Source organism: Leuconostoc pseudomesenteroides KCTC 3652 (genome assembly GCF_014634745.1).
Taxonomy (GTDB): domain Bacteria; phylum Bacillota; class Bacilli; order Lactobacillales; family Lactobacillaceae; genus Leuconostoc; species Leuconostoc pseudomesenteroides.
The window spans coordinates 1-115,343 of the sequence record NZ_BMBP01000005.1 but is presented as its reverse complement, the minus strand read 5'-3'; the positions used below and the strand labels follow the sequence as shown (position 1 = coordinate 115,343).

General features: G+C 39.3%; 115 protein-coding genes, 1 rRNA gene and 1 riboswitch (1 of these 117 running past the window's edge). Of the genes, 22 read left to right on the top strand and 94 right to left on the bottom strand.

Annotated features, from left to right (window positions below; genetic code table 11):
* Positions 1 to 1,187, top strand: partial view of a restriction endonuclease subunit S gene (locus tag IEU65_RS10390; RefSeq protein ID WP_277950317.1) — the 3' portion only. The gene continues 28 nt to the left of window position 1, outside the view; only the last 1,187 of its 1,215 coding nucleotides appear in the window; its start codon lies beyond the left edge, outside the window; its stop codon occupies positions 1,185 to 1,187.
* A gap of 48 nt (positions 1,188 to 1,235) precedes the next feature.
* On the opposite strand, the gene IEU65_RS06695 is transcribed toward IEU65_RS10390, so the two are convergent.
* The 11 genes from IEU65_RS06695 to IEU65_RS06645 all read right to left on the bottom strand — a co-directional run bounded on the left by IEU65_RS06695 (position 1,236) and on the right by IEU65_RS06645 (position 17,952).
* Positions 1,236 to 2,153 (bottom strand): site-specific integrase, encoded by a 918-nt coding sequence (locus IEU65_RS06695; protein WP_010293082.1) that lies wholly within the window; start codon positions 2,151 to 2,153, stop codon positions 1,236 to 1,238.
* A gap of 71 nt (positions 2,154 to 2,224) precedes the next feature.
* The gene (locus IEU65_RS06690; protein WP_147651905.1) at positions 2,225 to 3,427 is read right to left on the bottom strand and encodes a restriction endonuclease subunit S; all 1,203 of its coding nucleotides are present in this window, start codon (positions 3,425 to 3,427) and stop codon (positions 2,225 to 2,227) included.
* On the bottom strand, positions 3,420 to 4,976 hold the full coding sequence (locus IEU65_RS06685) for a type I restriction-modification system subunit M (RefSeq protein WP_147651907.1): 1,557 nt from the start codon (positions 4,974 to 4,976) through the stop codon (positions 3,420 to 3,422). Before IEU65_RS06685 ends, IEU65_RS06690 begins: the two co-directional genes overlap by 8 nt.
* An 11-nt stretch (positions 4,977 to 4,987) precedes the next feature.
* Positions 4,988 to 7,849, bottom strand: coding sequence for a type I restriction endonuclease subunit R (locus IEU65_RS06680; protein ID WP_010293076.1), 2,862 nt, complete (start codon positions 7,847 to 7,849; stop codon positions 4,988 to 4,990).
* Positions 7,850 to 8,030: 181 nt separating this feature from the next.
* Positions 8,031 to 9,326 carry a trigger factor gene (gene tig, locus IEU65_RS06675; RefSeq protein ID WP_010293073.1) on the bottom strand — a complete coding sequence of 432 codons (1,296 nt, stop codon included), beginning with the start codon at positions 9,324 to 9,326 and terminating at the stop codon, positions 8,031 to 8,033.
* A gap of 102 nt (positions 9,327 to 9,428) precedes the next feature.
* A complete protein-coding gene (locus IEU65_RS06670) occupies positions 9,429 to 10,775 on the bottom strand; it encodes a cytosine permease (protein ID WP_010293071.1) in 1,347 nt (448 codons plus the stop codon).
* Between the two features lie 82 nt (positions 10,776 to 10,857).
* Positions 10,858 to 12,168: a type II restriction enzyme gene (locus IEU65_RS06665; RefSeq protein WP_147651909.1), complete on the bottom strand. Its 1,311-nt coding sequence runs from the start codon at positions 12,166 to 12,168 to the stop codon at positions 10,858 to 10,860.
* Positions 12,161 to 13,144 carry a DNA adenine methylase gene (locus IEU65_RS06660; protein WP_242455653.1) on the bottom strand — a complete coding sequence of 328 codons (984 nt, stop codon included), beginning with the start codon at positions 13,142 to 13,144 and terminating at the stop codon, positions 12,161 to 12,163. Before IEU65_RS06660 ends, IEU65_RS06665 begins: the two co-directional genes overlap by 8 nt.
* Before the next feature lie 73 nt (positions 13,145 to 13,217).
* Positions 13,218 to 15,020, bottom strand: coding sequence for a DUF262 domain-containing protein (locus IEU65_RS06655; RefSeq protein ID WP_010292349.1), 1,803 nt, complete (start codon positions 15,018 to 15,020; stop codon positions 13,218 to 13,220).
* Positions 15,021 to 15,267: 247 nt separating this feature from the next.
* Positions 15,268 to 16,683 (bottom strand): dipeptidase PepV, encoded by a 1,416-nt coding sequence (gene pepV / locus IEU65_RS06650; protein WP_010292353.1) that lies wholly within the window; start codon positions 16,681 to 16,683, stop codon positions 15,268 to 15,270.
* 75 nt (positions 16,684 to 16,758) lie between these two features.
* Complete coding sequence (locus IEU65_RS06645; protein ID WP_010292355.1) at positions 16,759 to 17,952, bottom strand: DUF2075 domain-containing protein; 1,194 nt, start codon at positions 17,950 to 17,952, stop codon at positions 16,759 to 16,761.
* A 139-nt stretch (positions 17,953 to 18,091) separates the two neighbouring features.
* Between IEU65_RS06645 and IEU65_RS06640 the strand changes: the two genes are divergently transcribed.
* Positions 18,092 to 18,913 (top strand): NAD(P)H-hydrate dehydratase, encoded by an 822-nt coding sequence (locus IEU65_RS06640; RefSeq protein ID WP_010292357.1) that lies wholly within the window; start codon positions 18,092 to 18,094, stop codon positions 18,911 to 18,913.
* Positions 18,914 to 19,168: 255 nt separating this feature from the next.
* On the opposite strand, the gene IEU65_RS06635 is transcribed toward IEU65_RS06640, so the two are convergent.
* Positions 19,169 to 19,957, bottom strand: coding sequence for a helix-turn-helix domain-containing protein (locus IEU65_RS06635; protein WP_010292359.1), 789 nt, complete (start codon positions 19,955 to 19,957; stop codon positions 19,169 to 19,171).
* A 184-nt stretch (positions 19,958 to 20,141) separates the two neighbouring features.
* On the opposite strand from IEU65_RS06635, the gene IEU65_RS06630 reads away from it, so the two are divergent.
* The 6 genes from IEU65_RS06630 (at position 20,142) to IEU65_RS06605 (ending at position 22,907) form a co-directional block, all read left to right on the top strand.
* Positions 20,142 to 20,414, top strand: coding sequence for a hypothetical protein (locus tag IEU65_RS06630; RefSeq protein ID WP_010292360.1), 273 nt, complete (start codon positions 20,142 to 20,144; stop codon positions 20,412 to 20,414).
* A 45-nt stretch (positions 20,415 to 20,459) separates the two neighbouring features.
* Positions 20,460 to 20,651 (top strand): hypothetical protein, encoded by a 192-nt coding sequence (locus tag IEU65_RS06625; RefSeq protein ID WP_147651915.1) that lies wholly within the window; start codon positions 20,460 to 20,462, stop codon positions 20,649 to 20,651.
* A gap of 2 nt (positions 20,652 to 20,653) precedes the next feature.
* Complete coding sequence (locus tag IEU65_RS06620; protein WP_010292364.1) at positions 20,654 to 21,136, top strand: stage II sporulation protein M; 483 nt, start codon at positions 20,654 to 20,656, stop codon at positions 21,134 to 21,136.
* Entirely contained in the window at positions 21,133 to 21,453 is a 321-nt protein-coding gene (locus IEU65_RS06615) for a hypothetical protein (RefSeq protein ID WP_010292366.1), read from the top strand. Before IEU65_RS06620 ends, IEU65_RS06615 begins: the two co-directional genes overlap by 4 nt.
* A 364-nt stretch (positions 21,454 to 21,817) precedes the next feature.
* Entirely contained in the window at positions 21,818 to 22,639 is an 822-nt protein-coding gene (locus IEU65_RS06610; protein ID WP_010292371.1) for an exodeoxyribonuclease III, read from the top strand.
* 82 nt (positions 22,640 to 22,721) lie between these two features.
* Entirely contained in the window at positions 22,722 to 22,907 is a 186-nt protein-coding gene (locus tag IEU65_RS06605) for a hypothetical protein (RefSeq protein WP_010292374.1), read from the top strand.
* A gap of 20 nt (positions 22,908 to 22,927) precedes the next feature.
* On the opposite strand, the gene IEU65_RS06600 is transcribed toward IEU65_RS06605, so the two are convergent.
* The 3 genes from IEU65_RS06600 to tsaE are packed head-to-tail and all read right to left on the bottom strand — an operon-like array spanning position 22,928 to position 24,398.
* Positions 22,928 to 23,461 (bottom strand): 3'-5' exonuclease, encoded by a 534-nt coding sequence (locus tag IEU65_RS06600; RefSeq protein WP_010292379.1) that lies wholly within the window; start codon positions 23,459 to 23,461, stop codon positions 22,928 to 22,930.
* The gene (locus tag IEU65_RS06595; RefSeq protein WP_010292383.1) at positions 23,458 to 23,952 is read right to left on the bottom strand and encodes a GNAT family N-acetyltransferase; all 495 of its coding nucleotides are present in this window, start codon (positions 23,950 to 23,952) and stop codon (positions 23,458 to 23,460) included. Before IEU65_RS06595 ends, IEU65_RS06600 begins: the two co-directional genes overlap by 4 nt.
* Positions 23,949 to 24,398 (bottom strand): tRNA (adenosine(37)-N6)-threonylcarbamoyltransferase complex ATPase subunit type 1 TsaE, encoded by a 450-nt coding sequence (gene tsaE / locus IEU65_RS06590; protein ID WP_010292385.1) that lies wholly within the window; start codon positions 24,396 to 24,398, stop codon positions 23,949 to 23,951. Before tsaE ends, IEU65_RS06595 begins: the two co-directional genes overlap by 4 nt.
* Before the next feature lie 62 nt (positions 24,399 to 24,460).
* On the opposite strand from tsaE, the gene IEU65_RS06585 reads away from it, so the two are divergent.
* Entirely contained in the window at positions 24,461 to 25,903 is a 1,443-nt protein-coding gene (locus IEU65_RS06585; RefSeq protein WP_010292388.1) for a nicotinate phosphoribosyltransferase, read from the top strand.
* The gene (gene nadE / locus IEU65_RS06580) at positions 25,900 to 26,721 is read left to right on the top strand and encodes an NAD(+) synthase (RefSeq protein ID WP_010292392.1); all 822 of its coding nucleotides are present in this window, start codon (positions 25,900 to 25,902) and stop codon (positions 26,719 to 26,721) included. Before IEU65_RS06585 ends, nadE begins: the two co-directional genes overlap by 4 nt.
* Here the strand turns inward: nadE and IEU65_RS06575 are convergent.
* The 37 genes from IEU65_RS06575 to gatC all read right to left on the bottom strand — a co-directional run bounded on the left by IEU65_RS06575 (position 26,718) and on the right by gatC (position 68,352).
* On the bottom strand, positions 26,718 to 27,260 hold the full coding sequence (locus IEU65_RS06575) for a YiiX/YebB-like N1pC/P60 family cysteine hydrolase (protein WP_010292395.1): 543 nt from the start codon (positions 27,258 to 27,260) through the stop codon (positions 26,718 to 26,720). The genes nadE and IEU65_RS06575 overlap by 4 nt on opposite strands.
* Positions 27,261 to 27,326: 66 nt before the next feature.
* Positions 27,327 to 28,715 carry a PTS sugar transporter subunit IIC gene (locus IEU65_RS06570; protein WP_010292398.1) on the bottom strand — a complete coding sequence of 463 codons (1,389 nt, stop codon included), beginning with the start codon at positions 28,713 to 28,715 and terminating at the stop codon, positions 27,327 to 27,329.
* A gap of 269 nt (positions 28,716 to 28,984) precedes the next feature.
* Positions 28,985 to 29,878, bottom strand: coding sequence for an ROK family protein (locus IEU65_RS06565; RefSeq protein WP_010292400.1), 894 nt, complete (start codon positions 29,876 to 29,878; stop codon positions 28,985 to 28,987).
* Between the two features lie 184 nt (positions 29,879 to 30,062).
* Positions 30,063 to 31,418 (bottom strand): glycoside hydrolase family 1 protein, encoded by a 1,356-nt coding sequence (locus IEU65_RS06560; protein WP_010292401.1) that lies wholly within the window; start codon positions 31,416 to 31,418, stop codon positions 30,063 to 30,065.
* Entirely contained in the window at positions 31,415 to 32,881 is a 1,467-nt protein-coding gene (locus IEU65_RS06555; RefSeq protein ID WP_010292403.1) for a 6-phospho-beta-glucosidase, read from the bottom strand. The genes IEU65_RS06560 and IEU65_RS06555 overlap by 4 nt, the downstream gene beginning before the upstream one ends.
* 116 nt (positions 32,882 to 32,997) lie before the next feature.
* Positions 32,998 to 34,071, bottom strand: coding sequence for a histidinol-phosphate transaminase (gene hisC / locus IEU65_RS06550; RefSeq protein ID WP_010292405.1), 1,074 nt, complete (start codon positions 34,069 to 34,071; stop codon positions 32,998 to 33,000).
* On the bottom strand, positions 34,068 to 34,400 hold the full coding sequence (gene hisE / locus IEU65_RS06545; protein ID WP_010292407.1) for a phosphoribosyl-ATP diphosphatase: 333 nt from the start codon (positions 34,398 to 34,400) through the stop codon (positions 34,068 to 34,070). The genes hisC and hisE overlap by 4 nt, the downstream gene beginning before the upstream one ends.
* Before the next feature lie 17 nt (positions 34,401 to 34,417).
* Positions 34,418 to 34,756, bottom strand: a complete 339-nt coding sequence (hisI, locus tag IEU65_RS06540) for a phosphoribosyl-AMP cyclohydrolase (protein WP_010292409.1) — start codon at positions 34,754 to 34,756, stop codon at positions 34,418 to 34,420.
* Entirely contained in the window at positions 34,753 to 35,517 is a 765-nt protein-coding gene (gene hisF, locus IEU65_RS06535; protein ID WP_010292411.1) for an imidazole glycerol phosphate synthase subunit HisF, read from the bottom strand. The genes hisI and hisF overlap by 4 nt, the downstream gene beginning before the upstream one ends.
* Entirely contained in the window at positions 35,514 to 36,230 is a 717-nt protein-coding gene (hisA, locus tag IEU65_RS06530) for a 1-(5-phosphoribosyl)-5-[(5-phosphoribosylamino)methylideneamino]imidazole-4-carboxamide isomerase (protein ID WP_010292414.1), read from the bottom strand. The genes hisF and hisA overlap by 4 nt, the downstream gene beginning before the upstream one ends.
* On the bottom strand, positions 36,227 to 36,850 hold the full coding sequence (gene hisH / locus IEU65_RS06525) for an imidazole glycerol phosphate synthase subunit HisH (protein WP_010292418.1): 624 nt from the start codon (positions 36,848 to 36,850) through the stop codon (positions 36,227 to 36,229). Before hisH ends, hisA begins: the two co-directional genes overlap by 4 nt.
* A 38-nt stretch (positions 36,851 to 36,888) precedes the next feature.
* Positions 36,889 to 37,476, bottom strand: a complete 588-nt coding sequence (hisB, locus tag IEU65_RS06520) for an imidazoleglycerol-phosphate dehydratase HisB (RefSeq protein WP_010292420.1) — start codon at positions 37,474 to 37,476, stop codon at positions 36,889 to 36,891.
* Position 37,477: 1 nt separating this feature from the next.
* Positions 37,478 to 38,755 (bottom strand): histidinol dehydrogenase, encoded by a 1,278-nt coding sequence (gene hisD / locus IEU65_RS06515; RefSeq protein ID WP_010292423.1) that lies wholly within the window; start codon positions 38,753 to 38,755, stop codon positions 37,478 to 37,480.
* Positions 38,752 to 40,359 carry an ATP phosphoribosyltransferase gene (gene hisG, locus IEU65_RS06510; protein ID WP_010292425.1) on the bottom strand — a complete coding sequence of 536 codons (1,608 nt, stop codon included), beginning with the start codon at positions 40,357 to 40,359 and terminating at the stop codon, positions 38,752 to 38,754. Before hisG ends, hisD begins: the two co-directional genes overlap by 4 nt.
* 322 nt (positions 40,360 to 40,681) lie before the next feature.
* A complete protein-coding gene (gene hisJ / locus IEU65_RS06505; protein WP_010292427.1) occupies positions 40,682 to 41,533 on the bottom strand; it encodes a histidinol-phosphatase HisJ in 852 nt (283 codons plus the stop codon).
* Between the two features lie 67 nt (positions 41,534 to 41,600).
* Positions 41,601 to 42,410 carry a Cof-type HAD-IIB family hydrolase gene (locus tag IEU65_RS06500; protein ID WP_010292431.1) on the bottom strand — a complete coding sequence of 270 codons (810 nt, stop codon included), beginning with the start codon at positions 42,408 to 42,410 and terminating at the stop codon, positions 41,601 to 41,603.
* A 46-nt stretch (positions 42,411 to 42,456) separates the two neighbouring features.
* Positions 42,457 to 42,636: a hypothetical protein gene (locus IEU65_RS06495; RefSeq protein ID WP_010292433.1), complete on the bottom strand. Its 180-nt coding sequence runs from the start codon at positions 42,634 to 42,636 to the stop codon at positions 42,457 to 42,459.
* Positions 42,636 to 44,111, bottom strand: a complete 1,476-nt coding sequence (ffh, locus tag IEU65_RS06490; protein ID WP_010292436.1) for a signal recognition particle protein — start codon at positions 44,109 to 44,111, stop codon at positions 42,636 to 42,638. Before ffh ends, IEU65_RS06495 begins: the two co-directional genes overlap by 1 nt.
* Positions 44,112 to 44,164: 53 nt before the next feature.
* Positions 44,165 to 44,509, bottom strand: a complete 345-nt coding sequence (ylxM, locus tag IEU65_RS06485; protein ID WP_139967374.1) for a YlxM family DNA-binding protein — start codon at positions 44,507 to 44,509, stop codon at positions 44,165 to 44,167.
* On the bottom strand, positions 44,509 to 45,798 hold the full coding sequence (gene ftsY / locus IEU65_RS06480; RefSeq protein WP_188352234.1) for a signal recognition particle-docking protein FtsY: 1,290 nt from the start codon (positions 45,796 to 45,798) through the stop codon (positions 44,509 to 44,511). The genes ylxM and ftsY overlap by 1 nt, the downstream gene beginning before the upstream one ends.
* 47 nt (positions 45,799 to 45,845) lie before the next feature.
* Positions 45,846 to 49,400, bottom strand: coding sequence for a chromosome segregation protein SMC (gene smc, locus IEU65_RS06475; protein WP_010275817.1), 3,555 nt, complete (start codon positions 49,398 to 49,400; stop codon positions 45,846 to 45,848).
* On the bottom strand, positions 49,397 to 50,107 hold the full coding sequence (gene rnc, locus IEU65_RS06470; protein ID WP_010275813.1) for a ribonuclease III: 711 nt from the start codon (positions 50,105 to 50,107) through the stop codon (positions 49,397 to 49,399). Before rnc ends, smc begins: the two co-directional genes overlap by 4 nt.
* Before the next feature lie 111 nt (positions 50,108 to 50,218).
* The gene (glmM, locus tag IEU65_RS06465; RefSeq protein ID WP_010275809.1) at positions 50,219 to 51,586 is read right to left on the bottom strand and encodes a phosphoglucosamine mutase; all 1,368 of its coding nucleotides are present in this window, start codon (positions 51,584 to 51,586) and stop codon (positions 50,219 to 50,221) included.
* An 18-nt stretch (positions 51,587 to 51,604) separates the two neighbouring features.
* Positions 51,605 to 52,669: a CdaR family protein gene (locus IEU65_RS06460; protein WP_010275805.1), complete on the bottom strand. Its 1,065-nt coding sequence runs from the start codon at positions 52,667 to 52,669 to the stop codon at positions 51,605 to 51,607.
* Entirely contained in the window at positions 52,666 to 53,490 is an 825-nt protein-coding gene (cdaA, locus tag IEU65_RS06455; protein ID WP_010275802.1) for a diadenylate cyclase CdaA, read from the bottom strand. The genes IEU65_RS06460 and cdaA overlap by 4 nt, the downstream gene beginning before the upstream one ends.
* 5 nt (positions 53,491 to 53,495) lie before the next feature.
* On the bottom strand, positions 53,496 to 55,589 hold the full coding sequence (locus tag IEU65_RS06450; protein WP_010275799.1) for a Na+/H+ antiporter: 2,094 nt from the start codon (positions 55,587 to 55,589) through the stop codon (positions 53,496 to 53,498).
* A 3-nt stretch (positions 55,590 to 55,592) separates the two neighbouring features.
* Positions 55,593 to 56,471 carry a UDP-N-acetylmuramate dehydrogenase gene (gene murB, locus IEU65_RS06445; protein WP_010275796.1) on the bottom strand — a complete coding sequence of 293 codons (879 nt, stop codon included), beginning with the start codon at positions 56,469 to 56,471 and terminating at the stop codon, positions 55,593 to 55,595.
* Between the two features lie 168 nt (positions 56,472 to 56,639).
* Positions 56,640 to 56,879, bottom strand: coding sequence for a CsbD family protein (locus IEU65_RS06440; RefSeq protein WP_010275792.1), 240 nt, complete (start codon positions 56,877 to 56,879; stop codon positions 56,640 to 56,642).
* 30 nt (positions 56,880 to 56,909) lie between these two features.
* Positions 56,910 to 57,329, bottom strand: coding sequence for a nucleoside-diphosphate kinase (gene ndk / locus IEU65_RS06435; protein ID WP_010275790.1), 420 nt, complete (start codon positions 57,327 to 57,329; stop codon positions 56,910 to 56,912).
* Between the two features lie 60 nt (positions 57,330 to 57,389).
* Positions 57,390 to 57,908 carry a YehS family protein gene (locus tag IEU65_RS06430; RefSeq protein ID WP_010275787.1) on the bottom strand — a complete coding sequence of 173 codons (519 nt, stop codon included), beginning with the start codon at positions 57,906 to 57,908 and terminating at the stop codon, positions 57,390 to 57,392.
* A gap of 12 nt (positions 57,909 to 57,920) precedes the next feature.
* A complete protein-coding gene (gene mutL / locus IEU65_RS06425) occupies positions 57,921 to 59,870 on the bottom strand; it encodes a DNA mismatch repair endonuclease MutL (RefSeq protein ID WP_010275781.1) in 1,950 nt (649 codons plus the stop codon).
* A gap of 3 nt (positions 59,871 to 59,873) precedes the next feature.
* Positions 59,874 to 62,441, bottom strand: coding sequence for a DNA mismatch repair protein MutS (mutS, locus tag IEU65_RS06420; RefSeq protein WP_010275777.1), 2,568 nt, complete (start codon positions 62,439 to 62,441; stop codon positions 59,874 to 59,876).
* Between the two features lie 116 nt (positions 62,442 to 62,557).
* The gene (gene rlmD, locus IEU65_RS06415) at positions 62,558 to 63,955 is read right to left on the bottom strand and encodes a 23S rRNA (uracil(1939)-C(5))-methyltransferase RlmD (RefSeq protein ID WP_010275773.1); all 1,398 of its coding nucleotides are present in this window, start codon (positions 63,953 to 63,955) and stop codon (positions 62,558 to 62,560) included.
* A 74-nt stretch (positions 63,956 to 64,029) separates the two neighbouring features.
* Positions 64,030 to 65,013, bottom strand: coding sequence for a diacylglycerol kinase family lipid kinase (locus tag IEU65_RS06410; RefSeq protein ID WP_004910532.1), 984 nt, complete (start codon positions 65,011 to 65,013; stop codon positions 64,030 to 64,032).
* Positions 65,014 to 65,117: 104 nt separating this feature from the next.
* Positions 65,118 to 66,557 (bottom strand): Asp-tRNA(Asn)/Glu-tRNA(Gln) amidotransferase subunit GatB, encoded by a 1,440-nt coding sequence (gene gatB / locus IEU65_RS06405; protein WP_010275767.1) that lies wholly within the window; start codon positions 66,555 to 66,557, stop codon positions 65,118 to 65,120.
* 17 nt (positions 66,558 to 66,574) lie between these two features.
* The gene (gatA, locus tag IEU65_RS06400) at positions 66,575 to 68,041 is read right to left on the bottom strand and encodes an Asp-tRNA(Asn)/Glu-tRNA(Gln) amidotransferase subunit GatA (protein WP_010275762.1); all 1,467 of its coding nucleotides are present in this window, start codon (positions 68,039 to 68,041) and stop codon (positions 66,575 to 66,577) included.
* A gap of 2 nt (positions 68,042 to 68,043) precedes the next feature.
* Positions 68,044 to 68,352, bottom strand: a complete 309-nt coding sequence (gatC, locus tag IEU65_RS06395) for an Asp-tRNA(Asn)/Glu-tRNA(Gln) amidotransferase subunit GatC (RefSeq protein ID WP_010275758.1) — start codon at positions 68,350 to 68,352, stop codon at positions 68,044 to 68,046.
* Positions 68,353 to 68,546: 194 nt separating this feature from the next.
* Between gatC and rpsO the strand changes: the two genes are divergently transcribed.
* Together rpsO and rpsT are read left to right on the top strand one after the other, a co-directional pair.
* Entirely contained in the window at positions 68,547 to 68,816 is a 270-nt protein-coding gene (gene rpsO / locus IEU65_RS06390; RefSeq protein WP_004902545.1) for a 30S ribosomal protein S15, read from the top strand.
* A gap of 49 nt (positions 68,817 to 68,865) precedes the next feature.
* Positions 68,866 to 69,117 carry a 30S ribosomal protein S20 gene (gene rpsT, locus IEU65_RS06385; RefSeq protein WP_004910538.1) on the top strand — a complete coding sequence of 84 codons (252 nt, stop codon included), beginning with the start codon at positions 68,866 to 68,868 and terminating at the stop codon, positions 69,115 to 69,117.
* Positions 69,118 to 69,173: 56 nt separating this feature from the next.
* Here rpsT and IEU65_RS06380 read toward each other — a convergent pair whose 3' ends face one another.
* The 13 genes from IEU65_RS06380 to IEU65_RS06320 form a co-directional block, all read right to left on the bottom strand.
* A complete protein-coding gene (locus tag IEU65_RS06380) occupies positions 69,174 to 70,541 on the bottom strand; it encodes a DEAD/DEAH box helicase (protein ID WP_010275708.1) in 1,368 nt (455 codons plus the stop codon).
* Complete coding sequence (locus tag IEU65_RS06375; RefSeq protein ID WP_010275705.1) at positions 70,541 to 71,521, bottom strand: DHH family phosphoesterase; 981 nt, start codon at positions 71,519 to 71,521, stop codon at positions 70,541 to 70,543. Before IEU65_RS06375 ends, IEU65_RS06380 begins: the two co-directional genes overlap by 1 nt.
* 40 nt (positions 71,522 to 71,561) lie before the next feature.
* Positions 71,562 to 72,647 (bottom strand): DNA polymerase IV, encoded by a 1,086-nt coding sequence (gene dinB / locus IEU65_RS06370; RefSeq protein ID WP_010275702.1) that lies wholly within the window; start codon positions 72,645 to 72,647, stop codon positions 71,562 to 71,564.
* A gap of 59 nt (positions 72,648 to 72,706) precedes the next feature.
* Positions 72,707 to 73,699, bottom strand: a complete 993-nt coding sequence (gene holA / locus IEU65_RS06365) for a DNA polymerase III subunit delta (RefSeq protein WP_010275700.1) — start codon at positions 73,697 to 73,699, stop codon at positions 72,707 to 72,709.
* Entirely contained in the window at positions 73,689 to 75,953 is a 2,265-nt protein-coding gene (locus IEU65_RS06360; protein WP_147651933.1) for a DNA internalization-related competence protein ComEC/Rec2, read from the bottom strand. The genes holA and IEU65_RS06360 overlap by 11 nt, the downstream gene beginning before the upstream one ends.
* Positions 75,953 to 76,597: a helix-hairpin-helix domain-containing protein gene (locus IEU65_RS06355; protein ID WP_010275695.1), complete on the bottom strand. Its 645-nt coding sequence runs from the start codon at positions 76,595 to 76,597 to the stop codon at positions 75,953 to 75,955. The genes IEU65_RS06360 and IEU65_RS06355 overlap by 1 nt, the downstream gene beginning before the upstream one ends.
* 77 nt (positions 76,598 to 76,674) lie before the next feature.
* On the bottom strand, positions 76,675 to 77,766 hold the full coding sequence (locus tag IEU65_RS06350) for a SepM family pheromone-processing serine protease (protein ID WP_010275692.1): 1,092 nt from the start codon (positions 77,764 to 77,766) through the stop codon (positions 76,675 to 76,677).
* Positions 77,750 to 78,238 (bottom strand): pantetheine-phosphate adenylyltransferase, encoded by a 489-nt coding sequence (coaD, locus tag IEU65_RS06345; RefSeq protein WP_010275689.1) that lies wholly within the window; start codon positions 78,236 to 78,238, stop codon positions 77,750 to 77,752. The genes IEU65_RS06350 and coaD overlap by 17 nt, the downstream gene beginning before the upstream one ends.
* Positions 78,239 to 78,241: 3 nt before the next feature.
* Positions 78,242 to 78,796, bottom strand: coding sequence for a 16S rRNA (guanine(966)-N(2))-methyltransferase RsmD (gene rsmD, locus IEU65_RS06340; protein WP_010275685.1), 555 nt, complete (start codon positions 78,794 to 78,796; stop codon positions 78,242 to 78,244).
* A gap of 6 nt (positions 78,797 to 78,802) precedes the next feature.
* A complete protein-coding gene (locus IEU65_RS06335) occupies positions 78,803 to 79,114 on the bottom strand; it encodes a YlbG family protein (RefSeq protein ID WP_010275682.1) in 312 nt (103 codons plus the stop codon).
* A complete protein-coding gene (locus IEU65_RS06330) occupies positions 79,111 to 80,283 on the bottom strand; it encodes an FtsW/RodA/SpoVE family cell cycle protein (RefSeq protein ID WP_010275680.1) in 1,173 nt (390 codons plus the stop codon). Before IEU65_RS06330 ends, IEU65_RS06335 begins: the two co-directional genes overlap by 4 nt.
* Positions 80,283 to 81,350 (bottom strand): glutamyl aminopeptidase, encoded by a 1,068-nt coding sequence (gene pepA, locus IEU65_RS06325; RefSeq protein WP_010275678.1) that lies wholly within the window; start codon positions 81,348 to 81,350, stop codon positions 80,283 to 80,285. Before pepA ends, IEU65_RS06330 begins: the two co-directional genes overlap by 1 nt.
* Positions 81,347 to 82,009, bottom strand: coding sequence for a 2,3-bisphosphoglycerate-dependent phosphoglycerate mutase (locus tag IEU65_RS06320; protein ID WP_010275673.1), 663 nt, complete (start codon positions 82,007 to 82,009; stop codon positions 81,347 to 81,349). Before IEU65_RS06320 ends, pepA begins: the two co-directional genes overlap by 4 nt.
* 228 nt (positions 82,010 to 82,237) lie before the next feature.
* Between IEU65_RS06320 and IEU65_RS06315 the strand changes: the two genes are divergently transcribed.
* The gene (locus tag IEU65_RS06315) at positions 82,238 to 83,590 is read left to right on the top strand and encodes an MATE family efflux transporter (protein ID WP_010275670.1); all 1,353 of its coding nucleotides are present in this window, start codon (positions 82,238 to 82,240) and stop codon (positions 83,588 to 83,590) included.
* A 157-nt stretch (positions 83,591 to 83,747) separates the two neighbouring features.
* A complete protein-coding gene (locus IEU65_RS06310) occupies positions 83,748 to 85,055 on the top strand; it encodes an NCS2 family permease (protein ID WP_010275667.1) in 1,308 nt (435 codons plus the stop codon).
* Between the two features lie 96 nt (positions 85,056 to 85,151).
* On the opposite strand, the gene recN is transcribed toward IEU65_RS06310, so the two are convergent.
* From recN to xseA, 6 genes are read right to left on the bottom strand one after another with little or no spacing between them, the layout of a single operon-like run.
* Positions 85,152 to 86,825, bottom strand: a complete 1,674-nt coding sequence (gene recN / locus IEU65_RS06305) for a DNA repair protein RecN (RefSeq protein ID WP_010275664.1) — start codon at positions 86,823 to 86,825, stop codon at positions 85,152 to 85,154.
* Positions 86,826 to 86,860: 35 nt separating this feature from the next.
* The gene (locus IEU65_RS06300; RefSeq protein ID WP_010275659.1) at positions 86,861 to 87,316 is read right to left on the bottom strand and encodes an arginine repressor; all 456 of its coding nucleotides are present in this window, start codon (positions 87,314 to 87,316) and stop codon (positions 86,861 to 86,863) included.
* A complete protein-coding gene (locus IEU65_RS06295; protein WP_010275655.1) occupies positions 87,309 to 88,145 on the bottom strand; it encodes a TlyA family RNA methyltransferase in 837 nt (278 codons plus the stop codon). Before IEU65_RS06295 ends, IEU65_RS06300 begins: the two co-directional genes overlap by 8 nt.
* Positions 88,142 to 89,050, bottom strand: a complete 909-nt coding sequence (locus tag IEU65_RS06290; RefSeq protein ID WP_010275650.1) for a polyprenyl synthetase family protein — start codon at positions 89,048 to 89,050, stop codon at positions 88,142 to 88,144. The genes IEU65_RS06295 and IEU65_RS06290 overlap by 4 nt, the downstream gene beginning before the upstream one ends.
* Entirely contained in the window at positions 89,043 to 89,267 is a 225-nt protein-coding gene (locus IEU65_RS06285) for an exodeoxyribonuclease VII small subunit (RefSeq protein ID WP_010275647.1), read from the bottom strand. Before IEU65_RS06285 ends, IEU65_RS06290 begins: the two co-directional genes overlap by 8 nt.
* Positions 89,260 to 90,537 carry an exodeoxyribonuclease VII large subunit gene (gene xseA, locus IEU65_RS06280; protein ID WP_147651935.1) on the bottom strand — a complete coding sequence of 426 codons (1,278 nt, stop codon included), beginning with the start codon at positions 90,535 to 90,537 and terminating at the stop codon, positions 89,260 to 89,262. Before xseA ends, IEU65_RS06285 begins: the two co-directional genes overlap by 8 nt.
* A 406-nt stretch (positions 90,538 to 90,943) precedes the next feature.
* On the opposite strand from xseA, the gene IEU65_RS06275 reads away from it, so the two are divergent.
* Complete coding sequence (locus tag IEU65_RS06275) at positions 90,944 to 91,201, top strand: hypothetical protein (protein ID WP_010275643.1); 258 nt, start codon at positions 90,944 to 90,946, stop codon at positions 91,199 to 91,201.
* A 6-nt stretch (positions 91,202 to 91,207) separates the two neighbouring features.
* Here the strand turns inward: IEU65_RS06275 and IEU65_RS06270 are convergent, their stop codons facing one another.
* The gene (locus IEU65_RS06270) at positions 91,208 to 91,696 is read right to left on the bottom strand and encodes a hypothetical protein (RefSeq protein ID WP_010275640.1); all 489 of its coding nucleotides are present in this window, start codon (positions 91,694 to 91,696) and stop codon (positions 91,208 to 91,210) included.
* 89 nt (positions 91,697 to 91,785) lie between these two features.
* Here IEU65_RS06270 and IEU65_RS06265 point away from each other — a divergent pair, with 89 nt between their 5' ends.
* Positions 91,786 to 93,195, top strand: coding sequence for an MFS transporter (locus IEU65_RS06265; RefSeq protein WP_010275637.1), 1,410 nt, complete (start codon positions 91,786 to 91,788; stop codon positions 93,193 to 93,195).
* A gap of 9 nt (positions 93,196 to 93,204) precedes the next feature.
* Here IEU65_RS06265 and glmU read toward each other — a convergent pair whose 3' ends face one another.
* From glmU to IEU65_RS06195, 14 genes are all read right to left on the bottom strand, one after another.
* Positions 93,205 to 94,584: a bifunctional UDP-N-acetylglucosamine diphosphorylase/glucosamine-1-phosphate N-acetyltransferase GlmU gene (glmU, locus tag IEU65_RS06260; protein WP_010275635.1), complete on the bottom strand. Its 1,380-nt coding sequence runs from the start codon at positions 94,582 to 94,584 to the stop codon at positions 93,205 to 93,207.
* Between the two features lie 7 nt (positions 94,585 to 94,591).
* On the bottom strand, positions 94,592 to 95,425 hold the full coding sequence (gene purR / locus IEU65_RS06255) for a pur operon repressor (RefSeq protein WP_010275630.1): 834 nt from the start codon (positions 95,423 to 95,425) through the stop codon (positions 94,592 to 94,594).
* A gap of 102 nt (positions 95,426 to 95,527) precedes the next feature.
* Positions 95,528 to 96,319 carry a metal ABC transporter permease gene (locus IEU65_RS06250; RefSeq protein WP_010275627.1) on the bottom strand — a complete coding sequence of 264 codons (792 nt, stop codon included), beginning with the start codon at positions 96,317 to 96,319 and terminating at the stop codon, positions 95,528 to 95,530.
* Positions 96,312 to 97,016, bottom strand: coding sequence for an ATP-binding cassette domain-containing protein (locus IEU65_RS06245; protein WP_010275625.1), 705 nt, complete (start codon positions 97,014 to 97,016; stop codon positions 96,312 to 96,314). Before IEU65_RS06245 ends, IEU65_RS06250 begins: the two co-directional genes overlap by 8 nt.
* Complete coding sequence (locus IEU65_RS06240) at positions 97,013 to 97,852, bottom strand: metal ABC transporter solute-binding protein, Zn/Mn family (protein ID WP_010275622.1); 840 nt, start codon at positions 97,850 to 97,852, stop codon at positions 97,013 to 97,015. The genes IEU65_RS06245 and IEU65_RS06240 overlap by 4 nt, the downstream gene beginning before the upstream one ends.
* A 135-nt stretch (positions 97,853 to 97,987) precedes the next feature.
* Positions 97,988 to 98,221 carry a Veg family protein gene (locus IEU65_RS06235; protein WP_010275621.1) on the bottom strand — a complete coding sequence of 78 codons (234 nt, stop codon included), beginning with the start codon at positions 98,219 to 98,221 and terminating at the stop codon, positions 97,988 to 97,990.
* Between the two features lie 104 nt (positions 98,222 to 98,325).
* Positions 98,326 to 99,213: a 16S rRNA (adenine(1518)-N(6)/adenine(1519)-N(6))-dimethyltransferase RsmA gene (gene rsmA, locus IEU65_RS06230; protein WP_010275618.1), complete on the bottom strand. Its 888-nt coding sequence runs from the start codon at positions 99,211 to 99,213 to the stop codon at positions 98,326 to 98,328.
* Positions 99,197 to 99,778: a ribonuclease M5 gene (rnmV, locus tag IEU65_RS06225; RefSeq protein WP_010275616.1), complete on the bottom strand. Its 582-nt coding sequence runs from the start codon at positions 99,776 to 99,778 to the stop codon at positions 99,197 to 99,199. The genes rsmA and rnmV overlap by 17 nt, the downstream gene beginning before the upstream one ends.
* Positions 99,771 to 100,568, bottom strand: a complete 798-nt coding sequence (locus IEU65_RS06220; RefSeq protein ID WP_010275613.1) for a TatD family hydrolase — start codon at positions 100,566 to 100,568, stop codon at positions 99,771 to 99,773. Before IEU65_RS06220 ends, rnmV begins: the two co-directional genes overlap by 8 nt.
* A gap of 79 nt (positions 100,569 to 100,647) precedes the next feature.
* Positions 100,648 to 101,052: a transcription antitermination factor NusB gene (nusB, locus tag IEU65_RS06215; protein ID WP_010275609.1), complete on the bottom strand. Its 405-nt coding sequence runs from the start codon at positions 101,050 to 101,052 to the stop codon at positions 100,648 to 100,650.
* Positions 101,052 to 101,501 (bottom strand): Asp23/Gls24 family envelope stress response protein, encoded by a 450-nt coding sequence (locus IEU65_RS06210; protein ID WP_010275605.1) that lies wholly within the window; start codon positions 101,499 to 101,501, stop codon positions 101,052 to 101,054. The genes nusB and IEU65_RS06210 overlap by 1 nt, the downstream gene beginning before the upstream one ends.
* Positions 101,502 to 101,650: 149 nt before the next feature.
* On the bottom strand, positions 101,651 to 102,211 hold the full coding sequence (efp, locus tag IEU65_RS06205; protein WP_010275602.1) for an elongation factor P: 561 nt from the start codon (positions 102,209 to 102,211) through the stop codon (positions 101,651 to 101,653).
* A 168-nt stretch (positions 102,212 to 102,379) separates the two neighbouring features.
* The gene (locus IEU65_RS06200; RefSeq protein WP_010275599.1) at positions 102,380 to 102,775 is read right to left on the bottom strand and encodes a MarR family winged helix-turn-helix transcriptional regulator; all 396 of its coding nucleotides are present in this window, start codon (positions 102,773 to 102,775) and stop codon (positions 102,380 to 102,382) included.
* 8 nt (positions 102,776 to 102,783) lie between these two features.
* Positions 102,784 to 103,329, bottom strand: coding sequence for an LOG family protein (locus IEU65_RS06195; protein ID WP_010275595.1), 546 nt, complete (start codon positions 103,327 to 103,329; stop codon positions 102,784 to 102,786).
* Between the two features lie 136 nt (positions 103,330 to 103,465).
* Here IEU65_RS06195 and IEU65_RS06190 point away from each other — a divergent pair, with 136 nt between their 5' ends.
* From IEU65_RS06190 to IEU65_RS06175, 4 genes are all read left to right on the top strand, one after another.
* Positions 103,466 to 103,678 carry a DNA-dependent RNA polymerase subunit epsilon gene (locus IEU65_RS06190; protein WP_010275590.1) on the top strand — a complete coding sequence of 71 codons (213 nt, stop codon included), beginning with the start codon at positions 103,466 to 103,468 and terminating at the stop codon, positions 103,676 to 103,678.
* Positions 103,678 to 105,360 carry a ribonuclease J1 gene (gene rnjA / locus IEU65_RS06185; protein WP_010275587.1) on the top strand — a complete coding sequence of 561 codons (1,683 nt, stop codon included), beginning with the start codon at positions 103,678 to 103,680 and terminating at the stop codon, positions 105,358 to 105,360. Before IEU65_RS06190 ends, rnjA begins: the two co-directional genes overlap by 1 nt.
* A 224-nt stretch (positions 105,361 to 105,584) precedes the next feature.
* Positions 105,585 to 107,099, top strand: coding sequence for a phosphoenolpyruvate carboxylase (gene ppcA / locus IEU65_RS06180; RefSeq protein WP_010275585.1), 1,515 nt, complete (start codon positions 105,585 to 105,587; stop codon positions 107,097 to 107,099).
* A 97-nt stretch (positions 107,100 to 107,196) separates the two neighbouring features.
* Entirely contained in the window at positions 107,197 to 108,132 is a 936-nt protein-coding gene (locus IEU65_RS06175) for a diacylglycerol/lipid kinase family protein (protein WP_010275582.1), read from the top strand.
* A gap of 56 nt (positions 108,133 to 108,188) precedes the next feature.
* Here IEU65_RS06175 and IEU65_RS06170 read toward each other — a convergent pair whose 3' ends face one another.
* Both IEU65_RS06170 and metK read right to left on the bottom strand, forming a co-directional pair.
* Entirely contained in the window at positions 108,189 to 109,121 is a 933-nt protein-coding gene (locus IEU65_RS06170; RefSeq protein WP_010275580.1) for an ADP-ribosylglycohydrolase family protein, read from the bottom strand.
* Positions 109,122 to 109,140: 19 nt separating this feature from the next.
* A complete protein-coding gene (gene metK / locus IEU65_RS06165; protein WP_010275576.1) occupies positions 109,141 to 110,298 on the bottom strand; it encodes a methionine adenosyltransferase in 1,158 nt (385 codons plus the stop codon).
* Positions 110,299 to 110,397: 99 nt separating this feature from the next.
* A riboswitch (SAM riboswitch) is annotated at positions 110,398 to 110,501 on the bottom strand.
* A 158-nt stretch (positions 110,502 to 110,659) separates the two neighbouring features.
* Between metK and IEU65_RS06160 the strand changes: the two genes are divergently transcribed.
* Entirely contained in the window at positions 110,660 to 111,487 is an 828-nt protein-coding gene (locus tag IEU65_RS06160) for a hypothetical protein (protein WP_010275572.1), read from the top strand.
* A 19-nt stretch (positions 111,488 to 111,506) separates the two neighbouring features.
* Here the strand turns inward: IEU65_RS06160 and miaA are convergent, their stop codons facing one another.
* Together miaA and IEU65_RS06150 are read right to left on the bottom strand one after the other, a co-directional pair.
* Positions 111,507 to 112,391, bottom strand: a complete 885-nt coding sequence (miaA, locus tag IEU65_RS06155) for a tRNA (adenosine(37)-N6)-dimethylallyltransferase MiaA (RefSeq protein WP_168441539.1) — start codon at positions 112,389 to 112,391, stop codon at positions 111,507 to 111,509.
* Positions 112,384 to 113,124 (bottom strand): glycerophosphodiester phosphodiesterase family protein, encoded by a 741-nt coding sequence (locus IEU65_RS06150; RefSeq protein ID WP_010275568.1) that lies wholly within the window; start codon positions 113,122 to 113,124, stop codon positions 112,384 to 112,386. The genes miaA and IEU65_RS06150 overlap by 8 nt, the downstream gene beginning before the upstream one ends.
* Positions 113,125 to 113,215: 91 nt before the next feature.
* Here IEU65_RS06150 and IEU65_RS06145 point away from each other — a divergent pair, with 91 nt between their 5' ends.
* Positions 113,216 to 113,398: a DUF3042 family protein gene (locus tag IEU65_RS06145; RefSeq protein ID WP_010275563.1), complete on the top strand. Its 183-nt coding sequence runs from the start codon at positions 113,216 to 113,218 to the stop codon at positions 113,396 to 113,398.
* Between the two features lie 30 nt (positions 113,399 to 113,428).
* Here IEU65_RS06145 and IEU65_RS06140 read toward each other — a convergent pair whose 3' ends face one another.
* The 4 genes from IEU65_RS06140 to rrf all read right to left on the bottom strand — a co-directional run bounded on the left by IEU65_RS06140 (position 113,429) and on the right by rrf (position 115,335).
* Positions 113,429 to 113,833 carry a rhodanese-like domain-containing protein gene (locus IEU65_RS06140; RefSeq protein WP_010275559.1) on the bottom strand — a complete coding sequence of 135 codons (405 nt, stop codon included), beginning with the start codon at positions 113,831 to 113,833 and terminating at the stop codon, positions 113,429 to 113,431.
* Positions 113,834 to 113,891: 58 nt separating this feature from the next.
* Positions 113,892 to 114,596 carry an adaptor protein MecA gene (locus IEU65_RS06135; RefSeq protein WP_010275557.1) on the bottom strand — a complete coding sequence of 235 codons (705 nt, stop codon included), beginning with the start codon at positions 114,594 to 114,596 and terminating at the stop codon, positions 113,892 to 113,894.
* Positions 114,597 to 114,653: 57 nt separating this feature from the next.
* The gene (gene spx / locus IEU65_RS06130; RefSeq protein WP_031940956.1) at positions 114,654 to 115,088 is read right to left on the bottom strand and encodes a transcriptional regulator Spx; all 435 of its coding nucleotides are present in this window, start codon (positions 115,086 to 115,088) and stop codon (positions 114,654 to 114,656) included.
* A 130-nt stretch (positions 115,089 to 115,218) separates the two neighbouring features.
* Positions 115,219 to 115,335, bottom strand: a 5S ribosomal RNA gene (gene rrf / locus IEU65_RS06125).
* Positions 115,336 to 115,343 lie beyond the last annotated feature (8 nt).

Genomic DNA, 115,343 nt, shown 5'->3' with positions numbered 1-115,343 from the left:
AGCGTAAGTTATCTGACGTAGCTAATCACAGAGGTGGAACAGCTATTGAAAAGTATTTTGAAAAAGATGGTAAATATAAAGTTATTTCAATTGGTAGCTACGGATTAAATAGCCAATATGTTGATCAAAATATTCGAGCACTATCAAATGAAATTACAGATGGACGAGTTGTTAATTCTGGAGAGCTTACCATGGTACTAAATGATAAAACTGCTAATGGCACAATTATCGGAAGAACTTTGCTGATAGATCAAGATAATGAATATGTAATCAATCAGCGAACTGAAATTATTTCACCAAAAGAAACATTCGATTCTAATTTTGCATATACTGTACTTAATGGACCATTTAGAGAAAAAGTAAAACGAATTGTTCAGGGTGGAACACAAATATATGTTAACTATCCGGCTGTTTCTAACCTTAATTTGGAATTACCTAAAATTGAAGAACAGAAAAAAATTGGATCGTTCTTCAAACAACTCGACAATCTAATCACTCAAAACGAGCATAAACTCGACCTATTGAAGCAATTAAAACAGGCGTATTTGCAAAAGATTTTTAGTCAGGAACTGCGTTTTGCTGGCTTTAGTGATACATGGCAACAGCGTAAGTTGGGAGAAACGCACACCTATTTTACAGATGGAAATTATGGAGAATCATATCCTTCAGCTAGTGATATGTCCGATAAAAGACATGGAGTCCCATTCTTACGTGGTAGTGATTTTTCAAACGGATATTTAGATTCGTCTAATGCAAACTACATTAAGCAAGAAAAGCACAATGAACTAACATCTGGTCATATTAAACAAGATGATATTATTCTAGTGGTAAGGGGATCTTTAGGCACTTTAGGGTATGCTACTAAAGAAAATGAAGGATGGAATATAAATTCACAGCTAGCCATATTGAGGACTAATAAGCTCGAAATTTCAGGTTTTTTTTTAATACAATATCTTTTAGGCAATACAGGACAAAGAGAAATATTATCTAGATATACAGGTACTGCTCTAAAACAGCTTCCGATCAAACAAATGAAAGACATTTCTGTTCCAATACCTAATATTGCAGAACAGGAAAAAATAGGTTCGCTCTTCAAACAATTCGACAACCTCATCACCCTTAACCAACAAAAGCTCAACCTCCTCAAAAAACAAAAACAGGCTTTTCTTAAAAAAATGTTTATTTAAACTAGCAAATTATAAAACGGTGTCTACGTTACGTAGACACCGTTTTTTTTACATCAATTGTGCTAAATGTTTCATGACTAGATCATTATCTTGATTTTCTAATTCTTGAATGACGTGAATGTAGGTTTTTTGTGTTGTTGTCATATTTGAATGTCCCAACCTACGTGCCACCGAGGCAACCGATACGCCTGCATAAAGCAACAACGAGGCGTGTGTATGGCGCAAACCATGAATTGAGATAACTGGAATCTTGACTTGCTTGCAAAGTGCGGATAACCTGTCATTCACTGTCGAATTGTAAACACGTCCACGGACAAATATTGGCTCATCTCTTGGTAGATTGCGAACGATGACTGAAAATCGTATCGCAGTTTGCCAATCAATTTGTACTTTCCGGACCGATGAATTATTTTTTGTTGGCGCAAAGTCAGCTTGTACTGATTTATAATTCCACGTCTTATCAATTTTGATAATTTGTTTTTCAAAGTCAAAATCTGCTGGAGTCAGTCCTAAAGCTTCAGCAAATCGCAACCCCGTTTTGGTAATGAGCAAGATAAAGTAATCCCAATTAACTTCGTCCTGTAAATTCAATTGTTTTAGAAGATCCTGTACTTCAAATTGGTTCAAAAATTTGGGCTTATGAAGTCGCTGAACGGTTCCTTTAATCACAATTTTACGGGTTGGATCTCGTTTTAGAATATCCTCTTCCATGGCATCTATAATCGAGCTTTTTAAATGATGATGAAAATCCAAAACTGTTTGGCGTTCGTGATTTTGGGCAAAATCGTTAAGTAATTGCTGGTAAGTTGCACGTGAGAGTTTACTTGTTTTGAGCCTTGGTGCAAGCTTAACGAGATGTTGATGTGTTATAACATATTTTTGATAAGTAACAGGTCTGACAGCGCCTTGCTTATATAGCGTCATCCAGTCCTTAAAATATGCGTGAAACGTTTGATTCTGTGTCATGATAGACACCTCCAAATAAAAAATTAGCCACAACTTGTTGTTGGGCCAATTTACATTAAACCATTTTAATGTTAGATAAACATTTTTTGGAGGTAGGCTTGTTTTTGTTTCTTGAGGAGGTCGAGTTTCTGTTGATTAAGGGTGATGAGGTTGTCGAGTTGTTTGAAGAGCGAGCCTATTTTTTCCTGTTCTGCTACAGTTGGCTTGCAGATTTCAAATTCTGAAAATTTAGAAATCCAATGACGTTCATGACTCTGAGGTACATACTTTATGTTTTTCAATGTATTAAACATAAAATAAAAATTGTCAGCATAATCACTTAGACTTAGTAATTTCATTGCGGAACTCTTGATCTTAAACGGAAAATCCACACAATGAGAACCAGTTGTAAAATCATCAAAAATCACAACAGGATTCTCTACGGTGGCGTTTTTAATTCCAGTAATTTCATTGGTATAGCCCAATACAAAACTCTTTCCTGCTGTTAAAACAGGAGTGTCAAATTTTTCATCATATTCCGTAGATTTGACAATATATTTTGTTGGTTGCTCATATTTAAAGACATCCCCCAACTTACGATGTTTCCAGTCATCACTAAAGCCAGCAAAACGCAGTTCCTGACTAAAAATCTGTTGCAAATACGCTTGTTTTAATTGCTTCAAAAGGTCAATCTTACGCTCGTTTTGAGTAATATTATTATCGAGTCTGTTGAAAAATACGCCAATGCTAGTTTGTTCGTCCACATTTTTTGGAAACCTTACTACTGTTTTAGCAATATTTGACTTGCTCAATGACAACACTTTTATTCCTTGCATGAGCGGTAACAAGGTGTTGTGGTAGTATGGTGCATTTAAATAATAACCAAGATATTTATATGCAAACTTAATATTAGGTCTTCCAACAATCGTGTGCAGTCCTGAAACAGCATAATTATCAGTAATACCAGTAACCTCAATAACCTTACCTGCTGTCTCATCTTCTGCTGTATCAGCAATGATAACATCACCATTTTGTAGTAATTGTATCGTAAAATCATATGGGTTTCCATCAGTCACATAAGGTACATTTGGCTGATTTACATCTACGATAGAATCAAAATTAACCAAGATGTCTCCATAATGGATATTTTTTATTTCTCCATGGTCATAGTTCAAGTTAGCACGAGACAAAGTGTTGTTTGAAACCGAATATTCAAGTACCTCGGAAAATTTACGCTGTTCCCAAGCATCATAAAAACCCCTAAACCTCAACGCAGGCATAGTTTTATCAGTCATTTTTAGTCTCCACTAATTCAGCAACCATTGCGTCAAATTCAGCTTGCGCTTTGGCAATTTCAATATCAACAGCCTTTAATTCTGCTTCAACTTGTGCCAAATCAATAGGTTCTTCTTCTTTAAATGTGTCGACATAACGTGGAATATTCAGATTAAAATCATTTTCGACAATTTCATCAAAAGTCGCAACGTGTGCATATTTATCCACATTTTCACGTTTTGCGTAGGTTTCAATAATTTTGTCAACATGAGCATCTGTCAGCGTATTTTGATTTTTACCCTTGTCAAAATCATTTGAAGCGTCAATAAAGAAGATATCTTTCGTTGACCGATTTTTCTTAAATACTAAAACAGTCGTTGGAATACTTGTACCGTAAAACAAATTAGCTGGCAAGCCAATCACAGCATCCAAAAAATTCATATTTTCAATCATATAGCGCCGAATAGTGCCCTCGCCTGCGCCACGGAAAAGCACACCATGAGGCAAAACGACAGCCATTGTGCCATCTTCAGCCAGATGATATAACATGTGTTCCACAAAAGCAAAGTCGGCTTTTGATTTTGGCGCTGTCTTACCGTATGCTCGGAATCGTTCATCGTCCAGCTTACCATCTGGGTTCCAATTAGCAGAGTATGGTGGGTTTGCAACCACAGCAGAAAACTTTTGATCACCAAAATGATCGTTTTCTAACGTATCGCCTTGTTGCACATTAAAGTTAGTATAATTCACACCATGCATCAGCAAGTTCATGCGACCCAAGTTATAAGTTGTACCATTAAGTTCCTGCCCAAAATAATTGTATACTTTAGCTTCATCCCCAACACGTAACAACAATGACCCAGATCCCATCGTCGGATCATACACACTTTTTAACGTCTCACGACCCAAAGTTACTGCTTTAGCCAATATTTTAGAAACTTGCTGTGGTGTGTAGAACTCACCCGCTTTTTTACCAGCATTGGCAGCAAACTGACCGATCAGATACTCATAGGCGTCACCCAAAATATCAATTTCAATTTCATCATGCTTAATTTCTAAGTCATGCAAGTTCAGAATAACAGCAGCGATCATTTTTGAACGTTCTGCTGGCGTACTGCCTAATCTTGAAGATGATAAGTCTAGGTCTTCAAATAACCCACGGAAATCGTCTTCCGAACGCTGACCAATCGTCGAATTTTCCACTGCAATGACTGCATTCTGCAAATCTTCAATATCAAAATTGCCTTGATTAATTTCTTTGACTAAAGTTGAAAACAAATATTTAGGTTCAATAAAAAAACCTAAATCATTTAATGCCTCCTCTTTAATTCCCTCACGATAATCTTCCAATTCATAGGCTTCAATAAAGTTGACGCTCTCAGCCTCTAACAAATTGTTATTAACATAATCTTCGATTTTATCTGATAAAAACCGATAGAAAATTAAACTCAAAATATAGTTACGAAATTCATTGGCGTCCATATTGCCACGTAAGTCATTGGCAATTTTCCAAAGGCGCTTTTGCAATTCAGCTTGTTGCGATTGCTGCGTTTGATTAGTATTTGACATGTCTGTTCTCTCTAATTCATCACAAACTTTTTAGCAGTTTCAATGATGAAGTTTTTAATGGTTTGTTTGGCAGAAATTTTTTCTTTAAATGGCATACCCGCTGTCAGTTCGCCAAGGGCTTTGGAATTTTCATGTTGGCTTACTTCGTATTCAGCCACTTGCTCTGCTAACTGGGACGGCTCTAACCGATGTTCTTCTGCAAAATGATAAATTTCAGCTTGACGCTTATCCGCCAAGAAATGATTGAGTGCTCCTGTAATATCCGCACCGTTGTTCAGTTCTGGAATGACCGAATCCAAGAACTGCTCCAACAACTCACGTTTGGAAAACAGTGTTGGCTCTGAGTTATTTTTTAGCGCTTTTTTGACTTTTTCTATACCCTCAGTCCGTGCATCGGGCGACGATAAGTCGATTTGTGAAATAAGGCGATTGATATAATCAACATCAATTGCATCAACCATCAAGAGCTCGGGGTAAAAATCAATATCATCAATGACAGATGCTTTTTCTTTTTGCCGTGCTTTGTGCCGTTCATAGAATGTTGCGTACTTGCCTTTGAAATCATCAAATAGCTGTTGTGTCCAGTCAAGCTCTGTTTCAATTTGCGCCCAATCAAATTCTTCATAAACGCTGATACAACTTTGCAGTGACATGACATCTCTAAATAGTTTGATAAATTCAAGTTCAGCTGTTTCACCCTCATCTAATAACCGATTGGTGTCTTCGGGCGTCGCTACCTTGTCCCTCAAAGCGCGTATTGCTTTTTGAAAGTCTAATTTTAAATCGTCATAATTCGGTGCGAAAAACGCTGCTTTGTCCCCTTGCGAGAAAAGCTGGACCGCTTCATCAGTTTTACTTTTGATGTTACGGTATGCCACAATATTTCCGTAATCTTTTGGCGCTTTTTGAACACGATTGGTTCGGGAAAAAGCTTGAATGAGTCCGTGATATTGCAAGTTTTTATCAACATATAAAGTATTTAGTGTCGGCGCATCAAAACCCGTCAAGAACATATTGACAACTATCAAAACATCAATATTATTCTCAGGTGATTTGGCGTCATGATTCTTCATACGCTTAGACACGTCGTTGAAGAAATCGGAAAATGTATCTGTACTGAAGTTTTGGTGATATTTGTCGTTATAATCATCAATGACGTTTTCTAAGCCATGACGAGAAGTTAATGTGTCGTCCTTTTGATGCTCATCATTATCGTCTTCATTAGCAGCCCAAGTGAATATTGTTGTCACATTGAGATCACTATTTATTTTCTTAAAAATATCATAATATTTTAAAGCCGTTCGTGTATCTGAAACAGCAAAAATAGCGTTATACTGGCGATTGTACGTTTTGCTACTATGGTTCAAGATAATATGTTGTACAATTTGCTCTAAGCGTTTTTCATTCTCATACACTTCTTGAACATTGAGCGCTTCAACTTCTCCGTTTAAGTTTTCAATATTTTCTTTGCTATGAATTATATTGATGTATGTGACATTAAACGGTAATACATTATGGTCACGTACAGCGTCTCTGATCAAATAAGTATGCAAACGGGTATCATAAATATCGTCAGTTGTGCGTCCATCTGCCCCTATGTTTTCTTTAAATATAGGCGTTCCAGTGAAACCAAAATGTTGCGCATTCTTAAACCAGCTGTTGACCTGTTTACGCATTTCACCGAATTGTGTGCGATGTGCCTCATCTTCAATAAAAATCACGCGTTGTTGTTTGTAAGGTTCTAACACTGACCGATAACGCGAATTTTTCACAGCATTAGCAAGTTTTTGAATCGTTGTCACGATTAACGTGTCTGTCGAATTTTTAAGTTGTTCAACTAACACAGATGTGTTGTCTGTACGGTCAATTGATGATTGTCCGTCCGCACGTTTTGGTAGATAGGCATTAAAATTGTTAATTGTCTGCGAATCCAAATCACGTCTGTCCACAAGAAAAATAATTTTTTTGGCGTCTGTATGAAGCGCCAATTGAGACGCTGATTTAAAAGCCGTGATTGTCTTCCCAGATCCGGTTGTATGCCAAACATACCCATTCGTATCAGGATGTGTTTGAGCCTGATTCATAATGGCTTTTTGGGCATACACTTGATAAGGCCGCATGATTTTCATTACCTTTTGGTCGGCATCAAAAATCGTATATTTGGAAATCATTTCATGAATGTTTAGCGGTGATAGAAAACTTGCTGTGAAAGGTTCGATTTCATCAATCCACCTGTTATTGTCATCAGACCAATTGAAGATAAAATTTTTATTCAACTCGCCATCATTATTAGAAAAATAGCGTGTCGACATGCCATTGCTAATCACAAATATCTGTAAATAACGAAATAAACTACCACCAACATTAAATGACTCACGACGATACCGTAATATTTGTTGAAACGCTTGCGACATTTCAACGCTGTGACGCTTCAACTCAATTTGGACAAGTGGTAAGCCATTAATTAACAACGTAACATCATATCGGTTTTCATATTTGTCATTCACAACAATTTGATGAGCAACTTCATAAACATTATTTTCCGCATCACGAGGATCAAAAAACGTCAACGTTATATCCGACCCATCATCGCGCTGTATTTGTGCTCTACCGCCTTGAAATTGATCGTCACCACGTAGGTAACGTCCCAACTGATAAATTGATTTAGAACCCACAATTTCATTTAGAAAACGTTGAAATTCTTGATCGGTCAATGGTGTGCCATCTAGTTTATCAGCATTCCGTTGATTTAAAAGCATACGAAAATGATTAACAATCAAACTATAACGATTTAATTCTGGTCGAAACGCCCAACCAGATTTACCGAGTTGAGTAATCAACTGATTCTCAAGATTTGCTTCTGTCTGTACCATTACTTTCTCCACACTGTTATGAATGACACTACCCTTTCATTATACCTTACGCTCAGGTTAAGCGTAAGGTATAATATTCACCATTTTGATATTATCAGAACTATCATATTCCTTTTATTCATTATTAATGAGAGCACAAAAAAAGCACCTCAACCTGAAGTGCTCTGAAAATCAAACTTATTTATACTGCTTTAGCAGAGTCAGTCACTTTCTTAATGACTTCGCGCATAGCAATGTCATGCTTCAACAATGAATCTGACAAAGTTGTACGTACTTGCGCAGCGTCCATGTTGTATTGTGAAGCCAAGTTGTTGATTTCTTCAGTAACTTGTTCTTCTGATGGTTCAATACCTTCTGCTTTAACAATTGCTTCAAGTACAAGGTTAGTTTTAACGCGAGTTGCTGCGCCGTCTTCGAATTGCTTGTGCAAATCATCTTCAGTTTGACCTGAAATTTGGAAGAACATTTCACGAGAAATGCCTTGTTGTTGCAATTGTCCCAAATATTGATCGATTTGACGATGAACATCTTCATCAATCATAGCGTCTGGAATCTTATCACCGTCGATTGAAGCATTGTCAACTGCCTTAGTGATGACTGCGTCTTCAAATGCTTCTTTAGCACTTTCAGCTTTCGTTTCAGCTAACTTCTTAGCAGTCTTTTCTTTCAATTCTGCCAATGTTTCAACTTCTTCATCGACATCCTTGGCAAATTCATCGTCCAATTCAGGCAATTCCTTGCGCTTCAATTCATGAATCTTAACTTCAAACAAGGCTTCTTTGCCAGCCAAGTCAGCAGCTTGATAGTCTTCAGGGAACGTAACATTAACGTTCACATCTTCACCAGCTGTGTGACCTACCAATTGTTCTTCAAAGCCAGGAATGAATTGACCTGAGCCCAATGCCAATGAAAAGTCGTTGGCTTGACCGCCATCAAAATGTTCACCATCAACAGAACCGTCAAAGTCAATAACAACAGTATCGCCGTTTTCTGCCTTAACTGATTCTTCTTGCAAAACAAGTTCTGCTTGTCCTTCTTGCAAACGCTTGATTTCGGCATCAACGTCAGCGTCAGTCACTTCTTCATCTTGAGCAGCAACTTCAAGGTTCAAGTAGTCACCCAACTTCACTTCAGGTGCAGTTGTAATTTCAGCTTTCAAAGTCCAAGCTTCACCCTTGTTCATTGAGACTGGTTCGATATTTGGACGACCAACTGGTGTCACACCAGCTTCGTCAACAGCTGCTTCATAAGCGGCTGGTAAAACAATATCCATTGCTTCTTGATACAAAGCTTCTTCACCAAACTTTTGGAAAAAGAGTTGCTTTGTCACTTTTCCTTTACGGAATCCAGGGATTGAAACCTGATTTTTATTACGTTGGAAAGCTTTATCCAAACCTTCTTCAACTGTTGCGCGTGAGATTTCAAATTCTAATGTGCCTTGGTTTTTTTCATCCGCGGCTGGTGTCCACTTAGACATGTTATTTCCTCCGAGTTTTCAATACTATCTAATTTTAGACTAAATTTACGAATATCACAACTATTTTGTCGTGAATAAGCATCTAAATTTTACCATTTAAGGTTACATTGCTTTTTTTAACGATAATACAGCATACAATCCAGCGGCAAATAGCATGGTTAGCCAAGTTGAACCAACTGTATCCGTGACCAGTGTTACTTGTTGCAAACCAAAATATACCGCAATACTAATCGCCCAAGTGATATAAGCTCTCACATTGAAACCAGCTTGATACCAGTATTTCCCATCTATTTTACTAAATTGATCGGTGTCATAATTTTTACCACGGACAAAAAAGAAATCAACCAGTAGAATAGCAATTTCAGGTCCTAAAATCATCCCCACCATATCCAAAAACCAAATAAACGTGTTGATAAACCCTCCAAAAATGAATGGAATAAAGCTCATCAACGTGGCAATGATAGTAACAATCCAGAGCGATGGTGTTAGCTTAATTTTTGGCAAAATATTATTAAACGCTGAACCCGCTGCCATTAAATTAACCGCATTTGCTGTGGTTGACGTCAGCATAATCACAATCAATGCTAAGACACCCAGTCCCAACTTTGACGCAACAGTTGAGGGATCGGAACTATCTGGATTAAAAGCATTTGTACTGACAGCAGCGGCAATCGTAGTTAGTGAGCCGACAATAGCAAACCAATACAGACCTAACGTTGCACCAATAAATGGCGCCTTGGTTGCAGATGATTTATTTTTTGAAAAACGCGTAAAGTCAGCTGCCGCCGTCACCCATGCCAAATTAAAAGCCGCAAAAACGTCAATAGCAGTTCCAAATGATAGATGTGCTGCAGTTGGTGCATGCCAAGCTAAAATTTGTTGTAATGATACTTCTCGCAAGACCACGATAGTCTCCCAGATGACCAAGGCAATCACCAAAATGATACCAATTCGTTCAATTAACCGAATGGATTTTTGACCGAGAGAAATTGAAATCAAATGTAAAATGCCCATAATCGCAACACCAACGACCATACCTTTGATCCCACCGGGATTAAAATTGGTCGAACCAAAAATATCAGCCAATAAGTAACTAACAGATATTGCCGCAATATAGGTATTAACCGCTGCCCAACCCATAAATTGCACCACATTAATCAACGATGGTCCGATTGAACCGCGAACCCCAAATGCTGGTCGCATCAAGTTCATTGTTGAGGCACGCATCTTGTAGCCCATGTAGCCAACTAGCGCCAGAAATACATAAGCGAGTGGCCCACTAATTAAAATGACACCCAAAGCACCACTCAAACCAAGCGCTGCAATGACACCGCCAATATACCACGTACCATTGTTTGCATTCGCACCAATCCATGTTGCCAATTGGTCCCAGAAACCCATCTGCGCGATATGCCGGTCATTATCGACTTTTATCCCCTGACTCTCCATATTTGCCTCCGTTTTAATGATAATACAATTAGAGTTATCATAACAAAAAACGCCCGCCAAGGCAAACGTTCGTTCGGGTATTTTAGTCTAATATTTGTAACATAATCCATTCAATTATTGCGTTAACTGTACTTGCTCTACGCTCTACGGTTGAAATGCTTAATCCTAGATCTTCGATCAACATTTCGTGAATAATATCCTTCTTATTCAAACGGCCATGGATAATTCTTCTTTGAATCAGATGATTGAACAGCGAATATGAAATAATCTCACGCGCAAGCAAAATATTTCGCTGCCCAACTGCTTGTTGCGCAATATGTTTACCGCGTACGGTTAACTTAAATCGAGAATCAATTTGTTCTGCCAATCCAAAATACATTAAAATATTTTTAACATAATAATCAGATTGACGTGGATCGAAATTGAAATTTTCAGCAATCTCTGTTTTAGTCAGCGGTCGCCTTTTTAATATCATCATCAACTCCAAAACTTTTGACATGTCATTAGCTTGTGGAAATAATTTTCCTACCGTGTCATGAGTTATGACACTTTGTGCGTATTGTAATAAAGAGGCTGCTGTTTCAGTTTCATTGCGGTCAATCAATTGGAATTCGAACCGTCTAATTTCTCGAATACTATTGTAATGTGTATCATCATCAAATGAAAAAACTCTTACTCTGGCATACTGACTTGCTGCATTAATTTCAAAGAAAACTGGAATAATTGGTTTGTTATCAATTTTTAGATCTGACAAAAGCTTACGATAGGGAAAATATAGTTGTCGTATCAAAAAATTGTCTTCTTTTACCTGCTTTGCTTCGATAATATAAACTGCTTTAGGCGATTCTAAAACTGTATCGATTTCAATTTGTGGGTTTTCTAACTGTAATGTAAAATGATGATTGTCTTGAAAATCAGAAATATTAAATTGCCAATTGCCACCACCCATTCTTCCATTGATTGTACGAATAAAATCAGAATCTTCAAATGCTTGGTCAAAAACATTTGCCGCTAATCCCGCACTTATCCAGCTATTTTCATTCCACGTCGCTGAGTTTCCTAGTAAGGAAGCTAAGTTAGGCACTTGATATTTTTCTACACTGGTCGCCTCAGCACTAGAAAGGTTAGCATACTCATCGAAATGTCCCACAAGGTATTTTTTACGTGAGATTGGCAGTATATTCAGCTCATTTTCCACAAATACATCTGGTAAGTCTTCACGTTTATCAAATTTTGACAAATTTCGAAAATCTGGTCCAGATTTTTTTTTTGAAATACGGTTCACTTCTTGCGAAGTAATTTCAAAAAATCCCTGATGGTTAAGTGATTGTATAGCATCGCTACGATTTGACAAGACTTCTTCCCAGACTCTATTTTTGGCACCGTTAACCATGAACAATTACCTCACCAACAGTTGTCCTAGAAGTAGCCCTTGCCCCAACTGAACGTTTAACACTAACGTGTTCAATTTGGACACCTTTAATATCACCATATAATTCCTCAATAAGGGGAACATCTGAGTTTGATAGCATCACATGAACACCATTTTCATGCAAACGCTTAAATACATCTCGCAATCTAACCTGCTGTTCGTATCCAAATTCAGCACTATATCCGGTAAAATTACTAGTCGCAGATAATGGTATATATGGCGGATCAAAGTATACAAAATCACCTGTTTTAGCTTTGCTAACTGCTTTTTCAAAATCGCCGTTCATAAATGTGACTTGCGCGGAATTTAAGTAATTCGCAACAGCAAAAATCGTATTAGCGTCAGAAATTTTTGGGTTTTTGTAGCTACCAAAAGGGACATTGTTTTGACCTTTACGGTTCACGCGCCATAACCCGTTATACCCAGTTTTGTTCATATAAATAAAGCGCGCTGAGCGTTCAATTGAGGACATATTTTCAAGCCTACCATCACGATCAGCAGCACGTAAATCTAAATAAAATTCTTTACTGTGGTTTCTTTGATATTCTTGTAGCAATTGTGTTAATTGTTCAGGATTATCACAAACAGTTTGCCATGTCACCACTAATTCAGGATTGAAATCATTCAAAATTGCTTTTTCTGGTTGCAGCATTAATAAAAAGGCACCACCACCTAAAAAAGGCTCAAAATATGTTCCAAATTTCTTTGGAACATACCTCGCCAATTCTGGTAGTAACTGCCTTTTTCCACCAACCCATTTAATAAATGGTTTTAAATTTGCTAATTGTGCTTGTTGCTTGTTGCTTGTTGCTTGTTGCTTGTTGCTTGTTGCTTGTTGCTTGTTGCTTGTTGCTTGTTGCTTGTTGCTTGTTGCTTGTTGCTTGTTGCTTGTTGCTTGTTGCTTGTTGCTTGTTGCTTGTTGCTTGTTGCTAAGCATGGGCGTGATCCTCTACTTTGTCAAGAGTTAGGATCTTAATTGTTGATCAAAATTGAAAAAAAAGCAATCACCTTCATCTAATGGACAAATCATTTGCCATCGAATCAAATACATCTTTTTCACGTTTCAAAATCAGGTCACGAATAGTACCGAATTTTTTATTTTTTATAGCTTGTTTAACTTTTTCAAAGTCTTCTTGGGGAGGATATACCATATTTTTCAATACTTCTGGGTCGGGCGTTCCTGAAACATCATACAAATTTTTTCCATGTTTTGAACGATTCATGTCAGTTTTTAATATCATTACATTACCCACGGACGCTCCCGGAATATTATTTTCAGAATAATATTCAGATAACGACTTTTTTGAATAAATGTGTTCAAAATCTGTAGATGTAACATTATTATTTGCGTAATAATGACTGTACTTTAAATTAGCATGCATTGTAACTATGGTCTTTACTACACTTTTAATTTGTATGCTAGCATTGTCTTTATCAGATTCTATCCAACTTTCCACAGCCGACTTATATCTTGACTGACTGACTGGTAAAGAATAACTTTTCATTGGAGTTCCATCACTAGGAGTCACATAATAAGACGACAGTCGCTTATCCCCCGTACTTTTCCACAAGTTTTGTAAATCATCAACCAAATAATATGAGGGAAGAAATGTGAGGATTTTTTGTTGTTCAACCTTATTGTCTCTTTTAACCCATAGGGCTGCAATGTACGACAATATTTTAAAATTTTTTGATAACCCGTTTTCATATTCTTTTTGTTTGTTGGAGATCATACCAGGTTTTTCTAGTAGTCTTTCAAAAGTTTTATTTAGACTTTGTAAAATATTATCAAGAATCTGCAACTCATCCGACAAATTGCTTTCAATTTCTCTTTCTTTAAATTTTTTTGCAATTCCACTCAATTTTGTATTTGGTATACCAACAATAATTCCGAGAGTAGCAAAACCATATTCATCACGTAGATCATCATCGTCAAATTTAGCTGTAATTAAGGATTTCAATCTGTTTATCACTAAATCCCCGATACCAAAGGCAAGTTCAGAAAGATTTAGTTCCCTACCCTTTCTAATATCTTGCTCGTTATAGTCTGAAATTTCAATATTATCACGTGCTTTTGTCATTCTATCGTAACGATTTATAACAGATTCAATAAGGCCCTTCTCAATTTGTGTGTCATTGAGTGTAATCAAATGATTAGCCCAAGAAGCAGCAAAAACTTGGTATTTAGATAATTTTTTGCCGGTCCTGTTTAGATTTTCAAAAACACTAGGTAAATTTTCTTCTGGTCCTGTAAACTCAATAATAGGAATAACAATATTGTCAACGTCAACATACTTTTCTAGATCTTGTCGCGCTTTTTTTATATATTCCGAAATTCGAGATAGATTATCTAACAGATCATTAGTACTTTTTCCAAAAATATCGCTAAAACCTTTTACTCCCTTTGCCAATTTATTGACGTCAAATTCGTTACTATTTTTAATAATTGCCTGACTAAAAAAATCTTTTAAAATTGGTTGCTCTTTATCAGTTATTGAAACTAATGTATTACTCAAGCTTTGAAATTCTTTATACTTCTCAATTTCATCTAAGTGAGACCAATATTTTTCAGGATTTTTTTTAAAATCATTAATGGTAGTTAACCGTTGTTGTCCATCAATAACAGTATACATGCCTTTATCCCCTTTACGGATCAATATTGATCCAAATGGAAAACCATTTGCTAGCGTATCCACGAACTCTTGTTTATCTTTATCAGACCAAACTAAGCCTCTTTGATACTTTGGCACAGTCAACTTATCCGCTAATTCAGAATAATTTTTGGCGGTGGCTTCATACTGCTTCTTTACCATTAAATTTTTCTCCAATCAAGTATTTACCTAATTAGATCATTTTTTTGACATAAATGCTATTACAAACTGATCACAAAAAAAACAGCTCATCGGCTGTTTTTTTGTTTCACCGGTTGCGTCACACGCAACACCTTAGTGAACGAGAATCCAATAATTACAATACCAGCTACAATTACTAATGCCATAATGTTTCTCCTTTGATTTGTTTGATTATTGCTATCATACAGACCAAAGATTAAACCAATATTTAATCCAAATTAGTAATTTCAGCGATTGCTTGTGCATAGATTGAGATTGATCGATACAAGTCATCTAACAAAGCAAATTCATTAACTTGGTGCATAGTGTCTGGTGAATCTGGGAATAGCGCCCCAAAGGCGACACCACGCTTCATCAAACGACCATAAGTGCCACCACCAATAACTTGATCATGTGCTGGCAAACCAGTTTGTTCGTGATAAACACGCAACAATGTCTCCACAATAGGATCGCTTGGTGCAACGTAATGTGGCACTTGCGCGTGTCCGCCAATGGTTGGCTTGACATCCCAACCATTCAATTGTGAGGCTAAACCAGCTTCAATTTCTTCCGGTGTAATACCTTTTGGATAACGGAAGTTGAAGTTAATAAAGGCTTTGCCGCCGTCAACAAACTTTTGAATACCAACGTTCATTGACAAAGGCCCCATGACTTGGTCAGTATAATTAACACCAAACTTCTTACCAATAGTATCATCATGTGCTGGTGTGCCAAGATAAGTCAAGAATGACTTAGCAGTACCACCAAAATCAAAGTCTTGCAAGAAGTTAGCTAGGTACGTACCAGCGTTCTCGCCAGTTTCAGGCATTGCGCCGTGAACCTGTTTACCATTCAAAACAAAGTTGACAACTTCACCATCTGTTTCTGTTGAACCAGAAATCTGCGGATTATCCACCAAATATTCTTGGAATTCAGTGACAATTTTTTCTGCTTGTGCTGACTTCACAGTAGCACGGGCAATTCCAGGCACCATATTAGTCCGTAATCCAGATTCAAACGATACCAACTTAGCAGACCCACCGTTAGTAGCTTCGCCGTCAATCAAAATTTGGACATTACCCTTTTCACCATTGATAATTGGATATTCAGCATCAGGTGAGAAACCAAATGCTGGTTCAGGTTCCACTTCAAAATAACGTGTCATGCCTGTCCAGTCGTTTTCTTCATCGGTACCAAAAATCAATCGTACACGACGCTTCAAAGGTACTTTCAAATCAGACAAAATTTTGAAGGCGTAATAAGCAGCCATCCCCGGTCCCTTATCATCAGACGCCCCGCGGGCAATGATTTTGTCTTCAGTCACAACAGGTTCAAATGGTGCTGTTTCCCAACCTTCGCCTGCTGGCATGACATCAACGTGGGCCAAGATAGCGACGTATTCCTCAGCGTCCTTTGGACCAATTTCAATATAACCAGCCAAGTTATCAAGATTTTTAGTGGTAAAACCGTCTCGTTCTGCAATCGACAGTACTTTAACTAATGCATCTTTGGGCCCAGGACCAAGTGGTGCATCTGCTGTGGCTTTTGAGTCATCACGTACAGATTCAACTGCTAGCATTGACTTCAAATCCTCAATAAACGCCTCTTTGCGCGTTTCTGTTTCTTGTTTCCAATCAATTGTCATGTTTTTTAACCTTTCTTGTATCTAATACTTTGATTATACGCTTTTGCTGATTTTTTTCCTAATGACTTATCTTGCTCAATATCGTGATTGCTTTGGTACACTAGCTAACAATTTTTGACGCAAAACTGGATCAGCCACTGCGATAAACAAACCATGACGTCCCCTTTTTAGTAGGATGTTCAAAGCATTTAGCATGATTGATTGCTTATCTTCTAATGATAAATTTTTGCCACCCACGCTTCTAAATGCTGCCTTATCCTCATAATGACTTGGATCGATGATTAACTGATCTTTTTGATTATCATAACGAATACCAGGCCCAATAATCACGCCTGCATAATTCAAGTCAAAGCCCTGAATCGTATAAACAGACCCCACTTCATCGATCGTTTCAGGGCGCAGAGCCCAAGGTGTGACACCTGTATCAAGCTGATCCCAGGGTAATTTGAAATCGTCCAATGTGACATACCATTTGCCACGATTCACCGTGTAGGGGTAATCGGTAGTTGCCAAGATTCTCGACATGCCGACACGCTGATTTTCTTGACAAATCGCCGTATATAACCGGTTAGCATCATTATAAATACGCAAATCAAATGATGGCGTTGTTGCCACATCAATTATTTTTTTGTGCTGGGTTAGCTGATCAATCCACTCAACGACTGACTGGCTTTGACCAACCATTCGATATTGCTCGCTTAATTGAACTGTCTCGGGTCTAAACGGTGCTAAAATCGTCTGCAACTGATCGCCATGCCACATACTTTTTAATTTCAAAACCTGATGAGCATCAAAGACTAGAATAACCACACGCGCATGTTTCAGTATCTCAACCAGTTGATTTTCTTGCTGAAATTTATTGTACCGGTCTGGTGCTGTTAGTAAAAGATGGGCTTCATCAATTAAAACAACATCAGCAGTTTGATTGTGACGAGTCATTTGATTAATGAATGTCGTTGGTTTAAGAAATTGATTCTTTTTGAGGCCAGGCTGATAACTGGCTAATTCACGGTAACTTTTCCACATCTCAGCGTGATTAACAAGTAAAAAATTACGCCATTGTGACTTCGCGGCTTGTAGTTGTTTGAAAATTTCAAATAGCACAACGCTCTTACCAGCACCAGCGCCACCTTCTATCACAAAAGCACGCGTTTGCGACTGGGTTAAATTGTGATTGGCGAACGCTACTGCTTGATGAATCACATCGTTTTGTTCCTCTGAAAATTGTTCACCGTCAGCCAATACGAAACTATTTTTAATCATAGCCATATTGTAACATTATGCCTCCTCAAAAAAGATAAAAATATAAATGACATAATATAAATACACCGTCATAAACGCCGATAACACAAGGATTTGGCGTGCAATATTTGTCCTTATCAGTTAGAATAAGTGTGAGGAAGTAAACATGAAAAAGTTGACAGAAGATATCCTTTACCAAGTCATTAAAAAAAGACCCGAACAATCTCATAAAGCCAGTTATGGTCGCGTTTTAATTATTGGTGGTACACAGCAATTTGGTGGTGCTGTAATCATGAACGCACTAGCTGCTGTCAATGCTGGGGCCGGTTTAGTCTCTGTTGCAACAGACCCTAGTAACTTCACTGCATTGCACGCCCACCTACCCGAAGCAATGGTGATTGATTTTAATGACGATTTAACTGATGATATTCAACATGCTGATGTCGTGTTAATTGGTTCTGGACTGGGAAATCGTCTTGATATCGTTGAAGCCACTTTTGACGCCATCATGGCACGTCAAATTTTGATTGTCGATGGTTCAGCGCTAACTTTAGTTGCGGAAAATAAACTTTCTTGGCCACAATCGCAACTTATTATTACACCACATCAAATGGAATGGCAACGATTAAGCGGTGTCACAATCAATGAACAGGCATTTGAGGCTTTCAATATGTTAGCCCAGCAACGTATGAATGTTCAGCCAATCCTTGTTTTGAAACAACACCATACTCAAATTTATACGCTTAACCAAGTTTTTGAAATACCAAATGGTGGTCCTTATCAAGCGACAGGTGGTATGGGTGACACGCTGGCTGGTATGATAGCTGGTTTCACGGCACAATTCATGCTAAGCTTTCCCGAGTCTATTATGGCGGCAGTTTATGCCCACTCTGCCATTGCCGATGAACTATCAAAAAATCATTACGTCACACTACCAACTAAAATCAGCGCGGCATTACCAGAATTTATGTCGCGTTACGCCAAATGACAAAAGCCTGATATATTAATTAGGTAGACCCCAAAAATTTGAATGCCATAGCATAAATCAATTTTAGCACTCTGCAAAATGGTCATTTAAAATTCATTTAAATACTGTGACCCTATAAAACCCAATAACTTGCCGGACATTTGATTTTGTCCAAGTTATCAACACCTCAATCTGTTATTGTTTTCTTCTCTCCCTCACGTCTTTGGATATGGGGGCTATTTTTTGAATAATGGTCTCTTATATTTTTAATACATTTTAGTTGTTACTATCGACGTAATTAAAACAATCAACGATTGACATATTAGTCAGTTGACCAAATGTTGAACGAAAAATAATTGGATCTTCCGGAAAAGGTTGTGTTAGCCAAGTTTCAAAAATAGCTAATAAAAATTTAGTTGATAATTCAACAGTAACTGATTGACTAGGGTTCAAAATATTAAATTGGCAGTTGGTCAGGTTATCACTAATCCATTTGATATAAGTTTTTTGTAATGAGTGTAGCCAGTGACCACTAATAACGTCACTTGAATACAATACTTTTAGCGCGGAATGATGATCATAAAGTACAGGCAATAGGTCGTCAGAGATTTTTTCAAGCAGTTTATTAGCTTTACTCTCTGTTAAAGTTGATAATATTGCCATATTAATCGTTTGTTCAATATCCTGTAGAATTTCAGCTGATGAGCGGAAAAATGTTAGCGCCAAGTCATGAGAAACCCCAGATTCGGCTATGACATTGTTAATGTCATAACAATTAATATTGTTCTGTGACGCCAGCAGTAAAAAAGCGTTAATTAATTTTTTTCTTTCTGCATCATGAACAGTGAAATTTTTTTGATCTATTTGCTCAAAAAGCCTAGCCAACGGCACTTGAAACGTTTTGGATATATTAATTAACACATCCAAAGGTGGCAAATTAATACCACGTTCCCAGTTAGATATCGTTTTGGGTGAAATAAACAATCGATCAGCAAATTCTGCTTGCGTTAAACCTTGGTCTACTCGGATGTTCAATAAAAATTTTGGAATGTATTTGCATGTCATATATACTCCTCAAAAAGTGACTAGTTAAGATTGTAACATAGAATGACAAACGTTTATCAATTAACAAGTGTTAATCAACTTGATTCCATATCTGTAGGAGTTTTAGTATCATTTTCTTAAAATAAAAGACAATTGGCATAAGATACTTTGTTATATTATTAACAAACAGAAAGGAAAAGTAAGTATGAAACAATTATTAATAACTTACGAAAAAATTAGGAGAGCATGTGGGGTAATCATTGTAGTGATATCCTTGAATTTATTTAGATCATTGTGGGTTGGAGACCTAGTTGCTAAATTTAATTTGGATAGATCCACAGCGGCCTGGGGAGTGCAATTGGTTACTGCTGGTGCAGGTTGGATTTTCGTTGCAGCTTTCCCATACTTTTCACCTTTCCTACTCACTTTAGAGGGCCTGATAGCTACAGTAGGAACGGGTGCAGCTATCGGCTGGTAATGTAAAAGAAAAGTACAGAAAGGAAATATTTTTATGTTAATTGTTATGATTAAAAGTATAGGTTTGTTAGTGCAACGGTTTGGATTAACTGCACCAGTGGCTTTTGCCATTATTAATCTCTTAAGTACAGGGGGAGCATATGCAGTTGCAGTTGCCTATCCATTTTTTGCACCATTTATAGCCACTGCTAAGGCTTATCTTGCCGTTTTCGGAATGACAGCAGGAGTTGCGTTTTAATTATGTTTGCAACAAAAAGAGACTTTCTTCTACTGCTAGTGACATTGGGCGTTGGCACTATTGTTGGATATATATTTTCACCAAAAGAAATTGGCACAAATGTATCAGAGCGCGGTAAATTGAGTGTCGCAGAAATATGTAATCATAATGTGGGTGTTGTCTTGCTCATATTAATAGTCGGTATGCTCACGTATGGAATAGTCGCTTACCTGCTGCTCTTTATAAATGGCTTATCCTTGGGTATAGTAATGGCAAACATTACACTAGGAAATATTATTTTTACTTTAATACCATATAGTATATTTGAGTTAGCAGCATTTATAATTGCTGCATTTGCTAGTATAAATTTATCACGTCAGTTGCGACAAACAATCAAACAGAAAAACACATCCATTATGTGGCAATATGTGGGCTACGACAAATTATTTTTAGCCATCGTGTTTGTATTTTTGGGGAGCGCAGCAATTTTAGAGGTGCATATATGAAAAACCAAAGAAAATTTAAAATTTTTAGTTTACTTTTATTATTATTTGTAGCAATCACTGGATTGATATTTGGATTTATAGGATCCACCGAGTTATTGAGAAATGCTGATCAAATTAGAACGTCAGTGCAACTACCCGTAGCGTCTCAAATTGCAAGTAAAACCATGTGGGTGGCGATGTCTATGTGTGTTTTATATATTTTTATATTCAAAGAACGCAAACGCAATTTATTTTGGCTCCTACTTTCTTTTTTTGGCATAATCATTTTTTCGATTAAAAAATTAGTAGGTGAATGGCTATATGCAAAAGAAAATTAACATCACTATTCGACCGTTAAACAAATACAATTTGATTTTATCAATTATGATAATTGGCATTTCATATCACGAAAAAATTTATAATTTTATATTTCTATATTTTTTGTTTATGCTACCAGAAATCATAAAATCAATGGAAAAAACAATAAATTATTTTAAAAAATAGTGACAAGTGATACCCAATTATTTTATGCCGCACGTGCCGCGATATATTTATATTATGATTTTAAAGTGCCGTAAAATGCCATGTTACTACGCCTCCACATTTACTTACTCTTTGTAATTACATTAGGAATTGATATCATTTTCAAGTAAAAGTTTTATTATGTTAGAATTAAGTTAACTATTACTGGAGGAATTCATTTTGAAACTAATTTCATGGAACATTGACTCAATTAACGCTGCTGTTGAACATAAAAGTGCGCGTGGTGAAATGACTTGGTCGGTGCTTAATAATATTGCTGAAGCGACACCTGATGTTTTTGCTATTCAGGAAACCAAATTAAAAGCAACTGGATTAACCAAAAAGCAAGCCAATGCCATTGCTGAACTATTTCCTGACTATCACGTTTTTGTCAACCCGAGTTTAGCACGTTCGGGCTATTCTGGTACCATGGTATTGTCCCGTCAAGAACCTTTATCAGTTGATTTTCCAAAAATAGATGCGCCCGGCGATATGGACATGGAGGGGCGTGTGATCACACTCGAATTCGCCAATTTTTATGTTTCAACTGTTTATACCCCCAATTCCGGCAGCGAACTAGCGCGCTTAGATGATCGTGGTTTATGGGATGATCAATACCGACGCTATATCAGTTCATTAGACCAAAAGAAGCCAGTGATTTTCAGTGGTGACATGAACGTTGCCCATGAAGAAATTGACCTGAAAAATCCTAAAACTAATCACCATTCAGCCGGATTTACCGATCAGGAACGGGAAAAGTTTACAACATTATTGGGTGCTGGTTTCACAGATACGCTGAGAACGCTCAACCCTGATGTTCCAAGTATATACACTTGGTGGGCACAGATTAGCAAGACCAGCAAAATTAACAACTCTGGTTGGCGCATTGACTATTATCTCGTCAGCAACAGAATTGCTGATAAAGTCACCCAGTCAACTGTACTAGACACTGGTAAAAGACAAGATCACGCACCAATTCAATTGGAAATTGATTTACTTTAAAAACAACATGGTTTCTTCATGATTTAGTGCCAATATCGCCACATTATTGACGTATGATTAAGTTATTGGTGGAGGTGATTCTATGGATAAGAGACCAAATGTGAGTCGTATTGACGATATCTACATTCATGCTTACTATAACCATCACGATGCCGTAATCACAAAAAAAAGCAGCAAAGCCGCTTCTGTTTCTAGATTTAGTCTCGCTGTTATTCTGGGATTATCGTTGGCAATCGGGTGTCATACACTCATCACAATTTTTTTCTAAGCTATCCAATCTGGGATAGCTTATTTATTTTTCACAAATGATTTTAGTGCTGAATCACCAAATTGCTGGGATTCATATATTAAAATATTTGCCGCAGCCACTGCATCATCTAATGCATTATGGTGATGTTCAAGCGCAATACCCAAGTTTTCCGCCACTGTATTCAACTTATGGTTTTGAAAATTTGGAAATAGTTTGCGACTTGTTTGAACGGTGTCAAGTAACATATAATGTGGTTCAGGCAATCCGTAATAGTCTAACGTTCCTTTCAATACACCATTATCAAATGGTGCATTGTGCGCAACCACTAATTTATCTGCCGTAAAAAGTGGTGCAATTGTTGGCCAAATATCAGGAAATTGTGGTGCTTGTGCCACATCAACCTGATGAATACCGTGAATTTTCGTATTATAATGACTAAATGACGTTTCTGGTTTTATTAATGAATAGAATTGATCCACTATTTGATTATCTCTCACAACTGCTAAGGCAATCGATACTGCTGAGTGCTTTTCATGATTGGCTGTTTCAAAATCCATTGCAACAAAATTCATATTTCTAACTCCAAAACCATTTTTTGCAGCTGCGTCTGACGCCCATTTGGCAATGTCAAATTCACTTGCTTTCCTACTATTATAAAACCAAACTTCTCGTAAATATGTCTAGCTGGCAAATTGTCTACTTGCACGTCTAACCAGACCTGTTGCAAACCATTTGTTTGTGCCCAATAAAGTAATGCTGTCATCAATGATTGTCCTAAACCAGCGCCTTGAAATTGAGATAAAATAGCCATACCCACTTCACCATTTTCAATCGAGCCAATACCTACTGGGAAACGTAACGTCCCTTGTTCAGCAATCAGTAGCAAAGTGATAGCTGGCCCAACGTTTTCCTCGGGCACTACTTCTCCGTCTCGCATACTAGCTATCAAAAACGTATCCGTTTCCGTCATCAATTGTTGAATGAGTGCCTGCCATTGTGCCGCGTTTTCTAACCCAGCCACTTCCAAACTAAATGCAATCGGTTGGCTCATATCAAAGTTCATAACGCGTCCTCAAAATTAGCCAGTTGCCCAATACCATGGATGGTAATTTGACGTTGATCATCTTCATTAGTTCGCTGAAAGTTAAAATCAATACGATCATTGGGTAAAATATCAACCATATATTGCGGCCATTCAATCAAAGTAATACCGTCTGTCCCGATAAAATCTTCAAACCCTTGATTTTCAGCGCCCATTGTTTCTAAAGTATAGGCATCAAAATGATAAATCGGTGTTTCACCGGCCATATACGTATTCATGATGTTAAATGTTGGGCTCTTAACACGACCAGTGACACCTAAAGCACGAGCGAATCCTTGCGTGAAAGTTGTTTTGCCAGCACCAAGATCACCAGTCAAAGTTAATACCATACCGCGACGCACCAATTGGGCTACTTTTTGAGCCAATTCTTGTGTTTGCTGTGAATTGTTTGTGAGAAATTCTTTCATTCTTTCATTATAGCACGAGATAATTGGTATAATGATACTTAACAACTAAAAGGACCACTATCATGTATCGAGATGATTCATTAACATTACACACAGACGCCTATCAAATTAATATGATTTATACCTATTGGCAGCAAGGTATTGATCAAACACCTGTTGTCTTTGAAGCGTACTTTAGAAAAATGCCGTTTGACAATGGTTACGTTATTTTTGCCGGTTTAGAGCGAATTGTGACTATTCTAAAGCAACTCACTTTCAGTCAGAGTGACATTAACTATCTTCGTAGCTTAGATTTATATGATGATGCTTTCCTAGATTATTTGCAGAATTGGCATTTCACAGCAACTTTGCGTTCAGCCTACGAAGGTGAAGTGATGTTTAATCACGAACCCCTTTTCCAAGTTGAAGGGCCGCTGGTCGACGCGCAATTATTAGAGACACTTTTGCTCAATGTGGTCAATTTTCAAACACTGATTGCAACCAAAGCCGCTCGTATTGCTACTGTCACTGATGGTCAACCCTTGCTGGAATTTGGCACACGTCGCGCCCAAGAAATTGATGCAGCACTTTGGGGAACGCGTGCTGCCTTTATCGGTGGCTTTGATGCCACATCTAATGTTCGCGCCGGCAAATTATTCAATATTCCAATTTCTGGCACACATGCACACGCTTTAGTGCAAGCCTATCAAAATGATTACGACGCGTTTAAAGCTTACGCATCAACGCATAAAGACGTCGTTTTCTTAGTAGACACTTTTGACACACTCAAGTCCGGTGTCCCTAGTGCCATCAAAGTAGCGCAAGAATTTGGCAACCAAATCAATTTTCAAGGTGTCAGAATTGATTCAGGTGACATGGCTTATTTGTCTAAAATCATTCGGAAAATGCTGGATGAAGCTGGTTTTACATCAGCTAAAATATACGCGTCCAACGACTTGGACGAAAATACAATCTTAAACTTAAAAATGCAAGGTGCCAAAATAGATGTTTGGGGTGTCGGCACCAAACTGATCACTGCTTTTGATCAACCAGCTTTAGGTGCTGTTTACAAAATGGTTAGCTTCAACGGCAAAAATACGATCAAAATTTCCAACAATGTTGAAAAAGTATCGACCCCTGGCAAAAAACAAGTGTGGCGCATCACAGATCGACAAGACGGTAAATCCGAAGGCGATTATCTCACTTTTTCAAATGAAGATCCGCGTCAGCAAACGGATTTACATATGTTTGATCCTAATCACCCTGTTATTTCAAAAGACGTCCATGATTTCAACGCTGAACCTATGCTTCATGATATTTTTGTTAATGGCCAATTAATTTATGATTTGCCAGATATTAAGGCCGTTAAAACCTATGCGAAGCAATCGCTGGATAATTTGTGGGATGAGTATAAACGTGTGCTCAATCCTGAAACTTATCCAGTTGATTTATCACAAAGCTTATATGACGCCAAAATTGACTTAATCAACGAAACACGACAACACATTAAGGAGATGTCAAAATGAGACCCTTGCAAGCAAAAATGATTGCTGAATTGCACGTACAACCTATGATTGACGCCGACGCTGAGATTCGTCGATCAGTTGATTTTTTGAAACAGTATTTAACCCACTCAATATACACAAGCCTTGTTTTGGCAATTAGCGGTGGTCAAGATTCAACCCTTGCTGGCAAATTAGCCCAAATAGCGGTACAAGAGCTGCGTGATACAACTGGTGATGATTATAAATTTGTCGCCATTCGCCAGCCTTATGGCAAGCAACGTGATGAAGATGATGCTCAAGCTGCCCTAACATTTATCCAACCTGATGCCATCGTCACCACTGACATTCAACCCGCCACAGACGCCATGACTACCGCTTTACGTGCTGGTGGGCTAACCATTGATGATATGAGTCGGGGGTCAATTAAGCCAAAAATGCGCATGATTGCACAGTATGCTGTTGCTCGTGAGCACAACGGTATTGTTGTGGGAACTGATCACGCCGCTGAAGCCTTTGCAGGCTTTTTCACCAAATATGGTGATGGCGGCACAGATATCAACCCGCTCTGGCGCCTCAACAAACGACAAGGTCGCCAATTATTAGTGGCCCTCGACGCGCCAGCGCATCTATATGATAAAGTGCCAACTGCAGATTTGGAGGATGATCGACCACAGTTACCAGATGAAGTTGCACTCGGCGTCAGCTATCAGGCTATCGATAATTATTTGGAGGGTCGAGACGTCTCAGAACAAGACGCCACTCAAATTGAGTCACTTTACTTGGCGAGTCAACAAAAACGCCATGAGCCAATCACAATTTACGACACATGGTTTTATTAATCAACTAATAGATCACCGTAACGCAATTGCCCAACGTAATTGAGTTGCGGTGTTTTTGATAGATCATGTGGATTAGTGCCAGGTTGATTAAGGGGCACTGCAACACCTAATTTTTGGTAATAGTTTAGCCAATAATTTGAGATTGGCTGCTGGTCATCACCAAATTGCATCGGTTGTTGCGGTATCGTCAACACATTTGCAAATGCTAACTGCACCAATTGTGAACAATATAAGCCATCATCATTAGGATAAAACGAAAAATTATAGGGTCGATTCTGATAGGACATTGCCTGTGAAATCACTTGTGACTGTTGCGTTTCCGTCAAGCTAGCTCGATAAATATCTGCAACGTTAACTTCTTCGAAGAAATCACGTATTCGTTGAATTGCTACACCATGTTTTGGTGAGGCATCAATTATTTGGTGCGCATTAATCACAATTGCAACATGAACATAATTGCCCGTTGAGGTCGCTATTGCCTCATCAAGTGCTTCATGATTGTTTGGAATGAATAGTAGATCAGCTGTCTGTAATGTCATAAAGATAGTTTACCATGTACGACCAACAAAAAATACCAAGCATATAGCTTGGTATTTTCACTTTTTTTAATTTGTAGCAGCTTCTTCAGCAGCGGCAGCATTTTCAGCTTCTTGCTTCTGTAGCATCTTGTCATACTTCAAAGCAAATGGGAAGTACATTGCTGTTGACATTGCAATTAAGATTGCTTGCCAGATAGCAAATTGCCAACCACCAGCCAAAAGTCCAGAAATAATTGGTGGTGTTGTCCAAGGTACACCGACACCATTTAGTGGTGGCACAATACCAAAGTAGATAATTGCGTAAGTTCCAACGGCAGCAATAACTGGCGTGAGGAAGAATGGAATAGCCAAGAATGGATTCAAGACCATTGGAATACCAAACAAGAATGGTTCGTTAATATTGAACAAGCCAGGAATAAATTCAATTTTTCCAAGTGTCTTCAATTGAACTGAACGAGCACGTACCAGTGTGAAGACCACCAAACCAATCGTCATACCTGATCCAGTCATGTTAATGAAATTATTCAAGAATTCGTTTGTAACAATATGAACTGATGGGTTTGACAATGTCAATTCACCAGCCTTACGTGCTACCATGTTGTCAAATGAGTTAGGAATTAAGAAAGCACCTGAGATAGCACCAACGATAATACCGCCATGGACACCAAAGAACCAGAAGAATGTGACCAAGAATGCCAGCAAAAGAACTGCCGGGAATGAATCTGACATCCCCTGAAGTGGTGTTTGAATAACTTGATAAATCCAATCTAGTGCATCTGTATGGAATACATACTTGAAGATGGCAAAGATTGCAGTAGATACTGTCACGACTACAAAAGCTGGAATCATGGCTGTGAACTGTCCCGCAACGTTTGCAGGTACTTGTTCAGGCAAAGTTACCTTCCAACCTGCCTTAATCATTGCTGAGTAAGACCAACCAACTAGCAAACCAACAATAATAGCAGCAATCATACCTTGCCCGCCCATGTTGGCTGTATTCAAAACGCCGGCCACTGGACTGCTCAACAATTCTTGTACAGCATGTGGCAACTTATCAATATTCTTGTAGGCTGCTTCATTGACAGGGTTCGGCACCGACATGGTTTGTAGCAATAGAAATGCTACTAATGCGGTGAACCCAGCAGGCAAGGCCTCTTGCCCTTCATCACGTACATAAACATACGCAATACCAACGACTGTGAAAATTGAAATCATACCAAAGCTAGCATTGTTAGCCTGAGCAAACACCGCCGACCAACCATGATCCGCCAGCCATGTGGCAACTGGTACATACGGTACGTTAGCCAAAATCAGAAAGACAGATCCAATAATAATAAATGGCAAACTATACACCATACCATTTTTCAACGCTGTAACTGCTTTAGTGTTGATAAACTTCATGATAGGTGGCATTAATTTGTCAGTTACCCAACTACTCTTTGCACTATTCTGCATAAGTATTTCTCCTTTTGTAAACTCCCTGTTTACGTAATTCCGCTTTTTGTAAGCGGTTACACTAATATCATAACCCATTATTTGAAAATGTCAACACTTTTTTGTAAACGGTTACAACTTATGAAAGAAATGACTTAATGTACTTTTTTAGTATGCAGGATAAATGTTGCAAAACAGTGAATTAACAAGGATTTAATTGTGAATTTTTCGGGGTAATTGTGTTTGTTGTTTGAATATTCCAACTTAATATTATTATCATAATTAAAAAATTATACTTGCTTCGTTTTCATTTCATTTACATTGGGATAATAAGATTTGAAAACTTCATAAGCGCCAATTAAATTTGCCGAATTACCAAATTGAGCAGCTTTAATGTTGACAGGCATATCAGTAATATGTCCTTTGACGTCAGCAATTAAAATTGACACGCGTTGATTTAATTCGTTTAAAATATCGGCATTTTGTGAAAGTCCCCCACCAATCACAATGATGTCTGGATCAACAATGAACATCAGATTAAAAATACCACGAGCCAGACTGTCTAATTGGCGGGACACATTTATTTTTGCCACGCCATCACCCTTTTCTGCCAAGTCATACAACTCTTTCCCAGACAGCGAAGTATCGTGTCTCACGTTGTAACGTCTAGCCATTTCAACCGCCGAAGCTTTGACACTCCACTGGGAGTTAACGCCATCAAAAAAGCTATAGCCAAACTCGCCACCATAACCATGTGCGCCACGCACGAGTTGCCCATTCAGATAAACAGCGCCACCCACACCTGTGCCAACGACCACAAATATTGCTGAATTTGCCCCAGCAGCAACACCTTGTTTGACTTCTGCTAAACCCGCGGCGTTAGCATCATTTTCAATTGTGACAGGCGCCTTGAATAGCTTTTCCAAAGTATCGACAATGGGAAAATGATGAATGTAAGGTACTGCTGAGTTGCCACTAATGAACCCATCTTTAAATTTCACAACCCCCGGAGCACTGATTGCCACGCCCTCAATATTAGTGAAATTTTGCGCGACATCACGCAATTGATTCACCATTTCATCCCAAGTTTTAGGCGTCTCAAAGGATGAAATTTTACCCAAATTGCCATCTGTAACGGCGGCATATTTCACACTAGTCCCACCAATATCTATTGTTAAAATCATGTTGTCTTCCTCCGAATGAAAAAGCAGCCGAAGCTGCCGATTATAAATAAACGTTATTGCAAAACTTTTGTAGTGCTGTCACCAAATAAAATTGTTCATTGATATAAAACAAAACATATACAAAATCTAATTTACCATGATCCTCATTTGACAATGAAAGTGACTGATCATGGTGCCCTATGCTTTAACTGTTAAAACCATTAGACTTAAATACGTCACGCAAGTAATCAAACGACGCTTTCTTTGAACGGCTCATGTCACGTTCCTCTTCATTAGTCCGATTAACGTAAACAGCACCATAACGTTTGTTCATATCACCACTCGAGCTAGGAATATCAATCAATCCCCAGCCAAGATAGCCGATAACGTTGGTTCCATCTTCAATCATAGCTTGCTTCATCGCGTCAATGTGATCACGGTGATATTGAATACGATAATCATCTTGAATCATCTGATCATCAGTCATTTCTTCACGCCAACCCAAACCGTTTTCAACAGGAAAGACCGGTAACTGATAGCGAGAATAAATTGATGTTAAGGCGTTTCTAAAACCCAAAGGATCAATCGTCCATGACCATTCATTTGCTGTTAAATAAGGGTTTTTTTCATTGGCAATATCTAAATAGCGATTTGGTGCTGTGCCATCTGGAATTTTATCCGCATTCAACATGTCTGTCCGATAATAACTAAACGCTATAAAATCACTGGTTTGCTTTGATAATACTGCGTCATCCTTAGGTTGATAGTCCATATCAATATTGTGCGTTGCCACAAAGGCTAACACTTCCGGCAAATAGTGGCCAGCCGTAAACATCGTTAGCAAGTTATCATTCAAAAATGTGTCAACGCGACGAGCTGCAAAAACGTCAGTTGGTTTAGATGTGGCTGGATACGTCACTTGATACGCCAACATACCACCAATTTTTAACTGATTAAACTGTTCATGCACAAAATTTGCGACATGCGCATGCGCCAACATTGTATGATGAAAAATTTGATAGAGATTGTCTAACGACTGTTCTGCATTGATGGCACCACCAATATCATAAGCCATATTTGTAAAATATAGATTGTGCTCATTAAATGTCAGCCAATACGTCACCCGATCAGCAAAACGGCTAATGATTTCCTTGGCATAACGCACATAAGCGTCGACAACGTGGCGACTCAAAAAACCATTATATTTCTCTGCGAGCGCCAGTGGCATATCAAAATGGTACAGCGCTATCATTGGCTGAATCCCACGTGCCTGCAAGGCGTCAATCATATCTGAATAAAACTGAATGCCCGCCTCGTTGAACTCACCATCACCATCTGGGACGACGCGTGCCCAAGAAATTTCAAAGCGATACATATTGACGCCCATTTCAGCCATCAGATCAAAGTCTTCAGGATAACGGTGGTACTCGTCAATCGTTTTTTCCCAAGTTGTCTCTTTCTTCAAATCGTACGTGGATTTGCCACGTACGCCTTGAAATCCCTCAGTTTGCATACTTGATGTCGAGTTTCCCCAGAAAAAGCCGGTCGGCATTGTTGTCATAAATTTTCCCCTTGTGTTTTAATTACATTTTGATACCAATTGAAACTATCTTTCTTTAAGCGCTTACCACTGCCATGCCCCTCATCATCTAGATCGACGTAAATGTAGCCATAGCGCTTACTCATCTCACCCGTACCAGCTGAGACAATATCAATTGGTCCCCATGACAAGTAGCCAATCAAGTTCACACCATCAATAATGGTAGCCTTTTCCGCTTCAGCGATATGTGCACTCAGATAAGCAATACGATAATCATCATGAATACTGCCGTCTGCTGTCACGGTATCATAGGCACCAAAACCATTTTCCACGATCATAATAGGCAAATTTGGATACAAATTATTCAGTTGATTTAATGTGTAGCGCAATCCCTCAGGATCAATTGTCCATCCCCAATCAGACGCGGGAATCAGTGTGTTTTTAACACTTTCAATACTACTTGGATCATCTAATGCTGGTGTTTTACCATCAGCTGCTTTAACCGCAAAGGTCGCATAATAGGAAATACTCAAATAATCAACAGTACCCTCTTTTAAAATTTGTCGATCCTCATCTGTAATATCTGAACGATAACCAGTTCGCTCAAATAAAGCTTCCAACTCTGATGGATATGCCCCACGAATATGCACATCACTAAACCACTTGCGCAATTGTTCAGCTTTCTGAGCTGCTAACATATCTGTTGGTAATGGCGTAGCTGGATAAATTGGTGACACATTTAGCATCGCACCAATTTGGAAGTCCGGATTAATTTGGTGCGCAAGTTGTACCACTTTGGCACTAGCTACTAATTCATAATGGCCAGCTTGGTACATATCTGCCATACGTTCTGCGATTGTGGCCGTTTCGTCATACCGCAAACCAGAATTTGTCCAAACAAGAAAATCTTGTACCGTTGATGCTTCACTAATATTAGCTTGGTTAGATATTTCATTATGCGTAATCCAATATTTAACTTTATTGCGATAACGCTTAAGAACCGTCTCTGAGTATTTTACGAAAAAGTCAATCAACCGACGATTGCGCCAACCGCCATATTCCGTTACCAAATGGTAAGGCATTTCAAAGTGGTTGAGTGTGATGACGGGTTCAATACCAAGACGATTCATCTCATCGAACATGTCATCGTAAAACTGAAGCCCAGCTTCATTGGGTTCTACATCATCACCATTTGGAAAGATTCTTGTCCAGGCAATAGATGTTCGGAAAGCTTTGAACCCCATTTCTGCCATCAATGCCAAATCTTCTTTGTAAGTGTCATGAAAATAAATGCCGTGATGATTGGGGTAATTTTCCCCTGCAATCACGCCATCAGTTATGGTTCGGGGTGTCGTGGCATTGCCGGCAGTCAATACATCGGCAATCGAAACGCCTTTACCATCAACGTCCCAAGCACCCTCAGCTTGGTGAGCAGCAATCGCACCGCCCCAGAGAAAATCTTTTGGCATTTTTAATCCTGTCATGTTTAATTCTCCTATGTTTAGTCACTATTTAACTATAATTGTAAGCGTTTACATTACAAAACACAAGAATGTCCTAAAAGTCGTTACTTTTTGAACTAAAAAAGAACTAACCTGTGTTAGTTCTTTAATGCTGCTAGAAATGCTTCTTTTAACCCTTCATTATCATCCGGTGTCCCTAAGGCAATACGAATCCACTCGGAATTTAAGCGATCGTTGACTTGATAGCCCAATTGCAACAACGCTTGACCGACTTTCTTAGTTTCACCCACTTTAATCCAAATGAAATTGGCCTGTGACTCATAAAATGTGAGCCCCTCATCACGTAAAAAATTTTGGAATTTGGTTCGTTCGGATTGAAACGCTGCCACGTTTTTTGCCAAATAATCTTGATCCAAAATGGCAGCCGTACCACCAACAATTTGGTAAGTTGACAAATTATATGGTAAGCGCACGGCTTGCATCGCTGTATATAGCGGATCCTGCATGATACCATAGCCAATGCGCAAATTAGCTAATCCATAGGCTTTAGACAACGTGCGTAGTACAACCAAATTTTTATATTGTGAGACAAGTGGTGCCACTGTAGCATCTGGTTCATCCACAAAATCATAATAAGCTTCATCAACAACTAGTGTCACCGTGCTTGGTAATTTTGTCAAAAATGCTTCAATATCGACGGCTTTTTCAAAAACACCTGTTGGATTATTGGGATTGGCCAACCAAATCATCGTTGTTTGATCAGTGATAGCAGCTAACATGGCCTCAAAATCAACATGCCCATCGTCTGGTTTAACTGGAACTTTCACTGTTGTCGCTTGTTCAATTTCGGCGTGGAGTGCATACTCACCAAATGTTGGGTCTGGCACAATCATTTCAGATTCTGGTGTCAAAATGGTACGTGTCAACAGCTGAATGAGTTCGTCAGCACCTACCCCAAATACTAAGTTTTCAGGATTAACTTGTGTTAAGTCTGCTACTGCTTCACGCAAAGGCGTTGCTTGACCATCAGGGTAATAGCCTAACACATCATCAGACACCGCGCGCACAGCCTCTCCGACTTTTGGTGATGGTCCATAAACTGATTCATTAGCCGACAGACGTGCTAGATGTTGTAACCCATACTTGGCTTTAACCACTTCTTCTGGTAGTTCCGCTTGATAAGCCGCTAGCTTTTTAACTGTTTCCTTCATTTTTGCTCATCTCCTCGCCAATCTTGGCGTTCATGCAACTGAGATTGTTGGCCAATGCGCGACCCCAGTTCGTCCTTAATATCATCAAGTGTAACATTTTTTTCAACTAAGAGAACAATTAGATGAAAAAATAAATCCGCCGTTTCATAAATTAGTTCATCGTTATTATTTTTAGCGCCTAGAATGACCTCTGTTGATTCTTCACCAACTTTTTTTAAAATTTTATCGAGTCCTTTTTGGTATAAATAATCTGTATAAGAACCTTCTTGTGGGTTATTTTTACGCGCCAAGGCTGCTGCGTAGAGCGCTTCAATTGATTGTTGTGCCATATTCCATTCCTTCCCAACTATACGCTAACATCTGCAACCGGATTGAAAAAACATGAATACGCGCCAGTATGACAGGCTGGGCCGTTCGGTTCAACCTCGACTAATAGTGTATCTCTGTCGCAATCCAATGACATACTGATAACGCGCTGTGTATTGCCACTAGTCGCACCTTTGTGCCACAGGGTTTGGCGCTCACGCGACCAAAACCATGTTTCCATTGTTGTTTTAGTTAATTGGTAACTCGTTTCGTTCATGTAAGCCAACATTAATACAGCCTTGGTTTTGATGTCAACCACCACTGCCGGAATGAGACCGTCTTGCCCTTGTTTTTTAAAATCTGGTGCAATTATTGTCATATACGTATTGCCACTCCTTCTTGTTTTAATGTTTGCTTGAGTTGCGGTAACGCAATTTCACCGAGATGAAAAACCGAAGCCGCTAAGGCTGCATCAACCGTGGTTTGTGTTAAAAGTGCCGTAAAATCTTCAATTTTTCCAGCACCACCTGAAGCAATAATTGGCACTGACACAACCTCAGTTAATTGTTGATACAAATCAATGTCATAACCATTTTTTGTACCATCAGCATCCATGCTAGTGACTAATAGTTCACCTGCACCAAGTGCGACCATCTCTTTGGCCCATGAAATGGCATTTAACCCAGTAGGTTGTGTCCCACCCGCAACATAAACTTGATAAAATTTTGATTTGGGCTCCCATTTCACGTCAATGGCACCGACAATCGCTTGTGACCCAAAAATGGCTGCTCCTTTCGTAATGAGTTCAGGTTGCTTAACCGCTGCTGAATTGACAAATATTTTATCAGCGCCTGCTTTGATGAGACGCGTCATATCTTGCGTGGAACGAATACCGCCACCCACTGTCAGTGGAATAAATACTACTGATGAAATCGCATTGACAATGGTCATCATCGTATCGCGTTCTTCCAAAGTAGCCGTGATATCTAGCAAAACCAGTTCATCAGCACCCGCTTGTTCATAAGCTTTAGCAACTGTCACTGGATCACCAACACTGCGTAGATTTTCAAATTGAACGCCCTTAACAACTTGTCCATTTTTAATGTCTAAAGCTGGGACAATTCGTTTGGCTAAAGTCATTTCATCACCTCCTTGAGTGCTGGGAGTGTCACGTCGCCGTCATATAGCGCACGACCAACAATAATATCTTTGATACCAGCTGTTTGCAAATCCTCTATGTCCTTTATCGTACTAATGCCGCCACTAGCAATGATATTTGTTTCAGGAAATTTTTGTTGTAATCGTGACAATAATGCAATGTTTGGACCACTAAGCGTGCCATCACGTTCAATGTCGGTCACGATAAAATTAATCACACCAACTGTTTGCATTGCCTGAATGATTTCAGAAAATGTCGTGCTTGATGCGGTCAACCAGCCGTCTGTTGCTACTTGTTCCTGACGACCATCAACACCAACGACAATGCTTTCCGCTCCAAATCGCGCCACTGCTTCTGTCACTAATTCAGGATGAGTCAAAGCTGCTGAACCAATAATCACGCGATTAATGCCTAATGATAAGTATTGTTGAATTTGCGCCAAACTTCGAATACCACCACCGAGTTCAATAAATAGTGTCGTATTTTGTCGCAGAGCTGTAATGATATCAAGATTAATTGGTCTGCCTGACTTAGCACCATCCAAATCTACCAAATGTAAATGCGTTAAACCGGCTGCTTGAATTTGTTGCGCTTGTGTAATCGGATTTGAATTAATTACAGTCTCCTGATTGTAATTTCCTTGATAAAGCCGCACTGATTGTCCGTTTCTGAGATCAATTGCTGGAAAAATCATTTATCGTCCACCATTTCTTTAAAACTCTGCCACACTAGCAGGCCGTCTTTACCCGATTTTTCTGGATGAAATTGCGCGCCAATAACATTACCCGAATCATTAACCACGACACTTGGAATTTCAATCTGACCGTAATCAACCGTTGCCGCAATATATTTTGGTGCGGTTTGGACATAGAAGCTATGAACAAAGTAAGTGTAGGTATCGTTTAAAGTTGACGTGATGGGATTTAACTGACGAACTTGGTTTTGATTCCAACCCATTTGTGGGACTTTATAGCCTTGTTGTTGGGGTAAAGTGACGACATCTCCCGGAATAATGCCAAGTCCTGCTGTTTCACCAAATTCAGTTGATCGTTCAAATAATAACTGCATCCCCAGACAAACACCTAATAACGGCTTGCCAGATTTTGCGTATGCTTGCAGTGGTCCAATTAGGTGTCGTTCTTTTAAAGCCGACATAGCAGCACCATACGCACCAACACCCGGCAAGACTACCCCATCTGCAGCCAAAATTTCAGATGAATCATGTGATAATTTAGCAGATAGTCCTGTGCTAGCAATGGCTTTCATCACATTGGCAATGTTGCCCGCACCATAATCAATAATAATAATTGTCATTTGTCATCTCCTAACGACGTTATTTGTTGGCTTAATTTTCAGATACGACCTTTAGTCGAATTAACGCCCTGAATGTCAGGATTAACTGTCACTGCCTGTCGCATTGCTCGACCAGCCGCTTTAAAAATACTTTCGATTTTATGATGGGTATTACGACCATACAAAACTGAAATATGCACATTTGCTTGCGCCGCATTGGCAAAACCCTGCCAGAAGTCCTCAACGACTTCCGTTTCAAAGTCGCCTAGATGTGGCGCTGTTAACTCTGCTTGAAAAACAAGATAAGCACGACCGGACAAATCAATCACAACCCGAGATAAGGTTTCATCCATCGGCACAAACTGCGCGCCATAACGTTCAATGCCAATTTTGTCGCCAAGTGCCTTGACAAAAGCCTCGCCTAATACAATACCGATATCTTCGGTTGTATGGTGACTGTCAACATTTAAATCACCTTTAGCATCAACAGACAACCCGAAGCGACCATGTTTAGCAAATAAGGTCAGCATGTGATCAAGATAGCCAATGCCTGTGTCAATATTGATGATTGATTGATCATCTAAATTAAGATTAACAGCAATTTGTGTTTCAAATGTTTCGCGTTTTATCATAGCCTGTCTTGTCATGTTATTTTCCTCGACTTTCAATCGCTCTAGCGTGACCTTCCAGTCCCTCGATTCGTGCTAAAGCAGTCACATCATTGGCGTCCTCTGCCAATGCAGCAGCATTATATTGTAGATACTGAATTCGCTTTTGAAAATCCCAAACACCTAGTGCAGAACTGAAGCGAGCTGTACCGCCAGTTGGTAAAATATGATTTGGCCCCGCAAGGTAATCACCGAGCGGTTCTGATGCGTATTTGCCCAAAAAGACAGAACCAGCGTTTTGTATTTTGGCCATATAATCATAAGCATTCGCCAACTGGATTTCCAAATGTTCTGGTGCGACTGCATTCATCAATTCAATCATGTCATCAATCGTGTCAACAAGGTAAATGTATCCGTTTTTATCAATAGCACTTCTAGCAATCGCTTCACGTGGCAGAGTTTCAAGTTGTTGTTCAACAGCCGTCGACACTGCCGTCGCCAAATTGGATGAGTCTGTAATCAAAATTGCTCTCGCATTCACATCGTGTTCCGCTTGGGACAACAAGTCAGCAGCCACGTCTTCTGCTCTTGCCGTATCATCAGCCAAAATACCAATTTCTGATGGACCAGCAATCATATCTATGTCTACTTGTCCATATACTGCTCGCTTAGCTGCAGCAACATAAGCATTGCCGGGTCCGGTAATTTTATCCACTTGTGGTACTGTTTCAGTACCATAAGCTAAAGCAGCAATTGCTTGTGCACCACCAATTTGATAAATATTATCAACACCAGCAATTTTTGCTGCCGCCAAAACAGCAGGATTTAAGCCTTCAGGTTGTGGTGGCGTAACCATGACGATATTGTCAACTCCGGCAATTTTAGCAGGAATAGCATTCATTAAAACTGAAGATGGGTAAGCAGCTGTGCCACCCGGTACATAAATCCCCACAGCTGAGAGCGGCGTCACCTTAGTACCACGAATCACACCAGAACGTGCCGTGTCTTCAAAAGACTGTGCTACTTCTAACTGGTGAAATGATGTAATATTAGCGGCTGCTTTTTTAAGCGCTGCGATAACTCTATCTGGGACTTGGGCAATTGCAGAATCAATATCTGATTCAGAGACTTTAAAGTTATTCAATGCCACCCCATCAAAACGGACACTATAATCTCTTAAAGCCTCATCCCCCCTTTGACGAACGTCAGATATAATGTTTGCCACACTAATTGCCACTTGCGGGTTAGTGGTTTGTGCCGTTTGTTGACGAATTTGTGTTTTGATTGCTGACAAAGATTCATTTTTGATAATTTTCATTTGTTAGTCGCTTCTTTCAATAGTTTGGTCAAATTTTGAATGACTTGTGTGAGTTCTGTTTGATAACGTAACAAGGCGCCGGCTCGGACTAGCATGTGCGTTGAGACTTCACCAACAATATCATGAACTTGCAAATGGTTTTCTCGCAACGTATTACCTGTTTGTGTAATATCAATAATGGCATCAGCTAATCCTGTTAATGGTCCCAGTTCGACTGAGCCTTCTAGTTTAATCAAGGCAACGTCTTCGCCACGATCGGTAAAATATTTAGTGGCAACTTTTGGATACTTCGTCGCGATGCGTTGTCGCCGTTGCAAATTAAGTTGAAAATCCGCTGGGGCTGCCACGACGAATTGTGCGCGTCCTGTCTTCAAATCTAATACATCATAATGACTTTGTCGTTGTTCAGCAATGGTGTCTGAACCAACAATGCCAACGTCGCCAATGCCTCGGTCCAAATATTTAACGACATCATTGGGTTTAACTAAAATAAAACGGTAACGACCATCAGCGGTGTCAAAGATGAGTTTTCGTTCAGGGTTATCTAACGGCGTCGTATCAATGCCTGCAGCTTTCAAAAGCGGACGCACATCTTTTTCAACCCGTCCTTTGCCAAGTACCATCACAATTGGTTGGCTAGTGGTTAAATCGTAGGCACTTTGTTCCCAATCAGCTTGAATTGTTTCAATGTTTAGACCAATACCTACTGCCGGTAATAACTTTTTTTGAAAGTTTTCTAGTAAACGATCATAGCGCCCACCGCTAAACAGATAACGACCCAATGTTGGGATAAATCCTCGGATTATTGTCCCCGTATAGTAGGGTTGTGGTGATGCCGCTGCTAAATCAACAGTGACTTTGACATTGGGATAGTATTGATGTGCATGGTTAGCTAGGCGTAACCAGCCTTGCGTAATCGTTGCCACAGCGGTCATGTGCTGTAATTGCCACATCACATTTTCACCGTCTTCGCCATAAGATAACGGCCACTCATTGAGAAATTCTGGAAAATCAACAATCTCAGCCCTTAATTTTTCAAATTCGGAGACATTTTTTTGTTCGATGGCCCGTTTCAATGCTCGATGTAATTCACCGTCTAGTTGTAACGTGTCCAAAATAATATCAATTAAGCGTGCATCACTTAACACCACTTGAACATCAGTGATATTGAACTTTTTTGCAAAATTCAACATAATATCTAGCGCTTGAATTTCTGCTTCAAAGCTATCATCACCAATTAATTCAATTCCTGCCTGCGTTTCTTGATTGTACTCACCCGATAAGTAATCGGTACGTCGAAACACGTCACCAATATAATATAATTGCGACATATCATTTTCTTGCTGGTGAGAAGACAAAAATCGTGCGACCGGCAAGGTCAAATCTGGTCTTAGGATTAAATTATCGCCGGCTTGATCGTACAAATGAAAAATGTTTTGATCACGATATTGTTCAAAAGTGCTTTCTTTTTCAATGAACGGCGTATTAATTGGCATAAAGCCTTTCTCATTTAGCACATTACTGATCAATGATGTAATTTTCTGTTTTTGCTTAAGTCGTTCACCAAATTCATCACGTGAACCGCCAGCTAATACTTTATTCATGTCTTACTCCTACCACTTCGCTAAAAAAACGCCCTTACAAACTAAAAGTTTTTAGTTTGCAAGGACGCTTTCACGTGTTCCCACCTTGATTCTCCTTTTGTTTGCACAAAAGAACTCATTCACCTGCAATCACAGGCGTACTTGGTATCGGAAATATCCGGAACAATTTTTGATTGTTCAGCTCGTTGGTGTGTTTTCATTAAGGTCACAGGCGCTCATCTCAATGCGTTAGCTTAAGCGCTTCCTGTACTGCGAAAATTTAATTACTTTTCCAACTTCAGCGAATTATTTATTAGATTAGTTTAATTATAGCGTCATTTTTTTATTTGTCAACACTTATATTTTCTAAAAATTCTGCCATTTCAGAAAAATGTAAACCCAAAGCATCAACACTGTGTGCATCAGAACCATAAACCAAGGGCAATCCAAGTTGATGTGCTTCCGCTACAATATCAAATGTAGGATAACTTTCGCCATTAAAAGGTTTACTAAAACCAGCGGCATTAAAATCTAATTCATAGCCTTTTTCTAAAATCAATGTCAACAGCTCAGTAATTTGACGGTGAACACTATCATCAAATGGTGGCAAATCAAAATATTTTTGATACTTGCGAATCAATGTGATATGTCCGATTCGCACCGGAACATCTAATCCCGTCTCAAAATTAACACTCTGTTTAACCGCGTCAAAATATTTTGCAAACAATACTTGCGGCATCAGTAATTCAGTTGCAAAATATTGCGACAGAGTCTCTGGCTCGTAGTCAATTGGTATAAGATTGCCATGGCGATCTGGTAAAAAATGAACCGACAGTACAATTTCATCAATCCAATCATTATGTTGTTGCAAAAATTGTTTTGTTTCCGGTTCATATCCGAGCAAATAATCTACTTCAAAACCACGTTTAATGTTTATTTGGTTGCCATATTTTTCTTGTACATGTGCCACCTGATTTTGATAATCCTCAAGTTCAGATAATGCCATAGCTGAACTATCGCGCGATTCTTTGGGCCCCACAAAATTAGCTAAAAACTTCTCAGGTAAAGGCGCATGTTCTGTGACAACATAAGTGTCAAAACCTAAAACAATTGCGCGTTCAATATACGCGTCGAGTACCTCTTGGCTACCATGATGTGAATACATCGTGTGCGTGTGACCATCTTTTTTCTGCATTATCAGGACTCCTTTTTGCCATTCATCTTAACATAAACGACAATAAAAAAACACGCTAAAGCGTGCCTTAAGCAATGACAGATAATATTTTTTTCAACACGCCATCATGATCATTGTCGTCTTCTGTGACATCAAAATCATGTTTGAACAATTCTGTGTCACTATTCTTCATTGCCACTGGATGACCAACGTACTCTAACATTTCTAAGTCGTTTAAGCCATCACCAAAGGCCATGATTTCTTCAGGCAACACATCCAAACTGTCCGCTATAAATGTGAGTGCGTTTGCTTTGTTAACCTCAGGATTAACAATATCAACAGCACCATAGCCCGATGTTGTCACATGCACTTGGTTACCCAAAACCTGTTTGACCTCACGCATGAATTGATCTTCCACATCAGAAATGACTGTTGACACTTTTAAAATTGGCGCATCAATTTCCGCTAGCGTGTCAATCAGATGGATATCTTGAAAATACGCTGATGCTAATTTAAACGTATCAGCGATCGCTGCTTGAGATTTTAACATAAAAGTTTGAGATTGACCGGTGAAAGCCAAACCAACAAAGATATGATCATGATATCCCTCAGCAATTCTCACGATAGTTTCTAAAGCTGACGGTGACACAGATTTTTCATTTTGAACACGACCATTCAGCATAACTTCGGCGCCATTGTTAGCAATGGTTTGATATTGACCAGCAAAGTTTTTGAAATAAGTCATCACTTTTTGCATATGATTCCCTGTTGCCACAACGAATTGCATGTCTTTTTCAGCCATAATATCTAGCACTTGCTGAAAAAGTGGCTCATTGAAGGTTTTATCGGCACGCAAGAATGTTGCGTCAAGGTCGGATGCAATTAATTTCAATGTCATGTTCACTTTTCTCCTTAAAATGTCGACTATCGCTTTAACTTCGAATTTATCGTTGTACCCACCACCACAAAAATCTGATGAGCCCAAACACAATCAAACCAGCAAACGCTGCCAAAATGACAGCCATGATGATTGACTGCCAGTGGTTGTCTGGCATATTAAGCAAGTTAGCGCTTAACATGACTACAAACACAAAAATTGGTAAAATACGCTCTAAACTTTTCATTACTTACGACCGCGCTTCTTCTTAGCTTTTTGTAATCGGCGCGCCGCTTGCTTAATTGCAAAATTTTGAACTTTCTGACCAAAGTTACCTTTTGGCATGCCACCGCCCATGCCACCCATCATAGATGACATGTCCATACCAGAACCACCCATCATTTTATCAATACCACCAAAATTACCATTTGTGGCTTGATTCATCATTTTACGCATTTGATCAAATTGCTTAATCATGCGGTTGACTTCCACAATTGGTCGTCCTGCACCAGCAGCCAAACGACGACGGCGCGAAGGATTGATTAAATCAGGATTTTCACGTTCTTGAGGTGTCATTGAACCAACAATAGCCTCTAAATGGGCAAATTGTTTGGCATCAATGTTAACATTCGCCAATGCTGGATTGTTCGCCATTCCCGGAATCATTTTTAACAAATCTTCCATTGGTCCCATACTTTGAACTTGCTTGAGTTGCGCCACAAAATCGTTGAAATCAAACGTATTTTGTCGCATTTTTTCAAGTTGCTTTTCTTGGGCTTCAGCATCAAAGTCACGTTGTGCTTTTTCAATCAGCGTCAGCACATCACCCATGCCCAAAATACGAGATGCCATACGATCGGGATAGAAAACATCCAAATCAGTTGGCTTTTCACCTTGACCAACAAACTTAATTGGTTTACCGGTTACGTCACGAATTGACAAGGCAGCACCACCACGTGTGTCACCATCAAGTTTAGTCAGGACAACACCAGTTAAGTCAAGTGACGCTGAAAATCCCTTAGCTGTTTCAGCAGCATTTTGTCCAGTCATTGCATCAACTGTCAACAAAATCTCATCTGGCTTAGCAATCTCTGCAATATCTTTCAACTCTTGCATCAATTCTTCATCAATTTGTAAACGACCAGCTGTATCAATAAAGACATAGTCATTTTTATTCTCAGCCGCCTTAGCCAAACCAGCGCGGACAATATCGCGAGGATTAACATCCGTCCCCATTGAAAATACGGGAATTTCAAGATCGCGCCCCAAAATTTCCAATTGATCAATGGCAGCTGGTCGATAAATGTCGGCTGCAATCAAAAGTGGACGGGCTTTTTCTTCATTCTTTAATTTATAAGCTAACTTAGCAACTGTGGTTGTTTTACCAGCACCTTGCAGGCCAGCCATCATAATAATTGTTGGAATTTTAGGCGACTTATTAAGTGGTACAGCCTCATCACCCATCGTTGCGGTCAACTCATCATTAACAATTTTAACAACTTGTTGTGCAGAGTCCAACCCAGACATAATATCAGCACCGCTGGCTTTTTCACGTACATTAGCGACAAACTTTTTCACTGTGTCGTAGTTGACATCGGCTTCCAGTAATGCCAAACGAATTTCGCGCATCGTCGCACGAAGATCTTCTTCGCTAACTCGGCCGCGACCGGTTAGATTTTTCATCGCCTTTGAGAGGCGTTCAGTTAGATTTTCAAATGCCATAATTTTAGAGTATGTCCTTTCTGCGATATATTCACAGGTGACACGTTTCCCTTCTAGTTATCCATTTCTGTATTTAAAAGCTTCTGCACCAATAATTTTAACACATCATCACTTTTATAATGAGTATTAATGTATTCTTCCACTTCATTTTCAATCACTTGTCGTGATTCAAAATTAGCTTGTAGGTGCAAAAGACTTTCATATTTTTCTAGTAATTCGATTGCCCGATTGATGTTGTCGGAAACCGCTTGTCGACTAACACTTTCTGCATTTGCAATTTCCACAATTGAAAAATCATCTTCAAAATAATATTGTAAATATTGTTGTTGCTTTTCGGTCAACAATTGATCATAAAAACCAAATAGCGCATTGATATGATTTTTTTTGGTTAAATCCATCACGATACCAACTCTTTAAACAATCCGTAGACAAACTCTTCTGGCTTAAATTCGCGCAAATCGCTCGCTTTTTCACCAAATCCAATCCATTTGACTGGCAAATGCATTTCATTTCGAATGGCAAAGACGATGCCACCTTTTGCTGTGCCATCCATTTTAGTCAAAACGATGCCAGTTACGTCCGAAGAATCTTTGAATAGTTTAGCTTGCTGTAATGCGTTTTGGCCAGTTGTCGCGTCAAGCACTAACAAAACTTCATGTGGTGCATCAGGAATTTCGCGTTGAATAATGCGCTTCATTTTTTCTAGTTCTTGCATTAAATTGACATTATTTTGCAAACGGCCAGCCGTGTCGACAAATAAAATGTCATAATGTTCATCGCGTGCTTTAGCAACCGCCTCAAAGACAACAGAAGCCGGATCAGCTTTTTCTTTACCAGCAACCACAGGCACATTTGCTCGCTCGCCCCACTCTTGTAATTGCTTGGTAGCGCCAGCTCGGAATGTATCCGCAGCCGCCAGCAAAACAGATTTTCCTGCTTGTTGGTACTTGCTGGCAAGCTTACCAATTGTTGTTGTTTTACCAACACCATTAACACCGACAAACAAAATCACGGTAGTACTGCCATTTGGTGCAAAATGCATTTGTGTATCTTCATTTACACCATCTGCTTCGTATAAATCAACCATTTTTTTGATAATCACATCACGCACATCTTCTTTGCGTTTGGCATTGGCTAATTTAACTTCTTCTCGCAATTCGTCACTGATTTTAATCGCCATATCAAAACCAACATCAGCACCGACTAAAGTTTCTTCCAGATCTTCGAAAAAATCTTCATCTACGGTACGAAAATTAGCTAAAAAGCGATTAAATCTTTCAGCAAATCCTGTCCGTGATTTTTTCAAGCCTTCGTCATAAACCTGCTGCTCATTTCGTTCAATTTCATCCTCTGATTCTGATTCTGATTCTGATTCTGATTCTGATTCTGATTCTGATTCTGATTCTGATTCTGATTCTGATTCTGATTCTGATTCTGATTCTGATTCTGGCAGATCATGAATCGCTTCACTCTTTTTGTCAAGCGCTTTTGACCATTCATCAGCTTCGCGTTCATCAACTAAACCAACTTGTTCCATAACCGGTTGTGTTAAAGCACTACTCGTCGTTGTTTCGCTGTTTGATTGTGATAAAGTTTCAAATTGCGATTCTGACAAACTTTCTGAATTAGTCGTTGATTCGGGCTCAACGTTATTCTTCTTTTTACGGAAAATATCAAATAATCCCATTTGTTTCTCCTTTATTCATTATTGGTAATCATCTTATCACGCCATATTTAGGAAGCCGTTTCAGCCATATTATCCAAATCAACAGCCACCATTTTCGATACACCAGCTTCTTGCATTGTCACACCATATAATAAGTTGGCATTCATCATTGTACCTTTTCGATGTGTAATGACAATAAATTGTGTTTCACCAGAAAATTCGTGTAAATAACGCGCAAACCTCGCCACGTTTGCTTCATCTAACGCTGCTTCGGCCTCATCAAGTACTACAAACGGCACTGGACGGACTTGTAAAATGGCAAATAATAACGTAATAGCTGTCAACGCCTTTTCACCACCAGACAACAAACTCATTTGTTGGAACTTTTTGCCAGGTGGTTGTGCCGTAATATCAATGCCCGTCGTTAAGAGATGCTCTGGATCTGTCAACTTAATTTCTGCACGACCACCGCCAAACATTTGGGTGAAAATGCGACCAAAATGTTGTGCAACAGCGTCAAATGTGTGTTTAAAGCGAATTTGAACTTCTTCATCCATCTCATCAATTGTTTGTAGCAGATTATCTTTTGCAGATAACAAATCATCACGCTGCTGTGTTAAAAAATCAAAACGTTGCTTAACCGCTTCATATTCTTCAATGGCACCAATATTAACATTACCAATTTCATCCAAGCTACGCTTGATAAGTTTCAGTTGATCCGTGACTGTTTCTAGATTCAAATCAGCTAATTGCTGATAAAGGCCTTGACTATCACTAATATCATACTGTGATTCTAGTTGTGCCAATAAATTCTCATTTTGTGTCGTGAGCCTAGCTTGTTGTGCCGCAAGATCACTTTCTAATGCCATCACCGATCGTAGCGTTTCTTGTTGTTTGGCAAACTGTGTTTCCAAAACAGATAAATTATCAGTGATAATTGTTAGCTGTTGGCTAGTATCATCATGTTCTTTTTGGACTTTTGCAAGTTTTTCAACCGTTTCTGAAACTTGTTGTTCTGTCGCGATGTCATTTTGTGTTGCCGTTAATTTTTCTTGTAAATCATTGCGTTTAACTGTAAGACCTGCAGCTTGAGATTCTAACTCCTGTTGTTGGTTTCTCAGAATAGCGAGTTGACTTGTCACTGTTTCTAACTTACCGGTTAAAGTGACATATTCTGTCTGGATAGCAACTTTATCTTCATTATGGCTTTGCGCCTTGTTAGAAGCCGATTCCAAAGCTCGAGATAATTCTTGAGATTCAAGTTCTTGTGCCCGTTTTTGTGCTTGCTTTTCATCTAATTCTAACTCACAACGCTGTAGTTGTGTCGCTAACTCCTCTTGCTGCGACTCAATGTCCTTTAGCTCAAATTCAAGCGCCTGAACAACGCGTTTTTGCTGTTGCAATGTGTCTTGCTTGCGTTGCAATTCATAGTCAACTTTTTGGACATCATCATTGGCAGATTTTAGCTTTGTTTGCGCTTCAACCAGAGACTCTCTAATGTTTTCGCCATCGCGTCGTTGCGCCTGCAATTCAAGCTCTTGTGATTTTGATTGTTCTGCTAAATCAGTTATTTTCTGAGTAAGCGTTGCAATTTCAGTTTGGCGACTCAAAATCGTTGCGCCTCTCTTTTGTGTTGCGCCACCTGTCATTGAACCGCCGGCATTGATTAGTTGTCCATCAAGAGTCACAATACGAAAGCGATATTGATTAGCTTTTGCAATTTCAGTGGCGCTGTTCAAGTCTTTAGCAACCACAATATGTCCCAAAATATTTGTCTTAATGGCCGTCATTTCTTCAGGCATAGTCACTAAATCGGCAGCGATTCCAATAAAACCAGCCATCCTGCGCGCCTGTTCTAAACCATTTAAATGACGTGGCTTTATTGTATCAATTGGCAAAATTGTCACACGACCAGCTCGATTTTTTGTCAAGTAAGCAATAACTGACTTGGCTGTACTGGTTTGATCTACAATAATTTGCTGTAAGATTCCTCCCAATACCGTTTCGATAGCTAATGTATAAGCTGCAGGTACCGTCAATAATTCTGCTACGACACCTTTGATACCCACAAATTGATTTCTTACTTGGGGTTTCATTAAGGCCCGAACACCCTGGTAAAATCCTGCATAATCATCCATCGCTGTTAAAGCATCATGTTGACTACGAACTTTATTAAGATCATTTAATGTATTGTACCAATTTGTTTCAGCTTGTTTATACGCCTTTGCAGCATGATCAAACTGTTCTTGCCTTTTTGCAACATCTTGTTTTAGTGCCAAGACATCCTGTTGTGCCGCATCATTTGGCTGGTAATTAGCCACTTCTTGCTGTGCTTGTGACATGATGCCCGTCTCGTTTTTTAATCGCTCAGATAGAGTCTGATAACGACTTATTATTTGAGCCAATTGCTTATCGTCATTCACTTTAGCATTGTGCAACGCTGCAATATCTTGCATTATTTGAATATAAGCATGACGATTTTTCTCGATGTCGGCTTGCAGTTGAGACTTGAGTTCTGATTGTGTCATATCATCAAACTGTGTCAGCTTTTGTTTTAGTATTGATTTTTGTTGTTTTAGTTCTGATTCTTGCTGTTGTAGTGGCGCAATTTGCGACGATAACGCTAATATTTTCTCATTTACCGCAGCAGTTGACCGTGTCACCTCGTCAATATCACGCTCCAAAGTAGTCGTTTGTTGTTGACTCAAGTTTTGTGCACCAACCATGCGCTCATGAATTTGCGTCAATTTTAAAATATCATTTTGAAGTTGATCGCGTTTCAACTGCTGACTGACACGTTCCTGCCTTTTTTGCGATAACATGTCGTTAATTTGTGACAAGGTGGCTTTGGCAGTTGCAACTTGTTTCTGTTGATCTGTATATTTTTCCTTGACTTGCTCAGCTTGTACATCAACAGCATGTATTGTTAAAGCTAAACGCGCCTTATCTAAAGTGTCAAACCGCTCTTTTTGAGATAAATAATCAGTAGCTTGGGCGGATTGTTCAGCCAAAGGTTCAATTCTATCTTCAATTTCGTGAATAATATCAGCAACACGGGACAAATTATCGCTCGTTTGTGATAACTCTTTCTGTGCTTTTTCTTTATTTTGTTTATATTTATATACACCAGCTACTTCTTCAATAATGCCACGGCGGTCTTCTGGTTTAGCATTAAAAATACTTTCCACGCGACCTTGAGAAATAATTGAAAAGCTTTCTCGTCCTAGTCCGGTATCCATAAATAAATCGTGAATATCTCGCAAGCGGCTTTCAACACCATTAATTTGATAAACACTTTCGCCACTTCTGTACAATTTACGTGTCACACGAATTTCACTAAAATCCGAATTAACATAATGATCACTGTTATCAAATGTAATGGCTACTTCTGCACGGTTGAGTGCGCCACGTTTATTGGTGCCACCAAAAATAACGTCGGACATTTTTGTCCCACGCAAATCTTTAGCACTTTGTTCTCCCATTACCCAGCGAATTGCTTCAATAATGTTTGATTTTCCTGATCCATTTGGACCAACAATACCAGTCATCCCTGGCATAAATTCAATCATTGTTTTGTCGGCGAATGACTTAAATCCGCTAATCTCAAGTGATTTCAATTTCATAGGCTGACATTATCTTCCAATAATTTTAAGGCAGTTCGCGCCGCTGCTTTTTCAGCATCTTTAATTGACTTCCCAGTCCCGCGCGCTAATTCTTTATCATCAACAGATACACTTGCCTCAAATAATTGTGTATTATCTGCTAACTGTTCTTCCTTTTCTGTGCGATAAGCAATATCAACTGTTCCCTTTACTTGCAAACGTTCTTGCAATCGACTTTTAAAGTCAATGAATCTGTCAAAAAAATCAGTATCAATCGCTGCGAACAATGTTTTATCAAGAAATTGGTTCACTTCTTTTGGCCCTTGATCTAAGTATAAGGCCCCAATAAAGGCTTCCCAGATGTCTTCTAGTAATGAATCGCGATCGCGCGCGCCGCTCATTTCTTCACCTTTGCCCAACCGAATACCTTCATTTAAATGAACTAAACGGGCAAAATGCGCAAAAGATCGTGTTTGCACCATTGCAATCCGCATCTCGGTTAATTGACCTTCATGCCAATTTGGATAGCGTTTGAATAGATATTCTGCAACAGTCACTTGCATGACAGAATCACCTAAAAATTCCAATCTTTGGTAGTCATGTCCTTTGTCATCAGGGTGTTCATTAAGATAATTGCGCTGAGTCAGCGCTTCAGTTAATAGTGTTTCGTCATTAAAACGAATACCATATTGCGTTAATATATGTTTTTTAAAACTGTCTTGTGACACGTTCTCGTCCTTTTAAAGCATAGTATACAGTCTATTATATCAAAAAACGACTGTATATTTTGATAAATTACAGTCGTCAAAAAATATCATGTGATAAAAACTTTATCTACCTTAAATTTCAGCTTTTTCACGTACAACGTCAACAATTTCTGATGTATATTGCTCGACCAATTCTGGTGTCGCCGCTTCGACCATCACACGCAGTAGTGGTTCAGTTCCTGAAGGCCTCACTAAGACACGACCATCACCAGACATCTTTGTTTCTACTTCAGCAATTTTTGCAACAACATCAGCATCATGTTGCAAAGCAAATTTATCAGCAACTTTGACATTCACTAATTTCTGCGGATAAATTGAAACTTCAGCAGCTAGTTCAGAAAGCTTTTTACCGGTTTCGTGCATCACGTAAAGCAGCTGCAAGGCTGTCAGCAAACCGTCACCAGTCGTAGCCCAATCTCTGAAAATAATATGACCGGATTGTTCTCCGCCAAGGTTATAATCATTAGCCATCATTTCAGCCATAACATAACGATCACCAACAGCTGTTTTGATGCTTTGCATATCATTTTCGGCTAAGGCTTTATAAAAGCCAATATTGCTCATTACAGTTGACACAACTGTGTTATGCTTAAGCCGGCCTTGTTCATTTAAAAACTTTCCTGTGATAAACATGATTTTATCACCATCAACAATTTCGCCATCTTCTGTTACGGCAATCAAGCGATCACCATCACCATCAAAAGCTAATCCTGCATCAACTTCACTACCTTTGACCAATTCAGATAATGCTTCTGGATGAGTTGAGCCAACGCCATCATTAATATTAATACCATTTGGTTCGGTACCCAGTGTAATGAAATCAGTTCCCAAGTCAGCAAATAATCTCGCCAATAAGCCACTAGTTGCGCCATTAGCGCCATCCAAAGCAACACGCATACCTTCTAGGTTGGTTGGAATTGTCTTTTGCAAGAACTCCAAATACTTTTGTACGCCCTCAGGATAATTGTTAGCAATTCCAATACCATCAGCACTTGGACGTGGTAAGTTGTCTTCAGGGGCATCAAGTAACTGTTCAATTTCATATTCAAGTTCATCAGACAATTTAAAACCGTCATTACCAAAAAACTTAATCCCATTATCAGCAGCGGGATTATGAGAAGCGGTAATTTGAACCCCAGCATCCGCTTCCAAATTTTCAACTAAAAAGGCAACAGCCGGTGTTGTAATAACACCTAAACGCAACACATCAATACCTACTGATAAAAATCCTGCCACAATCGCTTGTTGTAACATTTCACCTGAAATGCGTGTGTCACGACCAACAATAACCACTGGTCGCTTATCGGAGTTTTGTGCATGTTTTGTCAAAATTGCACCGCCGGTTCGGCCCAATCGAAAAGCTAATTCTGGTGTCAAGCTTTGATTAGCAACGCCACGAACACCGTCTGTTCCAAAATATTTTAATTTAATATCTGACATAATTATCGTCCTTTACTTTTATGATGATGAGCTACTTTGACTGCTACTGGCACTAGAACTACTGCTTGATGAGGAAGTGCTGGCGGAATCGGAAGAAGAGCTTGAACTACTACTTGATGATGTACTGCTATCAGTTGCAGGTGTCACCGTCGCCTGTACTTTCGTCACGCTATAATGATCAATTCCTGTTTGATCAGGTAAGTCAACCGAAACAGTTGTTTTGCTCGTAATATTAGTCACATCAACCGGAACAGATAACGTGCTAATCGAATTCAGTATATCAGATGCCCCATACGCTGTCACAGTTTTTGGATCAAAAGTGACTGTATAGTTAGCCCCATTGGCATTTTTAAGAGTGGCTGAAAGAGACAATTTTTTACTGTCTTCAGGTCCAACATTTAAAGTAACACTGGCAGAACTAGCATCAATGTTAACTTCAACTACTACACCGTTTTTATCACGTGCAACGAGTTTGGCAGACTTAGTAATCGTACTTTTAGTATTATTATCTAACGAGACAGCAGCTTCAACCGATGTCACTGCCTCAACATTAGCTTTAGGCCCTGAAATTTTGACCGATTTGGGATCTACTGATGTCCCACTAACAGCATAGCCCGTAGCAATTTTAGTATGATCATAAGTTACTTTGACTGGCACGGTGGCGGTTTTTCGTCGCGCAATTGTGACAGTAATTGTTTGGGGTGTCACAGTTGATGTTAGAGAAGCGTTAACACCGCGAAGTGCTAATTTAACAGTATGTTTACCAACACCTAGCCCTCTTAAATCAGCGCTAGCTTGGATATCGTTACGATTTTGGGCAGCTGCCACCAACGCTATGGAACCTTCAATACCAACCTTCACTGTTGATGGCGCGCCGACCACAACATATTTGTCGGAATTAAATTGTAAATTAAGGGGAACACTCAAGGTTGCTCTTTTTTCAGGGACTAGCGTTGAAAAATTACCTGAGCCACTACCATTTGTTGTTGCGGAACGAGTGCTTAAGACGTAGGCTGACAAAAGAATTGCCATGACCAAAGAGACCACTAAGTTAACAGTTTTTGAATGACCAATCATTTTCATTTTGCTAACCCCCCGCCACTCCTTTGCCACCAATGTTTTGCAGCAGCCTCATTAACTGGTGCAATGAACTGGCGCTCAAAGAAATTCATGTAGGCATCACGTGCCATGTGTCGCAATAAATCACCATCTTGTGTAATGGAAATTTCACCAGTCTCTTCAGAAACAACTACCGTAATCGCATCACTTGCCTCACTAATGCCGACGGCAGCACGGTGACGCGTTCCCAATTCTTTTGGAATACGCGTGCTTTCTGAAAGTGGCAGATAGGCCGCTGCTACGGCAACACGATCATCATCAATGATCACCGCCCCATCATGCAACGGAGTGTTAGGAATAAATGTATTAATCAAGAGTTGGCTGGTAATATAAGCATCTAACTTAATACCAGTTTTAATATATTCATCTAAACTCGTGTCGCGTTTAATCGTGATTAGTGCACCAATTCGACGCTTTGACATATACTGTAAGGCTTCGTCAAGGCTCTTGATAAGTTGCTGTTCCTTAGCATTATCAATATGCTGACGACGCCATGTTAAACGTCGTCCCAAAGTCTCAAGCCCTCGTCGAATTTCTTGCTGGAAAATAACGACCAACGCAATTGGTGCCCACGTAATGAGTTGATCCATCAACCAAGACAAAGTCGTCAAGCCAATATACCAACTCACAACTTTAATTAAAATAACGACACCGACACCAAATAAAATTTGTAGCGCACGCGTGCCTTCAACAAATTGAATTACTTTATAGAGCAGAAACCAAATGATGGCAATATCCACAAGATGCATCAGATTATTCAAAGTAAAATAAGATAAAATATCCATGGTTGTTACTCTTCATCCCTTCCTGCTAAAGCTGCTGTTTCAGCATAGTTAATAAATTGACGAATGTTAATGCCCGCCTGACGCGTAATTCTACCTTGTTCATAAAGTTGCTGGATTGTTTCACGCTGAACATTCAACGCTTTAACTTCAAGTTCCATACGATTTTTATCGTCCAAATCGCGCTGCTCAGGGGTATCATCATGCTTTTCATTTTCAATACGATTGCGATAACCAACAATTAAATTATAAGCAGCTTGCCGTTCCATTCGATGTGAAACAGTATCACCGTTATACTTTTCCATGTATTCAGATAACGCCTTAATTGCTGCTTTAGAAGTTTCTGTGATGGCTAGCGATGTTTCTTGTCTAAATTTGTCAGTTGACTCATCTGAAAGCCAAATTCTAATGCTTCGTAGTCCACGTCTAATCAGAATCAATAACCATTGCGTTGAAATATGATAATGTTGGTCAGAATTAATTAAATTTTCCAGACGATCTAATCGCCTCGTCTGTGCAGAATAAGTAAGCACGGAAATCATTTCATCTGCCAATAACTGCCGCAAACGGTCACGCTGTGCCTCTAAAGCCACAAAACGTAGTTCTCGGTCATTTTCAACATTGTGGGATGGATTTTTCTTATCAAGTTGCCGTCTGATTTGTGCCATAGTTTGTTGTTTGCGACTAATCAGCTCGTAAACGATAGTACGATTATCATCATTTTGTTGTTCGCGTAACACTTGTATCCCAATTTGAATCGCAAAAATACGAGCCTGTGCTTCTGTTAAATCAACTTTACTCTTTTTTGGTGCAGTTGGCTCAACTTCAGCAATTTCAGGTTGCGTAAAATCATGAGTTGCCCGCTCTTTAGTCACAATCGGAAGCATCACAGTGGCGACTAACAAACTCATAATCACAACAACTGCTGCCACAAAAATGAGCAAATTACGCTGTGGAAATGCACTACCGTCATCAATAACGGACGGCACTGTCAACACCGCTGCCATCGTAACGGCGCCACGCACGCCCGTCAAACCAGACGTGACAGCTGTTCGAAATGAAACACGTCGTTCTCTATGTTGTAAATGGTAAGTAATTTGCGTCCCGTACGCCCAAACCGTCCTGATAGCAAATACAATGAACCAGACAGTAACACCGTAGAAAATTGCCATACCGGTATGTATTTGGGTACTACGAAAAATACTAGTCATAGCAGCTGGTAACTCAATTCCTAGTAACACAAAGATTGTGCCATTAAGTAAATAAACAAAAATTTCCCATGTTCGAACGGCTACCACGCTAATTTCTGGGGACCGCGCATTAATATGCTGGTCGCTTAAAATTTTGGACAAGACACCACCAGCTACAACAGCAATAACCCCAGATGAATGAAATACACCTTCTGCAATCCAATAAATAATAAAAGGCATTACTAATGTCACAACAGTGTGAAAAACCACATCATTTAAACCAGCACGATCAAATGAATCTCGTAACCAACTTACAAAACTACCAATCACCAAACCAACAATCAAACCAACGATGGTCATCCAGAAAAAGTTACCAATCGCACTACCAATCAAAAAAGTACCTGCAACAGTGGCTTTAATGGCGGTGTTGAAGCTCACCAAACCGCTGGCATCGTTGATTAGACTTTCCCCAGAAACAACATGCATCACGTTGGCCGGTAATTTGACACGTCTAGCAATAGCTTGCACAGCAACTGGATCAGTTGGTGATACAACTGCAGCTAATGCCAAGGCAACCGATCTAGGAAACTGTGGAATTAATAAATGAATGAAGAAACCACCTACTAGCGTAGTCAATAGAACTAATATGATGGCATTACCTAAAATTGGACCACGTAATTCCCATAATTCCCGTTTTGGGAAGCGCCAAGCATCATTAAATAGCAATGGCGCAATAAATAACAACATAAACCAATGCGAATCAACATCAACATAAATACCAAATGCAAAGGCCAAAAATAACCCAATCACAATTTGGAACAAACTAACTGGAATTTCGGGAATGAAATGAGAGATAACATTTGAAACCGTAACAGCAATAATTAATATAACGATTAATTCTAATATTGCCATGTGTTATCTTTCTCCCATAATTCTAACTTCTGCTTCCAATGTCACACCATATTTATCTTGAACTGTTTGCTGAACAAATTTGATCAAATCCTCGTAGTCGTTTCCTGTACCATGCGCCACATTAACCATAAATCCAGCATGTTTCTGTGACACTTCAACCCCACCAACTCTGACACCTTGCAAACCGGAATCCATGATGAGCTTCCCAGCAAAATAACCAGTTGGTCGTTTGAACACCGAACCATTGGATGGATAATTTAGGGGTTGCTTATTCGCACGCTTAAAGTTATTCTCATCCATACGAGCTTTAATCATTTCAGGTTCCCCTGATTGCAGGGTAAATGTTGCTCGCAAGATAATGCCATGATTATCTTGAAAAATTGAGTGGCGGTAATCAAAGTCAATCGCTTCATTACTAAATGTCTTTATCTCACCACTAGGTAACAAGGCATCTACTGAACTTACGACCATATCAGTTTGCCCACCATACGCGCCAGCGTTCATAAATACTGCACCACCAACAGTGCCCGGTATTCCTGCGCCCCATTCGAGACCAGTCAAACCATGTTCGAGCGCTTGCTCAGCAACCCAGATGAGATCCGCACCAGCATCTGCAATAAGCATATGATCACTAACTTGCACATCATGCAGATCGTGCAATAGAATAGTTAATCCACGTAGGCCACCATCTCGAACCACTAAATTTGATAGTCGTCCAAACACTTGCACAGGCATTGCTTTATTTTTTGCCCAAATGAGTAACTTTTTTAAATCATTTTGTGATTTTGGAATTGCGAGGTAATCAACAACGCCTCCGGCTTGCGTATACGCGTAGGGTGCCAAAGATTGTTGTTCTAATATTTCTATTTGCTCAAAATGCATGTTTTTTCGTCTCCAAAGGCCATATATACCATTTTACCAAACTTTAAGGCATTCTACGATGGTAGGCGGCATTTGTTTAGCATATTTTTCAATCATTTTTACGAAATTGATAACTTTAATTAGTTGATGCATAAAAAAAATCACTTGTTAGAAGTGATTTTCTCTTAATTACTGGGCGTCTTTGTCGTCACTGTCACCCTTGAGGCCTTTAACAAAACCTTTGGCAGCATCAACAGCGTCATGTGCCGTATCGCGTACTTTTTGCACATCATCTTTTGCTTGACCCTTTAGTGATTGTGTCTTTCCTTCAACTTCACGCTCTTTATCACCGGTCAACCGACCTTCAAGTTCTTTTGCTTTACCAATCAATTTATCAGTAGCGTTTTGAAATTTGTTGTCTTCTGCCATGCTTTTTCTCCTTTATTGACAATACTTTAGCTAATCTTCATCAAACCATAGCGCAATTTCACGCTCGGCAGCTTCAACTGAGTCAGAACCATGGACAATGTTCATCATCGCTTCAACATCCCATTCACGACCCAAATCACCACGAATCGTTCCCGGTGCGGCCTTTGTTGGGTTAGTCGTGCCCATAAGTGTACGCCAACCAGCAACTATGTTCGTGCCTTCACCCACCATTGCAATAACCGGTCCAGAGGTCATGTAACGCAATAAAGATGGATAAAATGATTTGCCAACATGTTCAGCATAGTGTTGTGCTAACAAAGTTTCATCCGGCAATACCATTTTCATTTTGGTAATATGGTAACCTTTATTCTCAATTCGCTTAATAATTTCACCAATTTTAGCACGTTTCACACCATCTGGTTTAATCATCATAAATGTTCGTTCAGTCATCGCGAGCTCCTTTGATTAGCTTGTACTTCTATTTTACCTAATAAAGAAAGCGGTTACAAGTCAATGTTTTCGTGCAGTACGTTTAACATCCTCAGGGCGATAGGTCATTGCCATGCCTTTCAACAAATTACGCAAATAGCGATCACCAGCCGGCTTGTAATTACGATGATCTGGTCGTCGCAATATGGCACTTAATTCACTTTTAGAAATAGTAATGCCCGCCGTCTTCATAAAGCTCATTAAATCATCGCTAGTGTAACCCATTGCAATTTTCAGTTTTTTAATGACCACATTATTAATACGCTCATCATTGGTCATATCAAACGTCGGTGGTATCGGCTTCAAATCAGCACCAGTTTTATGACCACGCTGTGAAATGATTAAACCATTCATAAAAGATTCCAACATTGTGATTGAAACTTTTTCATCTCGCTTAGCTTCTGGTGTCTGTTTGGTTAACAAATCATGTAATTGTTGCTCATCAATTGTGACACCGCCCAAATCAAAAATCGTGATCATATCAGCATTTTTAATATTAAGTGCGTAGCGCAATCGAATAATAATATCGTTGTTATTCATCATTTCTCCAAATTAGTAAGGATGATTATCATATTCTTCCCAAGCTTCATGCGCGTCTTGAATGCGCTTAAACATCTTTTCCATTTCATTTAATGTGAAACTTGTCAATACCGGACGTCCGTGTGGGCAATTATAAGGGTTCTCTGTCTGCGCCAATGATTGCAAAAGTGTACGTGCCTGCAAATCACTCAGATGCATATTGGCCCGAATTGAACGTTTGCAACTCATCATAATGGCTGTTCGTTCACGAAATTCTGCAATGGTTAAATGACCATCCCTTAAAATCCAGTCTACCATCTCTTTAATCGTATCTTCTTCTTGACCTTTGACAAACCACGTTGGATGTTCACGAATAATCACTGTTGTCGCCCCAAAAGGTTCTAGATGTAATCCAACCTGTTCTAAATCGGTTTCATGATCAGCAATTTTCAACATATCTGCTGCCGAATATGTAATCGTAATTGGTACTAACAAACGTTGCTTATCCTGCCCCACAAGCCCAATTTCTTCTCGATAATATTCATATTTAACACGCTCTTGAGCAGCATGTTGATCAATAAGATACAACCCTTCACTACTTTGAGCAAATAGAAATGTACCGTGCATTTGTCCAATATAATCTAATTCTGGAAAACCACTCTGGCTTTTGGGCGCGACATCAAGGATTTGTTGATCAGCAATCATCTGGGCGTGATAGCTCGGCATCTCTTCGGCAATCTGGTTGACTGGTTCACTGTCAAAAATTAATATTCCCTCTTCATGTTGATACTTCTCGGCAAAAGACTTTACTGCTGAATCCGTTAATTGACGTTTGTCCCTTATGGCAACAACCGCTTCATCATCTATTTTTGCTGGCGCAACTATCGGTGGCTTTTCACTTGACGTCCACGGTGCTAGTTGTTTAGCTTTGGGCGCTGGCTGATGAGTCTCCTGAGGTTTACCGTACAAATTTTCATAGGCATCGGGAATTAAATTTTCATCGGCCAATCTGTCTTTAATCGTTTTGATAATTAAATCAGCCAATTCAGTCTCTTTTGATAATCGTACCTCAGACTTTTGCGGGTGAACATTGACATCAATCAACAACGGACTAGTGCTGACATTTACTACACCCATTGGAAAACGACCAACCATCAATTTAGAACCATAGCCACGAATAACAGCATTCGAAACTGCAAAATTTTTAATGAATCGACCATTTATTAAAATGGTTAAATAATCTCGTGATCCTCGTGTCAATTCTGGTAATGAAATGAAGCCAGTCACGTTGAAATCATCATCTTCACCACCAATTTCAACCATTTTTTGCGCAACATCACGACCATAAATAGCAGCTACCACTTGTTGCTGGTTACCATTACCAGTTGTTTGCAACAAATTCCGACCATCGGCTGTCACAGTGAAAGCAATATTAGCATAAGACAAAGCAATACGATTCATAATGTCTGCAATACGCGCTAATTCTGTTTGTGGGCGTTTGAGATATTTCAAACGCGCTGGCGTGTTGTAAAACAAATCTCTAACCGTTACCACCGTTCCGCGACGTCCATTAGCAGGTGTTGCTGACACTTGCTTCCCGCCCTTGATATGATACATGAGCCCGGTGTTTGAAGCGGCAGTGGTTGTATTCAATGTAACGTCTGCAATTGCGGCAATTGATGGTAAGGCTTCACCTCGAAATCCCAGCGACATGATATTAAATAAATCATGGCGATCGTTAATTTTACTTGTTGCATGTCTGGTAAATGCCAGTGGCACATCTTCAGGGTCAATGCCATCACCATTATCAACGACGCGAATCATTGATTCACCGGCATCTTCAACTAAAATTTCAATTTGAGTGGCACCCGCATCTATGGCATTTTCAACCAGCTCTTTGACAACACTAGCCGGTCTCTCAATCACTTCACCCGCTGCAATTTGGTTGGCTAAAAGATTAGATAATTCATGTATACGTGTCATAATTTATGACCTCAATTTCTTCAAATCTGCTAACAAATTCAGTGCGTCCAAGGGCGTCATTGTGGCAATTGTAATCTGATCTAATTTTGCTAACAACTTTTCAGTGTTCTGATCTACCGCGTCCACATTAAACAACGCTACTTGCTGACTCGCAGGTGTTTCACTGGTAGGTTGACTGGTTATGCTGCCTTGCTCTAATCCGCTCAAAATGTTGGTAGCATTTGCAATTAATGTTTCTGGCAATCCAGCCAAGGCTGCCACGTGAATACCATATGATTTGTCAGCTGGTCCCACTTGAATTTGATGTAGAAAATGAAGCTTACCTGCTTCATCCTCAACCGCGCCAACATGAACATTAACGATACTTGCATGTTGATTGGCTAGTGCCGTTAGTTCATGATAGTGAGTGGAAAAAAGTGTTTTGGCGTGGACATGGGCATCCAAATATTCAATAATTGCTTGCGCAAGTGCCATGCCATCGTAAGTAGCCGTCCCACGACCTAACTCGTCAAATAAAATCAAGGAATGCGCAGTGGCTTCTTGCAACGCCAAATTGGCTTCAGCCATTTCCACCATGAATGTTGACTGACCCATTGCCATATCATCGTTTGCCCCGATTCGGGTAAAAATTTGATCAAACACTGGCAACACAGCGCTGTCAGCGGGGACGAAACTGCCCATTTGTGCTAACATCACAATCAACGCCAATTCTCTCATGTACGTTGATTTTCCGGCCATATTTGGTCCTGTAATTAACTGCATACTGGTATCTTGATCAAGCAAAACATCGTTGGCAACAAACTCACCAGTGGCTAATAACGATTCGACGACAGGATGACGGCCTTGTTTGATATCAATGACATTGTCATTCGTAAACGTTGGTCTAACAAAACGATGGCTGTCCGCTACATCTGCTAAACTTGCTAACACATCTAAACGCGCTACTTGGCGTGCTAAGGTCTGAAGGCGATTGATGTTAGCCTTGACCCGCTCTCGCACTGTAACAAACAATTCGTATTCACGTTCCGCTCGCTTAAGCTGAGCTTCGTTAATCAGGCTTTCGTGTTCTTTTAATTCAGGTGTGACAAAGCGTTCTGCGTTCGTCAAGGTTTGACGCCGTTCATAGCGTCCTTCAGGTAACTTAGCAACGTTGGCTCGCGACACTTCAATGAAAAAGCCAAAGTTTTTATTGTATTTCACTTTTAATGTGTTGATGCCTGTTGTAGCACGTTCATCCGTTTCTAACTGTGCTAACCATTGTTGGTTTTCTGTTAACACACGACGATAATCGTCAATTTTACTATCGAAACCTGTGTTAATCAGATCACCCTCACGAACACTAACTGGCGGATCATCAACGATTGCTTCATCAATTAAACCTGCTAAGTCAGCCATTGCATCTAATTCACCACCGGCCGAGCTCAAGATAATATCACCCTCAGCCAAAACTGATTTCATCCCCGGAATAGCAGATAACGATCGCTTCAACTGCACCAGTTCACGGGGATTCATTGTTCCCATTGCCGCACGTGCCGCCAATCGTTCCAAATCATAAACTGATTTTAAATGGTCTTGTAGCGCACCACGAACAAAAAAAGCAGATTGAAAGGCCGAAACAACATCTAATCGATGGTTAATGTCATCAATATCGCGTAATGGTTTCAATAACCATTGTTTTAATAGGCGTCCACCCATCGCCGTTTTGGTTTCATCAATTAAACCTAATAATGAACCAGATTTTTTATGGGTTCTAGCATTTTCGACCAAATCCAAATTCGTACGGGTATCTTGATTGAATTTAAGGTAGGCAAGACGCTCATAACTCTCAGCGGGGACAATATGTTCAAGATTGCGTCGTTGCGTATCAAATAAGTAGTTCAATAAAAGCGCTGTAACACTTGCTTCACTTGCATTGGCTAATCCCTTGGTTAAAAAGCTCACAGTAGCATTCGCTTCAGCCGATTCTTGAGTTGATACTACCAACCCTTCTTCACCTAATTGATTAGCCAGCTGTAAGGTGATTGTTTGTTCATCATTTTTTAACAGCACCACTTCTTTAACTTCAAGAGAACGTAACTCATCTATCACATCTTCAAAACGCTTAATCGTTGTTACTTTTAACTCACCGGTTGATAAATCAATGTAACTGAGACTGAAACGCTGGTCATCTGGTAAAATTGCTGCTAAATAGTTATTTTGCTTATCATTGCCTGCTCCACCAAGCATCTTAGTACCAGGTGTTATCAGTTGAACAACATCACGTTTCACCATACCTTGTGCAACGGCTGGATCTTCCATTTGCTCAACAATGGCGACTTTATAGCCTTGATCGACTAGAATATCAATATAATTTTGTGCCGCATGGTGGGGAATGCCAGCCATCGGCACTGGGTTTTCAGCATTTTTATTACGTGCCGTTAACGTTAATTCTAGTAATTTTGCACCCAAAACAGCGTCATCTTCAAACAACTCGTAAAAATCTCCCAAACGATAAAAAACGAATGCGTCAGGATATTGCTTTTTGATTTCATGATACTGCACCATCATCGGTGTATCAGCGGTTTTGCCCATAATCAATGCCTCTTTTCATAACTATAATTTTACCATACGATATTTTACAACTTGCTAATAAAAACGCTCACATACACCAAATGATGCCACGTGAACGATTGACTTGTCTTGTCAAATTATGATTTTACACCGCGCTTAAAGACAGTGACACTCTCAATATGCGTTGTCTGTGGAAATTGGTCGAGCGGTTGAATGTCGCCATCAATCACGTAACCATTTGCTAAAATTTCGACAGCATCACGTGCTAAAGTAGCTGGATTACAACTGATGTAAACAAAAGTCTCAGGTGCCATGGTACTAACTGCTTCAATCAATTCAGAAGTTAGCCCTTTTCGTGGTGGATCAACAAACACAACATCAGGTTTTAAGCCTTCATTTGCCCACTTTACCATTTGTTCTGGTGCATCAGCCAACACAAACTCTACATTACCAATATGATTATTATGTGCATTCTTTTCTGCATCAGCAACAGCACCTTCAATCACTTCAACACCATAAACTTTTTTCACCTGATCAGCAACTGATAAAGTAATGGTTCCAATACCAGAATATGCATCAACGACTGTATCCGTGGCTTTCAATCCGGCTTTTTTGGCCGCTAAAGTATAGAGTACAGATGTTGTCTGTGGATTAACCTGGTAGAAAGAATTTGGTCCAATCACAAAATCTTTGCCCATTAACTGATCGTGAATATCATCCGCACCCCAGATTGTTTCATTCCAATCACCCATAATCACATTAGTATCATGGTTATTAATATTATGAATAAAACTCTTTAGTTCTGGTAACTTTGCTCGTAATTTGTCGGCAATTTCTTCGGCTTCAGGCAAACGTTTGGTATTAGTAACAATAACGACCATCAATTCGTGTGAGTAATAACCACGGCGAGCCATAATGTGCCGGACGACACCTTTTTTGGTATGTTCATCATAAGCAGATACATTGTAGTCTCGCAGAATATCTCGTGTTACACGAACTGCTTCATCCACTTTTGGATCTTGAATGTAAAAATTATCAACTGGTACGAGTTTATGTGAGCCTCGCCGATAAAATCCGGTTGTCAGTTGACCATCAATCATTTGCACCGGAACCTGCGCCTTATTACGATAAGCCGTAGGATTGGTCATCCCAATAGTTGGTGCAACAGTAACTGGTACGTTAACCTTTTTGAATAATTGTTCAATTTGACGCTGTTTAAACTTAAGTTGCGCATCATACTTTAAATTGGCTAATGGCGCAATTCCTGTTGTAATTGCAACTTGATCAACGTCGGACACACGATCTGGCGAAACAGTTACACGCTTGATAACACGTCCAAATGCATAATTCTTAAGAACTTTCGTCACAACAACACGGATGGTCTCTCCAGGAATCGCGTCAACAACAAAAATTGGAAAACTATCAATTTTGATGACGCCCATGCCTTGATAAGTAATATCAATTACTTCAGCTTCAACTTCTTGGTTCTTACTAACTGGTACTTTTTTTGGATAAACTCGATTAGCTTTCGCCATGATAATAACTACTTTCTCGCGCCTTTTGATACGCACTTAAATAAAATTGCAACAGGAACACGTTTGCTAAATAATCAATTCTCTAATTTTTCTGCAGCTTCAACAAACTTGCGTTTGGCATCACTAACAACTGTCTCAGACATGCCTGAACGGTTAGCCACAAACTCGATATGTTGCTGCAAATCAGTAAATACCATCGGTGCATCTCCACCATATTCACCATCAATATTGACTTTCATTTGGGCATTATTTAGTGGCAAAATTTCAACTTTATTTGTCTTTTTATAAATCAAATTTGGGTTGTTAATATGCTTACCACCATTAATCATTTGGGCAACCATTTGTAGTATTTGTCCCAAATTTGATTCTTTAATAATGAGCAATGTGAACCGACCATCATCGAGTTGTGCATCAGGTACAATTGATTCAAATCCACCGACCGAATTGGTTAATGCCAAAAAAATCATGGAAATACTACCGGAATATTCACCGTCGTCATATTGCACCGTCGCATTAACCGGTTTGATCCGAGTCAACAATTCTGCACCTTTGACCAAATAAGCAAGATAACCATACAAAGATTTCATCAATGATGGCACTGCATAAGTCACTTCACTAATGGTCCCTAGTGCCGCAATATTCATGAAATATTTTGTCTTGTCATCTTTATCAATTTGACCAATATCCATTTTAATGGTCTCATTTTGTAAAATAACCTTGGCGGCTTCTAGTGGTTCGTCACGAGGTAATTTTAAAGCACGCGCATAATCATTAGTTGTTCCCGCTGGAATGACAGCCATCATAGGACGTTGCTTCAAGGGCGACAAGCCATTCACAACCTCGTTAATCGTACCGTCCCCACCAGCAGCAACAATCAAATCAAAGCCTTCTTCTGCAGCTCGTTTAGCTTCCTTAGCAGCACTCATCGGCTCAGGTGTTGTCGCAAAAGCAGATGTTTCGTAACCAGCCTTTTCGTAGACAGATAAAATATCTAGCATTTCACGTTTAATTGCTTCTCGACCAGAAGTCGGATTATAGATGATTCTTGCTCGTTTCATAGTTAAGCATGTTAACCGACATAGTAACGTCAGTCACATGTTTCCTTTCTGAGAAATATATGTACATGAAGCAATGCATTTGCTTCACTAAATTAACAGTTGGTTTAGCGTTTGTTTAATTCTGCCAACAATAACTTGTTCAAAACACCTGGGTTAGCCTGTCCCTTTGACATTTTCATCAATTGACCAATCAAATAACCCGTAGCACGATCTTTTCCACCCTTAAAGTCTTCGATTGATTGTGGATTGTTATCCAACACTTCAGTAATCCAAGCTAACAATACATCGGGATCACTTAGTTGCACTAAGCCATGCGCTTTTGCGAATGCCTCAGGCTCTTCACCTGTCATGATCGCTTCAAAAACTTGTTTGGCTTGTTTGGTTGAAATTGTACCATCTTCAATCAATTTCACCATGCCCGCCAAATGTTCTGGGGTCAGCTCTGTATCTTGCAATTCTACTTGATGTTTGTTCATATAAGCATTGACATCACCAATCAAATAATTCGCTGCACGTTTAGCATCAGCACCAGCGGCAATTGTATCATCATAAAAATTAGCCATAGCCAGTGTCTGCGTTAACACTTCAGCATCATACGGCTCAATACCAAGGTCGTTCACATAGTGGTCGCGGCGCTCACCAGCTGACTTGGGTAAGCTTGCTGCAACTTCATCAATCCATGTTTGATCGATAACCACTGGTGACAAATCAGGTTCTGGAAAATAGCGGTAATCATCAGCGCCTTCTTTGACACGCATTAAAATCGTTGACTTTGTAGGTTCATCATATCGTCGTGTTTCCTGACGAATTTCACCACCAGCGCGGAGCACTTCAGCTTGACGCTTTTCTTCAAATATCAATGCATTACGAACATAGTTAAACGAGTTGATATTTTTCATTTCAACCTTGGTTCCGTAAGTATCTGATCCGTATGGTCGAATTGAGATATTGACATCGGCACGCATTTGCCCCTCTTGCATTTTGGCTTCAGACACGCCTGTGAACAAAACGGCTTGACGTAATTGTTCAAGGTAAGCATATGCTTCTTCTGGTGAGGCAATATCTGGCTCAGACACAATTTCAATCAACGGTGTCCCTTGACGATTCAAATCAACATATGAATAACCGTCGCTACCGTGTGTGTTTTTTCCAGCATCCTCTTCAACGTGCATTTCTTTAATGCGAACACGTTTCACTGTACCATCGTCCAAAGTCACATCCAAATAACCATTTGTACCAATGGGGGTTTGTGACTGTGTTGTCTGATAAGCCTTGGGATTATCAGGGTAGAAATAGTTCTTACGGTCCCAACGAATAAATGGTGAAACAGTTGCGTTTAACGCCAGTGCCACACGCATACCGTATTCCAGCGCGCCTTTATTGGCAACAGGCAAAACACCTGGATAGCCAAAATCAATCACGTTCGTATTTTCATTAGGCTCATCACCATAATGTACCGGTGAGGGTGACAACAGCTTAGAGTTTGTTTGCATTTCAACGTGGACTTCAAGTCCAATTGTTGTTTCAAAATTTCCAGTTCCCATTTGTGTGCCCCTCCTTTTTAATACTTTGTCGCAATGTCAGGCTGCTGATCAAACAAGTGACTTGCTTGCTCGTAAGCATAACCAGTTTGATAAACAGTTTGTTCATCAAAAGGTTTACCAATGATTTGCAAACCGACTGGTAGCCCGTCAACAAAACCAGCGTTCACTGACAATCCTGGTAATCCTGCCAAATTAACCGGAATGGTTAATACATCTGCCAAATACATAGCTGTTGGATCGTCGACTTCCTCACCCAATCCATAGGCAACAGTTGGCGCAGTTGGTCCAACGATTACATCGTACTTTTCAAAGACTTTGTTAAAATCTTCAATTAATAACGTTCTAATCTTGGCAGCTTTTTTGAAGAAAGCGTCATAAGCACCAGCTGATAGAGAGAAAGTTCCTAACATGATACGACGCTTTACCTCATCCCCAAATCCTTCTGAACGTGTTTTAACATATAAATCTTCCAAGTTCTTAACATCATCAGCTCGGAAACCATAGCGTACACCATCATATCGTTGTAAGTTTGATGAAGCTTCTGAAGACATAATAATATAATAGGCTGCGACACCATATTTTGTGTGTGGTAGACTGACTTCATCCACCGTAGCACCTAAAGCCTCCAATTGAGCGATGGCAGCCTTAACTTGCTGTGCCACTTTAGGATCAATACCTTCTCCAAAATATTCTTTTGGTACAGCAATTTTCAAGCCCTTAACATCACCCGTTAATTTCTTAGAAAAGTCAGGTACTTCACGCTGAGATGCTGTTGAATCGTGGGCGTCAAAACCAGCAATTGCACTCAAAACAGCAGCATTGTCCTGAACTGTCCGTGTGAAAGGACCAATTTGGTCCAACGATGATGCCATTGCGAACAGTCCCCAACGTGATACGCGACCATAAGTTGGTTTCATGCCAACAATACCATTAAAGGCAGCTGGCTGGCGAATGGAACCACCAGTGTCTGAGCCTAAAGCAAATGGTACTTGTCCACCCGCAACGGCAGATGCAGAACCACCTGATGACCCACCAGGCACCTTACTATGGTCCCATGCATTCGTTGTTTTCTTGTAATAAGAAGTTTCCGTTGAGCCACCCATCGCAAACTCATCCATATTCGTTTTACCGACTGAAACGGCACCATTATTGAATAACTTTTCAACCACTGTGGCATTATAGATTGGTTTAAAGCCTTCCAAAATATGAGAGGCCCCCGTTGTTTGAATACCCTTGGTAGCCAAGTTATCTTTTAACCCAACTGGAATACCTGTCAACACATTGTCAAAATTGCCTTTTTCATCAATTAATTTTGCTTGTGCTAGCGCTTCATCAGGGTTAGTTGAAATAAATGCTTGTAATTGTTCATCTGTAGCGGCAATATTATCAAGCGTGGCTTCGGTCAACTCCGTTGCCGTGATTTCTTTATTAACCAACTGCTCATGCAATGAGGCTAAATCATGTTCAAAATAATTAAATGTCATATTTATTCACCCTCGCCATCTAGAATTGCTGGCACTTTAATTAATCCAGCTGCCGCCAAAGGCGCATTCTCCAACAGTTCTTGCTTTTGTCCCCAATTATTTGCGACATCATCTCGCAAGTGATTGACAGTCTCGGTAACAGAATAAGTCGGCTCGACATTATCCGTATTAACTTCACTCAAGGTATCAAAAATATTTAAAATATCACTCAATTGTGTCGTGAATTGGTCTAATTCAGTGTCATTAAACGCCAATTTAGCCAAACCGGCGACATGAGCAACTTCGTCACGTGTTATTGTTGTTTCAGCCATGTGTGAGATAGTTCCTTCCAAATTTATATACTGTATTATTTTACCACACTCTATCAGGTCATTGCCCTTGCATTTCAAGACATTTCATGTATAATTGAATACGTTGTATAAACAACACGACCAAATACTTTGTTTGACGTCTCACCGTCGTTTTACACAGTTTTTGGTGACATTTTAGAAAGGTGGATATGATTATGGCCCTTACACAAGAACGTAAGAACGAAATCATTAAGGAATATGCCCGCCACGAAGGCGATACAGGTTCAGCGGAAGTACAAATCGCAGTTTTGACTGCTGATATTAACGAGTTGAACGTACACATGGCAGCTCACAAACATGATTTCCACTCACAACGTGGTTTGATGAAGAAAATTGGTAGCCGTCGTAACTTATTACGTTACCTCCGCAATACTGATATTCAACGTTATCGTGAATTAATCCAACGCTTAGGCTTGCGTCGTTAATCTTCGGATTACTTGAAAGCCTCGTATCAAATTTAAGGAGAAAAGACATATGCCTGTTATTGAATCAGCAATTCAACGTGTTCGTCTTACGAAAAAGCAACATGATCGTAACGAACCCCAAATCAGTGCTTACCGTACAGCTGTTAAAAAGTTTGAAAAAGCTTCAGTTGCCGGAGCAGATAATTTGGCAGAATTATATAAGGCTGCTTCTTCAGCAATTGATCACGCCTACTCAAAAGGTTTGATTAAGAAGAACAAGGCTTCACGTGAAAAGTCACGTCTAGCTAAGTACGTTAAGTAATTAACGACCAGTCAAAAAAAGACATGACATTATTCAATGTCATGTCTTTTTTGTGTCTAACGTGTTTCCCCACGTTTTTTATTTGCTTTACGTGTTGCACGCATTTCTTGACGCTGCGCAATACGCCGATCCATTTGATCTTGACGTTTGATTGCATTTTTGATGCGCCTTTTATAACCAGGTTTAACTATTTTTTTCTTTTTCTTGACCATACCAACCATGGTTGGATCCAGTTTCTTAGTGGTTGCAACACGTTGCTTACGAGCCCGACGATCTTTCACATCAACAATTTCATTGTCTTTAATTTGTTTTGCTTTAAAATCAATGCCCAGTGACTCCAGTTCAGCCACTTCATCTTCTTCATCCGGACCATATAGTGTAATCGCCAAGCCAGGCAATCCATTTCTCCCGGTACGGCCGACGCGATGAACAAAAAATTCTAGCTCATCTGGAATATCATCATTAATAACATGAGAGACCCCTTCAATATCAATACCGCGAGCCGCCAAATCAGTAGCTACCACGTACTGATATTCTAGGTTTTGAATTGCTTTCATCACACGGCGGCGTTCACGTGGCTCAATATCACCATGTATTTCAGCTATTTTCAAACCGTGACCACGCAAATAACTTGCAATTTCCTTTGCACGCTCTTTTGTATTTGCAAACACTAATGCCAAATAGGGATTCCCTATCGTGAGAACCTGTAATAAGACATCATTTTTATCTTTTGATTTCGTCGCTAATAACCAATTATCGATTGTATCAGCAATCACTGTCGAGACTGGAATCGCTTCAAAATGCGGATTATCGAGGTATTTCTTTAAAAATGGCTTGAGCTTTTCCGGCATTGTCGCACTAAAAACAAGTGTTTGCAATGTCTCTGGCATTGCGCCTGCAATATAATCAACTTCACTCAAAAATCCCATATCAAGCGTCATGTCGGCTTCATCCACAACTAATGTACGGACTGCATGTAATTTCAAAGCACCTGATTCAACCAAATCTTTAATACGGCCAGGTGTACCAATCACAATTTGTGGCTGTTGATGTTCTAAATGCTTGATTTGTCGTTGCTTATCAGTGCCACCGACAAATTCAGAAATAGTAATATTCTGGTTGAACTGTTCAGCAAATAATTTAGTTGCAAGTGTAATTTGAGCTGCTAATTCACGCGAAGGCGTCGTAATAACAGCTTGAACATAATTTTTTTTCTGTTCCAATGCGTTGAGAATTGGAATCAAAAAAGTATGGGTTTTACCCGAACCTGTTTGTGATTGTCCAACTACATCACGTCCTTGCAAAATATCAGGTATTAACTTCGCCTGAACTGGGGTTGGTTCATAAAACCCAATCGCACTTAATGCTGTAATAATTTCGGGTTTTAAATTAAATTGTCCAAATTGGTTTGCTTTTTCAGCCATCAATCTTCCTTTTCTACACCATACTTTTCTATAAGTGCACTATCCACAATTTTCACTAGTCGCGCAATATCATTCTTATCTTGTGCCCATGCGCCCGAAGCCATTGGATGCCCACCACCATCAAATTGATTTGCAATTTGATTAATCACAATGGTTTTGGACCGTAAACGTACACGGAAATTACCTTCATCTTGTTCTTCAAAAATTGCCCACGCTTTCACACAGTCAATTTTTGAAGGCAGTGGCACAACGAATGCTGTTCCAGACTCTTGCAAATTAAATTTTTTAACCAAGTCTTTGGTCATGACAATATAAGCGAAACCTGAAGGCAAAATGGTCAAATTTTGTAATACATAACCAGACAACTTGGCCGCATTTTCGGAAATCGTCTCCATGTGATGATGAACAGTCTCATAGTCAAAATGATATTTAAATAACTCGGATACAACGCGGAACGTTTCAGAATCCATGCCGTACATAAAGCGACCAGTGTCACCAACAATACCAATATACAGCAATCGGGCTGCCTCTTGTGTCATCACAAGCCCTTGGTCCTTCAGCAACTCGTAAAACTCATAAATCATCGTACTTGTAGCAGAATGACCCTCTTTCACCCATTGCCAATCGCCATACTGATCATCATTTGGATGGTGATCGATTTTGATAATTTCTAAACCATTAGACCAACGCTGATCATCTACTCGCGGTGCATTTGCTGTATCCGTTACGATCACCAAAGCCTTATTATAGGTTGCATCAGAAATTGTGTCCATAAAAGGCTCAGTCTCACTCATCCAAGCCAATCCTGGCACAGGCTTCCCAACAGCATAAATATTTTTTTCAGGAAAACTAGCTTTCAGTATCGCTTTTAGGCCTAATTGCGAGCCAAAGGCATCTGGATCAGGTCGCTGATGTCGATGGATAATAATGGTTTCATAACGTTTAATTTGTTCTAATATTTGCTCTTCAATACGTGCCATGTCTATTCTTTCTCAAATACTATTTCCTACAATTGTATCATTAAAATAGCGACATTTCCTCAAAAGTCGCAGATTGTAGATTACTCATTGAAACGCCTAGCAAACGCACTGAAAATTCGGTACCAATATTATCTTCAAACGTTGCTTGTGAAGCCATCACCAGTGTCGCTTCATTCAATTGCCAAGGGGCATCTTGTGTAATCGCACGTGTTATTGTGTTAAATTGATCATCCCTAATTTTGATATTTAAAGTACGTCCAATCAGTTTTTGTCGTTTCAAGCTCATAATTAAGCTACTCACTAGCTTTTTGAATTCAATTTGAACGGCATTGTTGTCATGCAATGCATGGTCAAACGTTTCTTCTTTACCAATCGACTGTCGCTGTCTTTGCCATTCAACTGCACCAAAATGAACACCGCGAGCTTGCCAATACAAACGTTCGCCCATTTTGCCAAACTCAGTTTTGAGTGTTTCTTGTGACATCTGACGTAAATCTAAACCATTTTCAATACCCAATTCATCAAACTTTTCTTTTGTTTTTTTACCGACTCCGCGAAAAGCACTTATTGGTAAGTAATCTAAAAACTGAAGTTGGTTCTCATGATCAATCACAGTGACGCCATTAGGTTTATTATATTCTGATCCTAATTTGGCTAATAACTTATTGTGAGAAACCCCAATAGAACTCGTTAGTTGTGTTTCTTTTAATATCTGGTGCCTTATTTCAGCAGCCAAAGTTGCACCACTTAAAATATTTTCCGTTACATCCAAGTAGGCCTCATCAAAAGCCACAGGTTCAACTTTAGTGGTAAACCGACGAAAAATATCATGAATTTGTGCGGAAACAACTTTATATTTGGGAAAGTTTGGCGAGAGAAATATGCCATTGGGTGCCAATCGTTTTGCTTCAAAAGCACTCATCGCAGAATGAATGCCCAGCTGACGCGCAACATAATTAGCAGTAGCAACCACCCCATGTCCGTTATTTTGAGTTGGATCCCTTGCAATAATTAAGGGCTTAGAACGTAATTCTGGCTGATCTCTCATTTCAATTTGCGCATAAAATGCATCTAAATCAACATGTAATATTTTACGTTTATCAATTGTTGTCAAGAATTCTGCCATGATTATATTTTATCACGGGAACACTTGTTCTTGCAGCTTATTTAGTACAATCTTTATGCTTAGTTCAACACAAAACGTTCAAACAAGATTTCTGGGTCTTGTTGTGTGGACTTCAAGAGTCTTTCCATATTTAGCATACCTAAATAACCGGAACGTATAGTTGTTAATTGGTGATTTTTTAAGATTTGCTTTGCTAATTTGACGCGATAAGGGTGTACTTTGAGTTGTGAGGCAATTGTTGCATCATTACCAGACAAACCCGCGACCTGCAATAATAGCCGAAATTGTCCTATTAGTACAGCATTGATACGCAAAGGAATTTCATTATTGTCTATCAATTCACGATATATTGTTACAGCTGCCTTTGAATGATTTTTTATGACAGCCTCAACCAATGTAAAAGCCGTTGCTGTCAAAGTATTTGGCACAAGGTTGATGACTCCCTCTAAATCAATTATTTTAGTTTTATTAGCATACGCAATTAGTTTAGGTAATTCGTTTTGCATGTTCGAATAATGTGCATTGGTCCGCATGACCAGTTCACTAAGCGCATCGGGTGTAATCTGGTAATCACGTTGCGCCAATTCAGACACGATTGCTTGTTTTGATTGCCGTTCATCTAAGGATGGTAATTCAACTACCTCAGACATTTTCAGTACTAATTTTGTTAGTTTTTTTCGTTTATCCAATTTAATATCATTTGCAAAAAAAACAACAATGTTCTCAGACAGCGGCTTTTCAAGGAGTTGCAATAATAAATCACTATCATGGTCAGATATTTTGCCCGTTGCCGTTAAAAACAGTGGTTTGTTTACTACAATAACGCGACGTTCACCAAAAAAAGGGGCTGACATCGCGTCATTAATCACCATATCAAGCGGTTGGTCAGCGAGATTAAATTGTGAATAATTCATATCGCGATCTTCAAGTGCTACCAATTGTTTAAACGCAGCAACTGTCCTGCGTAACAGAATCTCTTCTTCACCAGTGACAACATAAAAATTTGCCATAGCATTATTATCAATTTGTTGTTGTAACTGCTTAAAATTCATGCGGTAATTTCACCTTAAAATATCCATTTTTACCTCTATAAACATATTTAATCATACCATGTATTTGCGTATTAAAAACCGACATTTGGTTTTTTTGAACTGTCTCTAAGGTTTCCTGATGTGGATGATGATAATGATTATTTCTACCAGCAGAAATAATGCCAATACTTGGTCGCCATTTGGAAAAGGTTATTGGATCGGTAGATGTTCTAGAGCCATGATGTCCTAGTTTGACCAAATCAACCCTCATTTCAGGATGTCTTTCCGCAAGCAATCGCTCCCCTGTCCGGTCCAAATCCCCAGCTGTCAAAACTCTCATGCCACCCAAAACGCCATATAATGCGATTGAGTCTTCATTGCCAGCTTGCCCAACCGTTAACGGGTGATATATGTGCAACGGTAAATCATTCACCTGGTTTGATTCAGTGACCTCAAATACTTCTGTTTTCTTTAGATAAGGTAAAATTTGGACTTTAAAACTTTGCTGTGATCTCATACCCGCGGGCATCAATATTTTTTTGACGTGCATAAGACGTAATATTTCTTTAGCATCCCCAATATGATCTTGATCATGATGTGTTAATATCAAATGATCAATCGTATCAATTCCTAAACTATGCAGATAATTAACAATCACAGTCTCACCTTTTGATCTTTCATATTGTTTGACTTGCCAAGATTGTTTCTCCCCAAATGTTACTTGGCCCCCGGTATCGACAACCGTTACTGTATGATTAAGAGGTGTTCGAATTAAGGCTGCATCACCTTGACCAATATCAAATGTCGTAAATTCACCCGTGAGCGGTCGCTTGATAATGAGTATCGTCGATGCCAATAACAAGAGCCAAATTAGTCGCGCACGAGAAACAATTATTTTTTCTCGACAGAACATGCAAAATCCAAACACAATTAGCAAGGTTGTACTTAATTCCGGTATTTTACCAATAACAATATTGCCAGGCAAAACGGCCAACCAATCGATCAATGCTGCAAAAAAATGAATGATTGCATTAGCACTATCAACAATTATTGGAAAACGCTGTCCAAAATATCCTAACATGACTAATGGCACAATAATTGTTCCAAAAACAGGAACAGCAAAAATATTCACAACTGTTTGTAAAATATGCCATGTGAGTTGCTGTTGAACAATTAATGGAAAACTGATGACACTCATTAAAAGATTAGTACGCCAAAAAGATAATTTTTTTGCAAAAGATAAACAGAACGTGAGTAAAAACGACAGTTGTCCACCCAAAGTTAATAATATTTGCGGTGAAAATATCAAACTAATTAATAAACTAATTGCCCAAATATCGTACGATTTAAATCTATGATGGTGTAAATCTTGCCATAATATTAGTTCACCAGCAACAATGGCGCGGATCAAAACCGCCGGTTCCCCAGCAAAAACAAAATAAATCATTAAAAGACCTGATAAAAGTACAATCGTAATTTCTTTAGTAATCCATAGTCGTTTTGCTAAAGCCATTATCATCATGATTAAAAAGGACACGTGAAAGCCAGAAACACTAAACAAGTGAATTAATCCTAATGTCTGTACACCAGGATTGTCGCCATATAATGCTTGTGGTGTCACGCCCAAAATCAAGGCCTGTGCATATTCGCGAAGTGGTTTAGGTAGCGACTCGGTGTCATGTATTGCCCGACTATGCCAAGCATGAAGCTGATATCGTATGCCATTTAATATATCATGTGACACCATATTTTCAACCTGCCAAGTCGTCACAGTGAATTGGTGTGTCATATTTTTCGTTTCATAGAATTCTTGCGAATCAAATTGATTAAAGTTTGTGGCTGATCGAATGCGCGTAAGATCACCAGTGGCGCTAAACGTCAAAACATGATCTTGCTTGAGCCATTCTTCTTTGCTTTGTTTATTAGGAAGCGTCCAGTACAATTTAACAGCCTCACCACTGTCTAATGTAGCAGTCGAACTCAAATTATCGCCGTCAATGCTGACGTTATCCGGAAAAATCACACCTGTTAATTGCACATTTTTTTGGTCGGGTATCTCTGCTTGGTTTTTCAAATTCCTAGCATCATGAAAAAAATAAATCATGAATGGCGTTATTAAAACAATAACCATTAGAAAAAAACGTAAATGACGTTGCCATAATATTAGAATCAACGTACCTAATAACATTATCCAACTTGACAGACATGGTCTATAGATAACGCCACCAAGAGACGCCACTAAAAGCGAAAATAATAACAACTTTGCATTTTGCATTAGATTGCCAGTTGCTCTTTAATTGCTTCAAAACGTTTTGTACCAATACCAGAAATTGATTTAAGCTCTTCAATCGATTTAAACCCACCATGTTCCTGACGATAATCAAGAATCTGATCAGCTTTTTTTTCACCAATTCCTTCCAAGTTTTGAAGTTCTTCTTTAGTAGCAGTATTAAGATTGATAGTTGTTTTGGTTTGACTTGAAGCCACTGTCTCATTGGCAAAATTTGTTGGTACTTGCTCACCCTTAATAGGAACATACAAGACCTGTCCATCAGTTAACCTCTGTGCCAAATTCACTTGGGTCATATCCGCTTCAGTGCGCTGCCCGCCAGCCTTTAAAATAGCACTTTGGACTCTATCAGATGTATCAACTTGATAAACACCTGGTTTATTAACTGCACCTTTGACATCTACCATAATAACTGCTGATGTTTGTTTGCTAGTCGATTTTACTTGGCTCTCAGACTTCGGTATTGACTGAGATGTCTGAGTACTACTGAAACTCTGAATACCTTTCTCAGATTGTTCGTGTCCTGGCCATAGTAAATAAACTGTTCCGATTACAATAATAAGAATACCGACACCTATTGGTTTAACCAAGGTTGTTTTTGTCTTAATTACCTCAAATATATCTAACATTTTTCACCTCATACTTATAGTACGAAATCAAAATAAAAAAGCTTAGTGAAGTTGGCATATCCAAGAACACTAAGTCTTTATTTAGTACTGTCAGTGGTTTTAATAATTTTACCTGATTTAAGATAATTGACAGCATCATCAAATGTTTGAACCGGAATAACTTTTAGATTTGGTGCATACTTTTTGGCCGTATCACGTGCTAACATGTAATTTGTTTTGTGCTGCTCTTCATATTTCAACAATTCTTTAGTAGGTTTAATGTATGGTGCAAAGAAAACAGTTGATCCTGCTGCCTTAGCAGCCATAATTTTCTTATCAATACCACCAATTTCGCCGACATAACCATTAGCGTTCATTGTACCAGTACCAGAAATGTTACGTCCATTCGCCAACTTATCGCCGGTCAGTTGATCATAAATTTGTAGTGTGAACATAAGACCGCCAGATGGGCCACCGATTTGACCGGGATCAACACTCACTTTAGGCGTGGTTGTCACAGCTACATTGTCAGTTAAGACAATACCAATCCCGGCTCGTCCGTTAGGATATTCAGGTGTCTTGGTGCCAGGCAGCTTAATCGTAGTGCCTTCTGCTTGACCGCTTTTACCATCACGGGTATATGAAACCGTGACGGTTGTGCCTTTTTTCTTATTAGCCAAATACTTAATAAAACCATCTGAATTTTCATAATGGTGACCATCAATTGCCGTAATCGTGTCACCAACTTTGATCGTTTTTTTAAAATGCGAAGTCTTTGAAACGCTCAACACATATATACCACGGTATTTAGTAGTAATGGGCTTACTTGCCTTATTGAAGGCAACCTGTTCAGCATTAGCTATCGCACTTTGCATATAAAAGTCCTGAACTTTACTGAAAGTAGCAGAAGACTCACCGCCCGTCACATCTGCTTCACTCGCATATGACAAATGTGGATTAATTTTGGTTTGTAAAAATTTAAAACCATTGGCTTGGGTCAAGAAGACTGACGTAATTCTGTATTGTCCTTTGGCTGTATCTTTCTTACCATCAATCGTCACAAAACGAGACAAATCATCTGCTTCACCTGGTGACTCTATATAACCGTTCAATGGCCACACACCAGCAACAATCCCAGCTAAAACTAGAACAGAAACGACGGCAACAATTATTTTATTCTTTTTGCGCATTCAGTCGCTCCTTCAAAGCTGCCACAACAACAGGTGGCACAAATTTTGCCATATTTTCGGCACCCATACTCCCAATCTCTTTGACCATCGAGCTGGATATATTTTGGTTTTCTGGTTTGGCTAACAACAGCACTGTTTCAACGTCAGCTAAAGCACTATTAACCCCTGCAATGTCACGCTCATACTCAAAATCTTTACCATTACGCAAACCACGGACAATATATTTAGCACCAATTTCAGCCATAAATTGTACCGTCAATCCTGACATAATAGCCACTTCAACATTGGGTAAATCTCTGACAGCCTCAGTGATCAAGGCCTGTTTTTCTGCTGGCGTGAACAAGGCTGACTTACTAGTGTTATTGCCAACCCCTACGACCACTTTTTCAAATAAATAACTTGCCCGTGTAATGATGTTCAAATGTCCATTCGTTAATGGATCAAAACTACCTGGAAACAGTGCAATACTCATATCTTATCCCTCATATTGATAGATTGTCACGACGGTAATACCATAATGCTTTTGCTGAATAATTCTAAACTTTTTATCTGCTTCTGGCAAGTTAGCCGCATCATTGCTTTCAGCCAAAATAACGGCATCCGTATTAAGTAAACCCATCTCAGCCATTTTTGACATATCAGAAGCAATCGTTTCCTTGGCATAGGGGGGATCCAAAAAAACTAAATCAAATTGTTTATTCTCTGTAGCAAATTTTGACAGCGCTTGTTGAGCTGGTGCTTTTAAAATTGTGAATTGATTTTCATGGTGTGTCTTTTTAACGTTTTCAGACATGACTTTGATGGCCTGAAACTGGCGGTCAACTAATGTTGCGTGCGTCATGCCACGCGAAACTGCTTCAATACTTAATCCACCAGTACCGCCATACAAATCTAGCACCTCCCCCTCATCTAGGTAGGGCATCAACATACTAAACATTGCCTCTTTAACTTTGTCTGTTGTGGGTCTAGTTTTATCACCACTAACTGCCTCTAAACGCGTACCACGAAAATTACCTGAAATGACTCGCATAATTTATCAGTCACGGACTGGCTGTGCATCGTCCGTGATTCCCCCTTCGTCATAATTTTCAAAGAAAATATCATCATGCATATCACCTAATTCAGGGTCAATATCTGGCCGCGGCGAGGTAACAACACGCTTCACAAATTTGTATTGTTGTAACTTACTGACAACTTCACCAACATTTTCTTCATTCAAATAAAGTCCGACCAAAGACATTTTCCTCGAAATATATGTAATTTGGCCAAACTTTTTAAGTTGTTGTGCATGACGGACATGACTTAAATAGACATAAACGGCTCGTCGCTCTTGTATTTGAAATGTCATTGATAATCCTTTCTAGCAACTACATCGTTTGGATGGATGTCAACTGCTTTTTTCTGATGAGCAGCAATATTGAGTGTGAGCCCGATAGCTGCACTAAAGGCAATATAAGATGATCCACCACCAGAAATGAAAGGAAAGACCACCCCTGTGATTGGCAAAACGCCAATCACACCGCCCAAGTTGACGAATGCTTGGACAAACAACAACATCGCCACACCATACAAAATTAGCCGCTGATACTGATTTTTCTGGCGAATACCTAGAAGAATCAGTCGCGTTACCAAAATTAGAATTAGCATCAATACAATAACGGTTACAACAGCTCCTAATTCTTCAGTCATCACAGCCATAATAAAGTCAGTGTTTGACTCAGGTAAGTAAGGCTTAATAAGAGAATTGCCCAATCCCACACCAAATAATCCCCCATGAGCGATAGCATAATAACCATACAAAAGCTGCCGGCTCTGATCCGGATCAGCCCAAGGATTCACAAAATTAATCAAACGTAAAATACTATAATGTGTACTACCTGTCAGGTGAAATACTTTATTAACCAGGTTAATAATGGGCTGTAGCAAAGCAAATAGTGCACTGATGCCAATAAACCAGATAACCATTATTTTTCTTGAAACACCAGACGCCAATACCATTACAAAAACGATACCAATCGCAATTAGCATATTACCATTATCCGGCATAATCAACAACAAAAACAAAGATAACACAGGTGGCCCCCATATTTTCATTTGGGCAAGTGGTTGGCGTGAAATTTTCACCCCTGCCTGCCAAGGCACTCGTGTCAGAATATGGGCACAATACAAAATTAAAATCAGTTTCAAAAATTCAGCAGGTTGCAATGTCATAAACCCTAGCGGAATCCAACCATGCGCACCATTGACGGCTGGCATGATACGGGCAATGACAAGTAATGCAATAATGCCATACATCAGTATTTTAAGCCACTGTGGTCTGCGCCAATTATTAAGATTAAGATGAAATAATGTAAACGCACCAATCCAGCCAATAATAACAAAAACTAATTGCTTATAAAAATTAAGCATTGCCGAGTTAGTTAGGCTCGCTGAAAAAACCATCACGACACCTAACGCACTCAAAATACCAAATGGGACAGCAATCCAATAATCTAATTGTCTTAATTTTTTAAACATCAATCGCCCATAATTGTCTTCATGTTAGTGTCATCCAAGCTTTGAGCTATCGCAATAACAAATGCTTTGGCTGCCTCAAAATCTTTAATTGACCATACTGTTTGATGTGTGTGAATATATCGTGAAGCAACACCCAAAGCAACTGAAGGTACACCATTTAATTCACTCTGAGCAGCCGCCGCATCTGTTCCGCCCTTGGAAACAAAATACTGATAAGGAATGTGATGATCTTCAGCAGTAGATAGCAAAAATTCTTTTAAGCGTAGTGGCATAACCACTGTTGGATCAAATACCCGCAACAAAGTACCTTGATCTAGAACACCTTGATGGCCCGTTGAACCTGCTACATCGTCAGCAGCACTAGAATCAATTGCAAAGAAAATGTCTGGCTTCATTAAATTAACCGCACCATGTGCGCCTCGTAGGCCAACTTCTTCTTGTACATCTGCGCCCATAATTAATGTGTTTGGTGTTTTAACATTTTGTAAGTCTTCTAAGGCCTCCAAAACCGTCACAACACCAAAGCGATTATCCCATGACTTTGACATCACACGTTTCTGATTTGCAGCCATAACCGTCTCAACACGTGGTACAACAAAATCACCGGGACGCACACCAAATGCCAACGCCTCATTGTTGTCAACAAAGCCAGCATCAAACAAAATATCATCAACAGTTGGCAATTTTGGTCCATTAGCACTACCCCGCAATAGATGTGGTGATACTGAACTAGAAACAACTGGGTATTGTCCTTTGCTGGTAAATAACGTAAAGCGTTGTGAACTAATTACTGCTGGATTCCAGCCACCGACAGCAGCAACCTTTAAAGCACCGGAAGGTAGGATTTCAGTTACAATAAATCCGACTTCATCTAAATGAGCTGCAAACATAACCCGCGGGCCATCACCATTTTTAACACCGTATATGCCCCCCAGACCTTCCTGTGCCACTTCATCAACCAATGGTGTCAATTCTGCTCGAAACGCCTTTCTAATTTCGTGTTCTTGTCCCGATGTTCCTTGTAGTTCTGTATACTTTTTAATTCGTTCCCATGTCGTTGTTTTCATTTGAGATAATGCCTTTCACTAAAATTCGTATCATATTCATACAATATTGGCTCGCCATTGCCAATTTCTAAACCATCAATATCGTCGTCACTAATGTCTTCAATATATTTAATCAGCGCTCGCAAAGTACTGCCATGCGCTACCATCAAAACATTTTGTCCAGCTTTAAGCTTTGGCAATATGTTGGAAGTCCAGTATGGAATTAAGCGGTCACTAGCCATTTTCAAGCTTTCACCACGAGGTTCGATATTTACTGAATATCGGCGATTAGGATTGACCTGTTCTAATAACGGCGGAATAGCCGTATAGCTTCGCCGCCATAAAGCAACCTGATTAACACCGTATTTTTCACGCGCACTATCTTTGTTCAATCCGCGTAAGGCACCATAGTGGCGTTCGTTTAAACGCCAAGTTTTGTTAATTGGTACCCACGCCTGCTGCATTTCATCCATGATGATATAAGCTGTAATAATTGCACGCTGTAAATAAGAAGTATATACATTATCCAATGTCAATTGATAACGCGACAAAACCTGACCCACTTGATGTGCCTGAGTTTTCCCTTTTGCAGTTAGTGGTACATCTGTCCAACCGGTAAATTCATTATCACGATTAGCCGTTGATTCTCCGTGACGTACCAGCACCAATTTAGCTACCATCCTGAACTCCTTTTTTTACACTTTCTATATTATAACGTTTTTGAGTTGACGTCGCTACACAGCAATCCATATATTACGAATCTCAAACCTTGATATTATCTCTACTTTTAATTACGAAATAAACACTTTTAAAAATTTCAAAAACAACGTGCAAAATGCTAGCTAATACAGCATGATTCCGTTAGAATAGATATTCAGAACATATATCAATTTTTGGAGTGATTGAGGATGAGAGATCTAACACAGGGCTCACCTGCTAAACAAATTTTATTTTTTACAATTCCTTTGGTTATTGGGAATCTGTTTCAACAACTCTATAATTTTTCTGACACGCTGATTGTCGGTCAGACACTTGGTGTCAAAGCATTAGCCGCCGTTGGTGCTACTGGTTCAATCATGTTTTTAATCTTAGGATTTGTACAAGGATTCACAGCTGGTTTATCCATTATTACAGCACAACGCTATGGTGCTCGTGATATCGCTGGTGTGCGAAAAAGTATGGCATCTACTTTACTCGTTTCAGCTATTACAACTATTGTGGTTACAATTGCTAGTTTGGTGATTGTTTATCCTTTGCTCAAGTTGATGCAAACCCCAGCAGAAATCTTAAACCAAGCTTTTATTTTTATTGCTATTATTTTAGCAGGTATTTTTGCCACAATGGGATATAACGTTACTGCCAACGCATTGCGCGCTGTTGGTGATTCACGTTCTCCTCTCATCTACCTAATTATCGGCATGATTGCCAACATTATTTTAGAATTGTGGTTTATTTTGGGGCTTAAATTAGGTGTCGGTGGTGCGGCCTTAGCGACTGTTTTAGCGCAATTAATTTCTACTGTTTTTAGTTTTTGGCATATCTACAAGTATTCACCACTACTACAAGTGTCACGCTCAGATCTCAAATGGGATAGCAAAGACATTCGCATTCATCTTCATGCGGGATTACCCATGGGCTTTCAAAGTTCCATCATCGCAATTGGCGCCCTTGTACTACAAGGGGCTCTCAATACTTTGGGAACAGATGCAGTCGCTGCAACAACTGCCGCACAACGAATTGATCAAGTAGCCACGCTACCACTGATGTCTTTTGGTATTACAATGGCAACTTTTGCAGCTCAGAATTACGGGGCTAAACAGTTTGACCGTATTTTAGTTGGGGTCAAACAGGCTCTATTCATGAGCATGGGATTTGGTCTTTTCATGGGTATTATTGAAATTCTATTTGGTGATCTCGCAGTAATGCTGTTTGTTGGTTCGGGCCAACATGAAGTTTTGAACCTAGCACAACAATATTTCTGGGCAAATGGTGCCTTTTATTACATCTTATCGGCTCTGTTTATTATCCGGTATGTATTACAGGGTCTAAACGATGCCAAAACACCAACTTATGCCGGTATTGCGGAGTTAATTATGCGCACAGTAGCTGCCGTTGTTCTTGTAGGACCCTTTGGCTTCTTTGGTGCTAGTCTCGCCAATGTTTTGGCTTGGGCCGGATCGTTAGTCGTTATGATTCCAGCCTATCGCAAAATCGTTAAAAATTTGAAGCAACAAACAAACGTCAGTATAGCCGAACAATAAATCGGTAAAGTTCGTTTTAAAAGCGTTTTCATTACTTTTTAAAATACAATGTTCGTTATTTTATGCAATTTTATTACCTTTTCTACTTTAATTGTGCGCCAATGACTGCTAGAATAAGACAGTACGTTTTACGTAACTAATTATTTGGGAGGCAATCATGTCAACGATTGCACATTATTTCAAGTTTGAGGAGCTCAATACGAACTTTCGTACTGAATTCATCGCCGGTCTCACTACCTTTGCGTCTATGGCCTATATTTTATTCGTCAACCCCACTGTTTTGGGGGCTGCTGGCATGGACAAGGGTGCAGTTTTCACAGCCACTGCCATTGCTTCAGCCGTAGCCACAATTTTCATGGGCGTTGTTGCACTTTACCCAATTGCGATAGCACCAGGATTGGGTGTCAATGCATTCTTTGCTTATTCAGTTGTGATTGGTATGGGTATTAAATGGCAAACTGCAATGGCAGGTGTCTTTGTTGCAGCAATCATCTTTGTCATTTTGACATTATTCAAGATTCGCGAAAAAATTATTAATATTATTCCAAAAAACTTAAAGCTAGCGATTGCATCTGGGATTGGGCTATTCATTGCTTTTATCGGTTTACACGACGCTGGATTAATCGTTGCCAACAAAGATACTATGGTTGCTTTAGGTCATTTAACAGCACCAACCTCCTTGTTATCAATTTTTGGTATTATTGTCACTTTTGTCTTGATGAGCCGTAAAACACCCGCAGCAATTTTCTTTGGTATGATTTTAACTTCTATTGCCGGTATTTTAACCGGCTTAATCAAATTACCGTCCGCTATTATTTCACCAGCACCATCTTTGGCACCAACTTTTGGTGAAGGTGTCATGCATATTGGTGATATCAATTCAATTCAGTTAATTACAGTCGTCATCACTTTTCTACTCGTGACATTTTTTGACACAGCCGGTACAATGATTGGTTTAGCAACACAAGCTGGTTTTATGGAAAATAACAAAATGCCTCGTGTTGGCCGTGCTTTGATGGCAGATGCCGTTGGTATGACGGTAGGTGCAGTCATTGGGACTTCACCTACCTCAGCTTATGTTGAGTCGTCTGCCGGAATTGCCGTAGGCGGTCGTTCAGGTTTAACATCTGTATTTACAGGTATCTTCTTCTTGTTTGCATTACTATTTTCGCCATTGCTTTCTGTGGTCACTTCACAAGTCACTGCGCCAGCCTTGGTTGTTGTAGGTGTATTAATGGCTGAAAACCTAAGAGAAATTGATTGGGAAGACTTAGCGATTGCTGCACCAGCATTTCTGATTGTCATTGGTATGCCACTGACTTACTCGATTTCAGATGGTATTGCACTAGGATTTATCTTATACCCTATTACAATGATCGCAACTGGTCGTGCTAAGAAAGTTCATCCTCTAATGTACATTTTAGCAGTCATTTTCATTGCATTTCTTCTCATTATTGCTAGTTAAAATCTATTCAAAGAGACCATCATGTTTGATAATTAAATCAAACATGATGGTCTCTTTTTGGTATATTATCGCAAATTTTTACGACAGTTATCAAAATCAATTTGAGATTTTCTCTCGTAAATCACGCGCATTAGCCAGAGCAGTATCGGTAACATTATCTCCCGATAACATCATTGCAATGGCATGTATACGTCCTGTTTCATCAAGCGGTGTGACTTGAGTAAGTGTGCGATCTTTTTCGGTTGTTTTTGCGATCAAAAAATGGTGAGTTGCAGCCGCTGCGACCTGTGGCAAATGAGTAATTGCTAATACTTGTGATCCTTTGGCAATTGTTTGCATTTTTTTTGCAATGGCTTGGGCCACGCGACCAGAAACACCGGTATCAGCTTCGTCAAATACAATCGAAACGATTCGTTGTTGTTTGGTGAACGTCGTTTTCAACGCCAGCATTAAACGCGCAACTTCACCACCGGACGCAATTTTGACCAATGGTGCCATGCCTTCGCCCTTGTTGGTTTGAACGTAAAAAATAACCTTGTCACTCCCAGAGGCAATAAAACCTTCAATCGGCTCAAAATGGACCGCAAATTCTGCCCCGTTCATTAATAAATCTTGTAACTGTTGGTTAACATCATGCTCAAGCCGGCGGGCTGTTTGCTGACGAACTTCGTGAAGTTTGATTGCCTTCTGTCTTAAAATCTGTCGCAAATCATTTTGTTTAATCTGCAATTGTTCCACATTGTAACTATCATCGTTCACAACACTTAGTTCTTTTTCAATTTTAGCCTGAAATGCTAGCACATCACTGACAGTGGCGCCGTATTTACGTTCAAGTGTGTGAATCAACTGCAAACGATCATCTATACGAATTAATTCTGACTCATCATAAGTTAAATCATTAAATTGTTCCGCCACATCTCGTGCAACTTCCTGTGCAGTATAATAAGCATCTGAAATAGTTTGAGATAGTTCTGCATAAACCGTATCATAGGCTGAAATATCCTGTAACTGCTGCATTGCTTCAGCCAACAAATCAACTGCACCACCTTGTTCATCGTTAAGCGCAGTTTGAACATTCTGTAAATGATCAGCTATTTTTTTGAAATTATTTAATTTGCCCCTTGCATCAAGTAATTGATTTTCCTCGTCAGGTTGAAGGTCAGCTTCTTGAAGTTCATCTTGTTGAAATTTTAATAAATCAAGTCGTTGGGTAATTTCACGTCGCGAGGATTGTAATTTCCGAATACGTGCCGTAATTGCCCTAAAGTCCTGAAAAGTACGACCATAATCTGAACGTACTTGAGACAATTTTTCGCCGCCAAATGCATCCAATAATGGCAAATGTTCATCTTGATTGAGCAACTGTTGTGTGTCATTTTGACCTTGAATGTCAACTAAGAAGCTGCCAATCATTGCCAATGTTTTTAAGTTAACAAGAACACTGTTAACGCGAATTGTGCTGCGACCATTTTGCGTTAATTCGCGATAAATAATTAATTCATTATCATCAAAATCAATGCCAGCTTCCGTCAATAATTTATAAAGCTGTTCATTTTTTGGCAAGCTGAAGATAGCTTGTAAGGTGGCCTTTTTGCTTCCATGCCGCACCATCTCAGAACTTGCTCGGCCACCGGTTAGCATCGACAAAGCATCAATAATAATTGATTTTCCGGCGCCAGTCTCACCGGTCAAAACACTCATACCTGTCTCAAACTGTAATTCAATTTTTTCTATAATAGCAAAATTTTCAATAATAAGATCTTCTAGCATAAGTTAATTGGTATCGCAGATACATTTCCTTTCTACTATTTTTCTAATAATTTTTGAACCATGCTGGTAACTTGGATTGATGGCACCCCGTCCTTTAATAATACGAGTACAGAACCGTCATCGCTTAGTGTCCCAAATATTTCTGGAAACTGAACCTGCTCAAATAAGTTTGCTACCAACTGACCATTGCCAGGTTGCACTTTTATCATGACCATACCCCGTTGCGCACTTTGGCTCAAAAAGGCTTGTTGTAATATACGACGTAATCGTTGCAAATGTGGTCGATCATCTTGTTTCGGCAAATGATATAAAAATCCACCATGTGAATTTGGCACTTTAATCAATCCTAATTCATTTATATCGCGCGAAATAGTCGCTTGGGTGACCATTTCTCCTAATGTTTCAAAATGTGCAACAATATCCTCTTGACGACCGACAGCATGTTCTTGAATGAGTTGAACCAATGCTTTTTGGCGAGCTTTTTTATTCATTGGCATCTCCTGTGTGATTTAGCTGTTGGTAAGTTGATATCAGCAATTGATCAATATCAATATCATCAGCGATTTTTGGTTCTTCTACGCGTTGCAGCACAGCCAAAAATTCAATGTTTCCCTGTCCACCTTTAATTGGTGAAAAAGTCAAGTGTTCAACTGAAAAACCTTCACGCACCATCATGGTAATTGTCTGCTGCAACACTTCGCGGTGAACTGATGAATCCTTGATAATACCATTTTTACCAACATGTTCACGTCCAGCCTCAAATTGCGGTTTGATCAGCGCGACAACCTGCCCGTTCTTCGCAATAATGTCAGCGAGTGGCGGTAAAATGAGCCCCAGAGAAATAAATGAAACGTCGATTGTAGCAAAATCTGGTTGTCCAAACGTAAAATCAGTCAATTTGGCGTAACGAAAATTAGTATTCTCCATGACTTTAACGCGCGCATCTCGACGCAATTTCCATACCAACTGATTGGTCCCAACGTCTAAAGCATAAACTAATTTAGCACCATTTTGCAACGAGACATCCGTAAAACCACCAGTTGATGAACCAATGTCTAAGACAATTTTATCTTGTACAGATAAATCGTAAGTGTTCAAAGCTTTTTCCAGTTTTAAACCACCACGGGATACATACTTCAACTTTTCACCCTTGAAATGTAGTTCGGTTGTGACTGGTATTTTTTGCCCCGCCTTATCTAAACGCTCCTCATTTTCGCCAAGAATTTCACCAGCCATAACAGCGCGTTTTGCTTGTTCACGTGATTCGAAAAGACCCTGTTGGACTAGTAATACATCGACACGTTCTTTATCAACACTCATGATTTATCTCCAATAAAAGTGATTAATTCTGATAACAACTCTGGATGAAAACGCTGGTCATTCAATTTAATGTCATTCAAAATTTTATAGGCATCATTCAAATAATCATCGCGCATCCGCTCAGCAGTCGTCACGCCAACTAGATGTGGTAACGCATTGACTGATTCAGTTGTATCTTGCTGAAAATCATCCAGATCATCCTGAATTTGAAAGGCCAATCCAAGCTTTTCTCCAAAGTCAGCTATTTTCGTTACCAAGTCAGGATTAAAAGTCTCATCATTTGCGCTACCTTTAACCAAAAGCGCGCCTGCTTGCGCAGCGTAACGCAATAAAGCCGCGGTTTTAGGTTGATAAATTAATGATAATAGACTTTCTTGGTCAAAATCACTCTCGGCACCGTCGTGATTCTGCATGTCATGTATTTGTCCAAGCACCATACCGTTTGCTCCTGCGGCTTGCGATAAATACTGTGTGATCAATACAATCGATTCCGACGCTGGCGCCCCAGACACCGTCAATGCCTGGGGAATAACAGTGAAAGCACCGGTTAACAAAGCATCCCCTACCAAAATGGCATTTGCCTCACCATATAAGGCATGTACACTAGGTTTGCCTCGCCTTAGCAGGTCATTGTCCATTGCCGGTAGATCATCATGTACTAATGAATAAGAGTGGATCCATTCCACTGCCGTAGCAATTTTGAGTTGGCTAGGTGTTATCAATTGTTCAAAACTCTCTAAAACCATCAAGGTTAGTAATGGTCTCAAACGTTTGCCGCCATTCAATACCGCATATTTCATCATGGCAACCAAATCATCATCTGAGCTAACTTGAGATAAATCGTTTTCCAGTTGCGCATTAATTTTTGGCAGCCATTCATTTTGAAATTTCTTTAAATTAGTCATTTGTTAATTCCAAATCCGATAATTCACCATTATCATCCATTACTTTAGCTAATGTTTCTTCAGCATCTTTTAGTGTTTTTTGTAGATCTTTAACCAGACCAACGCCCGTTTGAAAATCAACCAACGCTGTTTCCAGCGGTCGATCCCCTTTTTCTAGTTGACTTACGATGGTTTCTAATTGTTGTAATTTTTCTTCAAATGTCAATTGTTCACTCATGTTTTACTCCTGTAATATTTGCAACTGCGCTCCCGTCAGCTAAGCGCACATTGATTTCATCATCTTTATTTAAAACGTTCACACTACGAACCACCTGTTCATTTTGAGTCACAATGGCATAACCGCGCGTTAAAATTTTTAATGGGCTAACAAGATCCAACTTAGCGCCCAATAGCTGCAACTTTTCTTGGGACGGTTGCAATAAATGCTGTTGTAATTGCTGTTGTCGATGTACAAGCGTCGTGTAGTCGTGTTGCGCGTTGATTAATCGTTGATGCGTAAGCTGCACTAATAACCTAGCTGCTTGATCCACACGTTGATTGTAACCCGTGTATAATCGATCTGGTTGTTTAAAAATGACATGCTCGGTCATTCTGTTTAAACGTTGTTTTTGGGTGGCAATAATTTGTTGGATTCTGGTTAACTGTCGGACTTGCAATTCTTGCAATCGGGATTGTATCTGGGCAAGCGTAATAGGTGTAGCCAGTTCCGCTGCCGCTGTTGGTGTTGCCGCACGGCGATCTGCCACAAAGTCAGCCAGTGTATTATCTGTCTCATGTCCAACAGAACTAATTACCGGTGTTTTGAGTGCGGCAATGGTGCGCGCTAGCTGTTCATCATTAAAGACCCACAAATCCTCAATGGAACCACCACCACGACCCACAATAATAGTGTCAAATGCCATAGCATCAATTCTGTTGAGCTGCCGAATAATTGTTGGCGCAGCTTTGTCTCCCTGCACTACTGCGGGAAATAAAATAACTTGTGCCGTTGGAAATCGACGTTGTACCGTACGGGCAATATCTTCAATAACTGCACCGGTTGGTGATGTGACAACTGCTATTTTTTTAGGAAATAACGGAATATTTTTTTTAGGTAAATCAAATAATCCTTCTGCCTGCAATCGTTTCTTCAATTGTTCATAGGCTAAAAATAATTCTCCCACACCGTCTGGTGACATCGACTCCAAAATTAATGAATACGAACCACGTGGTTCGTACAATTCCACGCGACCCACAGCATTAATTTTCATGCCTTCTTCAGGTTGAAATTTGATTCGTTTCTGATAACCAAACATCGAAGCGCTAATAACAGCGTTACCCTCTGAATCTTTAATAGAAAAATAGAGATGCGGGCCACGCCGTCGCCCCATATTGGAAATTTCACCTGTAACATAGACTTTTGCGAGATAAGGATCCGCATCAAATTTGCGTTTTAAATACGCAGAAAGCGCTGATACTGTTAAATACTTATTATTTGTTTCTGACATGGTGCCTCTCAATCGCTCATAATGATTATATACACTCATTATACCTGAAAAACTGCATAAAAAAACAACTAACCTAAAGGCTAGTTGTTTAGTTTGGCATGCCAGATGCGCTCTGACGGGCGATTACTAGTTGTCACACTAATAATAAAGTCGCGTCACCTCAGTGTTAACACTGTTAGTCATGGTGAGATGAGATAGTTCCACAACACACTCATCATCTGCATCTATACGAGATTTGTGACTTAACACGGCAGACCGCCTTCGGCGCTAATTTTTCAAGCGCTTCGACTCATCGCATAAATTAATGATAACAAATATATCAACAATAGTCAACTTAAGATGATCATCTTAAGCCCTTAATGATGCGATATTTACAGTTAGTTATGAAATCGTTATACTTATAAGCATGATAAAAATAACTAAAATAACGCAACATTTCATCCACCATCACATTGCACCTAAAAACACTAGTTTAGATGATTTGTTCGTTGCAAATGCTGATTTGAAAGACAAAAAAGCATTAGCTGCTTATGTGATTGAGACATACAGCCTTGGTCAACTGGTTAGTGTTAAATTTAATGTTGCCGATCACATTCTCGACTTTACCTACAATCAGGCTGAAAATATCGGACGAGTTGTGGCTGAAGTCGCCATAGTGGACTGATACCGTTTATATTTCAACATCAGCTTGGGCTTCTGTTTCTGCAGATGCTTGCTCTGAGACAATGTGTGCTAACTGTTCATCAAACCAACTTGCAATCTTTGCCTGTGCACTGTCAGTATCATCCTCATAAGTTGAAACCGAACTCACTAACGCAATCTTCAGTCTTGACTGACTAACAAGGGGATTCTCAACAATCATGTACAGATTGACAACAAGTGCTTCACTGTCTGGCAAAATCATTTTTCGTAACTGATTTTGATAACGCAGCGGTAAGTTGATAACATTTGTTTCAAGACTTAGTGTGGTCCCATCCGCCTCAATGCCGCCATTGATATTAAGCGTAACTTGCATAAAGTTTTCGTCGGTTACATGCTGGGCTAACTCGCTCATGAGCGCATCAATTGGCACAGTTTGTCCATCCTCGACAGTTATTGATTTGTTATAAAATGCTGCATCAGCAATGTTAGCCAACGCACGTTCACCTGTTATTTGCATAAAATTTCCTCATGTATAATATTACCATACCTACTCACTTTGCTGATTAAAAATCATTTTCAGTTAACATTATTGGGAGAAAAATATCAATGTTTGAAAAGCAAAAAATACCCGCACTTGTATCGATTGGACTATTTACTTTTATGTCAACATTAGACGGGTCAATCGTTAATGTTGCATTACCAACAATTGCGCGTGAATTAGCCATCCCTCTAAGTCAAGCTACATGGGTTGTCACTATCTATTTAGTGATTATCTCGGGTCTAATTGTTTTATTTGGACGGCTTGGCGATTTATTAGGTAAAACAACCATTTTTCGTTACGGTATGATGATTTTTACAATAGGTTCTTTATTATCTGGCATTAATTTAGGATTACCTTTTTTACTTTTTGCACGTAGTTTTCAAGCGATTGGCGCTTCAATGACCATGAGTAATTCTTTTGGTATCACATCGACTCTTTTCCCGCCAAATCAACGCGCCCGCGCTATGTCAATTATTGCAATGTTCGTTTCCTTAGGTTCAATTGCTGGCCCAGCAATTGGTGGTCTCATCTTGTCGATTGCTAACTGGTCATATATTTTTTGGATTAACGTCCCTATTGGTGCCATAGCATTTTGGGTAGGCAATCGCTATCTTCCAAAAGAAAAGCCATTAGGCACACTCAGTGAAGTTGATTGGCTAGGTGCATGTCAACTACTCATGAATATGCTATTGTTCTTTTTAGGCATGAACAGCGGTCAAAGTATAGGTTGGCATCATATCTTAGTTTGGCTTTTACTTTTGCTCAGTGGCTTAACCTTTGCTAGTTTTATTTGGCAAGAAAAGCACAGTCCTTCGCCGCTACTCAATCTACATATTTTTGATAATCATACCTTCGGCGTTAGTGTCGTTCTAAGTGCCATGTTTTTCACAGTCAACGCATACGTCAATATTTTGACACCATTTTATTTACAAAATTTTCGAGGCTGGTCTGCGGGAATGGCTGGCATCATAATGATGAGTATACCCGCATCAATGTTTGTTTTTGCACCCATTTCAGGTATTCTCTCTGATCGTTATAACAAAGAAATCATTACTTTAATTGGTATTTCAGGATTGATAGTTTCTCAAATAGGCTTTCTAATTTTTGGACAAGCAACGCCCATTTGGTTAATCGTTACCATATTACTCTTTACTGGTATGAGCGCAGGTATTTTCCAATCACCGAATAGTGCCTTGGTCATGGCCAGTGTTAACAAACAATATTTGGGCATTGCTGGATCAATCAATGCATTGGGACGTAATGTCGCTTTTGTGTTTGGTAACATTTTTGCCACAACAATTTTATTCCTCTTGATGTCACGACAAGCTGGTCACCGTGTCGCTACATACGATCCACAGCACCCATCCTTATTTATGACTGCTATGCACAACAGCCTGTATTTTTCATTGACACTCGCCATAGTTGCCTGGCTATTGACTGCCAAACGATTATTTCAAACAAAAAAGAGCTCATGAGCTCTTTTTTTACTGTTTATGTGGCATGCGTGCCCAAAAGTCAGCTTTATTCGTCTGCCTTTCACGTGCAATAGCCATCGCATGTTTCGGGACATCTTCTGTAACTGTTGAACCTGCCGCCGTAATTGCTTCATCGGCTATCGAAACAGGCGCTACTATTTTTGTGTTTGATCCAATAAATGCATGATCTCCAACTGTTGAATAAAACTTATTGACACCATCATAGTTAACAAAAATTGATCCGGCACCAATGTTGACATCTTCGCCAACTGTTGCATTACCAATATAGGTCAAGTGACCAGATTTTGTGTCGCGACCTAGTTTAGCATCTTTCACTTCAACAAAGTTACCTATATGAACATTGTCGGCCAAGTCAGTTTGTGGCCTTAAATGAGCGTATGGTCCAACGGTAACACCATTTGCCAATTGCGCTGATTCCAAATGAGATGCAGTAATGACATTGTTGTCACCAATAAGACTATTTTCAATTCGTGATCCTTGGGTAATTAAATTGCCCGTTCCAATAACTGTATCTCCTAGGATTGTGACGCCACCCTCTATCACCGTATCTGCAGCAATTTTCACTGTTTTATCAATGTAAGTACTGGTAGGATCAATCAATTCAACACCTGAAACCATTAACTCATGGTTAATGCGTCCATGCATAATTTGATTTGCAGTAGCCAATGCCACGCGGTCATTCACACCCAATGACTCTGTAAAATCATGTAAAGTATGGGCCCCGATTTGCTGACCATCATGTCTCAAAATATCTAGTGTATCTGGTAAATAGTATTCCCCTTGGGCATTGTTATTTTCAACTTTTGACAAAGCATCAAACAACAATTGATTATCAAAAACATAAACACCAGTATTTATTTCTTTAATGTGTCGTTCGGTCACACTGGCATCTTTTTGTTCGACAATTTTAATAACAGTATCATCATCACCACGCACGATTCGACCATAACCAGTGGGATCCTCAGCAATTGCAGTCAATACAGTCACAGCATTATTGCTGTTCTGATGTTCAGCCACCAATTCTGAAAGTGTTTCAGGACGAAACATCGGTGTATCACCTGACATAATTAATGTCACACCATCACTGTCTTTTAATTCTGATTGTGCTTGTTGTACTGCGTGACCTGTACCAAGTTGTACCATTTGTGAAACAAATTTACTGCGATCACCAACATGTTCCTGTACGCGTTGCGCACCAACACCAATCACTGTAATCAATTGACTAGCATGCAATGTTGAAACAGACGCCAGTACCCAGTCAATCATTGTTTGGCCAGCCACACGATGCAACACTTTTGGCGTCGCCGATTTCATGCGTGAACCTTGCCCAGCAGCTAATATTAGTACGTTAATCTCGTCTTTACTCATGTTTACATTAATCCTTATGACTATAGATTTCTTCTAAATAATTGCCCGCTGTTACTAAAATTGGGTCGCCATTTTTGAGGTTAGTATCAACATGTAATAATGACGTGAAATGATCTAACAATCGTGTCGTCGAGCGACCTTCAGCAAAAACAGCTGTCCCAACGACTGTCCCATCAAATTCACCGACCAATGTCTGCATCCCTTGAATTGTCCCACCGGCTTTCATGAAGTCATCAACCACCAAAACCCGTGAACCTGTTCGGAGTGAGCGACGGGACAATTCCATTTTCTCAACCCGCTTTGAAGAACCTGTCAAATAATTAACAGAAACCGTTGGCCCCTCTGTGACTTTGGCATCATCACGAACAATCACAAAAGGTACATTAAGCTGTTCAGCAACTGCTTGGGCTAATGGGACACCCTTTGTGGCAGCTGTCATAACAGCATCAATATCATCTCGAAGGTACTGTGTTGCAATCAATCGGCCAGCTTGGCGTAGTATGTCTGGTCTTCCCAATAAATCTGACAAATAAACATATCCGCCAGGCAAAACACGTGTTTCGTCATTAACCAATTGTCTTATTTCTTCAATAAATGTTTTGGCTTCTGCTTCAGACATTGAAGGCACAAATCGTGCCCCACCGGCAGCACCAGGAACTGTTTCAAGTAAACCAGTCCCACGCTCTTGGAAAGTCCGTTTAAGAATTGATAAATCTTCTGAAATAGACGACTTAGCTGATTCATAGCGTTTAGCAAAGTAAGATAGTGAAATTAGCTTGCGTGGGCGCTCAAGCATGTAGCGCGCCATATCGACCAAACGATCTGAGCGACGTGTTTTCATAGTATGTGACGGACTCAAGCACTAGACTAGTCCGTTTCCTCCTTGATTTTTATTAACAATTACCTCTAATTATAGCATTATTTTCTAGTAATAGTTCGGAAATTAAGCCTTTCGTTTAAACTGCCATACAGAGCCTAAATAAATCAAAACCTCAATAATTGCGATAAAAAAACTGGTTGGCAATTCAGTTAGATAGGCAACACTCAAACCAACCCAAGTTCCAAACAACGCAAAAATAATTGCCATTCCCATTAATTGTACAGTAGTGGTGGCATAATATTTAGCACTAGCAGCTGGTAGTGTAACCAGAACAAATATTAATAATGAGCCCACTAATTGGGATGAAATGCTGACAGACAAGGCAATCATGACAAGAAATACATAACGTACCCCTTGTTGTCGTCGTGTTTGCATAAACATCCCCTGCTCGTCAAAAGACAACTGCCGTAGTGTCCGATAATTAAACAATAGTGTGACCAAAACGATTGCAGCTAGCACCAAAAGCAGATACAAATCATGATGACTGATACCCAAAACTGACCCAAATAAAATACCCGTTGCAGCGCTCGATGATGTGTGCCCTAATGCTAGAAACAAAATCCCCAATCCAATTGCTAACGCAGAGATAGCGCTGGTCACATTGTCACGTTTAGTATATGTTGACTCCAATGCACCTATAGCGACTGACGAGGCAACTGTTGCGACCATCATACCAAGTAAAGCCGGCCATCCAATCCATAGACCAAAAGCAGCACCGGCAAAGCCAATTTCACTGAGGGAATGGGTTAAAAAAGCGTAATTTCGGGCAACCACAAACGTACCAATAACGCCAGCAACAATACTAACAATGGTACCAGCGACAAAAGCATTCTGCATAAAACTATATTCAAACATAATGAACCTCATTTTCAGGATGCGTAAGTGTCATATCAACCGTTATTTTTTTTAATGCTTGTGCATTTCCCTGCGTTACGTTTCCAGCATCAAACAGCAAAAAACCATCGGCAAAATCAGAAACTAAGGTCAACTCATGTGTGATGAATAAAACCGTCAATCCGGTTTCTTTTTGTAACCGTACAATTGCTGTCAGTAATTGTCGCTTGTGTTCATGGTCTAAACTGGCTGTTGATTCATCTAAAATCAGTAATTCTGGTTGCTTAACTAGTGCTTGAGCGACAAATGCTCTTTGTCTTTGCCCACCAGATATCAAACCCAGTCGTTGATCAGCAATATTAACTAAATCCATTTTTTGCAGTGCCTTATGAATAGCTACTTTTTCTGAGCGATTATTAAATAAATGCCAGCCACTATTAAAAGCCAGACCAACAAATTCCGCAACACTGAGCGGATAGTCTCGCGAAATATCTCTAAACTGCGGTACAAAGCCAATGGATTTCGTAGTGACATTCAAATTGCCAACATAATTATGATGTTGTCCAAGTATCGTTTTAATAAACGTTGTTTTGCCAGCACCGTTTTCACCCAAAATGGCGTAAAAACTGCCTGCCGGTACATCAACGTTTATTTCAGACGCAATGGCCCTATCGCCATAACGGATTGTTAGTTGGTGTGTCTCTATAATTGCATTCATTGTGCAAGCGCCTTTTGTATTAGTCGTAATTGTGATAATTGCCAAGACCAAATGTAAGCGTCTTGCGGTAAAACTTGGTTAAATGTTACAACGAGTACATTATCTTTTTTTGCTGCTGCGATTAATTGTTTATCATGATTCGTCTGATCTTGCGTTGCCGTCAACACAAAATCAATTTTTTGGTCACTCATTTTTTTCTCTAATGCTGTCATAGCATCATCATCAAGTTTGTCAACATCGTTACTTGCTGATTGATAGCCCAATTGTGTCATCATTAATTCTTGCGATTGATTAGTAGCTAAATAGGTGACATTTTTACTTTTTTTCAAATTTTGAAATACTGATGTTAATTTAGCCGTTTTTTTCAAAAGGCTTTGTTTATTGGCGACATAACTATTACGATTGCGGGGATCCATATCACTCAGTTGATCCGTAATTTTAGTCACCATGTTCAAAGTTGTTTGGGGACTCAAATAAACATTGCGATAGTTTTTACCGTCAGTAATATAGTCGCTCGCAATCACTAATCTTGCGGACACCCCCCATTGTTTGGCACGCGTTAGCAACTGGCTTTCATGCGTATCAGTGATAATCAACTCAGACTTTTTAAATTTTGTTTTTTGCGCTTGATCAGTAACATTTGAAATAAGTTCCGTTTTACCATGCTTACCAGCAATAGCCGCTGCAATCTGTTGATAAGCAATGTTATCAGTAGCAATGACAACAGGTTTGCTGTCAGGGACGCTCGTTTCACCAGCCATGTTAACAAACACTAAAAAAATCCCGATTGGAATTAGGAGGATTGTTAAAATAGCATAAATAACTTGTTTGTTCATAGTGTTTTATTTCATATTGCAGATGCCGATCATCTGCTGACAACCTGTAATTTTTTGGACGTACTATATCATGATAACACGATTTAAAACAGACAAAAACACTTGTTGATACAAAAAAAGCCCACAATTGGGCAATTAATCAGCAAATGTAATGTCGATATTTTTTGTTAATATGTCTGTATAGCTATACGAAGCACGCTCAAAATTAGCATCCTCATCTAATTCAACAACGAATAGTGATGGAAATGTTGACCTTAAAATGCCTGAACGTTCCGTAATCTTTTTGCGACCTGCTTGGGCAACTACGGTTACTTCTTGTCCAACATGTGAATCTAGTTGAACCTTGATCTCTTGCAAACTACTTGGCATTTTTATACCACCTTTCGTGTAAAAGCTTATTTCATTATACTACAAATAAACCTTTTAAGCAAGTATAACTGAATATTTCAGCGTTTTTTAGTATAAATATTCGGCTATTTCACTAATTTTTGCGTTCGTAATGCCAAATATAAGTCCGTGAAATCAGTTAAATCCAGTCTTTCCGCCCTGATTGAAGGTTCAATGTTGGCTTCTTGCAAGGCCTTTTCTAATTTGGATTTTATTTCGGCCTCTTTCCCGTACGTTTGCAATAAATTATTCCACAAACTCTTGCGTCTATGCGAAAAAGTGCCCTTGATGACGCCAAAAAGTTGATTGGGTTGCTCAACAGGTACATCAGGTGTCAAAGGTGTCAGCTTAACGACTGCGCTGTCAACATTCGGCGCAGGATTAAATGATGTTGCTGGTACTTTAATTGCTAATTGTGCAGTCGCAAAATATTGTATGGTCAAAGTTAAAACCCCATATTCTTTTGTTCCCACCTGCGCATTCAAACGATCAGCAACCTCACGCTGCATCATAACAACAATGTTATCCCAAGCGATATCTGCACGCAGTAGCTGCATCAAAATCGGTGTCGTAATATAATATGGCAAATTTGCGACAATTTTAACGTTGGCATTTTCACCAAATTCTTCTGTGATCACCTGCTTTAAATTAACCTTTAAAATGTCATTTTCAATGACGTGAATATTCTGATATGGCGACAACGTATCCGAAAGAACTGCTACCATTTGAGGATCAATTTCAAATGCAACCACTTTTTTGGCTGATTTAGCTAACTGTTCTGTTAGGGCCCCAATACCGGGCCCAATTTCAATCACATTGTCTTCAGCTGTAATTTCAGAGGCTGCCACAATACCATGCAATACATTTAGATCAGTCAAAAAGTTTTGGCCAAACTTTTTCTTAGCCCTTAATCCATATTCATTTAAAATTGCTTGTGTTCTTGTTGGATTGGCAATATCAATTGTTTTTCCCACTTTGCATTTGTCCTTTCAACGCTTCTTCGATTTGTGTACGTTTGATACCAAAAGCATTTAAACGTTTAATCAACTGTTTGCCATTGGTATAACCAATGTGTAGCTTTTCACCTACCACAGCCCGACGTTCACGCGCATTTGGTCCACTTAAAAGGCCTTGTTGCAACAAAAATGATTGATCAATATCACTTGATACAGTCACACGTGGTGTCATTAAATGTCGTAAAGCATTTATAATTGTGTCTGGGCTAGCATGTTCAATGCCTAATGATTTGTGAGGATTATCATGACTCGCGCGCGCTTGATTTTGTGTGATGTATGCTTGCTTAGCGGTCGGAATAACTTTTGTTATGATATTACGGATTCGCTGCCCATTGAAATCAGGATCAGTAAAAATAATGACACCGCGTTGTTTAGCAGCTAATTTTGCTCTATCAATTGCTTCTTGACCAATAGCACTCCCGCCAGTTTCAATCGTATCAGCAATCACCGCACGAGCAATGTTTTGTGTGTCAGAGCGTCCTTCGACAATAATAACTTCATTAATATGCTGTCTATCAATCATGATTTAAAAACAGGCGATGCGCATTTTGACGCGTTACATCAGATAACGCCTTTGGCGACATGTCTAACGTTTCTGCTAGACTATCAATGACATACTTCACAAAAGCTGGTTCATTAGTTTTACCACGATAAGGCGTAGGCGCCAAATAAGGTGCATCAGTTTCAACTAAAATACGGTCTAATGGCACAACCTTGGCCGCGTCTCGTACTTCTTGAGCTTTTTTAAAGCTAACAACACCACTAAACGAAATTGACATCCCGAGGTCAACAAAAGCCAGCGCCTGTTCTGGTGTACCTGAGAAGCTATGCATCACACCTTTTTCGACACCAGATGCCTTTAAAATTTGATAAACATCATCAAACGCATCCCGGTTATGAATGATAACGGGTAGATCGTATTTCTTGGCTAGGGACAAATGCGTCACAAAAGCTGCTTTTTGAGTCTCATGAGACGTATTTTCCCAGTAATAATCTAAACCGGTCTCCCCAACACCAACAACTTTGTCCTGCTGCAACTGTTCAGCTAAAGTAGTGGCTGCTGTCTCGTCAAAGCCATCTGTATCTTCAGGTTGAAATCCTAAAACGGCGTATATATTCTCATGAGACTGAGCAATTGACAAAGCACGTTGATTCGCAATCGCATCATAACCCACAATATTCATTTCCATTACTCGGAATTCATTTGCCCGTCCAATATAGGCGTCCACATCATGATATAATTTGTCATCATTTAAATGTGTATGTGTATCGTAACTATCTGCCGGTGTCTTGGTTGGATCATAAATTGCCATTTTGGCCTCCAAATTATTATTTAAGCTAATACTTAGTATATCATGGTTCTACGTCAATAAAAAAACCGCTTTTTGCGGTTTAATTAGTTGGTGCAAAGTTTTTTAGTACACCATTAACAAACTTACGATCATCATCATCAGCGAATGTTTTAGTTAATTCCACTGCCTCATCGATGGCAACCTTATAGGGTGTTGCTTTGATTGAAACTAGCTCATAAATAGCTAAACGTAGTATGACGAGATCAGCTTTGTTGATTCGGTTAATTGCCCAACCATCAGCTAAATGAGCCGAAATTTGCTCATCTAAGTCATTTTTTGATCCCAACACTCCATTAATTAATCTCGGCAAATAATCATCAAATGTTTTACCATTCAAAACGATGTCATATAAATCATCGATTTTACTATCTTGCGGATCTTTTTCAAGTGCAAAAAGAATTTGAAATGCGGCTTGGCGAGACTCATGTCGCGTTAAACTTGCCATTAATTAGTTACCTCGTCACCAAATAAGTTATTAGGATCAATTGTACTGTCAGCCTTTTCAGGTACAATACCACTGACATGAACGTTGATTTTTTCAACATGCAAATCCGTCATAGATGCAATTTGTGATTTGATGGCGTTCTGAATATTCAAAGCAACTTTAGGCACCGCCACACCATATTGTACAAATACATAGGCATCAATCACTAATCCATCAGTCGTTTGTTGTAATTCAACACCTTTACCACGCGCATTAGAACCAAAAACGCTTGTAAAACGATCAGATAATTTGCCACGCATTGAATAAACGCCACTCACTTCCTGAGCCGCAATTTGCGCAATGATTTCAACAACTTCGGGTATTACTTGTGTCGTACCGGACACTTCACTTTTTGTTGCTAACAATAAATTTTTGTTTGCCGTTTTACCTTGCTTGATTTCTCTGGCCATAGTGACTCCTCGACAATCTTTTTAAAATAAAAAGTTCCACAAGGGAACTTTCAGGGTTACCGTGTACAGTGGCACTTGATCGTAATGACTGCATTTTGATTTAAAAATTCAATGTTATCAAAAGCCAATTCATTCATGCCAAGCTGTAATCACGCGCGGCCCTTATATGAACCGTCTTCAGTATTAACAATAATTGTTTCACCTTCGTTAACGAAGTCAGGCACCGTGATTGTAGTACCAGTTTCAACTGTTGCAGGCTTACCTGAACCAGTAGCGGTTGCACCCTTGATGCCCGGTTGTGTTTCAGTAACTTTCAATTGAACAGTTGATGGTAATTCAGCACCCAAAATTTCGTTACCGTACATTGTAATCTTAACTTCCATACCTTCAAGCAAAAACTTCAAAGCATTAGTCAAATGTTCATCAGGAATATTAACCTGTTCGTAAGATTCAACATCCATGAATACACGACCGTCATTTTCAGCGTATAAATATGACATTGGACGTGTTGTGATGTCTGCTTGTTCAAACTTATCCCCTGGTCGGAATGTTACTTCGTTAACCGCACCTGTACGCAAGTTCTTCAACTTTGAACGTACAAAGGCACCACCCTTTCCAGGCTTAACATGTTGGAAGTCCAAAACGCGCCAAATTGAGTTTGAATATTCGATTGTCAAACCCGTCTTTAAGTCATTCATGCCGATTGCCATGATTAGTATCCTCTTTATTCAGTAATATAATTATTATAACAGAAATCCACTCTTAATAGTACAGACTTCAAACAAGTAAAAATTTTACCATATTTTCAGGCTATTTTCAATCTTTTTTGCTATTTAACTCCGGTTGCACAATCAATGCATCCAAGCGACGTAACGTTTTTAAGAATTCTTTTCCTTCAGATATGCCAAAAATATCCAGCCACTTATTGAAGCGTTGACGAACACTTTGAGCAATAATTGCTTCACCTCAGCACCTTTAGGTGTTAGGACTAACAACACACGTCGCCTGTCATCTGGGTCTTTTTCTTGCGTTAAATACCCACGGTCAAATAACGGCTTTAGTTGCCGGGCTATTGCCCCCTTGGTTACACCACGATCTTTAGCAATCTCAGTCATAGTCAAAGGTTCCTCGCTTTGGGAAACAGCCGCCATGATTAACCATTGTTCAAATGAAGCGCCATATGGATTAGCTGGTTGTGAAATTAATTTTTCTAGATTTTTAAGTGCTGACATATAAACACTTACGAATTCACTCAATAGATCTGAATTTTTCATTTTATTCCTCACATGCTGTCAATCATGGTCATCACTTCATCAAGATTATTAACAACATGTACCCATTTCATGTCATCAATGTTCACAAAATGATCGTTAACCATTTGATTCAACCAATTTTCAAAATAATCATAAAAACCATTGATGTTGTACAAAATCAGTGATTTATGGTGCAACCCAAGCTTGGCCCAGCTAATGACTTGTGCAATTTCTTCCAGCGTGCCAAGCCCCCCTGGTAAAGCAACGAAAACATCTGAATTATCAATCAGTAGCTGTTTCCGCTCAGTCATCGATGCTACTTCAATGAACTTCGTTATTTTATCAACATCAATAGCATCTTCTGCCAAATTACGTGGTGAAATACCTAAAACCTTGCCATGATTGGCCATAACACTCGTCGCCAATGTTCCCATTAGCCCATCTTTTCCGCCACCATACACTAGGTATAAGCCTCGCTTAGCTATTTGTTTACCAAACGCTTCTGTTTGAATTTTGAAATTGGGATCACTACCAAATTGTGAGCCCATAAAAACGCCAACTGCCTTTGTTCTCATTTGTTTATCCCTTACACCAATTTACCAATTATAGTATTAATAATCAAGTGAAGTATCTTAAAATCAGTCCATGTGGTAAACTAGTAGTTAAGGTTTTCGTTCGTGACAAATTAAAATACTATTTTTGGAGGCATTTATGATTTTTAAAGTTTACTATCAAGAACACCCTGAGCGCAATCCAAAGCGCGAAACAACACAGTCACTTTATTTAGAGGCTGAAAGTTTACCTCAAGCACGTGAGTTAATTGAGGAAAACACGCAATACAATGTGGAGTATATCGAAGAATTGTCAGATAAGGCTGTAACCTACGAAAAGGCCTACCCTCACTTCGAAATCACAACATTCTAATGACATATTCAGTAGATATTAAACCTAATGAAGTCGCAGTTTATGCGCTAGGCGGTTTAGGCGAAATCGGTAAAAACACGTACGGTATTGAGTATCAAAATGAAATTATTGTCGTCGACGCAGGCATTAAGTTCCCCGAAGACGAATTACTTGGTATTGATTATGTTATTCCAGACTATACTTATTTAGTTGACAATATCGATCGCGTTAAAGCACTGGTAATCACTCACGGACACGAAGACCATATCGGTGCTATCGCCTACTTTTTACAAGCTGTTAATGTACCAGTTTATGCTGGCCCATTAGCCATGGCACTCATCAAAAATAAACTCGAAGAGAAACAACTACTTAACCGTGTCGAGTTACACGAAATTACTGATGGTTCCGTATTAGAATTTGATAAAATGAGTGTCGAATTTTTCCGAACAACCCACTCAATTCCCGATGTGTTTGGTGTTGCAGTACACACACCAGTTGGCACAATTGTGGAAACTGGTGACTTCAAATTTGATCTCACCCCAACTACTAAGCAGCCGCCTAACCTTTGGTCAATGGCACGCATCGGCGAAAATGGCGTTTTGCTCATGATGAGTGATTCAACCAACGCTGAACGTCCTGAGTGGACTAAGTCAGAAGCTTGGGTTGCAAAATCCGTTAATCGCATTTTTGACAAAATCGAGCACGGACGCATTATCTTTGCCACTTTTGCCTCAAATATGAACCGTGTACGAATGGCGACAGATGCCGCAATTGCACGTGGTCGTAAAATTGCAGTGTTTGGTCGTTCTATGGAGTCTGCCGTGACAAACGGTCGTGCGCTGGGATATCTCAATATTCCTGATGACATGCTCGTTGAACAGTCAGACATTAAACATATTCCTGATGACGAGCTTTTGATTTTATCAACTGGTTCTCAGGGTGAGCCAATGGCTGCACTAGCTCGAATTGCCGAAGGTACTCATAAGCAAATTCGTCTTAAGCCCAAAGACAATGTCATATTTTCATCTTCTCCCATTCCTGGTAACACCGCTTCTGTTAACGCTGTTATCAATAAATTAGAAGAAGGCGGTGCAAATGTTATTTATGGTAAGGTAAATAACATTCACACTTCTGGTCACGGTGGTCAAGAAGAAGAAAAGCTCATGCTAGCACTAATGAAGCCCAAGTTTTTCATGCCAGTTCACGGTGAATATCGTATGTTAAAAGTTCACGCTTCTTTAGCGCATGAATTAGATATTCCTGATGATCACACTTTCATCCTTGAAAATGGTGATGTTCTGGCATTAGATGGTGAAAATGCGCGTGTTGCTGGTCACTTCCCTGGTGAAGATACTTATATTGATGGATCAGGGATTGGCGATATTGGTTCGGTTGTCTTACATGATCGTCAAAAGCTATCACAAGATGGTTTAGTGGTCGTCACTGCAACCATCAATCTCAGCAAAAAAGAAATCCTTTCCGGTCCAGACATTTTATCACGTGGTTTCGTTTATATGCGTGAATCTGGCGACTTAATCAATGAAGGCCGTCGTGTCATTTTTGGTACAATTCGTCGTGTGATGAACAACGCCAACGCAAGTGAATCAGATATTCGTCAAGCTGTTATTGACGAATTGTCACGCTTTTTGTACAAAGAGACTGCTCGAAAGCCAATGATTTTACCTATGTTAATTATGATGTAATACAAACCACTAAATTTTAATAATTTGGTGGTTTTTGATTTCCTTTTTTCGAGCATTATGTCTATCGCCATATACTCACCTCCAAACGTTACATGCTATATCATGACAAAATACAGACATTACAAAAATAAATTCGTAATTATTCGGAAAAAACATAACATATTCTCAAAACACCTAGAACGCAATATGTTACAATACTGTAAGTAAAACATTAAGGAGCTATCATGACAACACGTAAAATTCCTACAATCATGGGTACACAGCATCCCGATAACGCTAATGCACCTTTCTGGGACAGTTCTCAGCAACCATTCATCAGCGCTTATCGCGAGACCAGCGAAGCATTTGAAAACTTTAGTGAATTAAATGTTGACGAATACATGTGGGATTGGGAAGGTAAACATGCCGATGCCGCCGTCATTGATCGCTTATTTAGCTCAGAGTATGACTATTTCAAAGAACATCAAATTGGTCGCGACAAGTTTTTAACTTTCCGATTCCCGAATATTTGGGAAGAAAAGGGTTATAACTTGATGCAAGCCATGACAGCTTTTTTGAGTTCCGAAGATTTCGCACATGATCTTGGCTTCACCCGACCTCTATTTGAAGCTATTTTGCCAATGGCACAACGTGCAGACCAAATTTTAAAAATGCAACTCCTGTTTGAAAAATTAGCAAATTTCAAAACAGCAGAGTTCACGCGTTCTGATAAGAATACACCTTATATCGAAATGATTCCGCTATTTGAAGATTTTGATACGCAATTGCATGCACCAGAAATTTTAAAAGAATACTTGACACTCCATGAAGAACACTTTGGTTTCCGTCCAAAGTATCTACGTGTTTTCTTGGCAGGGTCTGATTCAGCCTTGACTGCCGGATTTATGAGTTCGATTACAGGAAACAAATTAGCAATTGCAAGATTACATGAATTTGCCGAGCAAGAAAATATTGAAATCTATCCTATTTCTGGAACAGGGTCAGCCATTTTTAGAGGTGGTCTTTCGCCTCGTCGTATTGATCGCTATGTCAAAGAATTTCCCGGTGTCAGAACAGCAACGGTCCAATCGGCCTTTCGTTATGATTTCCCCTTAGAAGAGGTTCAATCAGCTATTGCCAAATTAAAGGCTGAGTTGCCAGTTGCCAAACCACTCAAAATTAGTATTGAAGATCAGAATGTACTAGCAGAAGTTGCTGAAATTTCAGCCAAATATTACTCAAATACACTAGACAACTTAGTACCAAGTATGCAACCAATTTTCAAGGCGTTCCCCAAGCGTCGTGACCGTCGTCAACACGTTGGTGTTCTTGGTTACTCTCGCTCTGTTGATGGCATCGAGTTACCTCGGGCAATTAACTTCACCGGTGCGTTCTATTCTGTGGGTGTTCCCCCCGAATTTATTGGTTTCGGGCGTGCTCTTAAACAACTTAATGCTGATCATCTTGGTGTTTTTGTGAGACACTATCCAAGTATGAAACAAGACTTCCGAGAGTTGGCTCGCTATGTCAACATGGATGCCCTACAAATCTTAAAAACTCAGAGTCCAGCTTGGGCTGAAGTGGAAGAAGATATTTTGATTTTGCAAGATATCTTTGGTTTCGAACTCCAACCTCTAACTAGAGAAGAAAAACAGCATGCAGAAATTGCGCTACAAGTTGTGCAAATTAAGGATGGCGCACCAATTGCGGTAACAGCGCTCATCAATCGTATGGCCCAGTTACGTCATTTCCTAGGTTAAAAAAATTCTAAAAAATGTACTTATCGTTTGATAAATAGCCTTAACAGGCTTTTTTTGTTACAATAAAATTAATTTGTTTGAAAGTTTGAGCGTGTCAATGCCACAATTCTATGTTATTAACAATCCTCTTGCTGGCAGTGGACGCCACCAAGAAAAAATTTCAAAAATTAAATCTCAACTCACTTTTGCATCGTGGCAAGACACAACTTTTGCTGGTCAAGCAACCCGTTTTGCAAAAAAATTAGCCAAGGATTTGCCTGATGTCCCTTCAGAAAATGTTATTCTAGCGATTGGTGGTGATGGTACTTTAAATGAAGTTCTGAACGGACTGCTTAAATTTAAGCGACATAACCCTATACCAATTGCTTACATCCCCAATGGCTCTGGTAATGACTTTGCTCGTGCTGCACAATTAGGTGATGCCAATGAATCTTTATCACGACTAGCAAAAATTAGATCCTCGCAATTGCTGACAGTTGGCAAAATTGTCGGTGATGCACCCAAAAAACAAACAAGGTACTTTGTTAATAATTTAGGCATTGGTTTCGATGCGGCAGTTGTTTCACAAACAAATCATGATAAATGGAAAGCACGCCTTAACAAATTTGGTCTGGGATCATTGAGCTATCTTTTTTCAGTTCTCAAGGTATTTGCGAATCAAAATAGTTTTCCTGTCACGATTAATTCCGGTGACGACTATCTCAATTTCCCGCGCGTTTTTCTACTCACTTTAACTAATCAAGCTTATTTTGGTGGTGGTATCGCACTTTTGCCTGAAGCTAAGCTTACAACCTATGGATTAGATTTGGTTATCGCAGAAAAAATGAGTTTCGTTGAATTTTTAGGCATGTTTCTAGCTTTGAAAAAAAATGGTGGACATCTCAAGTTCAAAAAGGTTCATCATCTTAAAATGTCACAAAATGCTACCATTCACGTTCGTGATATACAACCTGGTCAAGCTGACGGAGAAGAATTAGGTAACGGAAGTTACGACTTTCAGTTAACATTTGAACATTACCCATTTTGGATTTAAACAAAAAACGCCAAGTCTTGAGATGTCATCTCCATTAGACTTGGCGTTTTTGACTTTTAACTAAAACGAGCAGAGCGTTCAGCTTGTGAAACAATTGTCGCTAATAGACGTCGTGCTACGAAATTTTGGCTGAGACGCAATACCATATCATCGCGATAATAAACTGCCGCTATTGCAGCAACCAATGTTGGAACAACACTATTGGCATGACCATGAACTAATGAATTTTTAATTGCTTCAGTATAATTGTGACTGTTAAGCAAACTCCAAATAACTGCCTCTAAAGTAGAAGCGGCCTTACCATCTAATACTATTTTATCGGCTGGAATATTTCTAAAATCAGGCAAATTAAGCTCATCAAACGCTGAAAGCTCAGAAACAAAGACTTGATGACGTGAGTAATACTCAAACCCAAAAGCTAACCCATTTTCAACGGCATCTGATAAATTATTACCGTCTAAAATTTGACTCAGAATGAGGCTCATCATCCCCACCGTCACCAAAGCACCCTCATCGTTGTGCGTCAATCCAGCAATACGATGAAGTAGCATCATTGCAGTTTCATCATTAACAAATGAGGTCCCATACTGATGATGCAAATAAAGTGCCACTGGTAACATACGTGCCAAGATGTTATCACTATCTGCTGCATCGTCTGATACACCTGCCGAAAGCATATCACGGTTTTTAATATAATTATCTAATGCTTTTTTTGTGACGTCATCGATACTTTGATGTGTACCAACAGGCGCATACTGCCGCCTTTGATACCAGTTTTGTAAGTGAGCCATTACATCTGCCAACTGATAGCCGCGTGTTAAACTTGCTGTTGTTGCTAATGACAAGCTAACTTGCGTTCCCCACTCTAACTGTCTATCAAATTGTTGATTTAACACCTTATCTTGATCATTAGCAGGTAAAGACGCGATACTTTCACCAATAGCCATGCCAAATATCAAAAATTGAATTGTTGATTGCTTTTTACTCATACAATCATTTTAACATGAATTAGAGCAAGCTTTTAATTTCTTCAACTTTATCCAAAGCTTCCCATGGTAAATCAATATCCGTTCTACCAAAATGACCAAAAGCAGCTGTTTGCTTATAAATTGGCCGGCGCAAATCTAAATGATTAATAATTGCTAATGGTCTGAAATCAAATAATTGTGTGATAATTTCAGTGATTTTATTATCACTAATTTTAGCAGTGCCAAATGTTTCGACATTGAGTGAAACAGGTTCCGCTACACCAATGGCATATGCAACTTGTAATTCAAGTCGATCAGCTACACCTGCGGCAACCATGTTTTTAGCCACATAGCGGGCAAAATAAGCGGCCGAACGATCCACCTTTGTCGCATCTTTTCCAGAAAAAGCACCACCACCATGGTGCGCCGCACCACCATATGTATCAACAATAATTTTACGACCTGTTAACCCAGAATCAGCTTGCGGACCACCCAAAACAAATCGACCTGATGGATTGATATAATATTTTGTCTGATCATCAACTAATTCTTGTGGCAAAACCTTATCGATTACTAACTCACGGACATCTTTACGAAGTGTTTCAAGTGATACTGCATCATTATGTTGTGTTGATATGACCACAGCAGCAATCCGTTGAACTTGATTGTCATCATTTAATTCAACGGTTACTTCACCTTTCGCATCTGGACGGAGGTAACTTAGCTGATTGGATTCGCGTACATCACGAATACGACGCATTAAACGATGTGACAATGCCAAAGTCAATGGTAAATAACTATCTGTTTCATTAGTTGCGTAGCCAAACACCATGCCTTGATCGCCAGCTCCTAATTGCTCAGGATCATCGTCAGCATTATCCACTGCCTGCGCAATATCAGATGATTGCTCAACAATCTTATTTGAAACGTTAACAGAATCTGCTGTAAATCCTAATTCTGCTTTATCATAACCGATTTCTCTAATTGTGTCTGTGGCAATTTGGCGAATATTAACATACGCGTTTGTCGACAGCTCCCCAAAAATTGACACATCTCCAGTTGATGTTGTCACCTCGACAGCTGAGCGTGCATATGGATCTTGGGTCAAAACAGCGTCCAAAATTGCATCCGCAATTTGATCTGCAATTTTATCAGGATGTCCAGCTGAGACAGACTCTGAAGTGAAAAATTTTGTCATTGATATTCTCCTGCGTAAGGTCGCCACCAGTTTTGCAAAATAAAAAGCTAAAGCCGAAATTAAAAAGCGCGCTCGACATCGTCGAACGCGCTAACGTGACGACTATCTGTACAGAATTACCACCGTACACTGCAAGCCGTTAAGCTTAACGCCGGTTGGTGCAGGGTCAAAGTGCTGTATCACTCGCCTGCTCTTGATAGCTGTTTTAAATTGTAATGACAATTGTAACAAACTTCCACGTACAATTCAACCATTTTAAATGGATTTCTGTACCTTATCAATTGTTAATTCGCTGGTATTGATACAATTCTGTCATAAAAATGATACGTCAGTTGTCCATTTTTAAGGTAAAATATTAGCTATGGATCAAGACTACTACCAACAATCAAACCTGTCTCAACGAATGCCAGATGGCACTATTTTACCACGTCGTTTGAGCACAGATGCCAGAGACAAAAGAAGTCTCGAAAGCTTTTCACCGGCAAAATTGAAAGATTGGCGTTTTGGGGTGCCTTTGATTGTGATAGTTATCTCGCTCAACCTCGTTTGGTGGCGATTACCACTACTACATACGCAAGACCTCGAAGGCGAGTTAACGTGGTCTTTAGCGCCCTTATTTGGCTATACGGTCACAATAGCTGCTGGTATGGCCCTTATGATAACGCAAAATTTTCGTAGTTTGTTAAGTTATCTGTTTTTTGCTATTAGCATTTTGTTCACCTTTAACTCACTCATTCAGGCACGTCGAGAAATTTGGTTATTATTACTTATCTTGGCCGCTTTCTTTATTGCCATTCAACAATTGTGGCTTGGTTTACAAAACATTTTAGGTTTAATTTTGCTGAGTTTTTTGGCGACCTTTACAATTCCAATTGCTATTTTTTACAGTGAAAATAATTATTTAACGCAGAAATTTATTCTACAATTATTACCAATGCTCTTCGCCTTCTTTTTTTACTTCACACCAGTCATTATGCCAAACCCAGATGGCAGAAAACTGAGTTTGTTGTCAATTGGTCTCTTTTGGGCCGCTTTGCTAAGTCACCATGTCGGTGCGACAACAATTGTTATCTTTATACTTAGTATATTTGCTTTTGTTCTACAATTTGTCAAAGCCCGCATTGGCAACTGGCAAAATATGATTTACGTTCTGCTTCTAGCGCTTTCAATGCTGTTAGTTTACCAATGAAAAATGATTCAAAACTGTTTTATAGCCAGTTTTGAATCATTTTTTTCAAATCAAGTATCACGCTTTTGCCATTTATCCATATTAATCCAGGTAATTGATGACGTAAATACGTTAGTTGCCGCTTAGCATAGCGTCTGGAGTCTTGTTGCAATTTTTTTATGGCTTCCTCAACCATTTCCTCACCTCTTAGGTAGCCGAAAAACTCTTTGTAGCCAATAGCCTTGCCAGCTTGTAATTCTTCTCCACCAGCGTTTAAAACCGCTTGTGCTTCATTTAAAACGCCTTCACTGACCATATTAGTGACCCGTTGGTTAATGCGCTGATACAGGATTTCGCGTGGCCAATCTAGTCCAACTACCAACGCGTCATATGTCGGTCGCTTTACTGTTGTCTGTTGTTTATGTCCTTGGTGTGCTATTTGAATTGCTCGAATCACGCGTTGCCTATTATTCAAATCAATTCGTTTAGCAAGAACATCATCTATTTTTATTAATTCGTCAACTAATTGTGGTAGTGTTTTGTCGGCCAATTTCAATGACAAATTAGGATCATTGGGACTGTATTCCAATGCTTGTAACCCAAGCAACGCTTTCAGATAAAAACCAGTTCCACCAACGATAATTGGTAACTTGCCACGTTTGGTAATATCTTCGATGATTTCGTCCGCCAGTGCAACAAATTCAGCTACAGAAAAATTATCAGTCATATTCACAACATCGATGAGATGATGTGGTATTTTTTTTTGTTCACGAATAGTTGGTTTAGCTGTCCCTACATCCAAGCCACGATAAATTTGCATTGAATCTGCTGACACAATTTCACCATTAAATTGCTCTGCTATTTGAATTGCTGCGTCTGTCTTGCCCGAAGCTGTCGGACCGGTAATGACTAATATTTTACTCATGCTCTTGTATTTCCTTACGCATTTTAACCGCCAAGGCTACTTGGTTAGTAATAATTCCCGGAATATTAGCCTCAAAAACACGTCTCATATCAGCTTCTTTGTCAACCGTCCAAGGTCGTATGTGTGCTTTCTTTCGCCAAAAAAGAGCTGGCTTCTTGTTTAGTATTCTAATATCTGGATGGATATAATCAAAAACACCACGTAGTTTAAGCCATACCACTTTGGGCGTCATCCAAAATACAAGTGCTGCTATTTCGGCATCGGGCTTTAACTTTCTGATTATTTCTAATGATTTCAAGTTAAAACTTTGATAAATAATAGGATAATTTGGTTTAAATGTCGCAACCATATCTAAAATTTCGGATTCAATGCCAGGATACATCACGTGATCGGTTTTAACCTCAATTAAAAGTGTTTGATTAAATTGCTTTTCTTTTAGAAAAGTTAAAAACTCAAATAAAGTTGGCACAGTTACGTTTGCCATTTTAGGCTCTTTATAACTACCAGCATCTAACATCTTAATTTCAGCTAGTGTCAAATCTTTGATGTATCCTGTTCCATTAGTCGTTCTATCTACTTTTTCATCATGAATAACTACTAATTTGCCGTCCAATGTTCTATGGACATCCATTTCAATCATATCAGGATGAAATGCCAAAGCGGCCTCAAATGCAGGCAATGTATTTTCTGGTGCGACTAGACGATAGCCACGATGTGCAATAATTTCTGTCATCATTTATCCAATCTTTTTTATTTACAAATTAAAGAAAATAGTCGATAATAGTATTTAAGAAGTCTTAAGAATTTAAGGAAGTGTTTAGAATATGAAATCATTCAGATTAGGTGTTATTGTTGGCGTAATTGGTTCTGCCGTCGTTGCAGCTGGTACGGCATTGGGTTATCGCCAAACTGTTATTAAGCCACAAGAGAAAGCTGAAGAAACTTACAACCAAGTGTCAAAAGCTGCTATTCGTCGTAGCGTTGCAGCACATCAATCACGTTACTAAAAAGAACCGCTTCTCAAGCGCGGTTCTTTTTTATTTTGTCTTTTTCCCTTCGTAACGACTGAAACCACCACGCAAGATAAAAATTTTTTCCTTAGCATAGCCCTGCTTTTTAAGTGATCTGGCAACACGGACCACATCCCGTAAATTATCATCGTAAAGAAAAATGTCACGATCCTGTCGCAATCCAGATTTACCCTGTAAAAAGTTCATGGCACTGATATTTCGGGCCCCCATAATATGCGAGCGCTTATATGGTTCACTCTCACGCACATCAATAATTTGACCATTATCCGAATCAATTTTAGATGCAAAATCTTCAGGCTTTAAAAGTTTGCCATTTTGTTTTGCTGACAAAAAGATCCATAACCAACCACCAAACGCAAACAAAATCCATAGCACAACAACAGTTGCAATCATCATTAAAATATTAGTCATAATACATCCTCTAAATCAATCTTATACCATTGTATCAAAAAAAGGCGCAAGCGCCTAATTAAAATAGTCGATTCAATCGATCTAGAGCATTTTTTAACATGATTGGTTCACCATGCTCTTTAAGTACGTCATTATTAACGTCGCTTAAATTGCCATACTCAAATACAATTGCCAAACGATCTTTCAGTTCTTCCCAACTTAAATCACTGTTACTTTGGGTCAACTGTAAGAAAAAAATGCTATTATAACGATACAAATCTGAAAGGAAATTGTTAGCATCAAAGTTTTTAGCAATTGCAATACCTGATTCAAAATCAAATAATTTAATTGTAATTGTCTTCGCAATGCTGCTAGAATCTTGTTTAACTAATCTAGACTTAGGTGGATTCACAGTGTGATTGACACTGCCATCATCGGATTGGCGCAATTCAGTACGACGTTCATCAGAAATATCATCAATTTCTGAATTTTTTTTATTAGCAAAATCCATAATATTATTAAGAATATCACCAACTTGATTTTCCGAATCTAATCTAGAAATAAACAATTCCAATCCATTACGATTGGGTAATATCTGGAATGAAACTTGATCGTCATCATCAAAATCATGCTCTGTATCAACTTCAGAAAGTATGTTGTAAAAGAAGGATTCGATTTTATCATGGTTGCCAAGCAATTCCATCACAGAAATACCACGATCTTCAAGATCAGAATTATTGATCATCACACGAATTGTATTTTCGTTTATACGCTCTCGTTCCATATTCACACTACCTTTCTAATTGAATTTTAAAATAATAGTTTCAAAGGACAGCGAACATTAACTCTCCTCAACAACTAAGTCTTTTGCTGCTTCTTCAAAATCCGCTTTATACGTTGCACGGAAAAGTTCACGTTGACGAACATCTCGAGGTAAGAATCGACGAATCTCATCTTCATTATAACCTACCTGTATTCTGCGGTCATCCATAATTATTGGTCGTTTCAAGAGTGAAGGATATTCAACAATTAAATCGATTAAAGTATTAATTGATATATCATCCAAGTTAACCTCTAACTTTGAGAAAATTTTGGATCGGGTCGAAATTAATTCTTCAGTACCATCTTCAGTCAAACGAAGCATTTCTTTCACCTCATTAGCGTTAATGGGGTTCTTGTTCAGATTTCTCTCAATATAAGGAATATTGTGATCTTCTAACCATTGCTTAGCTTTTCTGCAAGAGGTGCAACTAGGCGATGAAAAAAGTGTAACCATACATCGTTGCCCTCCAAATTCATAAGATATATCTATTATACCGTATTTACTTACTAAAGTACATTGACTATAGTATAGCAAAAAGAGCAACCAATTCATCATTAGATTGCTCTCGTTCTTCTTATGTACGGCACCGCATCGTCCTATCCTCGCAGGAAGCGATCCTCCAACTACTTTCGGCGCTATAGAGCTTAACTTCTGTGTTCGGTATGGGAACAGGTGTGTCCTCTATGCTATCGACACGACACCTTGAGT

Coding starts and splice junctions, on each gene's coding strand:
- IEU65_RS06695 (WP_010293082.1), bottom strand. CDS start 2,153: ATGACACAGAATCAAACGTTTCACGCATATTTTAAGGACTGGATGACG.
- IEU65_RS06690 (WP_147651905.1), bottom strand. CDS start 3,427: ATGACTGATAAAACTATGCCTGCGTTGAGGTTTAGGGGTTTTTATGAT.
- IEU65_RS06685 (WP_147651907.1), bottom strand. CDS start 4,976: ATGTCAAATACTAATCAAACGCAGCAATCGCAACAAGCTGAATTGCAA.
- IEU65_RS06680 (WP_010293076.1), bottom strand. CDS start 7,849: ATGGTACAGACAGAAGCAAATCTTGAGAATCAGTTGATTACTCAACTC.
- tig (WP_010293073.1), bottom strand. CDS start 9,326: ATGTCTAAGTGGACACCAGCCGCGGATGAAAAAAACCAAGGCACATTA.
- IEU65_RS06670 (WP_010293071.1), bottom strand. CDS start 10,775: ATGGAGAGTCAGGGGATAAAAGTCGATAATGACCGGCATATCGCGCAG.
- IEU65_RS06665 (WP_147651909.1), bottom strand. CDS start 12,168: ATGGTTAACGGTGCCAAAAATAGAGTCTGGGAAGAAGTCTTGTCAAAT.
- IEU65_RS06660 (WP_242455653.1), bottom strand. CDS start 13,144: ATGCTTAGCAACAAGCAACAAGCAACAAGCAACAAGCAACAAGCAACA.
- IEU65_RS06655 (WP_010292349.1), bottom strand. CDS start 15,020: ATGGTAAAGAAGCAGTATGAAGCCACCGCCAAAAATTATTCTGAATTA.
- pepV (WP_010292353.1), bottom strand. CDS start 16,683: ATGACAATTGATTGGAAACAAGAAACAGAAACGCGCAAAGAGGCGTTT.
- IEU65_RS06645 (WP_010292355.1), bottom strand. CDS start 17,952: ATGGCTATGATTAAAAATAGTTTCGTATTGGCTGACGGTGAACAATTT.
- IEU65_RS06640 (WP_010292357.1), top strand. CDS start 18,092: ATGAAAAAGTTGACAGAAGATATCCTTTACCAAGTCATTAAAAAAAGA.
- IEU65_RS06635 (WP_010292359.1), bottom strand. CDS start 19,957: ATGACATGCAAATACATTCCAAAATTTTTATTGAACATCCGAGTAGAC.
- IEU65_RS06630 (WP_010292360.1), top strand. CDS start 20,142: ATGAAACAATTATTAATAACTTACGAAAAAATTAGGAGAGCATGTGGG.
- IEU65_RS06625 (WP_147651915.1), top strand. CDS start 20,460: ATGATTAAAAGTATAGGTTTGTTAGTGCAACGGTTTGGATTAACTGCA.
- IEU65_RS06620 (WP_010292364.1), top strand. CDS start 20,654: ATGTTTGCAACAAAAAGAGACTTTCTTCTACTGCTAGTGACATTGGGC.
- IEU65_RS06615 (WP_010292366.1), top strand. CDS start 21,133: ATGAAAAACCAAAGAAAATTTAAAATTTTTAGTTTACTTTTATTATTA.
- IEU65_RS06605 (WP_010292374.1), top strand. CDS start 22,722: ATGGATAAGAGACCAAATGTGAGTCGTATTGACGATATCTACATTCAT.
- IEU65_RS06600 (WP_010292379.1), bottom strand. CDS start 23,461: ATGAATTTTGTTGCAATGGATTTTGAAACAGCCAATCATGAAAAGCAC.
- IEU65_RS06595 (WP_010292383.1), bottom strand. CDS start 23,952: ATGAACTTTGATATGAGCCAACCGATTGCATTTAGTTTGGAAGTGGCT.
- tsaE (WP_010292385.1), bottom strand. CDS start 24,398: ATGAAAGAATTTCTCACAAACAATTCACAGCAAACACAAGAATTGGCT.
- IEU65_RS06585 (WP_010292388.1), top strand. CDS start 24,461: ATGTATCGAGATGATTCATTAACATTACACACAGACGCCTATCAAATT.
- nadE (WP_010292392.1), top strand. CDS start 25,900: ATGAGACCCTTGCAAGCAAAAATGATTGCTGAATTGCACGTACAACCT.
- IEU65_RS06575 (WP_010292395.1), bottom strand. CDS start 27,260: ATGACATTACAGACAGCTGATCTACTATTCATTCCAAACAATCATGAA.
- IEU65_RS06570 (WP_010292398.1), bottom strand. CDS start 28,715: ATGCAGAATAGTGCAAAGAGTAGTTGGGTAACTGACAAATTAATGCCA.
- IEU65_RS06565 (WP_010292400.1), bottom strand. CDS start 29,878: ATGATTTTAACAATAGATATTGGTGGGACTAGTGTGAAATATGCCGCC.
- IEU65_RS06560 (WP_010292401.1), bottom strand. CDS start 31,418: ATGACAACAATGCCGACCGGCTTTTTCTGGGGAAACTCGACATCAAGT.
- IEU65_RS06555 (WP_010292403.1), bottom strand. CDS start 32,881: ATGACAGGATTAAAAATGCCAAAAGATTTTCTCTGGGGCGGTGCGATT.
- hisC (WP_010292405.1), bottom strand. CDS start 34,071: ATGAAGGAAACAGTTAAAAAGCTAGCGGCTTATCAAGCGGAACTACCA.
- hisE (WP_010292407.1), bottom strand. CDS start 34,400: ATGGCACAACAATCAATTGAAGCGCTCTACGCAGCAGCCTTGGCGCGT.
- hisI (WP_010292409.1), bottom strand. CDS start 34,756: ATGACAATAATTGCACCAGATTTTAAAAAACAAGGGCAAGACGGTCTC.
- hisF (WP_010292411.1), bottom strand. CDS start 35,517: ATGACTTTAGCCAAACGAATTGTCCCAGCTTTAGACATTAAAAATGGA.
- hisA (WP_010292414.1), bottom strand. CDS start 36,230: ATGATTTTTCCAGCAATTGATCTCAGAAACGGACAATCAGTGCGGCTT.
- hisH (WP_010292418.1), bottom strand. CDS start 36,850: ATGACAATTATTATTATTGATTATGGTGCGGGCAACATTGCCAATGTG.
- hisB (WP_010292420.1), bottom strand. CDS start 37,476: ATGACAAGACAGGCTATGATAAAACGCGAAACATTTGAAACACAAATT.
- hisD (WP_010292423.1), bottom strand. CDS start 38,755: ATGAAAATTATCAAAAATGAATCTTTGTCAGCAATCAAAACACAAATT.
- hisG (WP_010292425.1), bottom strand. CDS start 40,359: ATGAATAAAGTATTAGCTGGCGGTTCACGTGATGAATTTGGTGAACGA.
- hisJ (WP_010292427.1), bottom strand. CDS start 41,533: ATGCAGAAAAAAGATGGTCACACGCACACGATGTATTCACATCATGGT.
- IEU65_RS06500 (WP_010292431.1), bottom strand. CDS start 42,410: ATGACATTGAAATTAATTGCATCCGACCTTGACGCAACATTCTTGCGT.
- IEU65_RS06495 (WP_010292433.1), bottom strand. CDS start 42,636: ATGAAAAGTTTAGAGCGTATTTTACCAATTTTTGTGTTTGTAGTCATG.
- ffh (WP_010292436.1), bottom strand. CDS start 44,111: ATGGCATTTGAAAATCTAACTGAACGCCTCTCAAAGGCGATGAAAAAT.
- ylxM (WP_139967374.1), bottom strand. CDS start 44,509: ATGGATTTAACCAAAAAAAATCATATCAATGCGCTATTTGGTTTTTAT.
- ftsY (WP_188352234.1), bottom strand. CDS start 45,798: ATGGGATTATTTGATATTTTCCGTAAAAAGAAGAATAACGTTGAGCCC.
- smc (WP_010275817.1), bottom strand. CDS start 49,400: ATGAAATTGAAATCACTTGAGATTAGCGGATTTAAGTCATTCGCCGAC.
- glmM (WP_010275809.1), bottom strand. CDS start 51,586: ATGTCAGATATTAAATTAAAATATTTTGGAACAGACGGTGTTCGTGGC.
- IEU65_RS06460 (WP_010275805.1), bottom strand. CDS start 52,669: ATGAAAATGATTGGTCATTCAAAAACTGTTAACTTAGTGGTCTCTTTG.
- cdaA (WP_010275802.1), bottom strand. CDS start 53,490: ATGGATATTTTATCTTATTTTACTTTGAATAATCTGATGCATCTTGTG.
- IEU65_RS06450 (WP_010275799.1), bottom strand. CDS start 55,589: ATGGCAATATTAGAATTAATCGTTATATTAATTATTGCTGTTACGGTT.
- murB (WP_010275796.1), bottom strand. CDS start 56,471: ATGCATTTTGAGCAAATAGAAATATTAGAACAACAATCTTTGGCACCC.
- IEU65_RS06440 (WP_010275792.1), bottom strand. CDS start 56,879: ATGGCAGAAGACAACAAATTTCAAAACGCTACTGATAAATTGATTGGT.
- ndk (WP_010275790.1), bottom strand. CDS start 57,329: ATGACTGAACGAACATTTATGATGATTAAACCAGATGGTGTGAAACGT.
- IEU65_RS06430 (WP_010275787.1), bottom strand. CDS start 57,908: ATGAATAACAACGATATTATTATTCGATTGCGCTACGCACTTAATATT.
- mutL (WP_010275781.1), bottom strand. CDS start 59,870: ATGACACGTATACATGAATTATCTAATCTTTTAGCCAACCAAATTGCA.
- mutS (WP_010275777.1), bottom strand. CDS start 62,441: ATGGGCAAAACCGCTGATACACCGATGATGGTGCAGTATCATGAAATC.
- rlmD (WP_010275773.1), bottom strand. CDS start 63,955: ATGGCGAAAGCTAATCGAGTTTATCCAAAAAAAGTACCAGTTAGTAAG.
- IEU65_RS06410 (WP_004910532.1), bottom strand. CDS start 65,013: ATGAAACGAGCAAGAATCATCTATAATCCGACTTCTGGTCGAGAAGCA.
- gatB (WP_010275767.1), bottom strand. CDS start 66,557: ATGGGAACTGGAAATTTTGAAACAACAATTGGACTTGAAGTCCACGTT.
- gatA (WP_010275762.1), bottom strand. CDS start 68,041: ATGACATTTAATTATTTTGAACATGATTTAGCCTCATTGCATGAGCAG.
- gatC (WP_010275758.1), bottom strand. CDS start 68,352: ATGGCTGAAACAACAATAACACGTGACGAAGTTGCTCATGTCGCCGGT.
- rpsO (WP_004902545.1), top strand. CDS start 68,547: ATGGCCCTTACACAAGAACGTAAGAACGAAATCATTAAGGAATATGCC.
- rpsT (WP_004910538.1), top strand. CDS start 68,866: ATGCCTGTTATTGAATCAGCAATTCAACGTGTTCGTCTTACGAAAAAG.
- IEU65_RS06380 (WP_010275708.1), bottom strand. CDS start 70,541: ATGGCTGAAAAAGCAAACCAATTTGGACAATTTAATTTAAAACCCGAA.
- IEU65_RS06375 (WP_010275705.1), bottom strand. CDS start 71,521: ATGGCACGTATTGAAGAGCAAATATTAGAACAAATTAAACGTTATGAA.
- dinB (WP_010275702.1), bottom strand. CDS start 72,647: ATGGCAGAATTCTTGACAACAATTGATAAACGTAAAATATTACATGTT.
- holA (WP_010275700.1), bottom strand. CDS start 73,699: ATGAATTTTAAGCAGTTACAACAACAAATTGATAATAATGCTATGGCA.
- IEU65_RS06360 (WP_147651933.1), bottom strand. CDS start 75,953: ATGCAAAATGCAAAGTTGTTATTATTTTCGCTTTTAGTGGCGTCTCTT.
- IEU65_RS06355 (WP_010275695.1), bottom strand. CDS start 76,597: ATGTTAGATATATTTGAGGTAATTAAGACAAAAACAACCTTGGTTAAA.
- IEU65_RS06350 (WP_010275692.1), bottom strand. CDS start 77,766: ATGCGCAAAAAGAATAAAATAATTGTTGCCGTCGTTTCTGTTCTAGTT.
- coaD (WP_010275689.1), bottom strand. CDS start 78,238: ATGAGTATTGCACTGTTTCCAGGTAGTTTTGATCCATTAACGAATGGA.
- rsmD (WP_010275685.1), bottom strand. CDS start 78,796: ATGCGAGTCATTTCAGGTAATTTTCGTGGTACGCGTTTAGAGGCAGTT.
- IEU65_RS06335 (WP_010275682.1), bottom strand. CDS start 79,114: ATGACATTTCAAATACAAGAGCGACGAGCCGTTTATGTCTATTTAAGT.
- IEU65_RS06330 (WP_010275680.1), bottom strand. CDS start 80,283: ATGTTTAAAAAATTAAGACAATTAGATTATTGGATTGCTGTCCCATTT.
- pepA (WP_010275678.1), bottom strand. CDS start 81,350: ATGAAAACAACGACATGGGAACGAATTAAAAAGTATACAGAACTACAA.
- IEU65_RS06320 (WP_010275673.1), bottom strand. CDS start 82,009: ATGGTAGCTAAATTGGTGCTGGTACGTCACGGAGAATCAACGGCTAAT.
- IEU65_RS06315 (WP_010275670.1), top strand. CDS start 82,238: ATGAGAGATCTAACACAGGGCTCACCTGCTAAACAAATTTTATTTTTT.
- IEU65_RS06310 (WP_010275667.1), top strand. CDS start 83,748: ATGTCAACGATTGCACATTATTTCAAGTTTGAGGAGCTCAATACGAAC.
- recN (WP_010275664.1), bottom strand. CDS start 86,825: ATGCTAGAAGATCTTATTATTGAAAATTTTGCTATTATAGAAAAAATT.
- IEU65_RS06300 (WP_010275659.1), bottom strand. CDS start 87,316: ATGAATAAAAAAGCTCGCCAAAAAGCATTGGTTCAACTCATTCAAGAA.
- IEU65_RS06295 (WP_010275655.1), bottom strand. CDS start 88,145: ATGAGTGTTGATAAAGAACGTGTCGATGTATTACTAGTCCAACAGGGT.
- IEU65_RS06290 (WP_010275650.1), bottom strand. CDS start 89,050: ATGACTAATTTAAAGAAATTTCAAAATGAATGGCTGCCAAAAATTAAT.
- IEU65_RS06285 (WP_010275647.1), bottom strand. CDS start 89,267: ATGAGTGAACAATTGACATTTGAAGAAAAATTACAACAATTAGAAACC.
- xseA (WP_147651935.1), bottom strand. CDS start 90,537: ATGTCAGAAACAAATAATAAGTATTTAACAGTATCAGCGCTTTCTGCG.
- IEU65_RS06275 (WP_010275643.1), top strand. CDS start 90,944: ATGATAAAAATAACTAAAATAACGCAACATTTCATCCACCATCACATT.
- IEU65_RS06270 (WP_010275640.1), bottom strand. CDS start 91,696: ATGCAAATAACAGGTGAACGTGCGTTGGCTAACATTGCTGATGCAGCA.
- IEU65_RS06265 (WP_010275637.1), top strand. CDS start 91,786: ATGTTTGAAAAGCAAAAAATACCCGCACTTGTATCGATTGGACTATTT.
- glmU (WP_010275635.1), bottom strand. CDS start 94,584: ATGAGTAAAGACGAGATTAACGTACTAATATTAGCTGCTGGGCAAGGT.
- purR (WP_010275630.1), bottom strand. CDS start 95,425: ATGAAAACACGTCGCTCAGATCGTTTGGTCGATATGGCGCGCTACATG.
- IEU65_RS06250 (WP_010275627.1), bottom strand. CDS start 96,319: ATGTTTGAATATAGTTTTATGCAGAATGCTTTTGTCGCTGGTACCATT.
- IEU65_RS06245 (WP_010275625.1), bottom strand. CDS start 97,016: ATGAATGCAATTATAGAGACACACCAACTAACAATCCGTTATGGCGAT.
- IEU65_RS06240 (WP_010275622.1), bottom strand. CDS start 97,852: ATGAACAAACAAGTTATTTATGCTATTTTAACAATCCTCCTAATTCCA.
- IEU65_RS06235 (WP_010275621.1), bottom strand. CDS start 98,221: ATGCCAAGTAGTTTGCAAGAGATCAAGGTTCAACTAGATTCACATGTT.
- rnmV (WP_010275616.1), bottom strand. CDS start 99,778: ATGATTGATAGACAGCATATTAATGAAGTTATTATTGTCGAAGGACGC.
- IEU65_RS06220 (WP_010275613.1), bottom strand. CDS start 100,568: ATGGCAATTTATGATCCAACCAAGACACCGGCAGATAGTTACGATACA.
- nusB (WP_010275609.1), bottom strand. CDS start 101,052: ATGGCAAGTTTAACGCGACATGAGTCTCGCCAAGCCGCATTTCAAATT.
- IEU65_RS06210 (WP_010275605.1), bottom strand. CDS start 101,501: ATGGCCAGAGAAATCAAGCAAGGTAAAACGGCAAACAAAAATTTATTG.
- efp (WP_010275602.1), bottom strand. CDS start 102,211: ATGGCAATCGGCATGAATGACTTAAAGACGGGTTTGACAATCGAATAT.
- IEU65_RS06200 (WP_010275599.1), bottom strand. CDS start 102,775: ATGAAAAATTCAGATCTATTGAGTGAATTCGTAAGTGTTTATATGTCA.
- IEU65_RS06195 (WP_010275595.1), bottom strand. CDS start 103,329: ATGAGAACAAAGGCAGTTGGCGTTTTTATGGGCTCACAATTTGGTAGT.
- IEU65_RS06190 (WP_010275590.1), top strand. CDS start 103,466: ATGATTTTTAAAGTTTACTATCAAGAACACCCTGAGCGCAATCCAAAG.
- rnjA (WP_010275587.1), top strand. CDS start 103,678: ATGACATATTCAGTAGATATTAAACCTAATGAAGTCGCAGTTTATGCG.
- ppcA (WP_010275585.1), top strand. CDS start 105,585: ATGACAACACGTAAAATTCCTACAATCATGGGTACACAGCATCCCGAT.
- IEU65_RS06175 (WP_010275582.1), top strand. CDS start 107,197: ATGCCACAATTCTATGTTATTAACAATCCTCTTGCTGGCAGTGGACGC.
- IEU65_RS06170 (WP_010275580.1), bottom strand. CDS start 109,121: ATGAGTAAAAAGCAATCAACAATTCAATTTTTGATATTTGGCATGGCT.
- metK (WP_010275576.1), bottom strand. CDS start 110,298: ATGACAAAATTTTTCACTTCAGAGTCTGTCTCAGCTGGACATCCTGAT.
- IEU65_RS06160 (WP_010275572.1), top strand. CDS start 110,660: ATGGATCAAGACTACTACCAACAATCAAACCTGTCTCAACGAATGCCA.
- miaA (WP_168441539.1), bottom strand. CDS start 112,391: ATGAGTAAAATATTAGTCATTACCGGTCCGACAGCTTCGGGCAAGACA.
- IEU65_RS06150 (WP_010275568.1), bottom strand. CDS start 113,124: ATGACAGAAATTATTGCACATCGTGGCTATCGTCTAGTCGCACCAGAA.
- IEU65_RS06145 (WP_010275563.1), top strand. CDS start 113,216: ATGAAATCATTCAGATTAGGTGTTATTGTTGGCGTAATTGGTTCTGCC.
- IEU65_RS06140 (WP_010275559.1), bottom strand. CDS start 113,833: ATGACTAATATTTTAATGATGATTGCAACTGTTGTTGTGCTATGGATT.
- IEU65_RS06135 (WP_010275557.1), bottom strand. CDS start 114,596: ATGGAACGAGAGCGTATAAACGAAAATACAATTCGTGTGATGATCAAT.
- spx (WP_031940956.1), bottom strand. CDS start 115,088: ATGGTTACACTTTTTTCATCGCCTAGTTGCACCTCTTGCAGAAAAGCT.